General features: G+C 71.8%; 97 protein-coding genes and 1 pseudogene. 40 read left to right on the top strand and 58 right to left on the bottom strand.

The genetic code is table 11. The annotated features are described in order from the left end of the window. Positions 1-153: 153 nt before the first annotated feature. The 9 genes from nusB to ACFFJB_RS05015 form a co-directional block, all read right to left on the bottom strand. The gene (gene nusB, locus ACFFJB_RS05055) at positions 154-621 is read right to left on the bottom strand and encodes a transcription antitermination factor NusB (protein ID WP_376830058.1); all 468 of its coding nucleotides are present in this window, start codon (positions 619-621) and stop codon (positions 154-156) included. Further along, on the bottom strand, positions 608-1111 hold the full coding sequence (gene ribH, locus ACFFJB_RS05050) for a 6,7-dimethyl-8-ribityllumazine synthase (protein WP_376830056.1): 504 nt from the start codon (positions 1109-1111) through the stop codon (positions 608-610). The genes nusB and ribH overlap by 14 nt, the downstream gene beginning before the upstream one ends. Positions 1112-1210: 99 nt before the next feature. Continuing rightward, a complete protein-coding gene (locus ACFFJB_RS05045; protein WP_376830054.1) occupies positions 1211-1864 on the bottom strand; it encodes a riboflavin synthase in 654 nt (217 codons plus the stop codon). 2 nt (positions 1865-1866) lie between these two features. Beyond that, a complete protein-coding gene (gene ribD / locus ACFFJB_RS05040; RefSeq protein ID WP_376830052.1) occupies positions 1867-3036 on the bottom strand; it encodes a bifunctional diaminohydroxyphosphoribosylaminopyrimidine deaminase/5-amino-6-(5-phosphoribosylamino)uracil reductase RibD in 1170 nt (389 codons plus the stop codon). After that, positions 3033-3548, bottom strand: coding sequence for a transcriptional regulator NrdR (nrdR, locus tag ACFFJB_RS05035; protein ID WP_376830050.1), 516 nt, complete (start codon positions 3546-3548; stop codon positions 3033-3035). Before nrdR ends, ribD begins: the two co-directional genes overlap by 4 nt. Before the next feature lie 319 nt (positions 3549-3867). Then, positions 3868-5163 carry a serine hydroxymethyltransferase gene (glyA, locus tag ACFFJB_RS05030; RefSeq protein WP_376830048.1) on the bottom strand — a complete coding sequence of 432 codons (1296 nt, stop codon included), beginning with the start codon at positions 5161-5163 and terminating at the stop codon, positions 3868-3870. A 289-nt stretch (positions 5164-5452) separates the two neighbouring features. Then, on the bottom strand, positions 5453-6712 hold the full coding sequence (locus tag ACFFJB_RS05025) for a L,D-transpeptidase family protein (RefSeq protein ID WP_376830046.1): 1260 nt from the start codon (positions 6710-6712) through the stop codon (positions 5453-5455). Between the two features lie 311 nt (positions 6713-7023). Beyond that, a complete protein-coding gene (locus ACFFJB_RS05020) occupies positions 7024-7464 on the bottom strand; it encodes a DUF6163 family protein (protein ID WP_376830045.1) in 441 nt (146 codons plus the stop codon). Between the two features lie 106 nt (positions 7465-7570). Then, positions 7571-8629 carry an enoyl-CoA hydratase/isomerase family protein gene (locus ACFFJB_RS05015; RefSeq protein WP_376830043.1) on the bottom strand — a complete coding sequence of 353 codons (1059 nt, stop codon included), beginning with the start codon at positions 8627-8629 and terminating at the stop codon, positions 7571-7573. 326 nt (positions 8630-8955) lie between these two features. Here ACFFJB_RS05015 and hemB point away from each other — a divergent pair, with 326 nt between their 5' ends. The 5 genes from hemB to ACFFJB_RS04990 all read left to right on the top strand — a co-directional run bounded on the left by hemB (position 8956) and on the right by ACFFJB_RS04990 (position 13105). Then, positions 8956-9978: a porphobilinogen synthase gene (gene hemB / locus ACFFJB_RS05010; RefSeq protein ID WP_376830041.1), complete on the top strand. Its 1023-nt coding sequence runs from the start codon at positions 8956-8958 to the stop codon at positions 9976-9978. A gap of 27 nt (positions 9979-10005) precedes the next feature. Continuing rightward, positions 10006-10545 carry a hypothetical protein gene (locus ACFFJB_RS05005; RefSeq protein ID WP_376830039.1) on the top strand — a complete coding sequence of 180 codons (540 nt, stop codon included), beginning with the start codon at positions 10006-10008 and terminating at the stop codon, positions 10543-10545. A 241-nt stretch (positions 10546-10786) separates the two neighbouring features. Beyond that, the gene (locus ACFFJB_RS05000; protein WP_376830037.1) at positions 10787-11251 is read left to right on the top strand and encodes an RDD family protein; all 465 of its coding nucleotides are present in this window, start codon (positions 10787-10789) and stop codon (positions 11249-11251) included. 103 nt (positions 11252-11354) lie between these two features. Continuing rightward, positions 11355-12101, top strand: coding sequence for an arginyltransferase (locus ACFFJB_RS04995; protein ID WP_376830035.1), 747 nt, complete (start codon positions 11355-11357; stop codon positions 12099-12101). Next, positions 12098-13105: an acetyltransferase domain-containing protein gene (locus tag ACFFJB_RS04990; protein WP_376830033.1), complete on the top strand. Its 1008-nt coding sequence runs from the start codon at positions 12098-12100 to the stop codon at positions 13103-13105. The genes ACFFJB_RS04995 and ACFFJB_RS04990 overlap by 4 nt, the downstream gene beginning before the upstream one ends. A 442-nt stretch (positions 13106-13547) precedes the next feature. On the opposite strand, the gene ACFFJB_RS04985 is transcribed toward ACFFJB_RS04990, so the two are convergent. From ACFFJB_RS04985 to ACFFJB_RS04930, 12 genes are all read right to left on the bottom strand, one after another. Next, positions 13548-14744, bottom strand: a complete 1197-nt coding sequence (locus ACFFJB_RS04985; RefSeq protein ID WP_376830031.1) for an acyl-CoA dehydrogenase family protein — start codon at positions 14742-14744, stop codon at positions 13548-13550. Between the two features lie 97 nt (positions 14745-14841). Next, positions 14842-15990 carry an acyl-CoA dehydrogenase family protein gene (locus tag ACFFJB_RS04980; RefSeq protein ID WP_376830029.1) on the bottom strand — a complete coding sequence of 383 codons (1149 nt, stop codon included), beginning with the start codon at positions 15988-15990 and terminating at the stop codon, positions 14842-14844. A gap of 2 nt (positions 15991-15992) precedes the next feature. Continuing rightward, on the bottom strand, positions 15993-16841 hold the full coding sequence (locus ACFFJB_RS04975) for an enoyl-CoA hydratase (RefSeq protein ID WP_376830027.1): 849 nt from the start codon (positions 16839-16841) through the stop codon (positions 15993-15995). Positions 16842-17238: 397 nt separating this feature from the next. Beyond that, a complete protein-coding gene (locus ACFFJB_RS04970; protein ID WP_376830025.1) occupies positions 17239-17385 on the bottom strand; it encodes a hypothetical protein in 147 nt (48 codons plus the stop codon). A gap of 498 nt (positions 17386-17883) precedes the next feature. Beyond that, on the bottom strand, positions 17884-20127 hold the full coding sequence (gene parC / locus ACFFJB_RS04965; RefSeq protein ID WP_376830023.1) for a DNA topoisomerase IV subunit A: 2244 nt from the start codon (positions 20125-20127) through the stop codon (positions 17884-17886). 328 nt (positions 20128-20455) lie between these two features. Further along, on the bottom strand, positions 20456-21220 hold the full coding sequence (gene recO, locus ACFFJB_RS04960) for a DNA repair protein RecO (RefSeq protein ID WP_376830021.1): 765 nt from the start codon (positions 21218-21220) through the stop codon (positions 20456-20458). A gap of 29 nt (positions 21221-21249) precedes the next feature. Then, on the bottom strand, positions 21250-22203 hold the full coding sequence (gene era / locus ACFFJB_RS04955) for a GTPase Era (RefSeq protein WP_376830019.1): 954 nt from the start codon (positions 22201-22203) through the stop codon (positions 21250-21252). 142 nt (positions 22204-22345) lie between these two features. Further along, positions 22346-23035, bottom strand: coding sequence for a ribonuclease III (rnc, locus tag ACFFJB_RS04950; RefSeq protein ID WP_376830017.1), 690 nt, complete (start codon positions 23033-23035; stop codon positions 22346-22348). Between the two features lie 2 nt (positions 23036-23037). Further along, complete coding sequence (gene lepB, locus ACFFJB_RS04945; protein ID WP_376830015.1) at positions 23038-23808, bottom strand: signal peptidase I; 771 nt, start codon at positions 23806-23808, stop codon at positions 23038-23040. A 255-nt stretch (positions 23809-24063) separates the two neighbouring features. Further along, a complete protein-coding gene (gene acpS, locus ACFFJB_RS04940) occupies positions 24064-24471 on the bottom strand; it encodes a holo-ACP synthase (protein ID WP_376830013.1) in 408 nt (135 codons plus the stop codon). Between the two features lie 117 nt (positions 24472-24588). Next, on the bottom strand, positions 24589-25296 hold the full coding sequence (locus ACFFJB_RS04935; RefSeq protein ID WP_376830011.1) for an aquaporin: 708 nt from the start codon (positions 25294-25296) through the stop codon (positions 24589-24591). A gap of 406 nt (positions 25297-25702) precedes the next feature. After that, positions 25703-26485 carry a pyridoxine 5'-phosphate synthase gene (locus ACFFJB_RS04930; RefSeq protein WP_376830010.1) on the bottom strand — a complete coding sequence of 261 codons (783 nt, stop codon included), beginning with the start codon at positions 26483-26485 and terminating at the stop codon, positions 25703-25705. Positions 26486-26791: 306 nt separating this feature from the next. Here ACFFJB_RS04930 and ACFFJB_RS04925 point away from each other — a divergent pair, with 306 nt between their 5' ends. After that, a complete protein-coding gene (locus tag ACFFJB_RS04925; protein ID WP_376830008.1) occupies positions 26792-27481 on the top strand; it encodes a dienelactone hydrolase family protein in 690 nt (229 codons plus the stop codon). A 123-nt stretch (positions 27482-27604) separates the two neighbouring features. Here ACFFJB_RS04925 and ACFFJB_RS04920 read toward each other — a convergent pair. Beyond that, a pseudogene (locus ACFFJB_RS04920) lies at positions 27605-27937 on the bottom strand (diguanylate cyclase domain-containing protein); the annotation flags it as partial. A 1309-nt stretch (positions 27938-29246) separates the two neighbouring features. Here ACFFJB_RS04920 and rpsF point away from each other — a divergent pair. From rpsF to ACFFJB_RS04870, 10 genes are all read left to right on the top strand, one after another. Next, positions 29247-29675 (top strand): 30S ribosomal protein S6, encoded by a 429-nt coding sequence (gene rpsF, locus ACFFJB_RS04915; RefSeq protein ID WP_376830006.1) that lies wholly within the window; start codon positions 29247-29249, stop codon positions 29673-29675. A 2-nt stretch (positions 29676-29677) separates the two neighbouring features. Next, entirely contained in the window at positions 29678-29914 is a 237-nt protein-coding gene (gene rpsR / locus ACFFJB_RS04910; RefSeq protein ID WP_376830004.1) for a 30S ribosomal protein S18, read from the top strand. 209 nt (positions 29915-30123) lie between these two features. Continuing rightward, positions 30124-31101: a DUF2232 domain-containing protein gene (locus tag ACFFJB_RS04905; protein ID WP_376830002.1), complete on the top strand. Its 978-nt coding sequence runs from the start codon at positions 30124-30126 to the stop codon at positions 31099-31101. Positions 31102-31140: 39 nt separating this feature from the next. Beyond that, a complete protein-coding gene (rplI, locus tag ACFFJB_RS04900; RefSeq protein WP_376830000.1) occupies positions 31141-31707 on the top strand; it encodes a 50S ribosomal protein L9 in 567 nt (188 codons plus the stop codon). Between the two features lie 213 nt (positions 31708-31920). Further along, the gene (locus ACFFJB_RS04895; protein ID WP_376829998.1) at positions 31921-33411 is read left to right on the top strand and encodes a replicative DNA helicase; all 1491 of its coding nucleotides are present in this window, start codon (positions 31921-31923) and stop codon (positions 33409-33411) included. A 212-nt stretch (positions 33412-33623) separates the two neighbouring features. After that, entirely contained in the window at positions 33624-34778 is a 1155-nt protein-coding gene (alr, locus tag ACFFJB_RS04890) for an alanine racemase (protein WP_376829996.1), read from the top strand. A gap of 33 nt (positions 34779-34811) precedes the next feature. Next, entirely contained in the window at positions 34812-36230 is a 1419-nt protein-coding gene (gene radA, locus ACFFJB_RS04885) for a DNA repair protein RadA (RefSeq protein ID WP_376829994.1), read from the top strand. A gap of 112 nt (positions 36231-36342) precedes the next feature. Continuing rightward, the gene (locus ACFFJB_RS04880) at positions 36343-36942 is read left to right on the top strand and encodes a CvpA family protein (RefSeq protein WP_376829992.1); all 600 of its coding nucleotides are present in this window, start codon (positions 36343-36345) and stop codon (positions 36940-36942) included. Positions 36943-37382: 440 nt separating this feature from the next. Next, positions 37383-38873, top strand: coding sequence for an amidophosphoribosyltransferase (purF, locus tag ACFFJB_RS04875; RefSeq protein ID WP_376832545.1), 1491 nt, complete (start codon positions 37383-37385; stop codon positions 38871-38873). 1 nt (position 38874) lies between these two features. Further along, the gene (locus ACFFJB_RS04870) at positions 38875-39648 is read left to right on the top strand and encodes an SDR family NAD(P)-dependent oxidoreductase (RefSeq protein WP_376829990.1); all 774 of its coding nucleotides are present in this window, start codon (positions 38875-38877) and stop codon (positions 39646-39648) included. A gap of 378 nt (positions 39649-40026) precedes the next feature. On the opposite strand, the gene der is transcribed toward ACFFJB_RS04870, so the two are convergent. The 4 genes from der to ACFFJB_RS04850 form a co-directional block, all read right to left on the bottom strand. Beyond that, positions 40027-41406, bottom strand: coding sequence for a ribosome biogenesis GTPase Der (gene der / locus ACFFJB_RS04865; protein ID WP_376829988.1), 1380 nt, complete (start codon positions 41404-41406; stop codon positions 40027-40029). 10 nt (positions 41407-41416) lie between these two features. Continuing rightward, positions 41417-42184, bottom strand: coding sequence for a tetratricopeptide repeat protein (locus tag ACFFJB_RS04860; protein ID WP_376829986.1), 768 nt, complete (start codon positions 42182-42184; stop codon positions 41417-41419). Between the two features lie 170 nt (positions 42185-42354). Further along, positions 42355-43185, bottom strand: a complete 831-nt coding sequence (gene panB, locus ACFFJB_RS04855; protein ID WP_376829984.1) for a 3-methyl-2-oxobutanoate hydroxymethyltransferase — start codon at positions 43183-43185, stop codon at positions 42355-42357. A 261-nt stretch (positions 43186-43446) separates the two neighbouring features. After that, positions 43447-44016 carry an NnrU family protein gene (locus tag ACFFJB_RS04850; RefSeq protein WP_376829982.1) on the bottom strand — a complete coding sequence of 190 codons (570 nt, stop codon included), beginning with the start codon at positions 44014-44016 and terminating at the stop codon, positions 43447-43449. Positions 44017-44248: 232 nt separating this feature from the next. Between ACFFJB_RS04850 and ACFFJB_RS04845 the strand changes: the two genes are divergently transcribed. Next, positions 44249-44500, top strand: coding sequence for a GlsB/YeaQ/YmgE family stress response membrane protein (locus tag ACFFJB_RS04845; RefSeq protein ID WP_376829981.1), 252 nt, complete (start codon positions 44249-44251; stop codon positions 44498-44500). 125 nt (positions 44501-44625) lie between these two features. Here ACFFJB_RS04845 and alaS read toward each other — a convergent pair whose 3' ends face one another. From alaS to cckA, 3 genes are all read right to left on the bottom strand, one after another. Further along, complete coding sequence (gene alaS / locus ACFFJB_RS04840) at positions 44626-47271, bottom strand: alanine--tRNA ligase (protein WP_376829979.1); 2646 nt, start codon at positions 47269-47271, stop codon at positions 44626-44628. A gap of 296 nt (positions 47272-47567) precedes the next feature. Beyond that, on the bottom strand, positions 47568-48644 hold the full coding sequence (gene recA / locus ACFFJB_RS04835; RefSeq protein WP_376829978.1) for a recombinase RecA: 1077 nt from the start codon (positions 48642-48644) through the stop codon (positions 47568-47570). A gap of 176 nt (positions 48645-48820) precedes the next feature. After that, a complete protein-coding gene (cckA, locus tag ACFFJB_RS04830; protein WP_376829977.1) occupies positions 48821-51376 on the bottom strand; it encodes a cell cycle histidine kinase CckA in 2556 nt (851 codons plus the stop codon). A 289-nt stretch (positions 51377-51665) separates the two neighbouring features. Between cckA and ACFFJB_RS04825 the strand changes: the two genes are divergently transcribed. Continuing rightward, on the top strand, positions 51666-53273 hold the full coding sequence (locus tag ACFFJB_RS04825; protein ID WP_376829975.1) for a hypothetical protein: 1608 nt from the start codon (positions 51666-51668) through the stop codon (positions 53271-53273). A 251-nt stretch (positions 53274-53524) separates the two neighbouring features. On the opposite strand, the gene dksA is transcribed toward ACFFJB_RS04825, so the two are convergent. The 5 genes from dksA to ACFFJB_RS04800 all read right to left on the bottom strand — a co-directional run bounded on the left by dksA (position 53525) and on the right by ACFFJB_RS04800 (position 58713). After that, positions 53525-53944 carry an RNA polymerase-binding protein DksA gene (dksA, locus tag ACFFJB_RS04820; RefSeq protein WP_376829973.1) on the bottom strand — a complete coding sequence of 140 codons (420 nt, stop codon included), beginning with the start codon at positions 53942-53944 and terminating at the stop codon, positions 53525-53527. A gap of 296 nt (positions 53945-54240) precedes the next feature. Next, complete coding sequence (locus ACFFJB_RS04815; RefSeq protein ID WP_376829971.1) at positions 54241-55275, bottom strand: hypothetical protein; 1035 nt, start codon at positions 55273-55275, stop codon at positions 54241-54243. Beyond that, entirely contained in the window at positions 55241-56620 is a 1380-nt protein-coding gene (locus ACFFJB_RS04810; RefSeq protein ID WP_376829969.1) for an MBOAT family O-acyltransferase, read from the bottom strand. Before ACFFJB_RS04810 ends, ACFFJB_RS04815 begins: the two co-directional genes overlap by 35 nt. Before the next feature lie 417 nt (positions 56621-57037). Beyond that, positions 57038-57382, bottom strand: coding sequence for a hypothetical protein (locus tag ACFFJB_RS04805; protein ID WP_376829967.1), 345 nt, complete (start codon positions 57380-57382; stop codon positions 57038-57040). A gap of 284 nt (positions 57383-57666) precedes the next feature. After that, positions 57667-58713, bottom strand: a complete 1047-nt coding sequence (locus tag ACFFJB_RS04800) for an alcohol dehydrogenase (protein WP_376829965.1) — start codon at positions 58711-58713, stop codon at positions 57667-57669. Positions 58714-58866: 153 nt separating this feature from the next. Here ACFFJB_RS04800 and ACFFJB_RS04795 point away from each other — a divergent pair, with 153 nt between their 5' ends. From ACFFJB_RS04795 to ACFFJB_RS04785, 3 genes are all read left to right on the top strand, one after another. After that, positions 58867-59412 carry a SixA phosphatase family protein gene (locus ACFFJB_RS04795; RefSeq protein ID WP_376829963.1) on the top strand — a complete coding sequence of 182 codons (546 nt, stop codon included), beginning with the start codon at positions 58867-58869 and terminating at the stop codon, positions 59410-59412. A gap of 722 nt (positions 59413-60134) precedes the next feature. Continuing rightward, the gene (locus ACFFJB_RS04790) at positions 60135-61565 is read left to right on the top strand and encodes a YcjX family GTP-binding protein (RefSeq protein ID WP_376832543.1); all 1431 of its coding nucleotides are present in this window, start codon (positions 60135-60137) and stop codon (positions 61563-61565) included. A 32-nt stretch (positions 61566-61597) separates the two neighbouring features. After that, positions 61598-62617 carry a YcjF family protein gene (locus ACFFJB_RS04785; protein WP_376829961.1) on the top strand — a complete coding sequence of 340 codons (1020 nt, stop codon included), beginning with the start codon at positions 61598-61600 and terminating at the stop codon, positions 62615-62617. Between the two features lie 78 nt (positions 62618-62695). Here the strand turns inward: ACFFJB_RS04785 and lysM are convergent, their stop codons facing one another. From lysM to ACFFJB_RS04730, 11 genes are all read right to left on the bottom strand, one after another. Continuing rightward, positions 62696-63148: a peptidoglycan-binding protein LysM gene (gene lysM, locus ACFFJB_RS04780; RefSeq protein WP_376829959.1), complete on the bottom strand. Its 453-nt coding sequence runs from the start codon at positions 63146-63148 to the stop codon at positions 62696-62698. A 219-nt stretch (positions 63149-63367) separates the two neighbouring features. Next, positions 63368-65278, bottom strand: coding sequence for a sulfate adenylyltransferase subunit CysN (cysN, locus tag ACFFJB_RS04775; RefSeq protein WP_376829957.1), 1911 nt, complete (start codon positions 65276-65278; stop codon positions 63368-63370). Further along, the gene (gene cysD / locus ACFFJB_RS04770; RefSeq protein WP_376832541.1) at positions 65278-66225 is read right to left on the bottom strand and encodes a sulfate adenylyltransferase subunit CysD; all 948 of its coding nucleotides are present in this window, start codon (positions 66223-66225) and stop codon (positions 65278-65280) included. Before cysD ends, cysN begins: the two co-directional genes overlap by 1 nt. A 144-nt stretch (positions 66226-66369) precedes the next feature. Continuing rightward, on the bottom strand, positions 66370-66927 hold the full coding sequence (locus ACFFJB_RS04765) for a DUF934 domain-containing protein (RefSeq protein WP_376829955.1): 558 nt from the start codon (positions 66925-66927) through the stop codon (positions 66370-66372). Further along, on the bottom strand, positions 66924-67682 hold the full coding sequence (locus ACFFJB_RS04760) for a phosphoadenylyl-sulfate reductase (protein WP_376829954.1): 759 nt from the start codon (positions 67680-67682) through the stop codon (positions 66924-66926). The genes ACFFJB_RS04765 and ACFFJB_RS04760 overlap by 4 nt, the downstream gene beginning before the upstream one ends. Continuing rightward, entirely contained in the window at positions 67666-69327 is a 1662-nt protein-coding gene (locus ACFFJB_RS04755) for a nitrite/sulfite reductase (protein ID WP_376832540.1), read from the bottom strand. The genes ACFFJB_RS04760 and ACFFJB_RS04755 overlap by 17 nt, the downstream gene beginning before the upstream one ends. Before the next feature lie 226 nt (positions 69328-69553). Beyond that, the gene (locus tag ACFFJB_RS04750; RefSeq protein WP_376829952.1) at positions 69554-69877 is read right to left on the bottom strand and encodes a DUF2849 domain-containing protein; all 324 of its coding nucleotides are present in this window, start codon (positions 69875-69877) and stop codon (positions 69554-69556) included. Positions 69878-70024: 147 nt separating this feature from the next. Continuing rightward, the gene (locus tag ACFFJB_RS04745; RefSeq protein ID WP_376829950.1) at positions 70025-71083 is read right to left on the bottom strand and encodes a sulfate/molybdate ABC transporter ATP-binding protein; all 1059 of its coding nucleotides are present in this window, start codon (positions 71081-71083) and stop codon (positions 70025-70027) included. Positions 71084-71108: 25 nt separating this feature from the next. Continuing rightward, positions 71109-72002 (bottom strand): sulfate ABC transporter permease subunit CysW, encoded by an 894-nt coding sequence (gene cysW / locus ACFFJB_RS04740; protein ID WP_376829948.1) that lies wholly within the window; start codon positions 72000-72002, stop codon positions 71109-71111. Continuing rightward, entirely contained in the window at positions 71995-72867 is an 873-nt protein-coding gene (gene cysT, locus ACFFJB_RS04735) for a sulfate ABC transporter permease subunit CysT (protein WP_376829946.1), read from the bottom strand. Before cysT ends, cysW begins: the two co-directional genes overlap by 8 nt. A gap of 176 nt (positions 72868-73043) precedes the next feature. Next, the gene (locus ACFFJB_RS04730; RefSeq protein WP_376832538.1) at positions 73044-74057 is read right to left on the bottom strand and encodes a sulfate ABC transporter substrate-binding protein; all 1014 of its coding nucleotides are present in this window, start codon (positions 74055-74057) and stop codon (positions 73044-73046) included. Between the two features lie 374 nt (positions 74058-74431). On the opposite strand from ACFFJB_RS04730, the gene ACFFJB_RS04725 reads away from it, so the two are divergent. After that, positions 74432-75472 (top strand): cysteine synthase A, encoded by a 1041-nt coding sequence (locus tag ACFFJB_RS04725; RefSeq protein ID WP_376829944.1) that lies wholly within the window; start codon positions 74432-74434, stop codon positions 75470-75472. A gap of 199 nt (positions 75473-75671) precedes the next feature. Then, entirely contained in the window at positions 75672-76046 is a 375-nt protein-coding gene (locus ACFFJB_RS04720) for a glycine zipper domain-containing protein (RefSeq protein WP_376829943.1), read from the top strand. Positions 76047-76255: 209 nt separating this feature from the next. Here the strand turns inward: ACFFJB_RS04720 and ACFFJB_RS04715 are convergent, their stop codons facing one another. Next, positions 76256-77056, bottom strand: coding sequence for a response regulator (locus ACFFJB_RS04715; protein WP_376829941.1), 801 nt, complete (start codon positions 77054-77056; stop codon positions 76256-76258). Positions 77057-77657: 601 nt separating this feature from the next. Here ACFFJB_RS04715 and ACFFJB_RS04710 point away from each other — a divergent pair. Genes ACFFJB_RS04710 through ACFFJB_RS04700 form a run of 3 tightly spaced genes read left to right on the top strand, consistent with a single transcriptional unit; the run spans position 77658 to position 80187 of the window. After that, the gene (locus tag ACFFJB_RS04710) at positions 77658-77933 is read left to right on the top strand and encodes a NepR family anti-sigma factor (protein WP_376829939.1); all 276 of its coding nucleotides are present in this window, start codon (positions 77658-77660) and stop codon (positions 77931-77933) included. Next, complete coding sequence (locus ACFFJB_RS04705; RefSeq protein WP_376829937.1) at positions 77930-78487, top strand: sigma-70 family RNA polymerase sigma factor; 558 nt, start codon at positions 77930-77932, stop codon at positions 78485-78487. The genes ACFFJB_RS04710 and ACFFJB_RS04705 overlap by 4 nt, the downstream gene beginning before the upstream one ends. Positions 78488-78498: 11 nt before the next feature. Next, positions 78499-80187, top strand: a complete 1689-nt coding sequence (locus ACFFJB_RS04700) for a sensor histidine kinase (RefSeq protein WP_376829935.1) — start codon at positions 78499-78501, stop codon at positions 80185-80187. Between the two features lie 150 nt (positions 80188-80337). On the opposite strand, the gene ACFFJB_RS04695 is transcribed toward ACFFJB_RS04700, so the two are convergent. The 3 genes from ACFFJB_RS04695 to ACFFJB_RS04685 form a co-directional block, all read right to left on the bottom strand. Further along, entirely contained in the window at positions 80338-80514 is a 177-nt protein-coding gene (locus ACFFJB_RS04695) for a DUF1328 domain-containing protein (RefSeq protein ID WP_376829933.1), read from the bottom strand. Positions 80515-80880: 366 nt separating this feature from the next. Continuing rightward, complete coding sequence (locus ACFFJB_RS04690; protein WP_376829931.1) at positions 80881-84429, bottom strand: indolepyruvate ferredoxin oxidoreductase family protein; 3549 nt, start codon at positions 84427-84429, stop codon at positions 80881-80883. A 212-nt stretch (positions 84430-84641) separates the two neighbouring features. Next, entirely contained in the window at positions 84642-85703 is a 1062-nt protein-coding gene (locus ACFFJB_RS04685) for an asparaginase domain-containing protein (protein WP_376829929.1), read from the bottom strand. A gap of 280 nt (positions 85704-85983) precedes the next feature. On the opposite strand from ACFFJB_RS04685, the gene ACFFJB_RS04680 reads away from it, so the two are divergent. The 4 genes from ACFFJB_RS04680 (at position 85984) to ACFFJB_RS04665 (ending at position 90208) form a co-directional block, all read left to right on the top strand. Further along, complete coding sequence (locus ACFFJB_RS04680) at positions 85984-87438, top strand: circularly permuted type 2 ATP-grasp protein (protein WP_376829927.1); 1455 nt, start codon at positions 85984-85986, stop codon at positions 87436-87438. Between the two features lie 80 nt (positions 87439-87518). After that, the gene (locus ACFFJB_RS04675; RefSeq protein ID WP_376829925.1) at positions 87519-88460 is read left to right on the top strand and encodes an alpha-E domain-containing protein; all 942 of its coding nucleotides are present in this window, start codon (positions 87519-87521) and stop codon (positions 88458-88460) included. A 73-nt stretch (positions 88461-88533) separates the two neighbouring features. After that, on the top strand, positions 88534-89361 hold the full coding sequence (locus ACFFJB_RS04670) for a transglutaminase family protein (RefSeq protein WP_376829923.1): 828 nt from the start codon (positions 88534-88536) through the stop codon (positions 89359-89361). 31 nt (positions 89362-89392) lie between these two features. Further along, on the top strand, positions 89393-90208 hold the full coding sequence (locus ACFFJB_RS04665; protein WP_376829921.1) for a proteasome-type protease: 816 nt from the start codon (positions 89393-89395) through the stop codon (positions 90206-90208). A 66-nt stretch (positions 90209-90274) separates the two neighbouring features. Here ACFFJB_RS04665 and ACFFJB_RS04660 read toward each other — a convergent pair whose 3' ends face one another. Then, on the bottom strand, positions 90275-91135 hold the full coding sequence (locus tag ACFFJB_RS04660; protein ID WP_376829919.1) for a MaoC/PaaZ C-terminal domain-containing protein: 861 nt from the start codon (positions 91133-91135) through the stop codon (positions 90275-90277). A gap of 215 nt (positions 91136-91350) precedes the next feature. Here ACFFJB_RS04660 and ACFFJB_RS04655 point away from each other — a divergent pair, with 215 nt between their 5' ends. After that, a complete protein-coding gene (locus tag ACFFJB_RS04655) occupies positions 91351-92262 on the top strand; it encodes an IclR family transcriptional regulator (RefSeq protein ID WP_376829917.1) in 912 nt (303 codons plus the stop codon). A gap of 216 nt (positions 92263-92478) precedes the next feature. Here ACFFJB_RS04655 and ACFFJB_RS04650 read toward each other — a convergent pair whose 3' ends face one another. The 3 genes from ACFFJB_RS04650 to ACFFJB_RS04640 form a co-directional block, all read right to left on the bottom strand. Then, on the bottom strand, positions 92479-93684 hold the full coding sequence (locus ACFFJB_RS04650; protein WP_376829915.1) for an acetyl-CoA acetyltransferase: 1206 nt from the start codon (positions 93682-93684) through the stop codon (positions 92479-92481). A gap of 2 nt (positions 93685-93686) precedes the next feature. Then, positions 93687-95147, bottom strand: a complete 1461-nt coding sequence (locus tag ACFFJB_RS04645; protein ID WP_376829913.1) for a hydroxymethylglutaryl-CoA synthase family protein — start codon at positions 95145-95147, stop codon at positions 93687-93689. A 160-nt stretch (positions 95148-95307) separates the two neighbouring features. Further along, the gene (locus ACFFJB_RS04640) at positions 95308-96219 is read right to left on the bottom strand and encodes an SDR family oxidoreductase (RefSeq protein ID WP_376829911.1); all 912 of its coding nucleotides are present in this window, start codon (positions 96217-96219) and stop codon (positions 95308-95310) included. Between ACFFJB_RS04640 and ACFFJB_RS04635 the strand changes: the two genes are divergently transcribed. The 3 genes from ACFFJB_RS04635 (at position 96218) to ACFFJB_RS04625 (ending at position 99164) form a co-directional block, all read left to right on the top strand. After that, complete coding sequence (locus tag ACFFJB_RS04635) at positions 96218-96592, top strand: hypothetical protein (RefSeq protein WP_376829909.1); 375 nt, start codon at positions 96218-96220, stop codon at positions 96590-96592. The two genes, ACFFJB_RS04640 and ACFFJB_RS04635, sit on opposite strands and share 2 nt — an antisense overlap. Continuing rightward, a complete protein-coding gene (locus tag ACFFJB_RS04630) occupies positions 96589-97890 on the top strand; it encodes a BaiN/RdsA family NAD(P)/FAD-dependent oxidoreductase (protein WP_376829907.1) in 1302 nt (433 codons plus the stop codon). Before ACFFJB_RS04635 ends, ACFFJB_RS04630 begins: the two co-directional genes overlap by 4 nt. Positions 97891-97967: 77 nt before the next feature. Next, positions 97968-99164 carry a lytic murein transglycosylase gene (locus ACFFJB_RS04625; protein ID WP_376829905.1) on the top strand — a complete coding sequence of 399 codons (1197 nt, stop codon included), beginning with the start codon at positions 97968-97970 and terminating at the stop codon, positions 99162-99164. A 77-nt stretch (positions 99165-99241) separates the two neighbouring features. Here ACFFJB_RS04625 and ACFFJB_RS04620 read toward each other — a convergent pair whose 3' ends face one another. Next, positions 99242-99607 (bottom strand): DUF4260 family protein, encoded by a 366-nt coding sequence (locus ACFFJB_RS04620; protein ID WP_376829903.1) that lies wholly within the window; start codon positions 99605-99607, stop codon positions 99242-99244. Between the two features lie 143 nt (positions 99608-99750). Next, positions 99751-101289 (bottom strand): acyl-CoA synthetase, encoded by a 1539-nt coding sequence (locus ACFFJB_RS04615; RefSeq protein ID WP_376829901.1) that lies wholly within the window; start codon positions 101287-101289, stop codon positions 99751-99753. Between the two features lie 273 nt (positions 101290-101562). Here ACFFJB_RS04615 and ACFFJB_RS04610 point away from each other — a divergent pair, with 273 nt between their 5' ends. The 6 genes from ACFFJB_RS04610 to ACFFJB_RS04585 all read left to right on the top strand — a co-directional run bounded on the left by ACFFJB_RS04610 (position 101563) and on the right by ACFFJB_RS04585 (position 108126). Further along, positions 101563-102336, top strand: a complete 774-nt coding sequence (locus ACFFJB_RS04610) for an enoyl-CoA hydratase/isomerase family protein (protein ID WP_376829899.1) — start codon at positions 101563-101565, stop codon at positions 102334-102336. Positions 102337-102464: 128 nt separating this feature from the next. After that, complete coding sequence (locus tag ACFFJB_RS04605) at positions 102465-103631, top strand: acyl-CoA dehydrogenase family protein (protein WP_376829897.1); 1167 nt, start codon at positions 102465-102467, stop codon at positions 103629-103631. Positions 103632-103667: 36 nt separating this feature from the next. After that, entirely contained in the window at positions 103668-104297 is a 630-nt protein-coding gene (locus ACFFJB_RS04600) for a glutathione S-transferase family protein (protein ID WP_376829895.1), read from the top strand. Between the two features lie 76 nt (positions 104298-104373). Beyond that, positions 104374-105663 (top strand): acetyl-CoA hydrolase/transferase family protein, encoded by a 1290-nt coding sequence (locus ACFFJB_RS04595; RefSeq protein ID WP_376829893.1) that lies wholly within the window; start codon positions 104374-104376, stop codon positions 105661-105663. Positions 105664-105798: 135 nt separating this feature from the next. Continuing rightward, positions 105799-106950 (top strand): CaiB/BaiF CoA transferase family protein, encoded by a 1152-nt coding sequence (locus tag ACFFJB_RS04590; RefSeq protein ID WP_376829891.1) that lies wholly within the window; start codon positions 105799-105801, stop codon positions 106948-106950. Between the two features lie 189 nt (positions 106951-107139). Continuing rightward, positions 107140-108126 (top strand): glycosyltransferase family 2 protein, encoded by a 987-nt coding sequence (locus ACFFJB_RS04585; RefSeq protein WP_376829889.1) that lies wholly within the window; start codon positions 107140-107142, stop codon positions 108124-108126. A gap of 7 nt (positions 108127-108133) precedes the next feature. Here ACFFJB_RS04585 and ACFFJB_RS04580 read toward each other — a convergent pair whose 3' ends face one another. The 3 genes from ACFFJB_RS04580 to ACFFJB_RS04570 form a co-directional block, all read right to left on the bottom strand. Then, a complete protein-coding gene (locus ACFFJB_RS04580) occupies positions 108134-109072 on the bottom strand; it encodes a glycosyltransferase family protein (RefSeq protein ID WP_376829887.1) in 939 nt (312 codons plus the stop codon). Between the two features lie 114 nt (positions 109073-109186). Then, positions 109187-110986, bottom strand: coding sequence for a DNA helicase RecQ (recQ, locus tag ACFFJB_RS04575; protein WP_376829885.1), 1800 nt, complete (start codon positions 110984-110986; stop codon positions 109187-109189). A 300-nt stretch (positions 110987-111286) separates the two neighbouring features. Next, a protein-coding gene (locus tag ACFFJB_RS04570; RefSeq protein WP_376829884.1) for an IS3 family transposase occupies positions 111287-112476 on the bottom strand; the annotation gives its coding sequence in 2 pieces (ribosomal slippage) (positions 111287-112227 and positions 112227-112476; 1191 coding nt in all). Positions 112477-112548 lie beyond the last annotated feature (72 nt).

Genomic DNA, 112548 nt, shown 5'->3' with positions numbered 1-112548 from the left:
GTTCTCCCCTGGCTCCGGCGGCCGGCGCCGACGCGTCACCGCCGGAGTGAACGCCGGAAGCCGTCGCAAGGCAAGCCGCAGACAGAAACGCCCGCGGCGGACGGCTGCGGGCGCGGACTGCGGGCGCGGCGAAAACGCGGCGGGCGGCGCGGCTCAGCCGCCGCGCGGGCCGAGCTCGTCCGGCCGCTGCCGGCGGGCGATGGCGTCGAGCACGGCGTTGACGAGGCCCGGCTCGTCCTGTTCGTAGAAGGCGCGGGCCACGTCGACATATTCGGAGATGGAGGCTTTGGCCGGCACGTCGCGCCGGTTGAACAGCTCATAGGCGCCGGCGCGCAGGATGGCGCGCAGCACCGGCTCCACCCGGCGCAGCGGCCACCTGTCGGCGAGGGCGGCGTCGACGTTGCGGTCGATGCGGGCCTGGTCGCGCACCACGCCGGCCGTAATGTCGCGGAAGAAGGCGACCTCGGCCGGGCGGAACTCCATGCCCTCGATCTCGCGGCCCATCCAGTGGGACTCGAACTCGGCGATGACGTCGAGCACGCCCTTGCCGGACACGTCCATTTCGTAGAGCGCCTGCACGGCGGCCAGCCGCGCGGCGCTGCGTTTTTCACCCCTTGCCATTCTGGCCTGCCTGTCCGGCGCGTTTGACGCGCAACACGGCGAGCGCCGCCTCGGCCGCGCCGCCGCCCTTGTTCATGTCGCTGACCCGGGCGCGGGCCCAGGCCTGTTCCTCGTTCTCCACCGTCAGGATGCCGTTGCCCAGCGGCAGGCGGCGCTGCACGGAGAGGTCCATCAGCGCCCGCGCGCTTTCGCCGGCGACGATGTCGTAATGGCCGGTCTCGCCGCGGATCACGCAGCCCAGGGCCACGGCGGCGTCCCAGGGGCGGCCGGCGGCCTCGCCCTGGTCGAGCATGATGGCGATGGTCGCAGGAATCTCCAGCGCGCCCGGCACGGTGACCACGGTGGCCTCGGCGCCGGCGGCGGCCAGCGCGCCCAGGGCGCCGGCGAGCAGCTCGTCGGCCAGCTCCTCGTAATAGCGCGCCTCCACCACCAGCACGCGGGCGCCGTCGAGCGGTGTAACGGCAGCGGAAGAACGACGCGGAGCAACCATGTGCGGACCCTTTTCCGGAGAGAACGGCGAACGTTCCGCGGCGCGGCCCCGCGCCGGCCGGCGCGGCCCGCCCCGTGGCGAAACCCTGTGTGGAAGGGGTCAGTACCCCTTCGCCTGCGCCTCCGCAAGCCGGGCGGCGTAGCGGGCCATCATGTCCACCTCGAGATTGATGCGGTCGCCGGGCTGGCGCAGGCCCCAGGTGGTCACCTGCAGGGTGTGGGGAATGAGCAGCACGGAGAACACGTCGCCCTCCACCGTGTTGACGGTGAGCGAGGTTCCGTCGAGGGCGATGGAGCCCTTTTCGGCGATGAAGCGGGCGGTATGGGCCGGGGCGCGCAGGGTGAAGCGCGAGGTTTCGCCCCAGGGGGCGTCGTCGCCGGTGACGGCGTCGCGCGCCAGCAGCTCGGCCACGCCGTCCACATGGCCGGTGACGATGTGCCCGCCCAGCTCGTCGCCGATTTTCAGGGCGCGCTCCAGGTTGAGGCGGTCGCCCACGCGCCATGCGCCGGCGGTGGTGCGGGCCAGGGTCTCGGCGGCGACGTCGACGTCGAACCAGGCCCCGGCCGTTCCGTCCGGCCAGGCGTGCGGGCCCGCCGCCACCACCGTGAGGCAGGGGCCGCCGCAGGCGATGGAGGCGCCGAGCGCGATGGAGGCCGGATCGTAGCGCGAGGCGATGCGCAGGCGCCGCAGCGAGCCCTGGTGATCGTCAGCGGCGAGAATCTCGCCCACGTCGGTGATGATGCCGGTGAACATCGTTACGCCCTTTCGTATCTCTGCAGCCGGTCTGCGCCCAGCGGCTCGTCCGCGAACATGCGCATGCCGGCGAGACAGCCGGCGAGGTCCGGGCCGATGGCGGGAACGCCCGCGCCGGCGGGGCCGTCATAGGGGGCCGGCGCGGTGATCAGGTTCACTTCCTCGATGAGTCCGGCGGCGGCGAGCGCGTTGGCCAGGGTCGGCCCGCCCTCGCAGAAGGCCCGGGTGACGCCGCGGGCGCCGAGCAGATGCAGCGCCGCCGCCAGCTGCGGCCGGCCAAGGGCGTCGCCGGGAACGCGCATCACCTCGACGCCGGCGGCGACCAGCGCCCGTTCCGGCTCCGGCGGCGCGTCCTGCGCGGCGATGATCCAGGTGGGAACGCGGCGCGCGTCAGTGACCACCCGGGCGTCCTGCGGCGTGCGCAGGCGCCCGTCCAGCACCACCCGCACCGGCGACATGTGCGCCATGCCGGGCAGGCGCACGGTGAGATCGGGATCGTCAGCGAGAATGGTGCTGACGCCGACGACGATGACGTCGGCGTGGGCGCGCATCAGGTGGACGCGGGCGCCGGCGGCGGCGCCGGTGATCATGAGTCGCGGCCCGTGGCGGCGGGCGGCGACGCCGTCGGCGGTCCGGGCCAGCTTGAGCAGCACGGCGGGGCGCTTCTCCCGCACCAAGGTGAAGTGGCCGATGTGGTCACGGCGCGCCTCGTCCGCGCCGACGCCGACGGTCACGTCGATTCCGGCCTCGCGCAGCATGGCGTGGCCGCGACCGGCCACCAGCGGGTTGGGATCGCCGATGGCGGAGACCACCCGCGCCACGCCGGCCTCGATGACGGCGCCGGCGCAGGGGCCGGTGCGGCCCACATGGGAGCAGGGCTCAAGGGTGACGTAGAGCCAGGCGCCGCGCGCCGCGTCCCCCGCCGCGGCGAGGGCCATGGCCTCGGCGTGGGGGCGTCCGCCTGGCTGGGTGACGCCGCGGGCCAGCACGAAGGGGCCTTCCGGGCGCACCAGCACGGCGCCCACGGAGGGGTTGGGCGCGGCGCGGCCAAGGTTGCGCCGGCCGTACGCCAGGGCGTCGCGCATGAAACGCGCGTCGAGCGCGGCGACGCGGGCGGGATCCATCGCTCCGGCTCCGGGCTGCGGCCGGACCATGCGCCGTGCCTGGCTCATTCGCCGGACGCGCCGTCCGGCCGGGAGGCGGCTCCTGCGGGGCGCCGCGTCTCGCCGCCGCCCGAGCCGCCGAGCTCGCCGATGATCTCGCCGAACTCCCGCGCCTCGCGGAAATTGCGGTAGACGGAGGCGAAGCGCACATAGGCGACCTCGTCCAGGGCCTTGAGCCCGGCCATCACCAGTTCGCCCACGGTTTCGCTGGGAATTTCGGCCTCGCCCATGCTTTCCAGCTGCCGCACGATGCCGTTGATCATGCGCTCCACCTGCTCGGGCTCCACCGGGCGCTTGCGCAGCGCCACCTGCACTGATCGCTGCAGCTTGTCGCGGTCGAAGGGGGCGCGCTTGCCGGAACGCTTGATCAGCACCAGCTCGCGCAGCTGCACGCGTTCGAAGGTGGTGAAGCGGCCGCCGCAGTCGGGACAGACGCGCCGGCGCCGGATGGCTGCCGAATCGTCGGTCGGCCGGGAATCCTTCACCTGGGTGTCGAGACTGTCGCAGTACGGGCAGCGCATGCGTCTGACCTTCCGGTAAGCCTGCGGCGTCCGGCCGCCCCGCCCTTCCCGGGACGGGAAGGCGCAGCCTGCGGCGAACCGGAACCTGCGGCGCGAACCCCGCGGCCCGGCCCGCCCTTCGCCGGGCGCGGCCTGGACGAAGGTTCATTGTGTCAGGCTATACCGGCAATAAGCCCTCACGGCGACGGCTGGCAAGGCCGCTGCGCCCCTCCGGCCCGGTTTTCGCGCCCCCGGCGGATTTTTCCCCGTCCGCGCGCCGCAAAAAGCCGCCCGCCGCGGCGGGCGGCGGGCGGCCGTGACCGGACGGAATGGCGCCGGATCAGGCGTAGATCGGGAAGCGGCTGGTCAGCGCCTTCACCTCGGCGCGCACCTCGGCCTCAATGGCGGCGTTGCCCTCCTCGCCGTTCTTCGCAAGGCCGTCCAGCACCCGCACGATCAGCTCGCCGATGCGGGTGAATTCGGCCGCGCCGAAGCCGCGCGAGGTGCCGGCCGGCGAGCCCAGACGGATGCCGGAGGTGACGGTGGGCTTCTCCGGATCGAAGGGGATCCCGTTCTTGTTGCAGGTGATGTGGGCGCGCCCGAGCGCCGCCTCGGCGGCCTTGCCGGTGAGGCCCTTTGGCCGCAGGTCCACCAGCATCAGGTGGTTGTCGGTGCCGCCGGAGACGAGGTCGAGCCCGCCGGCCTGGATGGCGGCCGCCAGCGCCTGGGCGTTGTCCACCACCGCCTTCGCATAGGCGCGGAACTCGGGACGCAGCGCCTCGCCGAACGCCACCGCCTTGCCGGCGATGACGTGCATGAGCGGTCCGCCCTGCAGGCCGGGGAAGATGGCGGAGTTGATCTTCCTGGCGATCTCCGGATCGTCGGAGAGGATCATGCCGCCGCGCGGACCGCGCAGGGTCTTGTGGGTGGTGGTGGTGACCACATGGGCGTGCGGGAACGGCGAGGGATGCGCGCCGCCGGCCACCAGACCGGCGAAGTGGGCCATGTCCACCATGAAATACGCGCCGACCGCGTCGGCGATCTCGCGGAAGCGGGCGAAATCCCAGTGGCGGGCGTAGGCGGAGCCGCCGGCGATGATCAGCTTCGGCTTCTCGGCGCGGGCGATGCGGGCCACCTCGTCCATGTCGACGCGGTGGTCGTCCCTGCGCACGGTGTAGTGCACCGGGCGGAACCACTTGCCGGACATGTTGGGGGCGGCGCCGTGGGTCAGGTGGCCGCCGGCGGCGAGGTCAAGGCCCATGAAGGCGTCGCCCGGCTGCAGCAGGGCGAGGAACACCGCCTGGTTGGCCTGGGAGCCGGAGTTGGGCTGCACGTTGGCGAAGCCGCAGCCGAACAGCTTCCTGGCGCGCTCGATGGCGAGCTCCTCGGCGATGTCGACGAACTGGCAGCCGCCGTAATAGCGCCGGCCCGGGTAACCCTCGGCGTACTTGTTGGTGAGCACCGAACCCTGCGCCTCCAGCACGGCGCGCGACACGATGTTCTCCGAAGCGATCAGCTCGATTTCGTCGCGCTGGCGACCGAGCTCCAGCTCGATGGCGCGGGCGATCTCGGGATCGCTCTCGGCCAGCGACGCCCCAAAGAAGCTGTTGGACAGGTGCGGAGTGGTCTCGCTCATGCTGGTTTCGCCCACGGGCGCCTCACCTCTGCCGCAGCCGACGGCGCCACGCGCGCCGGCGTCAGCGGTGCCTGAAAAAATCATGCGGCGCGCCCGCCAGGGCCGCCGCCTGGTTCCTGATGCTGCGGGGACCGGCCCGGGCCGGCGCCGCCCTGCGACGGAAGCCGGCCTGCCGGCGCCAGGCTCTTACCACGTCGGCCTGTTGACGCCAACAAGTCTCCCCGGGGAGACGCGCGCCGCATGCGCCCGCCCTGCTCCGCCGCGCGCCGGCCCGGCCGGCGCCACGCGGTCAGTGTGATTCGCCGGCCTGCTCCTCGGCCGCAGCCGCGGCCATGGAGGCGTTCACGCCGAGGCCGTCGCGGTTGTAGATGTCGTCGCGGAACTGGATGACGCCTTCGGGGGTGCCCCAGGCGGTGATGTAGGTCCAGTAGATCGGCACCGGCTGGGCGAGGTTCACGTCGATGCGCTTGCCGGAATCGATCGCCGCCTGGATGGCGCGGGCGTCCCAGCCCGGCGTCTCCTCGAGCAGGAAGGCGACATAGTCGCGGATGTTCTGCACGCGCACGCAGCCGGAGGAGACGAAGCGGTAGTCGTCGCCGAAAATGCCGCGCGCCGGCGTGTCGTGCATGTAGACGCCGTGCGGATTGGGAATGTTGATGCGCACGAAGCCCATCGAGTTGATGTCCGCGCCCGGATCCTGGCGGAAGGTGTAGCGGGTGGCCTCGTAGGAGTTCCAGTCCACCTGGGAGGGCGGGATCTCCACGCCGTTGTAGTAGATGCGGATCTTCTGGTCCGTGAGGTAGTTCGGATCCTTCCGCATCCTCGGAATCAGGTCCTTGCGGATGATCGACGCCGGCACCGTCCAGAACGGGTTGAAGTTAATCTGGGTGACCCTGGCGTTCATGATCGGCGACTGGCGGTCGATCTTGCCGACGCCGGCGGCGTGGCGGCTCACCACATGGCCGTCGCGCACCGTCTCCACCAGGGCGGCGGGGATGTTCACCACGGCGTAGCGGCGGCCGGGATTGGCCGAGAGCGCCCGCAGCCGCACCAGGTTGGTCTCCAGCTGGCGGATGCGGGTGGAGACCGGCACGTTCATGGCGGCGATGGTCTGGGCGTTGAGCGCGCCGGTGGGGTTGAGACCATGGCGCAGCTGGAAGCGCTTCACGCCGCCCTCGACATAGCTGTCGAAAATGTCCTGGGCGCCGGCGACGCGCGGCAGGTCGCCGGAGGCGGCGAGACGCTGGCGCAGCGCCACCACCGCCGGGCCGCGCGCGCCAAGGCGCAGGCGCTGGCCGGCGGGCGTCGAGCCCCAGCCGCCGCGCGCCTCGATCTCGCGCAGCCGGGCGATGGCCTCCTCCGTGGCGGCGAGCGTCTCCCGGGACAGCAGCGGCGTGGACGAGCGCACGCTGCGCACGCCGACGCCGGCGTCATAGCTCTGGCTCCACTCCGCCTGGTTCTGGAACGCAAACTGCTGCGCGAGGGCGGGTCCAGCCACGAGGCCGGCGACCACGCCGCCCGCGCCGAGCAGGAAGGTACGGCGTTTCATTGAAAAAAACTTGTCGTTCATGGCCCTCGAACCCGTGCTGGAACAGCGCCGGTCCCGAACAGGACCGCCGCCCCGGGTCCCTGACTGTTCCGGATCGCTGCGCGCCGGCCCCGGCGGCGGCCGGGCGGCGCGTCATGCATGGGCCCCGTGTAGCCCGCGCGTCTTACCAAACGATGATCAGCACGGCGTTTTTATGGCGTCGCGCCGCGGCGGGGCGAAAAGGCGCCGACCGCGGCGGCGGCGCCACAACGCGCCGCTCCCCGCGCCGCGGCGGGCGCGCCCGGGGGAGAGCTGCGCGCGCTGGCCCGCCCTCAGGGCTGGTCGTGCGCCGCCAGCCAGGAAAACACCAGATAGAGCGCCGCCAGCAGGGTGAACAGCACCACGGTGAGCGCGCCGCTGGCCACCGCCCCGGGCAGGAAGATGGCCAGAATCAGATGGCTCATCAGCGCCAGCAGCCACATGATTCCGCCCCAGGTGCTGGTGAGCCACAGGCCGACGGCGGCCACCAGATTGAGCACGGCGAAATACGTCGAAGCCGCCTGGGCGCCGAGGCTGCGGTCCTCAAAGGGCACGGGCGAGGGAATGACGCCGAGGATGTCCGCCCAGGCCAGCAGGCCCATCATCATCCACAGCACGGCCATCAGCCGCAGGAACCACGTGAGGATGCGGCCCCAGCGCACGCGCGGCCCCAGCGGCGCCAGGCGGAGCGCCTCGATCATCCAGCCCTGCCTGTCCCCGTCGTCGCCGGTCACCTGCGCGGCTCCCTTTCGCCCTGTTCTGGCCCTGTGCTGCGCGCCGCGCCGGCGCCGTCCCGCGGGCGCGGGGCGGCGGACGTGAGGCGGCCGCCCCGGCGGCGCGTCAGTCGAAGGTCAGCTCGTTCGCGCCGAGCGGCTCGAAATATTTCGCCACCTCCGCCGGCGGCGTCGCGTCGAGCGAGGCCGGACTCCACTTCGGGCTGTGGTCCTTGTCGACGATCACGGCGCGCACGCCCTCGTAGAAATCGTGGCCGAGGGCGATGCGGTTGACGATGCGGTATTCGATGCGCATCGCCTCGCGCATGTCGACGCCGCGGCCGCGCCGGACCTGCTCCAGCGCGATCGCCATGCTGGTGGGCGATTTTGTGCGCATTGTGGCCGCGGTTTTCGCCGCGAAGGCGTCGCCGGCGGCGGCGGCCGCGTCGAGCCGGGCCAGCACGCCGGGCACGTCCGGGGCGCTGAAGGCGTGGTCAACCAGCGCGCGGTGGTCGAGCAGGGTCGAGGCGGTGGGGCGGGCGGCGTAAGGCGCCAGCACGTCGTCCACCGGCTCGCCGGCGACCAGCCGCTCGCGGATGGCGCCGAATTCGGAGGACGGGGCGGCGTGCGTGACAAGGCCGAGCGCATGGGCCTCCGCCTGGCCGATGCGCTCGCCGGTGACGGCGAGGAAGGCGCCGAGTTCGCCCGGCAGCTTCGGCAGGACGTAGGTGGCGCCCACGTCCGGGAAGAAGCCGATGCCCACCTCCGGCATGGCGAAGGTGAACCGGTCGAAGGCGACCATGTGGCTGCCGTGGACCGACACGCCCACGCCGCCGCCCATGACGATGCCCTCGACCAGCGACACGTAGGGCTTGGCGTATTCGCGGATGCGGACGTTGAGCTGGTACTCCTCGCGCCAGAAGGTGAGCGCCTCGTCGAGACGGCCGCCACGGCCCTGCTCGTAGAGCGAGCGGATGTCGCCGCCGGCGCAGAAGGCGCGGTCGCCGGCGCCGGTGACGACGACGCGCGTCACCTGCGGATCCTTCTCCCAGGCGTCCAGCGCCTCGCGCAGGCCGCGCACCATGGTCAGGGTCAGCGCGTTCAGGGCTTTCGGCCTGTTCAGAATGACGACGCCCGCCGACCCCTGGCGTTCGCAGATGATTTCGCGTTCCTGAACGTCCTGCACGACCGATTCCCCTGTCATTCCGGTTGTTGTGTCCGCGCTGTTCCCGGCGGGCGCCGCGCTGGCGGCGGCGGGGCCAGGCGCGCCGCCGGACTTTGGTGGCTTGCGCCGGCCGCGTCAATCGCCCGGGCCGCGGCGGCGGCCGCCCCGGCGCCGGGCGCGCGGCCCGCGAGCGCAGGCGGCTCTCCCAGGGACTCCCATGACGGCTCCCGTGGCGGCTTCCATGCGCGCCCTGCATTTTACTGGGCCGGCGCATGCCCTATAGATGGGGGCGAGACGCAGGGCCGCGCGCAGCGACGCGGCCGCCATGAACCACCGGAACGCCAGCCATGTCCAGCACCAGCAACGGCCCCGAAACCACCGATCTCCGTCTCGTGCGCCGGCCCCGGCGCAACCGCAAGGCGGAATGGGCGCGCCGTCTGGTGCGCGAGAACGCGCTGACGACCAGCGACCTGATCTGGCCGATGTTCGTGATCGACGGCGAGAAGCGGCGCGAGCCGGTGCCGTCCATGCCGGGCGTCGACCGCCAGTCGGTGGACGAGATCGTGCGCTCGGCGGCGGAGGCGGCGGAGCTGGGCATTCCGGCCATCGCCCTGTTCCCCTACACCGACCCGGCGCTGAAGGATCCTGACGGCAGCGAGGCGCTGAACCCGGACAATCTGGTGTGCCGCGCCGCCCGCGCCATCAAGAAGGAAGTCCCGGAGGTCGGCGTCATCATCGACGCCGCGCTCGACCCCTACACCAGCCACGGCCATGACGGCGTGATGGCCGGCGGGCGCATCCTCAACGACGAGACGGTGGCGCGCCTGGTGCGCCAGTCGGTGATCCAGGCCGAGGCCGGCGCCGACGTCATCGCCCCCTCCGACATGATGGACGGGCGCGTGGGCGCCATCCGCGAGGGGCTGGACGCCGCCGGCTTCCAGGACGTGCAGATCATGTCCTACGCGGCGAAATACGCCTCGGCGTTTTACGGCCCGTTCCGCGACGCCGTCGGCTCCGGCGCGCTGCTGGTGGGCGACAAGCGCACCTACCAGATGGACCCCGCCAATTCCGACGAAGCCCTGGTCGAGGCGGGCCTCGACGTTGAGGAAGGCGCGGACATGATCATGGTCAAGCCCGGCCTGCCCTATCTCGACGTGCTCTACCGGGTGAAGACCGGGCTGGGCATGCCCACCTTCGCCTATCAGGTGTCGGGCGAATACGCGATGATCGAGGGCGCGGCGCGCAACGGCTGGCTGGACGGCGAGAAGGCGATGATGGAGAGCCTGCTGGCCTTCAAGCGCGCCGGCGCCGACGGCGTGCTCACCTATTTTGCGCCGCGCGCCGCGCGGCTGCTGCGCGGGCGGGCGTAGTCCGCGACGCGTGACCGCGAAGGAAACATGACCGCGACGGACCATGGCGGCGGAAAAGCGGCGACGCGGCCAGCGACCGCGGCGGCGGACGCGGGCCGGCCGCCGGCTGCGGGCGGCGGGGGGCGCGGTCCCTCGCGGCTGGCCATGCTGTGCGCCGTCGCCGTCGGGGCGGCGCTGGGCGCCGGCTGCCTGGCGCTGTGGAAGCTGTGGCCGGAGCAGCTGGATCCCCGGGCGGTCAGCCTGTGCCGCTCGGTCATTCCGGCGCTCAATCCGGAGGGTACCACCTACAGTTTCGGCCCGGCCCGGCGCGGCCCCGGCGAGGGCGCGCTGCGCGTCGCCTATGTGGCGCATCTGCCGGACGGGCGCACGCGGGCGCGCGTGGTGGGCTGCCGTTTCGCCGCCGGCGACGGCGGACGGCCCCGCATCACCGGCGTCTCCACCGAGCGCGGCCCGCTGGGCGAGGCCAATTTCTATTTTCTGCGCCGGTTTTACCTGGAGGCCGACGACGGCCCGCCGCCGGACCCGGGCGCGGCGCAGGTGAAGGCGCCGGCCGGCGGAAACAACTGACAGGGCGCGGCCGGCGGCGTGCGTCCGGCGCCTTTCCCGCCCCAGCCCGCGGCGCGGGACTGGATTTCCCCGCCGGCGGCCCCATATTGGCTTGCGGCGCCGGCCCGGCGGGTCGCCGCCCGGAGCGGTCACCGCGCGCCGGCGAGGCGCGGCGGCCGCGTCCCTCAACGGCCGCGCGCGCCCACGGGGCGCGTCGCGGCCCCTGTCCGCAACGGCTCCCCCGCCGAGGAGGCGCATCTCCATGGCCCACACTGACTACGCCGCCCCGCCCGCCCCTGAATGGCGCTGGCGCACCAATGGCGTGCTGCCCACCCGCCTGCTGGCGTGGCTGGTCGACCTGGTGATCATCGCCGTGTGGACGATGATGCTGGCCTTCATCGTCTTCGTGCTCGGCTTCATCACCTTCGGGCTGGGCTGGTTCCTGTTCGCGCTGGTGGTTCCGGCCTCGGGCATCATTTACAGCATGATCACCGTCGGCGGGCGGCGGCAGGCCACCATCGGCATGCGGCTGATGGGGCTGAAGGTGGTGCGCAATCTCGGCGGCCCGGTGGACGCGATCACCGCCGGCGCGCACGCGCTGTTCTTCTATGTTGCGGCCAGCACCGGCCTGCTGTGGCTGGCGGACGTGGTCGTCGGCCTCATCGACGGCCGCGGCCGCATGGGCCACGACCTGCTGGCCGGCCTGACGGTGGTGTGGAACGACTGACGCGCGCGGCGGGGCCCCGGCCGGGTGTTTCCCTCCGCCGCGGGCCGGTGCTATCGTCTCCCGACGGGCCGCCGCAGGCGGCGCAGCAGGGAGGGGCCTTGGCGTGACGACATTTTCGCGCGAAACGCCCCGTTTCTTCATCACCGCCCCCTCGCCCTGTCCCTATCTGCCGGGGCGCGAGGAGCGCAAGGTGTTCACCCACCTGATCGGCCGGCGGGCGCGGGAGATCAACGACCTGCTCAGCAACAGCGGCTTCCGCCGTTCGCAGACCATCGCCTACCGTCCGGCGTGCGAGGGCTGCCAGGCCTGCGTCTCGGTGCGCATTCCGGTCGCCGGCTTCCGCCCCGGCCGCGCCTTCCGCCGCGTGCTGGCGGCGAACGGGGACCTGGCCGGCGTCATGGGGCCGGCCGAAGCCACCTCCGAGCAGTACGCCCTGTTCCGCGAATACCTGCTGGCGCGCCACGCCGACGGCGGCATGGCCGACATGACGGTGCAGGACTACGTGATGATGGTGGAGGAGACGCATGTCGACACCCGCCTCGTCACCTACCGGCGGCGCGGGCCGGACACGGCGTTCACCGGCCGCGGCGAGGGACCGCTGGTGGCCGCGGCGCTCACCGACATCCTGCATGACGGGCTGTCGATGGTGTATTCGTTCTATGATCCGGCCCAGCCCGGCCGCAGTCTCGGAACCTTCATGATTCTCGACCACATCCGCCGCGCCCGCGTGATGGGCCTGCCCTATGTGTACCTGGGCTACTGGGTGGAGGGCTCGGCGCGCATGGCCTACAAGGCGCGCTTCCGGCCGCAGGAGCGGCTGACGCCGGCCGGCTGGAGGCGGGCGGAATGACCGTGGAGGCGGCTGGCGGCCCGGCCGCGACGCGGCCGGCGGGCGCCGAGGCGGCGCGGGCGCCGCGTCTGCCGGTGATCGACGCGGCGCGCGGCGTCGCCCTTGTCTGCATGGTGATTTACCACAGCGCGTGGGACATCACCTTTTTCAACCTGGCGCCGGTTGACGCGGTGCATTCGCCGTTCTGGCGCAATTTCGCCCACGCCATCGCCGGCAGCTTCCTGTTTCTGGTGGGCGTCAGCCTGGTCCTCGCCAGCCGCGGCGGCATGGACTGGCGGGCATGGGGCCGGCGGCTCGCCATGATCTGCGCCGGCGCGGCGGCGGTGACGCTCGCCACCTGGATCGGCAATCCGGGCCAGCTGATTTTCTTCGGCATCCTGCACTGCATCGCCCTGTCCAGCGTGCTGGCGCTGCCGTTCCTGCGCCTGCCGCCGCTGGCGACGGCGCTGGCCGGCGCGGCGGTGATCGCGCTGCCGTTTTTCTGGACCTCGCCGGTGTTCGCGTGGGGGCCGCTGGTCGTCACCGGCCTCGCCGACGTCCTGCCCAACACCGCCGACTGGGTTCCGGTGTTTCCCTGGTTCGGGGTGGTGCTGCTGGGGGTGGCGGCGGCCAGGGCGGCCGGCGGCTGGTTTCCGGACACGGCGGCCGGCCGCTGGCGCGGCGCCGGTCGCGTGGGGCGCCTGCTGACCTTCGCCGGCAGGCACAGCCTGTTCGTCTATCTGACGCACCAGCTGGCGCTGATGGCTTTTTTCGGCGCCCTCGCATGGGCGTTCGGTCCCAGCCAGGCGGCGCTGGACATGCGCGTCGGCGGCCAGTGCCGCGACGCCTGCCACGGCCTTGGCGGCGGTGAGGCCTATTGCCGGAGCTATTGCGACTGCATGGTGGATTCGCTGCGCCGCGACGGCCTGTCGGGACCGGCGCTCTCCGGCGCGCTGACGCCGGAAGGCCGCGCCCGTCTCGGCGCAGCCGCCGGCCAGTGCCGCGAGGCGGCGACGGCGCAGTGACGCCGCCGGCGCGCCGTTCCGCGCGCCTGCGGATCGCAGGGGCGGAGCCGCCCGGACCGGCGGGCCGGGCGCCTGGGCCGGCGGACCGCGAACAGGCCGGCGCCGGCCTGCCCGCCCGCGCCAGCGCCGGATGCGGCCGCGCCCCGTTCCCGCCTGGCTCCAGGCCCCCTCCCCTTCGCCGTCATGCGCGGGCGCGCCCGGAGCGCCAGCAGCCGCGCGCCCCGGAACCCGGAGCGGGCGCATGGCCCGGCCGGCGTGACGGATGGCCGGGTCAGGCCCGGCCATGATGGCTGAGGCGACGCGCGGCGCGGGCTCCGCCATGGCGGCGCGCGTCTCTTGCGCCCGGCAAAAAGCCCGCGCGGCGCGCCGCGCGGGCTGAACGCCGGCGGGCGGGCCCCCGGCCGCCGGAAACGCGCGGGGCGGGCGGCCCCGCGCCGCGGAATCAGAGGCCCACCATCAGCTTGGCGATGATGTCGCGCTGCACCTCGGACGAGCCGCCGAAAATGGTGAAGGCGCGGCTGTTGAGATACTCCGGCGTCACCGGCAGCTCGACCTCCGGCAGGGTGGGCTCGCTGTTGAGGCCGTACAGCGGGCGGCGCGGCTCCCACACCAGCGCGTCATAGCCGAGCACGTCCACGGCCAGACGGGTGATCGCCTGCTTGATCTCGCTGTTGCGCAGCTTGAGCAGCGACGACACCGCGCCCGGATTCTGGCCGGTCTGCAGCGCCGACATGATGCGCAGCTCGGTCATCTCCAGCGCGTCGATGTCGATCTCGATCTCGGAGATGCGCGCGGCGATCACCGGATCGTCGATGGGCAGGCCCGGCGCGTGCTCGCTGGCCAGCGCCACCACATGGTTGAGGCCGCGACGCAGGCGGGCCGCGGCGATGCCGCCGCCGCGCTCGAACTCGAGCAGATACTTGCCGTAGGTCCAGCCCTTGCCTTCCTCGCCGATGAGGTTGGCCACCGGCACGCGCACGTCGTCGAAGAAGACCTGGTTCACCTCATGGTCGCCGCCGATGGTGATGATCGGGCGGATGGTGATGCCCGGCGACTTCATGTCGATCAGGATGAAGCTGATGCCCTCCTGCTTGCGACCGGTGTCGTCGGTGCGCACCAGGGCGAACATCATGTTCGCCTCATGGGCGTGGGTGGTCCAGATCTTGGTGCCGTTGATGACGTAGTGGTCGCCGTCGCGCACCGCGCGGGTCTTCAGCGAGGCGAGATCGGAGCCCGAGCCAGGCTCGGAGTAGCCCTGGCACCAGTAGTCCTCGCAGTTGAGGATGCGCGGCAGGTAATAGGCCTTCTGCTCGGGCGTGCCGAACCTGATGATCACCGGGCCGACCATGGAGATGCCCATGGGCGAGGTGCTGGGCGCGCCGGCCCTGGCGCACTCCGTGGCGAAGATCCAGCGCTGGGCCGGGGTCCAGCCGGGGCCGCCGTATTCCTTCGGCCAGAACGGGGCGGCCCAGCCCTTGCGGGCCAGCGCCTTGTGCCACGGGTCGGACTGGGCGCGATCCGAGAACACCGACGGGGTCAGCGCCTCGTTGCGCTTCATCTCGGGCGTGAGGGTTTCGGCGAGGAAGTCGCGCACCTCCTGGCGGAAGGCGAGCTCCTCTTCAGTGAACGAGAAATTCATCGGTCGTTTCTCCCGGAGCCTGCCGCCGGCCTCGCCCGGCCGCGGCGGCTCCCCTAGTTCCTGGTGAGGCGGATCCTGCCGCGCGCCGCCAGCGGGCTCAGGCGGCGCGGCTGGCGGCGCTGAGCGCGGCGTGGCGGCGCAGCTGCACGTCCGGACCGCCGAACATGGCGTCGAAGAACACCACGCGCTTGAGGAACGAGCCGATCTCCAGCTCCTCGGTCACGCCCATGCCCCCGTGCAGCTGCACGGCCTGCTCGGCGACGAAGCGCGCGCCGCGACCGATCTTCGCCTTGGCTCCGGCCACGGCGCGGCCGCGGGCCGCCGGCTCGTCCTCGATGAACAGGGCGGCGCGCAGGGCCAGCGAGCGGGCCTCCTCCAGCGCCACGGCCATGTCGGACATGCGGTGACGCAGCGCCTGGTTGGCGGCGAGCGGACGGCCGAACTGCTCGCGGGTCTTGATGTAGGCGGCGGTGGTCTCCACCAGGGTCTGCATCATGCCCACGGCCTCCGCGCACAGCGCCGCGGCGCCGGCGTCGCACGTCTTTTCGATGGCCGGCAGGGCGTTGTCGGAGCCGCCGAGCAGCGCGCCGGCGCCGACGCGCACGCCGGAGAGGGTGAGCTGCGACACCGAGCCGCCGCCGAGCCGCAGGTCATTGCGCAGCGTCAGGCCGGCGGCGTCGCGCGGCACGAGAAACAGGCCGATGCCGGCGGCGTCCTTCTGGCCGCCGCTGATGCGGGCCGAGACGATGATGATGTCGGCGCCCGCGGCGTCGAGCACGGCGGTCTTGGCGCCGTCGATCACCCAGCCGTCGCCGTCGCGCGCGGCGCGGGTCGCCACGTCCTGCAGGTCGTTGCGCGCCTGGCGCTCGCTGTGGGCGAAGGCGAGGCGCAGCTCGCCGGCGGCGACCTTCGGCAGCAGCTCCGCCTTCTGCTCCTGCGAGCCGGCGGCGAGGACGGCGCCGCCGCCCAGCACGACCGTGGCGAGATAGGGCGAATCGACGAGCCCCTGGCCAAACGCCTCCATCAGGATGCCGGTTTCGACGGCGCCGCCGCCGAGACCGCCGAACTCCTCCGGGAACGGCACGGCGAGCCAGCCGAGGTCGGCGAACTCCTTCCAGGTCGCCGGCGAGAAGCCCTCGCCCGCCTCGGCGCGCTTGCGCCGCGCGTCCGGATTGTACTGGTCGCGGACAAAACGCTCCGCGCTTTCGCGCAACATGCGCATTTCTTCGGTTGGAGTGAGATCCATGGTCAGACTTTCGCCTTGTCCTTGACCGGCGCAGGCACGCCGGCCGGGTCTACGAGTGAACCAAACTGCTGCTGGTTGTGCGCGTGGCACAGCTGGTGCAGGGCGAAGGCCCTGTCGATGGCCGCCTGCTGGCCCATGATGTCGAGGGCGCCGTTGACGGCCTCCTTCGTCAGCTTGAGGGCGAAGGCGGGCTTGGCGGCGATGCGCCGCGCCAGATCAAGGGTGAAGGCGCGCAGCTGCTCACGCGGAACCACATGGTTGACCATGCCGAGCCGGTAGCCCTCGCGGGCGCTCCAGCTGTCGGCGGTGAACAGGAGCTCCTTCGCCTTGCGCGGGCCCAGCTCCCAGGGGTGGACGAACCATTCGACGCCGCACACGCCCATGGTCACCACCGGGTCGCAGAAAGAGGCGTCGTCGCTGGCGACGATGAGGTCGCAGGCCCAGGCCAGCATCAGCCCGCCGGCGACGCAGCGGCCCTGCACTTCGGCGATGGTGGGCCTGGAGACGTTGCGCCAGCGGCGGGTCATCTGCAGGTAGATTTCCTGCTCGCGGCCATAGAGGCCGTGGGCGCCGGGCTCGCTGAAGCCGCCCCAGTTGAACACGGGCGGAAAATCGGCGCCGGCGGCGTTCTTCCCGCCGGCGCGCAGGTCATGGCCGGCGGAGAAATGCGGGTCCGCGCCGGCGAGGATGATCACCTTCACCGCGTCGTCGGCCGCGGCGTCGTCAAAGGCGGCGTTGAGGTCGTAGGTGAGCTGGAGGTTCTGGGCGTTGCGGGCGGCGGGCCTGTTCATGACGATGCGCGCGACGCCATCGGCCGGCCGTTCGACCAGCACGGTCTCATACGCCTTCATGCCCCCTCCTTTCGCCGGCGCGCCGTTCATGCGTTTGTTTTCAACACGTTGGCGCGTTTCGCGGCGCTGCGCCGCCGAACCGATCAAACGTTAGGTCTATAAATCGCGCGCGTCCAGATTTGTCGAGGCCCCGCTGTGGGCGCACGCTGGTTGCGGCTGCGACAAATGGACGGCGCCGGAGCGGCGGCCCCGGAGCGGACGCGGCGGAAACAGGGATGGGGAAACAGGGATTGGGGAAACGGCGCAGGCGGCGCGGGTGGGCTGGCCGCGGCGACGCCCGCTGGCGCGGCGGGCGCGAAAACCGGCGGCCTGGCGCTGCCCTTCGCCGGGGCTCCCGCATCCGGCGCGCAGGCGAGGCGGCAGGGCGCCGGCAGGCCGGGAGCCGCGACCGCCGCTGTCAGAAATCTTCGTCGGCGATGTGGTCTTCGTCAGCGAAGTCGGACGCGTCGACGTCGTTCCACAACCCTTCGTCTTTCCACAGGGCGTGGTCCACGGACGCAGCGACGGCGCCCGTGGCCGCCTGCTGCTCCATTTCGGTCTGCATGTCTGCGTCCGCCGCGGGACTGCCTCCGTTACTGGCCATTCCTTCCCCCCAGAACGAACGCCGTTCGCCCAGTACAAACCAAATCACGCAGCAAAATCAAGCACAGGCGGGGCAGCATAAAATACGCATTGTCCATGTAATTACAATTTCTCCATGAAATATCCGGAAAATCAGCGGCCGCGCTGCGTCAGCCGGACGCCTGACTATCCGCCGCCCGCCCCTTTCCTTCCGCCGTCATGCCCGGGCCTGACCCGGGCGTCCGCAACCGCGCCCACCCCCGCGCCGGGCGCACGGCCCGGCCCTGGCGACGGGCGGCCAGGCCAGCCCGGCCATGACATGGTGGAAGCGAACGCCACGGCGCGGGCCTCCGGCGCGTCGCCCCGCCGGCCTGCCCCGCGCCCTGCGGAGCAACGCCGTGGCGGCGCGCTTCGCCTTTCGGCCATCGCGTCAGTGGGGGCGGCCCGCCCCGGCCGCCGGCGCTGGCGGAACGGAGAGGGTTCAGCCGAAGCGGTTGTTGCGGGGGAAGCCCTTGGGCGGCAGACGGCCGGCCTCGGCGCGGTTGCCGATCCAGTCGCGCAGGTCGTCGGCCGCCACCGTCCAGGTGCGGCCGGAGCTGTCCTTCCACGTCAGGCCGTCGGCGAGGGTGAAGACCTTGGCGTCGGAAACGCCGCCGTCGCGATATTTCTGCAGCCGCACGCCCTTGCCGCGGGTCATCTCCGGCGTCTGCACCAGCGGGAAAACCAGCAGCTTGCGGTTCTGGCCGATGATGGCGACGTGATCCCCCGCCGCCGGCGCGCACAGCGCCAGACGGTGCGGCGCGTCCATCACCATCACCTGCTTGCCCTTGCGGGTGTTGGCGACCATGTCGTCGCTGGAGACGGCGAAACCGCGCCCTTCGGTGGAGACCACCAGCATCTTCTCGCCCGGCCGGTACGGCCAGGCGGCGACGACGCCGGCGTTCTCGTCCATGTCGACGAGGATGCGCAGCGGGTCGCCGACGCCGCGCCCGCCCGGCAGCTTCGCCGCCTCAATGGTGAACACCCGCCCGGTCGTGTCGGCCAGCAGGATGCGCGAGGTGGTCTCGGCGTGGAACGACAGCAGCAGGCCGTCGTCGCCCTTGAACTGCACGCCGGAAACGTCCGCCACGTGCCCCTTGAGCGCCCGGATCCAGCCCTTCTTCGACAGCACCACGGTGACCGGCTCGCGCTCCACCATGGCCTCGGTGAGGTCGATGGAGCCGGCCGCCGGCGCCTCGGCGAAGGTGGTGCGGCGCCGGCCCAGCGGCGTCTCGGGACCGAACTGCCTGCCGATCTGGCGGATTTCGGCGGACACCTTCTTCCACTGCGCCGCCTCGGAGGCGAGCAGCGCCTGCAGGCTGGCCTGCTCCTCCAGCAGCTTTTCCTGCTCGGCGCGCAGCTGCATCTCCTCCAGCCGGCGCAGGGCGCGCAGGCGGGTGTCGAGGATGGCGTCGGCCTGGATCTCCGTGAGGCCGAACCGCTGCATCAGCGCCGGCTTCGGCTCGTCCTCCTCGCGGATGATGCGGATCACCTCGTCGAGATCCAGATAGACGATGAGCAGGCCGCCGAGCACCTCAAGCCGCCGGCCGATGACCTCCAGGCGCCGGCGTGAGCCGCGCTGCAGCACCTCGCGGCGGTGGTCCAGCCACTCGCGCAGCACGGCGGCGAGGCCGAGCACCCGCGGCGCGCGGCCGCCGGAGAGCACGTTCATGTTGAGCGGCACGCGGCTTTCCAGCTCGGTGAGCCGGAACAGCGACTCCATCATCAGCTCCGGATCGACCGTGCGCGCGCGCGGCTCGATGACGATGCGCACGTCCTCGGCCGATTCGTCGCGAATGTCGGCCACCAGCGGCAGCTTCTTTTCCTGCAGCAGGTCGGCGATCTTCTCGATCAGCCGCGCCTTGGGCACGAGATAGGGAATCTCGGTGACCACGGCGACCCAGCCGCCGCGGCCCACGTCCTCCTTCGTCCAGCGGGCGCGCACGCGGAAGCCGCCGCGGCCGGTGGCGTAAGCCTCAAGCATGCTCTCGCGCGGCTCGACGATGACGCCGCCGGTGGGGAAATCCGGCCCCTGGATGAAGTTGAGCAGCTGTCCGGCGGTCGCCTCGGGGTGGGCGATGAGATAGAGCGCGGCGTTGCACAGCTCTGCGACGTTGTGCGGCGGAATCGCGGTCGCCATGCCGACGGCGATGCCCTGGGCGCCGTTGGCCAGCAGGTTCGGGAAGGCGGCCGGCAGCACCATCGGCTCGGTGGTGGAGCCGTCGTAATTGGGGCGGAAGTCGACCGTGTCCTCGTCGATGCCCTGCAGCATCAGCCGGGCCACGTCGGTCATGCGCGCTTCGGTGTAACGGTAGGCGGCGGCGCCGTCGCCGTCGATGTTGCCGAAGTTGCCCTGGCCGTCCACCAGCGGGTAGCGCAGGGCGAAATCCTGGGCGAGGCGCACCATGGCGTCATAGATGGCCTGGTCGCCGTGCGGGTGGAACGAACTGATGACGTCGCCGACCACCTTGGCGGATTTCTTGAAGGGCGCGCCGGGATCGAGCCGCTGCAGGCGCATGCTGTAGAGGATGCGCCGGTGCACCGGCTTCAGGCCGTCGCGGGCGTCCGGCAGGGCGCGGTGCATGATGGTGGAGAGCGCATAGTCCAAGTAGCGCTGCTCCAGCGCCTCGCGCAGCTCGACGTTCTCAATGCCGTCACCGGACGGCGTCCCGACCTCACTGTCCATCAGCTTCCCCGGTTTGCGCCGGCGCGGCGCGAAAAGGCGCGGCGGATGCGGGCGACGGCGCGCCCTCCCGCCGGCGCGTCAGCCCCCTCCGGCGGCGCTCCGGCCGCCGCGGAGGGCGCGTCCCGGCCCCTCCCGCCGGCGCCCAGTATGGCGCGTTTTGCGCCAGAAGGCGCGCGTTGCGGCGCCCGCCGGCGCGGCGCGGCGCGCGCCGCCGCAGACCCGCCGGCCGCGACAGGGCCGCAGACAGTGGAACGGGTAGCGAACGCAGGGCGCAAACGCAAGCGTTCTCCGTGGCTTCCGCCTTGCGCTCCACCGCCATGGCGCCGCATCAGCGCGGCGCGGCGGCCCCCGCCGCCATGCGCTGCAGCAGGCCGATCACCCGCTCGCGCGCTCCCGGAGCCGGCAGGCCGCGCGGACCATAGACATGGCGCTGCAGGAAGAAGCCGGTGAGCCGCAGCGCCTGCAGCGCCTCGGCCACGTGCGGCGGCCTGCCGGTCGGCGCGCGCAGGAAGGCGGGCAGCGGCAGCAGCCGCTCCTTCCATGGCGCCCCGGCGGCGGCGCTGACGGCGCGGCCGGATTTCGGCGAGACATAGGCGAGGTTCTCCGTGACGCCCGTGGCGACGCAGCGCTGCAGGTCGAGGCCGAAGCCCAGCTCCGCCAGCAGCGACAGCTCGAACAGCGCCAGCAGGCCGGGCCCGGGCGCGAGGTCGGCGTCGGCGGGCTCGTGGCAGGCCTGGCCGGCGAGCAGCGCCAGGGCGTCATGCACGTTGCGGTGCGGATCGCGCTCGGGCAGCAGGCGGGCGAGCGCGAGCGCCGCGCCCAGCACGTTGAGCGCCATGGCCGAGCCCATGTAGCGGGCGGCGCGCATTTCCCGCGCCTCCACGGCGTAGACGCCGAGATGCTCCTCCATGCGGGCGCGCCAGACCACCGCCACCGAATTGCCCGGCTGCAGCACCGGCTGCAGGCGCGCCGAACGGCCGCCGCGCACCACGCCGGCGTGGCGGCCGTGGTCGCGGGTCATCAGCTCGACAATGACGCTGGTTTCGCCCAGGCGCCGCACGCCCAGCACGACGCCCTCGTCGGTCCATTCCATCAGCGCTCCAGCCCGGCGCCCCCGCGCGCTCAGTCAGGGAACTCGAGGCCCATTTCGCGGTAGCGCGCCGGGTCGTCGCCCCAGTTTTCCCGCACCTTGACGAACAGGAACAGGTGCACCTTCGCATCGGCCGCCTCGGCGATGTCGCGGCGGGCGGCGACGCCGATGGCCTTGATGGTCTGTCCGCCCTGCCCCAGCACGATGCTGCGCTGGCTCTCGCGCTCCACATAGATGGTCTGCTCGATGCGGATGGAGCCGTCCTTCTGCTGCTTCCAGCTGTCGGTCTCCACGGTGGAGGCGTAGGGCAGCTCGTCGTGCAGGCGGTTGAACAGCTTCTCGCGGGTGATCTCGGCCGCGAGCTGGCGCAGCGGCGCGTCGGCGATCTGGTCTTCCGGATAGTGCCAGTGATCGAAGGGCAGGCGCGCGGCCAGCCACGCCTTCAGGTCCGCCACGCCGTCGCCGCGCATGGCGGAGACCATGAAGGTGCGCTCGAAGTCACCCTTCTCATTGATGGCGGCGGCCAGCGCCAGCAGCTTCCCGCGCGGGATCAGGTCGATCTTGTTGAGCACGAGCACCTTCGGCCTGCGGATCTCCGCCAGGCGTCCGGACAGCTCCTCCACCTGTTCGTCCACGCCCTTGCGGGCGTCCACCAGCAGGCAGACGATGTCGGCGTCGCCGGCGCCGCCCCAGGCGGCGTTGACCATGGCGCGGTCGAGGCGGCGTCTGGGGCGGAAGATGCCGGGGGTGTCGACGAACACCAGCTGGCTGTCTCCATGGATGGCGATGCCGCGCACGAGGGTGCGCGTGGTCTGCACCTTGCGCGAGATGATGGAGACTTTCGCCCCCACCAGGGCGTTGAGCAGCGTTGACTTGCCGGCGTTGGGCGCGCCGACCAGCGCGATGAAGCCGCAACGGGTCTGCGGCGCGTCGCCGGCCTGCGGCGCGCGGCCGGCCGCGGACGGCGGCGTGGTGTCGTCGGTCATGTCGTCTCCTGCGCGAAGCCGGTCCTTGCCCCCGTCGCGGGGTCCGGCGTGCGCCAGCTGCCTGCCGGCGGGGCTGGTCCCCCCGACGGTTTCAGGATGTTTCAGAATATCACGGAGGAACCGCGCCCTGCGCAACCATGCTTCAGGCGGTCACGCCCTCGCGCGCCAGAAACTGGCTGGCGGCGTCCTGCTCGGCGGCGCGTTTGGACGGCCCCTTGCCGAGGCACGGCGGATAGCCCTGAACCAGGGTGGAGATGGTGAACACCGGGGCGTGATCGGGGCCGGTGGTCTCCACCAGCTCGTAGCCGGGGTTGGGCAGGCCGCGGGCGTGGGCCCATTCCTGGAGGGTGGTCTTGGCGTCGCGCAGGGAGCGGCGCGGCGCGTGCATCAGCGGCCCGAAGGCGGCGCGCACCACGGCGGCGGCGGCGTCATGGCCGCCGTCGAGATAGACGGCGCCGACGATGGCCTCGCACACGTCGGCCAGAACGGAGACGTTCTGGCGCGCGCGCGGGAAGGCGCCGCCGGCGGCGAGGCGCAGGTGGGGCGCCACGTCCCAGGCCTTCGCCACCTCGGCGCATGTTTCGCGCCGCACCAGCTCGGCGAGCCGGCGCGAGAGCTCCCCCTCCTCGGCGCCCGGAAAGGTCTCGAACAGCATGCCGGCGACGATGAGGCCGAGCACGCGGTCGCCGAGAAACTCAAGACGCTGGTAGGAGCCGATGCGGTCGTCGGCGCCGCTCACATGGGTGAGCGCCTGCTCCAGCAGCCTGCGGTTGGCGAAACGGTGGCCGACGGCCGCTTCCAGCCGGTCAAGGGGCGGTCTGCGGGAGGCCATGCCTATCTGACCCTCGTGAACAGGCGGTCCCAGCGCACGCTCCACGGCCATTTCCAGAACTGCCATGCGGCGGCGGCGTCCTTCACCGAGAAGAAGATCACCTCCGCGCGGCCGACCAGGTTCTCGAACGGCACGTAACCGACATTGGCCTCGTCGCGGCTGTCGGTGGAGTTGTCGCGGTTGTCGCCCATCATGAAATAGTGGCCCGGGGGCACGGTGTAGACATAGGTGTTGTCCCAGTAGCCCCGGTCGCCGTCACGTTCGATGATGCGGTGGGAGACGCCGCCGGGCAACGTCTCGATGTACTGCGGCACCGGCACCTGGCGCCCCCAGGAATCGGTGGTGACATAGTCCTCGATGCGTTTGCGCTCCACCAGCTGGTCGTTGATGTAGAGGCGCCCGTCGCGCATCTGGATGCGGTCGCCGGGCAGGCCGATGACGCGCTTGATATAGTCGGTGGAGTTGTCCTTCGGCAGCTTGAACACCGCCACATCGCCGCGCTTCGGCTCCGAGGCGAAGATGCGGCCACGGAACAGCGGCGGGCTGAAGGGAATGGAATATTTCGAATAGCCGTACGAATATTTGGAGACGAACAGGTAGTCGCCGACCAGCAGCGTCGGGATCAGCGAGCCGGACGGGATGTTGAACGGCTGGAACAGCAGCGTGCGCACCACCACCGCGATCAGCAGCGCCTGGACGATCACCTTGACGGTTTCGTACAGGCCCGTTTCGTTGCCCTGCCTGTCCTTCCTGTCGATTTCGGAGCGCGCCATGCAGCGGCCTTCCCTCACCGGCCGCGGAACGGGCCCGGCGGAACGTGTTTTAACGGAACGGGCGGACGGCCGTGGTCCGGCCCGCCCTGACGTCCGGGCATGGATAAACCATGGCCGGTTCCGGCTCAATCACCACGGCAAGATGGCGAAGCCGTGATGCGCCGCCGCCGGCGCCCCCTCCCCGCCCCGCGGACGGCGGCGGCCCCGGGAGGCGCGCCGGACGGCGCTCCTGGAGCGGGCGAAGCCGGGGCGCGCTCAGGGCTGGCGGGCCGGCGCCGCCTCGATGACCACGAAGGCCATGGCCATCGGCGGATCGTCGGTGAGCGACACGTGAATCACCGCCTCCATGCCCGGCGGGGTGATGGCCTGCAGCCGCGCTAGGGCGCCGCCGCTGAGGCGCATGACGGGGCGGCCGCCCGGCAGGTTCACCACCTCCATGTCGCGCCAGAACACGCCAAGTCGCAGGCCGGTGCCGAGCGCCTTGGCGCAGGCCTCCTTGGCGGCGAAACGGCGGGCGTAGGAGGCGGCGCGGGCGGCGCGGCGGTCGGAGCGCGTCCGTTCGGTTTCGGTGAAGATGCGGTGGGTGAAGCGGTCGCCGAACCGGTCCAGCGAGCGCTGGATGCGGTTGATGTCGCACAGGTCTGAACCAAGGCCGATGATCATGCGCGGCTCCGGCGGCTGGAGATGTCGCAGAGCCTATAGCGATCCCCGGCCCCGGACGCAAAAGCGCCCGGGCCTGGACCCGGGCGCGGGTGGCGAGGGCGCGCGCCCGCGGCCGGCTCAGGCGGCCGGCTCCGGCGTGCAGCGCGAAACGACGCCGGCGATCACCCCGCCGATGACCGGCGCGACGATGAACAGCCACAGCTGCGCCAGCGCCTTGCCGCCGACGAACACCGCCGGGGCGATGCTGCGCGCCGGGTTCACCGAAACGCCGGTGACGTTGATGAACACCACATGGATGACGAACAGGGCGAGGCCGATGACCAGGCCGGCGATGGCGGCGTTGGCGGCGCCCTTCGTCACCTGCAGCACCACATAGACGAAGATGAAGCTGATGAGGAGCTCCACGAGGAAGGCGGCGACCACGCCGTAACCGGCGCCATACCCCTCCCCCCAGCCGTTCTGGCCGAGCCCGGCGGCGCCGATGTCATGGCCGCCGAGCTTGCCCTGCAGGATCAGCGCCAGCAGGCCGGCGCCGATGACGCCGCCGATGACCTGGGCGATGATGTAGCCGGCGGCCTCCGCCGCGCCCATGCGGCCGGCGGTGACGAAGCCGAGGGTGACCGCGGGATTGATGTGGCAGCCGGAAATGGCGCCGATGCTGTAGGCGGCGACGATGAGGCCGACGCCAAAGCCGAAGGCGATGCCCAGCAGGTCCATCGCCGTTCCGGCGCCCGCGCCCGTGGAGAGGACAGCCGCGCCGCAGCCGAAGAACACCAGAAGCGCCGTGCCGTACGCCTCGGCGAGATATTTGCATGCGCCACCCATGCGCATCCTCCGTGTCGGTGAGTTTCCCCTGCGATATCTGGCGCCGCCGCCGGTTCGCGGCGCCGTCCCCGCGCGTGTCCCGCGAACGCCCGCGCGCTGTCCCGCGTCCCGCCGCATTGCCTGCGAACGGGCGTCCCGCGGGCCGGACGCGGAGCAGGGCGACCGCTCCCGGCGGCCCATCGCGCAAACGTCATGCTTGATAACATATGACGGAATGAACAGCCAAAGCTGTTATGGCTTCACTTTTTCGGGAAACGAAGGTCAGACGCCTGCGCGGCGCGGCGGACGCAGGCACGGCGCCGCGTGACGCTCCGCAACGGCGTGGACTGGCGCGGGGCGGCGAAACAAAACGGCCCGCGCTCCGGAAAAGAACGCGGGCCGCGACAGCAAAACGCCAGTAACGACGCTACGGAACGTCGCGCGCTTCCCGCGCCTCCAGAATCAGGCGGCGCATGGTCGCCACCGCCGCGGCGAGGCCGGTGAAAATCGCCTCGCCGATGAGGAAATGGCCGATGTTGAACTCGGCGATCTGCGGTATGCGCGCCACCGGCCGCACCGTGTCGAAACTGAGCCCGTGGCCGGCGTGAATCTCCAGCCCGAGCCGGTCGCCCGCCGCGGCGGCGGCGCGGATGCGCTCCAGCTCGCGGGCGGCGCCGGCGTGGTCGCCGGCGTCGTGGCGCAGGCAGAAGGCGCCGGTGTGCAGCTCCACCACCGGCGCGCCCAGCTCCGCCGCCGCCTCCAGCACGGCCGGCTCCGGCTCGACGAACAGCGACACGCGAACGCCGGCTGCCGAGAGGTCGGCGATCATCGGCTTCAGCTCGCGCCTGAGGCCGATGACGTCGAGACCGCCTTCGGTGGTGCGCTCCTCGCGCCGCTCGGGCACAAGGCAGACGGCGTGCGGCAGGATTTCGAGGGCGATGGCGACCATCTCCGCCGTGGCCCCGGCCTCGAAATTGAGCGGAACCGCCAGCTCCTGCTTCAGGCGGCGCATGTCGTCGTCGCGGATGTGGCGACGGTCCTCGCGCAAATGGGCGGTGACGCCGTCGGCGCCGCCCTGCACGGCCAGATGCGCGGCGCGCACCGGATCGGGCGTCGCCCCGCCTCGGGCGTTGCGCACCGTGGCCACGTGATCGATGTTGACGCCAAGACGCGGCCGCCGCGCCGCGCCGCTGCCGTCCGGTTCCGCCATTGTTCCGCCTTCCGTTTCTGTCCCGCCCCCGCGCCGCGGCCGGAAACGGGGCCAATCACCCGCAACTGGCAGACACCTTTCGCCGCAAAAACGCAAGCCGGACGTTACCCGCCGCCGCCCCCTTTCCATGCGCCGGGGGGACGTGCTCTGCTGGCGTCAAAAGCCCGGATTCGGCCGCCCGCCGGCCGCAGCCGGCTCCGGAGCGGGGCGGCGGCGACGGAGCGCCCCGCCTGACGCCCGTCCGGGAGCCGCGCCGGCGCCTCCCGGAGCCGGCCGCGGCGGACGCGCCGGAAGGAGGAAACGTCAATGACGCGCGTCACAACGGGAATGATGGTCACGCTGGAGGCCAGCGACGGCTTCGTGCTGCCGGCCTATCGCGTGGAGCCGCGGGGCGAGCCGCGCGGCGGCGTGGTGATCCTGCAGGAGATTTTCGGCCTAAACCCGCACATCCGGTCCGTGGCGGACACCTACGCCCGCGCCGGCTATCTGGCCGTGGCGCCGGCGCTGTACGAGCGCGTGGCCCCGGGCGCGGAGCTGGGTTACGCGCCGGCGGAGATCGCCCGCGGGCTGGAGCTGCGGGCGCAGTGCGACGTCGCCGACGTGCTGAAGGACATTGAGGCCGCTGTCGCCGACGCCGCCCTAGCCGGCCGCACGGCGGCGATCGGCTACTGCTGGGGCGGCCAGCTGGCGTGGCGGGCGGCCGCGGCCCTGCCGGAGCTGTCAGCGGCGGTCGTCTATTACGGCGGCGGGATCGACGCCCTCGGCCACCTGACGCCGCTGTGCCCGGTGCTCGGCCATTTCGCCCGGCGCGACGCCCATATTCCGGTGGACGGCGTCCTGGCCGTCCAGGCGCGTCACCCCGGCCTGTTCGAGGTCCATCTTTACGACGCCGGCCACGGGTTCAACTGCGACGCCCGGGAAAGCCACGACCCCGCCGCCGCCGCCCTGGCCCTGAGCCGCACGCTCCGCTTCCTCGACCAGCGCGTCGCCGCCTGAACCGTCCGCGTCCATGCCGCCGCCCGGCCACATGCCCGCGGCGCGCCGCACCGTGCGCCGCGCGCCGGAGTAGATCGCCAGCCGGTCGGCGAAGGCGTCGTCGGGCCCGTCCTGCTCTCCGGCGTCGTCGCTGGCCGCTTCGGCGGCCTGCATCAGCGCCCGCAGGTCGTGACCGACGTCGGCCGAGCTGGCGAGGCCCACCCGGGCGCGCACGCGCACGCGCCGCCCGCCCTCGCCCCACGCCCGCGGGCACGAATCGAGCACGCGCCGCAGCAGGACCCCGGCCGCCTCCGGCGACACGTCCGGCATCACCACGGCGATCACCCCCGGCCCGAAACGCGCGGAAATGTCGGCGGCGCGCGCCCGCGCCATCAGCCGCTCATGCACCTGGCGCAGCCGCCCCTCCACGGCGGTCTGGTCCTCGCCGTCGAACGCGACGCGCGCGAAGGTCACCATCCCGCCCTGGCGGTGCTGCGCCGCCACCAGCCGCGAGGCCGGGCCGAGAAAGGCGCCGGTGCGCAGCGCGCCGGTGTCCGGATCAATTCCCGCCATCACGTCCAGCGACTGCTCGCGCCGCTCGCGCGACATCCCGAAAGCCATGGCCGCGGCGGTGGAGATGGAGATGCCGGCGGCCAGCGCCAGCCACACGCCCCAGGAGCCGGCCGGGTCGCCGGCCAGATGGTTCACGGCGATCCAGTCGGCGCGCAGGGAGATGACCAGCTGGACGAGCAGGCAGAAGATCGCGACGGCGAGCGACGCCGCCAGCAGCGGCCGCGAAGGCAGCGCCTCGCGCCGGGCGCGCAGGGTCTCGTAGAGGGCGAGCCCCAGCAGCACGGCGAGCATGAAGCCGGCGGTGTTGGCGGCCTTCTGCGGGTCCAGCTGGTCCGCAACCAGCGTCACGCCGGCCATCCACGCCAGCGGCGCGCCGGCCAGCGCCGGCCATACCGCCGGGCGGCCTTCAAAGAACCGCAGCGCCTGCCAGATCAGCCCTGCGGAGAACAGGAGGAGGCCGCCGGCGAGCACGCCCACCGCAAAGGGCGCCCCGGCGGCTCGCCACACCGCGAGACCGCAGCCGGCGGCGAGCGCGCACAGCGCCGCCGACCACCAGCCGGACAGGCCGGAGCGCCGGTCCGTCAGCCACAGAAAGGCGAGCAGCGCCCCCTGGGCGCCGGCGATGACGGCGACCACGCTCAGTATCGTCGCGAACTGAAGTCCCACCTGATCCTCCTGGCCCCCCGCCGCCCGGATCGCCTGTCCGCCAGAGCCCCCCGCGCCGCTGACGCAGCTGACGGCGCCCCCGCCGGCCATTCCCCCGGGAATCTCCGGCCGCCTCCGGCGAACATGACTTTCAATCTGGGACGAACGCCGAAGAATATCCGCTTCGCGCCCTGATTCAACGTGCGTCGTGAGCGCGCGACGCCATGGCCGCCCGGCCCGTGCGCAACGGAAACCGCGCGGCCGGCGCCCCAGGGACGCGGCCTGCGCCGCGGGGACGCGGCGGCGGGAAAAGGCGCGGGAGCGCGGGAAAACGGCGGCGGCGGCGGCGTTTCGCGCGCCGCGGCCTTGCCATCGGCGGCGGGTTGGTATAGGGGAGCGGCTCCATGCCGGCTCTGGCCGGAAGCTGAACGGACAGCCGCGCCATGCGGCGGACATGAGGTCCACGTCCGGTGTTTCCGCCTTCGAACCCGCGCTCGGGCCTTGCAATGGCGAGGCTCGGAGGGCTCTGCGCCGGAGCGGCGTGACAGCAGAGAAAGAGGCCCGCTTTATGGCGCTTTACGAACACGTTTTCCTGGCCCGCCAGGACATCAGCGCAGCGCAGGTTGAGACGCTGATCGAGCAATTCAAGGGCGTTATCGAGGCCCACGGCGGCGCTGTCCGCAAGGTGGAGACCTGGGGCGTCAAGTCGCTCGCCTACCGCATCAAGAAGAACCGCAAGGCGCACTTCGCGCTCATGAACATCGACGCCCCGCACGCCGCGGTGGCCGAGATGGAGCGCCAGATGCGCATCAGCGAGGACGTTCTGCGCTTCATGACCATCCGCGTGGAGGCGCATGAGGAAGGTCCGTCCGCCATGCTGCAGAAGCGTGACCGTGACGACCGTCGCGACCGCGACGGCGAGCGCGGCCAGCGCCGCGGCGGCCGCGACCGCAACCGTGAGGCCGAGCAGGCCGCTGCTTCCAGCGAGGAGAACTGATCATGGCCACTGCTCCGCGTCGCCCCTTCTTCCGCCGTCGCAAGACCTGCCCGTTCTCGGGCCCGAACGCGCCGAAGATCGACTACAAGGACACGCGCCTGCTGTCGCGCTACATCTCCGAGCGCGGCAAGATCGTGCCCTCGCGCATCACCGCGGTTTCGGCCAAGAAGCAGCGTGAGCTGGCGCAGGCCATCAAGCGCGCCCGCTTCCTCGGCCTGCTGCCGTTCGTGATCCGCTGATCGCGACTTGCGGGCGCCCCGCGGCGCCCGCCTTCGCCAGGTCTCCCCGGCGTCCGCGCCGGGGCCGCGCCTTCCGCCGGCGCCATGCGGCCGGCGGCGCCTGACGGCGCCACGCACAGAGATGGAAGCCGCCGGTCCTGCGGGACCGGTATGTTGGGGCGGCCGCGCGCCTCCCCTAACCCTGCGGAACGCAGCGGGACAGCAGGACCATGCCGACACAGATCCTGACAGGCGTCGGGGCGGGGCTCGCCTCAGCCCTCCTGTTCACGGTGGTGATCTCCGGATCGCCGGCCGCGCTGCTGCTGTCCTATCTCGCTCCCCTTCCCGTTTTTCTCGTCACCCTTGGCTGGCGGCATGTCACCGGCCTGATCGCGGCCGCCACCGGCATGGCGACGTGCGCCGTCGCCTTCCGCGCCTCGGGCGGCGCGCTCACCGGCCTCACCTATGGGGTCGGCGTGGCGCTGCCGGCGTGGTGGCTGGGCTATCTTGCGCTGCTCGGCCGCCCCGGCGCCCACGGGAGCACGGAGTGGTATCCGTCAGGCCGGCTGCTGTTCTGGCTGGCGGGCGTGGCCGCTTTCGTCACGCTGCTGGGGGTGTTTTCCATCGGCGGCTCGCTCGCCGCCTATGAGCGCACCATGAGCGAGGCGCTGTCGGCCATGCTGCGCGCCGGCTCCGGAAACGGCGCGCCGGCGCTGCCGGAGGGCATGGACGAGGCCGCGTTCGTCGCCACGGTGGTGAAGGCGGCGCCGCTGCTGGTGGCGGCCTCCTTCGTGCCGATGCAGGCGCTCAACCTGTGGCTGGCGGCGCGCATCGTCGCCGCCTCCGGCCGTCTTGCGCGGCCGTGGCCGGAGCTGGCGGCGGCGCGCATGCCGTTTGCGGCGCTCGGCGTCTTCGCCGTCGCCTTCGCCCTGGCCACGCTGGCGGGCGGGGTGGCGGGGGTGGCCGGCGCGGCGCTCACCGGCAGTTTCGGCGCGGCCTACGCGCTGCAGTGCCTTGGCGCGCTGCATGCGGCCCTGCGCGGCAAGACGGCGCGCCCCTTCGTGCTCGCGACCCTCTACGCGCTGATGATTCCGTTTTTCGTCTGGATCGTCCCGGCGCTGGCCGTCGGCGGCGTTCTTGAAACCATTACGCGGGCGTTCCGTCGCAACGGCGCCGGCGCCCCCCCGCCGCCGGCCAACGACGCCTGATGGCGGCGGCGCAACCGGTTACCTGACAGGAGCAACACAATGCAGGTCATTCTTCTCGAGCGCATCGCCAAGCTGGGCCAGATGGGCGACACCGTCCGCGTCAAGGACGGCTTCGCCCGCAACTACCTGCTGCCGCAGGGCAAGGCGCTGCGCGCCACCAAGGCCAATCTCGCCCGCTTCGAGGAGCAGCGCGCCCAGCTCGAGGCCCGCAACCTGGAGCGTCGCGCCGAGGCCGAGAAGGTCGCCGAGTCGCTCAACGGCCAGACCTTCGTCATCATCCGCCAGGCCGGCGAGACCGGCGTGCTGTATGGTTCGGTCTCCACCCGCGACATCGCCGAGACGGTCACCGCCGGCGGCTTCTCGGTGGCGCGCCAGCAGGTCGCCCTCAACGCCCCGCTCAAGACCCTGGGCCTGCATGAGGTCACCATCCGCCTGCACCCCGAGGTTGAGGTCACCGTCACCATCAACGTCGCCCGCTCCGCCGAGGAGGCCGAGCGCCAGGCCCGCGGCGAGGAAGCCATCGTGCGCGAGGAGACCAGCCTCGATGACCTCGGCCTTGAGGTCGGCGCCGCGCTCGCCGACGCCGGCGACGGCGTCGAGCTCTGATCCCGTCATCCGCGCTGCGGAAACGGTCGGGGGGCTCTGCGGAGCCCCCCTTTTTTTGCGCCGCGCCCCCGGCGGCCCGCGGCTGTGAATCGCTGTTAACAACGTGGCCCCGGCCGCGCCGGCGGGGTCGGCTCGCGCCGAATGTTCCCCGGCCGGGCGCGGCGCGTGGTACAAATCGCCTTCGCCCCGTCGTGGTCAGTGGTCTGGTGAAACATGTCTGCAAACGCGCTCGTCACGCATCTGGAAGCAGCTGCGGAACCGGCTCACCGCGTCCCGCCCCATAACCTTGAGGCCGAGATGGCGCTGCTGGGCGCCATCATGATCAACAACGACGCCTATTACCGGGTGTCGGACTTCCTCAGTCCGGAGCACTTCTACATCGGGGCGCACCGGCGGATATACGAGGTGGCCGCGCAGCTGATCCGCGCCGGCAAGATCGCCACCCCCATCACCATGAAGACCTTCCTCCAGGACCTGGACCTGGGGGGCGGCGTCACCAGCGCCCAGTACATGGCGCGCCTCGCCGCCGAAGCCACGACCATCATCAACGCCGAGCATTACGGGCGGGCGATCTATGACCTCGCCATCCGGCGCGAGCTGATCAACCTCGGCAGCGACATGGTCAACCTCGCCTATGACGCGCCGGTGGAGTCCTCGCCGCGCGACCAGATCGAGGAGGCCGAGCGCAAGCTCTACGCCCTGGCCGAAACCGGCCGCTACGACGGCGGCTTCATGTCGTTCGGCGCGGCCCTCGCCGAGGCCATCGACATGGCGGCGGCCGCCTACCGGCGCGAGGGCAAGCTCTCCGGCATCGCCACCGGCCTCACCGATCTCGACCAGAAAATGGGCGGCCTGCAGCGCTCGGACCTGATCATCCTCGCCGGCCGCCCGGCCATGGGCAAAACCTCGCTGGCCACCAACATCGCCTTCAACGTCGCAAGGGCCTGGCGGGCGGAGAAGCGCCCGGACGGCGCGCTGGAGACGGTGAGCGGCGGCATCGTCGGCTTCTTCTCGCTGGAAATGTCGGCCGAGCAGCTGGCCAACCGCATCATCGCCGAGCAGTCCGGCGTGCCCTCCTACAAGATCCGCCGCGGCGACCTGCAGGAGGAGGAGTTCATCCGCATCGCCGACGCGGCGCGCGAGATGCAGTCGCTGCCGCTGTACATCGACCAGACCGGCGGCATCTCCATCGCCCAGCTCACGGCGCGCGCCCGCCGGCTGAAGCGCCAGCGCGGCCTGGACCTGCTGGTGGTGGACTATCTGCAGCTGCTTTCCGGCTCCTCGAAGCGCTCGGACAACCGCGTGCAGGAGATGACCGAGATCACCACCGGCATGAAGGCGCTGGCCAAGGAGCTGAACATCCCCATCATCGCCCTTTCGCAGCTCTCGCGTCAGGTGGAGGCGCGCGACGACAAGCGTCCGCAGCTCTCGGACCTGCGTGAATCGGGCTCGATCGAGCAGGACGCCGACGTGGTGCTGTTCGTCTACCGCGACGAATACTACCTGAAGATGAAAGAGCCGCGCCCGGGCACGGAGGAGCACTTCAAGTGGCAGGCGGAGATGGACCAGGCCCACGGCAAGGCCGAGGTCATCATCGGCAAGCAGCGTCACGGCCCCACCGGCACGGTGCAGCTGGCCTTCGAGGCCGAGATCACCCGCTTCTCCAACCTCGCCCAGAGCGACCGCCTGCCCGATCATTACTGATCCCCGCGGCGCGCCGCCGGCCCCGCGTCCCTGGGCAGGGCTTGCCGCAGGCAGGCGGCGCGTGCACTATCAGCCCCCCGGCGGCCGCGGCCCGCGCCCGGCCCGGCGGGACGGAACGGACAGGAAGGGCGACGCGACGCGCGCGGCCGCAGGGCCGCGGGCGCGTTTTCTTTTTCCGGGCCAGCCGCTCCGGGCCCTAGCGCAGGTACGCGATGCACGACATGTTTTCCGGCGACGTCCCTCCCGGTCTGGCCGGGAGCCGTCTCACCATTGACCTCGGCGCGCTGGCCGACAACTGGCGCTTCATGCGCGCGGCGTCAGGAACGGCGGAATGCGCCGCGGTGGTGAAGGCGGACGCCTATGGCGTCGGCCAGGGGCCGGCGACGCGCGCGCTCGCCGCCGCCGGCTGCCGCACCTTCTTCGTCGCCCACGCCAGCGAGGCGCTGCGGCTGCGGGCGGACGTTCCCGGCGCCTGCGTCTGGCTGCTCAACGGCCTGCCCCCGGGAGCGGCGCGCCGGCTGGCGGCCGCCGGGGTGCGGCCGGTCCTGGCCTCGCCGGCGCAGCTGGAGGAGTGGCGGCGGGAGGCCGGCGGCGCGCCGGCCGGCGTGCAGGTGGACACCGGCATGAACCGCCTTGGCCTCACCGCCGGGGAGGCGGCGGCGCTCGCCGCCAGCCCGCCGGAGTGGCTGGAGCTGGTGATGAGCCACTTCATCGCCTCCGAGGAGCCGGCCAATCCGCGCAACGCCGTCCAGATCGCCCGTTTCACCGAGATCGTCCGGCCGTTTCCGCCGCGGGTGCGCCGGTCGCTGGCCAATTCCTCCGGCGTGATGCTGCCCCAGGCGCCGCATTTCGACCTCACCCGTCCCGGCTATGCGCTTTACGGCGGCAACCCCACGCCGGAGCGGCCCAATCCCATGCGGCCGGTGGTGCGGCTGGAGGCGCGGATCATCCAGGTGCGCGAGGTCGCCGCCGGCGACACGGTGGGCTACAACGCCCGCTGGCGCGCCCCCGGGCCGGCGCGGGTCGCCATCCTCTCGCTTGGCTATGCGGACGGCTTTCCGCGCGCCGGCAGCGTGCGCAATGACGGCGCGGCCCAGCCCCTGCCCGGCGGCGCGGCGCTGGTCTCCGGCAGGCTGTGTCCCTTCGCCGGCGCCGTCTCCATGGATCTTGCGGCTGCGGACGTCTCCGCCCTGCCCGCCGGCGCGGTGCGCGCCGGGGACTGGGCCACGGTGATCGGCGACGCGCTGGACGTGGACACGGTGGCCGCCCGGCTGGGCACCATCGGCTACGAGATCCTCACCAGCCTTGGCCGGCGGCACGCGCGCATTTACGCTGGCGCGCCGGCGGCGGCTCCCGCCGCGCCCTGACGCCCCCCTCCCCGTCACACGAGGACAGCCCCCTTGGCCCGCGCCGTACGACAGTTCGTCTGCCAGGCCTGCGGCGCGACCCATCCGCGCTGGCAGGGCAAATGCGACTCCTGCAACAGCTGGAACACCCTGGTCGAGGAGACGCCGGCGGCGCCGGTGGCCGGGGCCTCGCCGGCGGCGGCCGCGCGCGCGCGCGGCCGCGCCTTCCGCCTTGAGGGGCTGCGCGGCGACACCGCCGAGCCGCCGCGGCTGGTCACCGGCATGGCCGAGCTGGACCGGGTGACCGGCGGCGGCTTCGTGCGCGGCTCGGTGGTGCTGATCGGCGGCGATCCGGGCATCGGCAAGTCGACGCTGCTGATCCAGGCCTGCGCCAGCCTGGCCCGCGCCGGCCACCGGGTGGCCTATATCTCGGGCGAGGAGGCGGTGGCCCAGGTGCGGCTGCGCGCCGAGCGGCTGCAGCTGGCCGACGCGCCGGTGGAGCTGGCCTCCGAAACCAATGTGGAGGACATCATCGTCACCCTGGGCCAGGGAAAGCCGCCGCGCCTGGTGGTGATCGACTCCATCCAGACCATGTGGACCGGCGCGGTGGATTCCGCCCCCGGCACCGTCACCCAGGTGCGGGCCAGCGCCCAGAACCTGATCCGTTTCGCCAAGACCACCGGCGCGGCGCTGATCCTGGTGGGCCACGTCACCAAGGACGGCCAGATCGCCGGCCCGCGGGTGGTGGAGCACATGGTGGACGCGGTCGCCTCCTTCGAGGGCGAGGCCGGCCACCATTTCCGCATCCTGCGGGCGGTGAAGAACCGCTTCGGCCCCACCGACGAGATCGGCGTTTTCGAGATGACCGGCCAGGGGCTGAGCGAGGTCTCCAACCCCTCGGCGCTGTTTCTCGCCGGGCGCGATCTCAACGCTCCGGGCACGGCGGTGCTGGCGGCCATGGAGGGCACGCGGCCGCTGCTGGTGGAGGTGCAGGCGCTGGTGGCGCCCAGCGCCCTCGGCACGCCGCGGCGCGCGGTGGTGGGCTTCGATTCCAGCCGCCTCGCCATGATCATCGCCGTGCTGGAGGCGCACGGCGGCGTGCGCCTCGCCCAGCACGACGTCTATCTCAACATCGCCGGAGGCATGCGCATCGGCGAGCCGGCGGCGGACCTCGCCGCGGCGGCGGCGCTGGTGTCGTCGCTGTCCGGGCGGCCGCTGCCGCCGGACACGGCGTTTTTCGGCGAGATCGGCCTCTCGGGCTCGGTGCGTCCGGTGGTGCAGGCCCAGGCGCGGGTGCGGGAGGCAGCGAAGCTGGGTTTCCGTCAGGTGGTATCGCCGCCGCCGCCGCCGGACCAGGGTGGCGACGCCGGCGCCCGGGTGACGCCGGTGGCCGCCATCGCCGATCTCGTGGCCCTCGTCGCCGCCGGCGGCGCGCGCACGCCCGCCGCGCCGGACGCCGGCGAAGGCTGGTGACGGTGGCCGGCTTATAAATTATACCAGCCTGGGCGCGTCTGACGCTCCGGCGCCGCCGGAGAAGCCGCGAACGGCTCCATGCCCTTTCCCGTCAACGGATGCGGTGTCGCTAATGCCAGTATCGATTCTTGATCTTGTCGTGCTTGGGGTCGTCCTGCTCTCGGCGCTGCTCGCGGCGGTGCGCGGGGCGACACGGGAGATTCTCGCCATCGCGTCCTGGGCGATCGCGGCCGCGGCGGCGCTGATGCTGCACCAGCCGCTGCTGCCCGTCGTGTCGCAGCACATCGCCAATCCGACGGTGGCGCTGGTGGTGACCATCGCGGCGATCTTCCTCGTCACGCTGGTGATCGTGTCGTTCATCACGCTGCGGATCTCGGACCTGGTGCTCGATTCGCGCATCGGCTCCATTGACCGCACGCTGGGCTTCGTGTTCGGCGTGGCGCGCGGCCTGCTGATCTGCGTCATCGCCTACATCTTCTTCAGCTGGCTGGTGCCGGAGAAAATGCAGCCCGACTGGGCGCGCGACGCGCGGCTGAAGCCGTTCCTGGAGCGCAGCGGCCAGCAGCTGCAGGCGCTGCTGCCCGATGATCCGGAAGCCATCATCGCCAGGTACCGCGACCGGGCGAAAACCGCGGCGGGCGGCGCCGACACGCCCCCGGCCGAAAGCGACTCGCCGCGGCCGCAGGCGCCGGCGGACGCCGCGCGCGACTGATCGCCTCCCCCAGGACAGTTGACCCCACGGGAGATCGGGAGCAAAAGCACCTTCATCTGGATCACGGTCCGGAACAGGGAGACGACGCGGCGCGACCGGCCTTCCGGCCGGCGTCGCGGCTTCGCTTCAGGGCAGGCCGGCGGACCGGCGACGGCGCTGGCGCGGCAAGGGCAGACGTTGAGGCAAGGGCGCAGCTTCTGGCCGCGCTCCGCGCAAACGTCCCTGCTGGGGTGAAAACCGGACAGAGAGTGTCCATATTTATTTGTTCCTGTATCGCCAGCCATGCCAGCGAGCGGCGCGCCGTCTCGCTGGCGCGCGCATTGGCGGCGTAGCGCAACTGCTGCGCGAGCAGCGACCCGGGACAGGAAGCCGGGTTCGGGAGTGGCCTGAAGATGAGTAACGCCGACACCGACGCAAACTGGCCCGCCCATGGCGGCGCCATGCTGTCCCGGCCGCCTGCGGCGCCGGACCATCCGGCCAGGGGCGACACTGACCTTGACGGCGACACGCTGCGCGAAGAGTGCGGCGTGTTCGGCATTTTCGGCCACCCGGAAGCGGCGGCGCTGACGGCGCTGGGCCTGCACGCGCTGCAGCACCGCGGCCAGGAGGCGGCGGGCATCGTCACCTATGACGGCGAGCGCTTCCATTCCGAGCGCCGCATCGGCCTCGTCGGCGACAATTTCTCCTCGCGCAGGACCATCGAGCGCCTGCAGGGGCAGGCGGCCATCGGCCACGTGCGCTATTCCACCACCGGCGAGACCGTCCTGCGCAACGTGCAGCCGCTGTTCGCCGAGCTGGAGGGGGGCGGCTTCGCCATCGCCCACAACGGCAACCTCACCAACGGCCTCACCCTGCGCCGCCAGCTGGTGCGCATCGGCGCGCTGTGCCAGTCCACCACGGACACGGAGGTGTTCCTGCATCTGGTGGCGCACAGCCGGCGGCTGCGGTTCATGGACCGCTTCATCGACGCCCTGCGCCAGGTGGAGGGCGCCTATTCGCTGGTGGCGCTCACCAACAAGAAGCTGATCGGCGCGCGCGATCCGCTCGGCATCCGCCCGCTGGTGCTGGGCGAGCTGGACGGCCGTTACATCCTCGCCTCCGAGACCTGCGCCCTGGACATCATCGGCGCCAACTTCATCCGCGACGTCGAGAACGGCGAGATCGTGGTCATTTCCGAGAGCGGCGTCGAGTCGATCCGGCCGTTCCCGGCGCAGCCGGCGCGTCCGTGCGTGTTTGAGTACATCTATTTCGCCCGTCCGGATTCGGTGGTGCACGGGCGCAGCGTCTATGAAGTGCGCAAGCGCTTCGGCGAGGAGCTGGCGCGCGAGGCGCCGGCGGAGGCGGACGTGGTGGTGCCTGTGCCGGATTCGGGCGTTCCGGCGGCCATCGGCTACGCCCGCGCCTCGGGCATTCCCTATGAGCTGGGCATCATCCGCAACCACTATGTGGGCCGCACCTTCATCCAGCCCACCCAGACCGGGCGCGAGACCGGCGTGCGCATGAAGCACTCGGCCAACCGCGGCGTGGTGGCGGGCAAGCGCATCGTGCTGATCGACGATTCGATCGTGCGCGGCACCACCTCGGTGAAGATCGTGAAGATGATGCGCGACGCCGGCGCGAAAGAGGTGCATTTCCGCATCGCCTGCCCGCCGATCCGCTATCCGGACTATTATGGCATCGACACGCCCGAGCGGGAGAAGCTGCTGGCGGCGACCCATTCGCTTGAGGAGATGCGCCGCTACATCGGCGCCGACAGCCTCGGCTTCCTCAGCGTGGACGGCGTCTACCGCGCCGCGGGCTATCCGGAGGGACGCAATCCGGACGCGCCGCAGTTCACCGACCACTGCTTCACCGGCGACTATCCGACGCCGCTGGCCGACATCACCGGCGAGGCGCCGCGTCAGCTCTCGCTGCTGGCGGAGGCCGGCTGACATGACGGCGACGACGGAAAAGCCCCTCGCCGGCCGTATTGCCGTGATCACCGGCGCCTCGCGCGGCATTGGCCGCGCCCTGGCGCTGGAGACGGCCCGCCAGGGCGCGCATGTGATCGCGCTGGCGCGCACCCAGGGCGCGCTGGAGGAGCTGGACGACGAGATCCGCGCCCTTGGCGGCTCGGCGACCCTGGTTCCGGTGGACGTGACCGACTATGACGCGCTGGACCGGCTGGGACTGGCCATTCACGAACGCTGGGGCCGGCTGGACATCATGGTGGCCAACGCCGGCTCGCTGAACCCGCTGGCGCCGCTGGGGCACACCACGCCTAGGGAGTTCGACACGGTGATGGCGGTGAACGTCACCTCCGTGTGGCGTCTGGTCCGTTCGCTCGATCCGCTGCTGCAGAAATCGGACGCCGGCCGGGCGATCTTCATGTCGTCCGGAGCGGCGCACAAGTGCCTGGCGTACTGGGGCCCCTACTCCGCCTCCAAGGCGGCGCTGGAGGCGCTGGCCCGCACCATGGCGGCGGAGAACGCCAACACCAGGGTGCGGGTGTCCATCGTCAATCCCGGCCCGCTGCGCACGCGCATGCGGGCGGCGGCGATGCCGGGCGAGGATCCGATGACGCTGCGCACGCCGGAGGATCTGGCGCCGCATGTGGTGCGGCTGATGCGGCCTGACTTCCAGGAAAACGGCCTGATCTACGACTTCCCGCAGAACGCCTTCCTCAGGCCGCAGATGCCGGCGAAGGTCGCGGTTTCCGGCTTCTGATCCCGCCGCCGCGGGCGGCGGGCCGTTGCGGGCCGCGTGTTTCCGGTTTGCCGTTGCGCGCCCGGGCGCTGCTGCGCCCGGGTTTCCTTTTGCCGGGACGTCGCCGGAGCGGACCGGGGCGTCGCGTCCGGCGCCATGGCGCCAGGCCGTCTCCCGGAATCGGCAGGCGCGACCACGGGCGGCGGCGGAGACGGCCGGCGACGCCCGGAGATGACGGCGGAGCTGCGGAGGCGAAGCGGCGGCGGCCGGCCTCAGGCCCCCGCCTCCGCGCCCGACGCTCCGGCGGCGGACCTGGAAACGCGGAGCTGGTCCGGGGGCTGCGCCATGCCGGCCGGAGGCGGATGGCGGAAGTCCCGCTGCGGGAGCCCCGGCCGCGCCTCAGCGCTTTTTCTTGCGCCCCTCGAACGGATTGGAGCCGGTGCGCAGCGACAGGCGTATGGGCGTGCCGGGCAGGTTGAAGTGCTCGCGCAGGCCGTTCACCAGATAGCGGGTGTAGGAGCCCGGCAGCTCGCCGAGCTGGTTGCCGAACAGCGCGAAATGCGGCGGCCGCGCCTTCACCTGGGTGATGTAGCGGATCTTGATGCGCCGGCCGGAAACCGCCGGCGGCGCGTGCGCCTCCAGCATCTCGCCGAGCCAGGCGTTGAGCCGCGCGGTGGAGATGCGCGTGTCCCACACCTGGCGGGCCTTCATCACCTCCTGCATCAGCCGGTCGACGCCCTCGCCCGACAGGCCGGACAGCGGCGCCACCGCCACGCCGCGCACCTGCGGCAGCAGCCGCGCCGCCGTCTCCCGCAGCTCGCCCAGCAGCCCCGGCTGGTCTGAAACCAGGTCCCACTTGTTGAGGCCGATGACCAGGGCCCGCCCCTCGCGCTCCACCAGGTCGACGATGGTGAGGTCCTGCTTCTCAAAGGGAATGGTGGCGTCCAGCAGCACCACCACCACGTCGGCGAAGCGCACGGCGCGCAGGCCGTCCGCCACCGAAAGTTTTTCCAGCTTGTCGTCGATGCGGGCGCGCTTGCGCATGCCGGCGGTGTCGTAGAGCTTCACCTTGTGGCCGCGCCACTCCCACGGGATGGAGATGGAATCGCGGGTGATGCCCGCTTCCGGCCCGGTGAGCAGCCGGTCCTCCCCGAGCATGCGGTTGATCAGCGTGGACTTGCCGGCGTTGGGCCGCCCGACGATGGCCACGCGCACCGGGCGGGTGGCGAAGTCGCCGTCGTCGTCCGCGTCGAAATCCGGATCGGCCTGGGCGGCGGCGGCCTCCGGCAGCGCGGCGAGCAGCGCCTCCAGCAGGCCGGAGATGTTCTCGCCATGCTCGGCCGAAACCGGCACCGGATCGCCAAGGCCGAGGCCGAAAGCCTCATACGCGCCATCAAGCCCCTGCGCCCCTTCCGCCTTGTTGGCGACGAGGATCACCGGCTTGCCGGCGCGGCGGGCGAGATCGGCGAAGCCGCGGTCGGCGCCGGTGAGGCCGACGCGCGCGTCCACCACGAACATCACCGCGTCGGCTTCGGCGACGGCGGCTTCGGTCTGGGCGCGCATGCGGCCGGTGAGGCTGCCGGCGTCCGCCTCCTCGAGGCCGGCGGTGTCCATGACGCGGAAGCGGAAGTGGCCGATGCGCGCCTCGCCCTCGCGCCGGTCGCGCGTGACGCCGGGCCGGTCGTCGACCAGCGCCAGCTTCTTGCCGACCAGGCGGTTGAACAGCGTCGACTTGCCGACGTTCGGACGCCCGATGATGGCGACCAGGGGCAGATTCATGATTGCGGGTTCAGTTCTGTGTGGCGGGCGCGCCGGCGCCAGCGGCGCCGGACGCGCCGGATGACGTGGAATCCGCCGGCGTGGCGGCGGAGGCGGCGGGTGCCGGCGCCGCGGCCGGGATGACGGCGACCGGGCCGGCGGCGGCCAGCTCAAGGAACAGCTGCGCCCGGCGGCGCAGCGCCTGGGGCGCCTCGGCGTCCACGGCCACCTGCAGGAACTGCTGCTCGGCTTCCGCGAGCTTGCCGGCCTTCAGCCAGGCGAGGCCGATGAGCTCGCGCGCCTGGTTGCGCCAGGGGTTGCCCGGCTGGGCGAGCCCCTGCACGCGGCTGGCGATCTCGTCCGGCGTGGCCACGTCCACGGCGAGCAGCGCCGCGCGCATGCGGGCGAAGTCGCGCAGGCCAGGCTCGAGACCCGTGTCGCCGGCGAGGGCGTCGAAGGCGGCGATGCCGGCGGCGCGGTCCTTCTGCGCCGTGGCGCTGGCGAGGCGGAAGCGCGCCAGGGCGGCGTAACCGCCCGGCCCGTTCTGCGCCAGCGCCTCCAGCGCGCGCAGCCCTTCGGCGCCGGAGCCGCTTTCGCCCAGCTGCTTCAGCGCCGTGGCGAAGCGCGCGCCGGCCTCGTCAGCCTGTTGCGCGGCGCGGTATTCCATGTAGCGCCAGCCGCCGACGCCGATGACGGCCGCCAGGACGACGCCGGCGACGAGACCGCCATAACGGCGCGCGAAGGCGGCGATCCGGTCACGCCGGAGGTCTTCGTCGATTTCGCGGAAAATGTCGGACATGCTGGCTCGCGTTCCCGTGTCGGATTGGGCCGGCGGACGGCTGGCATGGCCTTAGCACAAGCGGCGGCGCGAAGCGACCCCGGCGGCGCGGCCGCCGCCGGGCGCAAGGCGGCGCCGCGGCGGAGGCCGGACGCGCCGTCGCGGCGCGGGACGCCCCCGCGCCGGGGCGCTCACCCCTTTTTCGGCGCGCGCTTCGGGTAGATGTGCTCTTTCGCCGGGAAGACGCGGGCGCGCACTTCCTTCGCATAGGTCTCGACGGCCGCGGCGATGGCCGGGCCAAGGTCGGCGTAGCGCTTGACGAATTTCGGCGTCCACGGGCTCAGGCCGAGCATGTCCTCAAGCACCAGCACCTGGCCGTCGCAGGCGGCGGAGGCGCCGATGCCGATGGTGGGCACGTCGATCTGGCTGGTGATTCGGGCGGCGAGCGGCTCGGCCACCGCCTCGATGACGATGGCGCTGGCGCCGGCTTCGGCCACGGCGCGGGCGTCGGCCTCGATCTCCGGCCAGTCCTCCTCGTCGCGGCCGCGGGCGCGGAACGAGCCGAAGGTGTTGATGGACTGGGGCGTCATGCCGATGTGGCCAATCACCGGAACGCCGCGGCGGGTGAGGAAGCGGATGGTCTCGGCCATCAGCTGGCCGCCCTCCAGCTTCACGGCGCCGCAGCCGGTCTCCTTCATGATGCGGGCGGCGGAGCGGAAGGCCTGCTGCGGGCTCTCCTCATAGGAGCCGAACGGCATGTCCACCACCACGAGCGCGCGCGAGGAGCCGCGCATCACGGCGCGGCCCTGCAGGATCATCATGTCCAGCGTCACCGGCACGGTGGAAGGCAGGCCGTGCATCACCATGCCGAGGGAGTCGCCCACCAGAATCATGTCGCAGAAACGGTCCAGCAGGCTGGCCGTGTGCGCGTGATAGGAGGTGAGCGCCACGATCGGCTCGCCCCCCTTGCGCGCCCGCAGGTCCGGGGCCGTGATGCGCTTGATCTCTGACTGAAGGGACATGAAAGCAGCCTCGCACCAGTAACGGAACATGTCAGGACGCCTGCAGAGGCGGAACATGCCCGGTCTTCCAATTCGCCGCCGCGGCCCCGCCCCCGCGGGCGGCGGCGCCCGCGCAGCGGCCGGCCGTGGCGCGCCGGCCCCAGACGGACAGGACGCGCCGCGCGCAAACTATCCTCAACACATGACGCGCGCCATGTCCAACGCGCATGCCGGAGCGGAAAGCCGCCCGGCGCGCGCAGACATTGCGCCGGCGCGGCCGCCTCAGCCGACCAGCGGAACGCCGGTCAGCCAGGCATGCAGCCAGGTCAGCGTCAGCCACCAGGCCACGGCGCCGGCGATCACGGCGATGGCGTCAGCGCGCCATGACGGCGCAGGCACGACGGCGCGCTCGCCGCGGCGCCTTGCGGCGACGCGCGCCGCCACGCCCCAGGCCAGGAAAGAGCCGAACAGGATGATGGAGCCGAGGTCGCCATTGGCCAGCAGATGCGCCAGCGCCCAGGTTTTCACCGCGGCGAGCATGGGATGGCCGAGCCGCGCCTTGATGTGGCCCGGGGCGAAGGCGGCGGCGAGCATGATGAACGCCGGCAGCATCAGCAGGAAGGCGAGATGCCGGGCCCAGACGGGCGGATCCCAAAGCTGGACGTAGCCGCCGGCGCGATAGTCGGCGAAGCCCCAGACGATGAGCGCGACTCCAGCCAGCGCCAGCAGGCTGACCAGACCGCGGCGGAGCCCGTCCCCGAGACGCGGGCGCAGCCGCTCGCGCTGCGCCCGCGCGAACACCGAGGCGTGGGACAGATAGAACAGAACCAGTCCTGCAATGAGTTTCAGCATGTCTCGCGACGCTCCCGCCCTGTCGCGCGCATTTCTCCGGCCCGGCCCGCGGGCCGTCCATGCGCCTGGCGCCATCCTGCCCGCCCTGCGCCGGCGTCTCAAGCGGGCGTCTCGCCGGAATTTGCGTGGACGGCGGCCACGGAACGGGCGAAGCTGGCCGCAGCCGGAACAGCGCGCAACCAATTCCGGGCCAGACGCGTTGACATGGCTGTAACGGAAGGAGCGCCCACATATGGAAGAAGCACAGATTGGCTGGATCGCCGCCATCATCATCGGCGGCCTCGCCGGCTGGTTCGCCTCGATGTTCATGAAGAGCGACACCGGCGTATTGCTCAACATCGTGCTCGGCGTCGTCGGCGCGGCGGTGGCGAACCTGCTGCTCGGGCTGGTGGGCGTCGCGCTTGGCGGCTGGCTGGGTTACCTCATCGCCGGCTTCATCGGCGCCTGCATCCTGATCGCCCTCGCCCGGGCGGTGAGACGCTAGCGGCGCCCGTGCCTGCGCCTCCGGCGAGGTCCGCCCGCCAGGCCGGCCCCGGACGACAGCGGCGTCAGGCCCACGGGGCCTGACGCCGCAAATTCCCTGCGCGGGAGAGCCGGTCAGAAGGCGGCTCAGGCGGCCAGCAGGGCCTCCACCGCCTTCAGCGCCGCCTCGGCGGCGGAGCCGTCCGGGCCGCCGGCCTGGGCGAGATCCGGCCGGCCGCCGCCGCCCTTGCCGCCCAGGGCCGCCGAACCGGCGCGCACCAGGGTGACGGCGTCGAAGCGCCCGACCAGATCCCTGGTCACGCCCACGACCATGGCCGCCTTGCCGTCGTCGGAGACGCTGACGATGGCCACCACGCCGGAACCGACCTTCGCCTTGGCCTCGTCGGCGAGCCCCTTGAGATCCTTCATCTCCACGCCGCTGACCGCGCGGGCGAAGAACTTCACGCCATTGACCTCGCGCACCGGATCGGCGCCGCCGGCGCCGCCCATGGCCAGCTTCCTGCGCGCCTCGGCAAGATCGCGCTCCAGCTTGCGGCGCTCCTCGAGCAGGCTCTCCAGACGGCCGCGGGCCTCCTCCACCGGAACCTTGAGCAGCGCCGCCAGCTCGCGCAGGCGGGCGCTCTCCTCCGCCAGATGGCGGCGCGCTGCGGCGCCGGTGAGCGCCTCGATGCGACGCACACCCGCGGCCACGCCGCTCTCGGAGACGATGGTCAGCAGGCCGATGTCGCCGGTGCGCTCCACATGGGTGCCGCCGCACAGCTCCACGGAGAAATCGCGCGAACCGTCGGCGGCGCGGCCCATGGAGACCACGCGCACCTCGTCGCCGTACTTCTCGCCGAACAGGGCGCGGGCGCCGGAGGCGATGGCGTCGTCCACCGCCATGAGGCGGGTGACCACCGGCGTGTTCTGCACGATGACGTCATTGGCGATGTCGGAGACGCGCGCCAGCTCCTCCGGCGTGACCGGCTTGGGATGGCTGATGTCGAAGCGCAGGCGGTCGGGCGCGACCAGCGAGCCCTTCTGCGCGACGTGATCGCCCAGAACCAGGCGCAGCGCCTCATGCAGCAGGTGCGTGGCCGAGTGGTTGGCGCGGATGGCCTGCCGGCGCCCGTGATCGACGCGCAGCTCCACCGCCTGGCCGACGCGCAGCTCGCCCTCCTCCACGACGACGTCATGGACGAAAAGATCGCCAGGCTTCCTGGTGGTTCCGGTGACGCGGGCGCGCAGGCCCTGAGCGACGATGACGCCGGTGTCGCCCACCTGGCCGCCGGATTCGCCATAGAACGGCGTCTGGTTGACGATGACCTGGGCGGTCTCGCCGGCCGCGGCCCTTTCGATCTCCGCCCCGTCGCGCACCAGGGCGACGACGCTGCCCTCGGCCTGCTCGGTCTCATAGCCGAGGAACTCGGTGGCGCCGACCCGCTCGCGCAGCCCGAACCAGATGCGGTCCGTGGCGGCCTCGCCGGAGCCCGCCCAGTTGGCGCGGGCCTGCTCGCGCTGGCGCTGCATGGCGCGCTCGAAGGCCTCGGTGTCGACGCCGACGCCGCGGGCGCGCAGGGCGTCCTGGGTCAGGTCGAGCGGGAATCCGTAAGTGTCATAGAGCGTGAAGGCGGTTTCGCCGCTGAGGCGGTCGCCCGGCTTCAGGTCGCGGGACTCCTCCTCAAGGATGGCGAGGCCGCGCTCCAGGGTGCGGCGGAAGCGCACCTCCTCCAGCCGCAGCGTCTCGGTGATCAGCGCCTCGGCCCGGCCCAGCTCGGGGAAGGCCTCGCCCATCTCGCGCTTCAGCGCGGGGAACAGCCGCCACATCAGCGGCTCACGCGCGCCCAGCAGCTGGGCGTGGCGCATGGCGCGGCGCATGATGCGGCGCAGCACGTAGCCGCGGCCCTCATTGGAAGGCAGCACGCCGTCGGCGATGAGGAAGCAGCTGGCGCGCAGGTGGTCGGCGATGACGCGGTGGCTGACCGACTGCGGCCCGTCCGGATCCACGCCGGTGAGGTTGGCCACCGCCATGATCAGCGCCCGCATGGTGTCGATGGCGTAGTTGTCGTGCGTGCCCTGCAGCACGGCGGCGATGCGCTCCAGCCCCATGCCGGTGTCGATGGAGGGACGCGGCAGGTTCACCCGTTCGCCAGGACCGATCTGGTCGAACTGCATGAACACCAGGTTCCAGATCTCGATGAAACGGTCGCCGTCGGCGTCCGGACTGCCGGGCGGGCCGCCCGGAATGTGCTCGCCGTGATCGTAGAAAATCTCCGAGCACGGACCGCAGGGGCCGGTGTCGCCCATCATCCAGAAATTGTCGGAGGTGGCGATGCGGATGATGCGGCTGTCCGGCAGGCCGGCGATTTTCCGCCACAGGCTGTGGGCCTCGTCGTCCTCGGCGAAGACGGTGACCAGCAGCTTCTCCTGCGGCAGGCCGAACTCCCTGGTGACGAGATTCCAGGCCAGCTCGATGGCGCGCTCCTTGAAGTAGTCGCCGAACGAGAAATTGCCGAGCATCTCGAAGAAGGTATGGTGCCGGGCGGTGTAGCCGACGTTGTCGAGGTCGTTGTGCTTGCCGCCTGCGCGCACGCACTTCTGCGACGACGCCGCCCTCACGTACGGGCGCTTCTCGGCGCCGGTGAAGACGTTCTTGAACGGGACCATGCCGGCGTTCGTGAACATCAGGGTCGGGTCGTTCCGTGGAACGAGCGGAGCCGACGGAACGATTTCGTGGCCGTTCCTGGCAAAGTAATCGAGGAAGGTCGATCGGATTTCGTTGACGCCGCTCATTGCTACACGCACTCGGGGACAGGGTACGGAGAGGCCGGTCGCCGCTCCTTCGCTCCCGTCTTCTAGTGAGACGCGCCGGCATTGTCGAGATTGCCGGCGCGGCGGCGATGCGGGCGCCCGCCCTTTCGCCGGCGAAGCGGCGGCGGACCGCGGCGCGGCGGCCGGCCAGGAGGTCTTTCCGGGGAGGATCCGGGGCCGGAGGGCGGCCCGCAAGGCGCTCTCCGCGCCTTCATGTCAGTGGAAACGCCGCCGTCCGGCCCCGGAGCAGCCGCCCGGAGCCGCCGGACGGGCGCCGCTCAGGCGTCGACGTCCTCGGCGCCTGGATCGATGTTGTCGAGGATGCGGTCGGCGAGCAGGCCGGCGTTCTGGCGGATGGCCGCCTCGATGCGGTCGGCGATCTCCGGGTTCTGGCGCAGGAACGCCTTGGCGTTCTCGCGGCCCTGGCCGAGGCGCTGGCTGTCATGGGAGAACCAGGCGCCGGACTTCTCGACGATGCCCGCCTTGACGCCGAGGTCGATGAGCTCGCCCAGCTTGGAGATGCCCTCACCGTACATGATGTCGAACTCGACCTGCTTGAACGGCGGCGCCACCTTGTTCTTCACCACCTTGACGCGGGTCGAGTTGCCGATGACCTCGTCGCGGTCCTTGATGGCGCCGGTGCGGCGGATGTCGAGACGCACCGAGGCGTAGAACTTGAGGGCGTTGCCGCCGGTGGTCGTCTCGGGCGAGCCGTACATCACGCCGATCTTCATGCGAATCTGGTTGATGAAGATCACCATGGTGTTGGAGCGCGAGATCGACGCGGTGAGCTTGCGCAGCGCCTGGCTCATCAGGCGCGCCTGCAGGCCCGGCTGCACGTCGCCCATTTCGCCCTCGATCTCGGCGCGCGGCGTCAGCGCCGCCACCGAGTCCACCACCAGCACGTCGATGGCGCCGGAGCGCACCAGCGTGTCGGCGATCTCCAGCGCCTGTTCGCCGGTGTCCGGCTGCGAGATCAGCAGGTCGTCAAGCTTCACGCCCAGCTTGCGGGCGTAAACGGGATCGAGCGCGTGCTCGGCGTCCACAAAGGCGCAGACGCCGCCTTTCTTCTGCGCTTCCGCAATGGTGTGCAGCGCCAGCGTCGTCTTTCCCGACGATTCCGGACCGTACACCTCGATGATGCGCCCGCGCGGCAGGCCGCCCACGCCCAGCGCGATGTCGAGACCGATCGAGCCCGTGGAGATGGTCTCGATCTCGACCGGACGGTCGTTCTTGCCAAGGCGCATGATCGAGCCCTTGCCAAACGTCCGTTCGATCTGGGAAAGCGCAGCGTCGAGCGCCTTTGTCTTGTCCATGGAGGAACCTTCAACGAGCCTGAGCGCGGGATGCGACATTGTTCCGTCCCTTATGGCATGAGGCGTCCAGCCGCTTCAATGCGTTGTTTGTACCCTATTTGTTCTTTTTTGCAAGTTCTGTTTCCGTTCGCGCCGCGCACGTTTTTCAGGCGCCCGGTCCCGGCCCGCGCCCGGGCGGAACCGCCCGGCGCGCGCCCGCGGACCAGGCGGCCTTGTTAGCCCGTCTGCGCCTTCACCGCCTCGATCAGCTGCTTGAGCGTGAACGGCTTGGGCAGGAAGACGAAGGTCTCGCCCTCGGGCAGGTTCCTGCGGAAGGCGTCCTCGGCGTAGCCGGAGACGAAGACGATGCGCGCGCCGATATTGCGGGCGCGCAGCTCGCGCAGCAGCGTCGGGCCGTCCATCTCCGGCATCACCACGTCGGAGACGACAAGGTCGACCGGATCGTCGCGTTCCTCGAGCAGCTGGATGGCCTCGGCGCCGGAGGCGGCCTCGAGCACCGTGTAGCCGCGGGCGGCGAGCGCGCGGGAGGCGAAGGCGCGCACCGCCTCCTCGTCCTCCACCAGCAGGATGACGCCGCGACCGGTGAGGTCGGCGGCGGGCTTGCGGGCGGGCGCGCCGGCGGCGGCGCCTGCGGCGGCCGCCGTCTCCTCCTGGCTCTCCACGTAGCGCGGCAGGAAGATGCGGAAGGTGGTGCCCTTGCCCACCTCGCTCTCGCACAGGATGTAGCCGTCGGTCTGCTTGACGATGCCGTAAACGGTGGAGAGGCCGAGCCCGGTGCCCTTGCCCACCTCCTTGGTGGTGAAGAACGGCTCGAAGATCTGCGACAGCACCTCGGGCGGCATGCCGACGCCGGTGTCGGCCACCTCGATCATCACATAGTCGGCGGCGGGCATGCTCTCGTCATAGCGGCGCGATTCCGCGGCGCTGACGTTGGAGGTGCGGATGGAGAGCCGGCCGCCGTCCGGCATGGCGTCGCGCGCGTTCACCGCCAGGTTCATGATGACCTGCTCGAACTGGTTGATGTCCGCCTTGACCGGCCAGATGTCGCGGCCGTGGTGAACGTCGAGATCGACGCGTTCGCCCAGCAGGCGCTTGAGCAGCAGCGAGACGTCGGCCAGCACGTCGCCCACGCGCATCACCTGCGGGCGCAGGGTCTGCCGGCGCGAGAAGGCCAGCAGGTGGCGCACCAGGGCGGCGGCGCGGTTGGCGTTGGTCTTGATCTGCATGATGTCCTGGAAGGACGGGTCGGTTGGCCGGTGGCGCCCCAGCAGCAGCTCGCAGAAACCGATGATGGCCTGCAGCACGTTGTTGAAATCGTGGGCCACGCCGCCGGCCAGCTGGCCAACGGCGTTCATTTTCTGCGCCTGGGCGAACTGCGCCTCCAGGGCGCGCTGCTCGGTGATGTCGAGGGCGTAGATGACGGCGCTCTCGCCCTCGCCCTCCATCTCCGAGACGCTGCTGACGTAGACGCGCACGCAGCGGCCGCCGTCGCCGGCCACCTGTGCGTCGAAGGGGGCCACCTCCTGCTGGCTGGCGGCGGCGCGCAGGGCGGCCTCGAGGCGTTCGCCGTCCTTGTCCGTCACCAGGGCGCGGGCGCCGGCCTCGATCAGCTCCGGGCCGAACAGGCGCTGGAACGAGGCGTTGCAGCTGAGGATGCGCCCGTCCGGCGCCACGGTGGCGATGGCCACCGGCGTGTTGTTGAAGAAACGGGCGAAGCGCGCCTCCGCATGGCGCGAGCCGGCGGCTGTTCCCGGCACGGACATGCGGCTGAGCACCACGGTGCGCGACGGCGGCCGCGCGCCCGCCTCCGCGGCCGGAACCCGGTGCAGCGCGCGCACCGGCAGGATGTGGCCGTCGCGGCGGCGCAGGTCGAGATCGAGGATTTCGTGGTCTTTCCCTGCCGGCGGGGCGGCGAGCAGCCGCCCGGCGGCGGCGTGGGGGGCGATGTCCTCAATGCGCACGCCGCCGGCGCCGGCGCTGGCGAGGTCGAGCCCGAGCCAGCCGGCCAGGGTGGCGTTCATGTAGCTGATCTCGCCGTCGGCCTCGATGGACATGAAGCCGGCCGGCGCCTCGTCGAGGAAGGAAATGACGTGCTGCAGCTCCTGGAACACCCGCTCCTGGCGCTCCCGGTCGGCGGTGACGTCGGTGACGGTCCACAGCAGCGGGGCGCGGCGGCCCTCGCCCAGCAGCCGCGCCTCCACCCGCCGCCAGCAGGGCGCGCCGTCCGGCGTGGCGCCTGCGGGGAAGCGCAGCTCGTCATGGGCGGGAACGCCGGCGCGGGCGGAGCGGGCCAGCCGGTAGAGCGCCTCGCTCACCTCCGGCGCGTGGCGCGCCGCGCGCTCCAGGGCGGCGGGGCCGGCGCCGTCGCGCCCCACGGCCCGCAGCCACGCCCCGTTGCACCAGATGATCTCGCCGCGCGCGTCCACCGCGGCCATGCCGGCCAGCGCGCCGTCGACGATGGCGCGCGACAGGCGCGTGGGCCGCGACACCCCGGGCGTGAGCTGGAACAGGCCGACGGAAAAGCCGGAGAGCGCGAACACGCCCACCGCCGCCAGAACAGCCAGCAGCCACCACACCGCCGCGCCGGCCTGGTCCGGCGCCGCCAGCGCCAGCCACAGCGCCACGGCGACGAACAGCAGCGCGAACAGCAGCGACAGCGCCGCCGGCGCCAGCGCGCTGCGGCGACGGGGCGGCGGCGCGGCCGCGGCGGCCTCCGCCGCTCCCGCGAGGGAGGGCGCGCTGGCGATATCGTCTGGCGATGACCTGTTCATGGACGTCCTGACACCGGTTCCTGTGGCCGGCCCGCCGCCGGAGCCGCCCCGCCCCGCGCGCGGCGCGCCGGGCGGCGTCTTCCGCGCAGAAGCGGTCTTCCCGGCACACTATCCGGAATGAAGGCTGCTGAAAGGTTCACGATTCGGCACCGGAGAGGGCAAATCGCGGTTGCCGCCCTGTCAACCGTCGATTAACCCTGATGGTGAAAAATCGGCGACATGTCTGTTGTCGCATCTGCCTACCGGGATTGCGTCAGCACAAGCCGATCAACCGATGTCCGGACAAGAAATGAGCAGCGCCGCGCAATTCCTGATTGCCTTCATCGTCATCCTCGTCGTGGTGATGATCCTTGCTTTCGTCCTGCGGCGCATCACGTCCGGCAGGAAGCGGGCCGCCGCGACAGGGCCGCGCTCGCGCCAGCCGCGGCTTGGAGTCGTGGACGTCTATGACCTCGACGACCAGCGCCAGCTTGTGCTGGTGCGGCGCGACCATGTGGAGCACCTGATCATGATCGGCGGCGCGTCCGACGTGGTCATCGAGCCTGGCATCATCCGCGGCCATGGCCTGCGCGCCCCCGAGCCCGACGTGGCCGAACCCGCCCGCTCCGAGGCGCGTTCCGACGAGAACCGGCCGCAGCCGCCAAGGGCGCCCGACCCGCGCGGCGAGCCGCGCCTGCCGAGCGTCGACAGCCTGGTGCGCTCCGGCCCGCGCCCGGCGCCCGCTCCGGGGCCGCAGCAGCCCGTCGCGCCGCAGCCCGCGCCTCGGCAGCCGGCGCCCCAGCAGCCGCTCCCGCAGCAGGCCGCTCCGCAGCAGCCGGGCCCGCAGGCCGCCATCCAGGGCCTGGTCACTGGCCACGGTCCTGCGCCCCGGCAGCAGGCCGCGCCGCAGCCGGCCCCGCAGCGCCCGCTGCCGCAGCAGCCTGCGCCCCAGCACGTTCCGCAGCAGCCGGCCGCCGCCCAGCCGAAACCGGCGCCGGCGCCGCAGCCGCCCCGTCCGCAGCCGGCCCCGCAGCCGGCGGGGGTGCGTCCGCCGGCCAGCGGTCCGGCCGCCGGCCTGAACCTGCGCCTGCAGAATCCGGCCGCGGGCGCGCGTCCAGCCGGCGAGACGCCGGCGCCGCAGCGCTCGCTGGCCACGCCCACCCTCGCGCAGCCGAAGACGGCCGCGCCGCAGCCGGCCCAGCCCGGCCCCGCCCAGCCGTCCCGGCCCCAGCCTGGCCCGGCCCAGCAGCCGGCGGCGCAGCAGCCTGCGCCCGCCGCCCGCCCGGCGGGGCCCGCTCCGGCGTCCGCCGCCACGCAGGCGCTGGACCCCAACGTGCTGAGCGACATGGAGCGCCAGCTGCAGGAGGCGCTGCGCGACGCCGCCCGCCCGGCTGCGCCCGCCGCCGACAGCGCCGGGCAGCCGAAGGAGCAGCCGAAAGGGTCCGCCGCCCCGGCGCAGCCCGTGCCGACCGCCGCGCCTTCGCAGCCGTCGCAGGAGCCGTCCCAGACGCGCAGCCCGCTGTCGTCGCTGGCCTCGCTGGGGCTTGATCTCGCCGGCCTGCGCACGGTGACGCGCCACGCGCCGGAGAACGGCGCCGCGCCGCAGGACGCCCGGCCTGAGCCGGCGTCGCAGCCGGCCGCGGCACCCGCGCCGAAGCCCGAGGCCGCTCCGGAGAAGCCGGCTGAGGCGCCCGCGCCGGCCGCCGCGCCCAAACCTGCCGCCGAACCGGCGGCGCAACCGGCGCGGGCCGCCGCGGCCGGCGCGCCGCAGCCCCCCGCCCGGCCGGTGCCCGCCGACAGGGCGGAGGAGCAGCCGGCCGCCGGCGATGCGCCGGACAGGCCGATGGATCCGCTGTCGCCGGAAGCCATCGAGGCCGAGTTCGCCCGCCTGCTCGGCCGCACGCCGCCGCGGACGTAAGCCCGCCGGCGCCCTGGCGCCCCTGAGCCGCAACGCCCTGCGCCCCCTGACGGACGCCCCGCCCGGGGGCGCGGCGTTTCCGGCCGCTGCGGGCCGCCACGCGCGCGGCGCGGCGAGGCGCGCCGCCGGACGGACTTGAGGCCCACGGACGAAAGCCGCGCGGACAAAGAAAAAGGCCGGGCGAACCCGGCCTTTTTCCAGCAGCCGCCGTACCCGCCGGCGGCCTGCGCCGCCTGCAGGCATGCGGCGCGTCAGTCGTCGCGATGCACGCGCTCGTTGCGCTCGTGGCGTTCTTGGGCTTCCAGCGACAGGGTCGCGATCGGGCGCGCCTCCAGCCGCTTGAGCGAGATCGGCTCGCCCGTCTCCTCGCAGTAGCCGTAGGTGCCGTCCTCGATGCGCTGCAGCGCGGCGTCGATCTTGGCGATCAGCTTGCGCTGGCGGTCCCTGGCGCGCAGCACGATGGCACGGTCGGTTTCAGATGAAGCGCGGTCGGCGATGTCCGGATGGTGCTCGTTCTCCCGCTGGAGGGCGGCGAGCGTTTCACGGCTCTCCCTCAGGATTTCTTCCTTCCATGCGTGCAGCTTCCTGCGGAAATACTCACGCTGACGCTCTCCCATGAAGGGTTCGTCCTCGGATGGCCGGTACTCTGCAGAAATCGTTGCATTCGCCATAGCCGATACTCTCTTCTGGGCCCGTGTCCTGCACGCGGACGGGGCGCGGCCCGTCCTCACGGGTTTGCGCCAGCTGTATAAACTCTGGGGGGCGGCGGGACAACGCATCCCGAAGCACAACCGTCATAACAAATGACAGGTGTTGACAGGATCACAGGGCGCACTCCCGGTCCCGGCCTTGCGGGCGGAGGCGCCGCAGCCACGGAAAACGCCTGTGAACAACGTCCCCTGGCGCGCAGGCGACGAATCACGGCGGCGCGGCGCGGCCCGCCCAGGCGCCTAAAATTCGGGCGCCGTCAGCTGCCTTCCGCGTCCTGCGCGAGGCGCGCCAGCGCCTCGCCGACGGCGGCGCTCAGCCGTTCGGCGACGGCGCGGACATAGTGGGTCTCGTCGTGGAAGTTGCGTGAGTCGCGGTTGACGGGCAGGTCCCCGCCCCAGTCGACGAAGACCACGCGCCCGCGCCGCTCCGCCGCCTCCGCCAGCGCCTTGCGGCACAGGGCGGCGGTGGTCGCGGCGGGCGAGCCCGGCTGCGGCAGGCGCGAGACATGGGTGGGCGGCCACACCAGCGCCACCGGCGCGCCGGCGGGCGCGGCGGCGAGAATGTCGGCCAGCACCGCCACGGCGGGGAAGCGGGCGCCGGGATTGTCGCTGTCCCACGGGCCGGAGCCGTCCTGCATGCGCCGCTGCGCCCGCTCCGCGCCGGTCAGGCGGGCGTAATGGACGGTGTAGTCCTCATAGCCGTCCGGGCGCGCCGCCGGGCTGCGGCCGAGCAGGCGGGCGAGACGGCGCGGAATCATCTCCAGGCTCTGCCAGCGCAGCAGGCCGGTGAAATAGGCGACGGGATCGTCGCTGTAGAGCCAGGCCGGGAACTTCTCGCGCGAGCGCAGCTGCGGCTCGCACCACCATTCGTCCACGCCCATCACCAGGGCGCCGGTCTGCGGATGGTTGCGCAGGAAGGCCAGGGCCACCAGCCGCATCTCCTCCGGGGCCGAGCCAGGCACCGCCAGGTTGACGAAGCGCAGGCCGGTGAGCGCGTCGAGGGTCCACGGCTGCAGCATCTGCATGCGCGAATTGCCGATGACGGCGGCGTTGAAGGCAGGGTCGGCCGCGCGGCTGGCGTTGACGCGCCAGGCGCCGCCCGAGTGCGGCCCCACGCGGCCGAACAGGCCGTGCCGGCCGGTGTCATACGGGTCCAGCGCCAGCAGCGCCGCGACCGCCAGCGCGAACGCGCCCGCCGCCACGCCCGCGAACGTCCAGGCGAAGGCGCGCCAGCGGCGCGCCTCCTCCCCGCCCCTGTCAGAACTGGAAGTAGATGAACTCGTAGTTCGCATCGTCGCCAATCTTGAACAGGATCAGGGTGAAGACGATCGCGGCCACCGCCGCCAGCAGGCGCGAGGGCGGCGCGCGGTGCGCCGCTTCCCAGGCCGTGGGGCCGATCATCGCCACCGCGGCGGCGATGGCGATGGCGCGCCACTTCATGCCGGCGCCGGCGCCGTTCAGGCCGAGCATGCCCTCATAGACGTTGACGGCGGCGTGGAAGCCCTCGGCGCGGAACAGCACCCAGGCGAAGACCACGAACAGGAAGGTGAGCGCCCAGCCCAGCGGCGCCGGCATGGGCAGGCCGGCCTTGCGCCACAGCACGCCCACGCCCAGCGCCACGCCATGGGCGGCGCCCCAGGCCACGAAGGTCATGCCGGCGCCGTGCCACAGGCCGCCCAGCGCCATGGTGACGAACAGCGCCATGAGCTGCACGGCCAGGCCGTGGCGGTTGCCGCCCAGCGGAATGTAGAGATAGTCGCGCAGGAAGCGCGACAGCGTCATGTGCCAGCGCCGCCAGAAGTCCTGCAGCGACAGCGCGCGGTACGGCGTCTCGAAGTTCTGCGGCAGCACGACGCCGAACAGCAGGGCGATGCCCAGCGCCATGTCGGTGTAGCCGGAGAAGTCGAAATAGATCTGGAAGGTGAAGCCGAGCACCCCCTGCCAGGCCTGGGCCATGGTCAGGGCCTCGCCCTTCGCCGCCATTTCGAACACCGGATTGACGTAGGCGGCGAGCGGATCGCCGACCAGCACCTTCTTGGCGAGGCCGATGCACAGCAGCAGCAGGCCGCGGGCGAAGCGCTCGGCGGCGTCCGGACGGGCGTAGGCCGGCTGGTCGAACTGGTGCAGGATCTCGCTCCAGCGCACCAGCGGGCCGGCCAGAACCTGCGGGAAGAAGGCGATGTACAGGCCGTAGCGCACCAGCCCCACCTCAGGCGCGCGGCCGGCGCGCAGGTCCACCAGATACATCACGTGGTGGAACGTGAAGAAGGAAATGCCCAGCGGAAGCGCCGCGCCGGAGCCGAACACGTCCACGCCCTGCAGGTTCAGGCCCGGAATGAACTCCGAGAAAAAGCCGGCGTATTTGAACACGCCCAGCACCAGCAGGTTGACGCAGATGGCGAGGGTGATGAGCGCCCCCAGCCGCGCCTTGCAGAAAATGCGCGCCAGCGCCCAGTTGAACAGGATGGAGGCGGCCAGCAGCGGCGCGAAACGCCAGTCCCAGTAGCTGTAGAAGGCGAAGGAGAGCAGCAGCAGCAGCGGCAGGCGCCACTCCGGCCGGTAGCGCGCGGCGAGCCAGTGCGTCGCCAGCGAGAAGGGCAGGAACAGCAGCAGGAATACGAACGAATTGAAAAGCATGCCGGAACAGTCTCACACCGCGGCGGCCGTTCGCCGCGCCTTGTCACAATCGCCTGGAGCGCGCGAACCCGCCGCGGCGGATCCGGCGCGCCGGGTCCGGTCGCATCCTGCCCGCGCCATACGTCAGGGAGACGCGCATTCCGGAAGGAAATCGGGACGCAAGCGCATGTAACGCGGCGAATCGTTCCCGCGCAACCGGCCCGCGCCGCCGCAGACCCCGCCGCCAGCCGGAAGCGGCGGAAAACGGCACCGTTCCGCGTCGCGCCGCCATGCGCAGGCTGGCCGCCGCGGCCCGTCCGCCAGCGCCTCGCGCGAAGACGGCGGGCCGCGCCGGCGCGACGGCCCGGGATGGAAAACGCGGCGTGGAGGTGAAGGGCGCGTCACCGCGGGCGGGCGGCGCCGGCGACGGACGCGGGCTCAGCGCCAGCCGGCGTCCGGCGGCGGCGTGTGCGCTCCCTGGCGCAGGGCGCGCCCGTGCAGGCGCCGCGCCCTGGCCTCGATGCCGTCGACGCGGGAGAGAATGCCGGTGAGCCGCTCGCTGTCCATGCCAAGGCTGTCAGCGGCGCTGATGGCGGATGTGGCGGCGGCGCGGGTGGCGCGGATCAGCTCCTGCACCTCGGCGTCGGGGCTGGCGGGGCCCTGCTGCGGCCGCGACCTGCCCGCCGCCCCGTCGCCAGCCCGCGATCCGGCGGCCGCGGCGGTCGCGACGAGCGACAGCACGGCGCAGGCGACCAGCAGAAAGCGGCGGCGTTTGCCCGGCATGTGTCCGTGATCCTGTCCCGGAGTCGCGTCGCGCGACATGCATCCAGCAGACGCGCCCGCGAAAACGGTGGGTCGCGAGCGAATCACATAATACAGCCAGACATGTGTCATTTGTACCCGTTTACGCACGCGCCCCGGCGGGCGGGCGTCCTGGCGCGGCGCCTGCGCCATGGGGCGGCGCGGCGTCAGCGCGGGAGCGGCGGCGGCATGAAAACGGGGCGCGGACAGCCTGCCCGCGCCCCGGCGCGCCGCCGGAGCGGCGCGACCTCCGTTTACTCCGCGGCTCAGGGCGTGAGCACGGCGCGGCCGACGATGCGGCCGGCGCGCAGGTCCTCGAGCGTGGCCGCCACCTCCGACAGCGGACGGTGGATCAGCGGCACGCCCGGCACCTTGCCGGCCTTCACCAGGTCGACCAGCTCGTGCAGCTCCTTCAGGCTGCCCACGAAGGAGCCCTGCACGGTGGCCGCCTTGATCGGGAACATGGGCAGCGCCCAGGTGGCCTGGCCGCCGAACAGGCCGACGATGACCAGCTTGCCGCCCTTGCCGAGCGCGTCGAAACCGAGCGCCGAGGTGGCCGCGTTGCCGACGAGGTCAAGGGCGCCGCGCAGCGGACCGCCGGCGGCGGAGATCACCTGCTTCACGGCGTCCGGCGCGGCGGGGTCGACGGCGGCGATGGCGCCGGCGGCGAGCGCGGCCTCGCGCTTGGCCCGGTCGATGTCCACGACCACCGCGCCTTTCGCGTTCATGGCCTTGAGCAGGGTGAGCGCCATCAGGCCGAGGCCGCCGGCACCAAGGATCAGGACCGGATCGGTGGCGAGGAAGTCGCGGAACTTCTGCAGGGCGCTGTAGGTGGTGAGGCCGGAGCAGGCGTAGGGCGCGGCGACGTCAGGAGCGATGCCCGTGATGTCGACGAGATATTTGGCGTCCGGCACGAGAATGTGGTCGGCGTAGCCGCCGTCGCAGGTCACGCCGAGCTGGCGCGGACGGTTGCACAGGTGCTCGTCGCCGGCGGCGCAGATGGCGCACTTGCCGCAGCCGATCCACGGGAAGACGAGGCGGGTCTCGCCGATGCTGACGCCCTCCGCCTCGGGGCCGACGGCCACCACTTCGCCGACGGTTTCGTGGCCCATGGTGAGCGGCAGGGGAATGCCCTTCATCGGCATCTTGCGGCCGCCGCCGAGATCGTAACAGCCCTCCCAGATGTGAATGTCGCTGTGGCAGACGCCGGACGCCTTCACCTTGAGCAGGACCTGGCGGCCCTCCGGCGCCGGATTCGGCATATCCACGACCTCAAGCGGGGCGCCGAACTCGGCCAGACGGTAACTTCTCATTGGAAATCTCCTCCCAGGGCATCGACTGACGCCATTCATGCGATTGAACGGCCGTTTGGGCAAGTGAGCCCCGGTCCTTTAAACTAACGCCAGCGTAACCGGAGCGTCGCCAGGACAAACTGGCCCGGCGCGTAGACACAGGGGAGACAGGCAGTGCTGCGCCTGATGTTGTTGCGACACGCGCGGGCGGCCACGCCGGCCATGACGGCGGACATCGACAGGCCGCTGGCGGCGCAGGGCCGCCAGGCGGCGGCGGCGCTGGGCGCCTATCTGGCGCGGGAGAACCTGCTGCCGGACCTGACCCTGTGCTCGCCGGCGACGCGCGCCCGCCAGACCTGGGAGCTGGCGCGGGCGGAGCTGGCGCGGGCCCATCCCGGCGAGGCGTTTCCGGCGGCGCTGGCGCCGCAGATCTATGAGGGCGGCCGGGACGGGCTGCTGCACGCGCTGCAGGACGACCACCCGGCGCGCACATTGCTGGCGGTGGGGCACAATCGTGGCATCGCGGCGCTGGCCCGGGCGCTGGTGAGCCACGGCGACCGCTACGCCTTCGCGCGCCTGTCGCAGAAATTCCCGCCCGGGGCGCTGGCGGTGATCGACCTTGACGTGTCGCACTGGGCGGAGATCGCCGGGCGCTCCGGCCGCCTCGACCGGTTCGTCACGCCGCACGCGCTGGACCCGGAGCTGGAGGACGTGGACTGACGGCCGCCGTCACCCCGTCCATGGACGCTGTCCGGCCATGTCGCCCTCCTCGCCTGCGCCACGCCCGGGCCTGCCCCTTGCGGCCATGCCGGCGGCGCGACCGCCCGGAACCGGCGCAGCGAAGGGCTCACCGCAATGCCCCGGAACGTCCCGGACAGCGCGCCCCCCGCCTCCCTCCAGCCGCCGCCGCCGGCGGCGCCGGACCGGCGGCCCGGCCGGACGCGCCGCGTCAGGCGCCCATGCGGGCGACCACGACCAGCGCCACGGCGATCGCCGCCCAGCCGAAGGGCGTGGCGAGAACAATCGAACCAAGCGATTTCACGACGGTCATCGTACGGCTCCCGCGGAGCGACGACCTTGCCCCGCGGGAATGACGATGGATCCTGGCGTCTCTGGCCGCCGTGCGCGCCGGCACGCCGGCGCGGGCCGCCCGACCTGCTAAAGAAATAAAAAGGCGCAGCCGTGCGTTTCCCCGCCCGCTGCTGACGCCGCTGCAGGCTGGAGCGCCGCAACGGCCCCGGGTCAGGCCCGGCCCTGGCGGCGCGGGAGCCGGAGCGGCCGCGCGCACGCGGCGCGGGCGTCCCGCCCGGACGGCCGCCAGAGTCCACAGCGCGGGCGCCGGGCGCGGCTCTCGCAAAGCCGGCCGCGCCGCCTATATTACCTCCCGGAGCATCAGGACGGCCGCGGCGCGCCGTCCGGGAGACGGCGCCTTGAGCGGATCAGTGTTCACACAGGCGTGGGACGTCCTGCGCAATACGGCCGATTTCGCCCTCAACGCGGTGCAGCCGGGCGTGCGCCTCGGCGTCACCGGCCTGTCGCGCTCCGGCAAGACGGTGTTCACCACCGCCATGGTGCGCCATCTGCTGCAGGTGACGCCCATGCCGGTGTTCCGCGCCGCCGCCGAGGGACGCATCCGCCGGGCCCGGCTGGCGCACCAGCCGGACGACGACGTGCCGCGCTTTCCCTATGAAGCCTATCTGGAGGCCCTCACCGGCCCCGAGCGGCGCTGGCCGCAGTCCACCAGCCGCATCGCCGAGCTGCGCGTCGCAATCGAATACGAACGCGCCGGCGGCTGGCGCAGGGGCCCGGCCACGCTCAACCTCGACGTGGTGGACTATCCCGGCGAGTGGCTGACCGATCTCGCCCTGCTGGACGAGACCTACGCCGGCTGGGCGCGCGAGACCATCGCCGCCGCCCGCCGGCCGGACCGCGCCGCCATCGCCGGCCCGTGGCTGGAGGCCCTCGCCGCCGCCGACCCTTCCGGCCCCGCCGACGAGGCGCTGGCCGGGCGCGTCTCCGACGCCTTCAAGACCTATCTGGCCGCCCTGCGCGCCGGGCCAGAGGCGGTGGCGACCACGCCGCCGGGCCGCTTCCTGATGCCGGGAGACCTCGCCGGCTCGCCCGCCCTCACCTTCGCCCCGCTGGACCTGAAGGGCGCGCCGGCGAAGCCCGGCACGCTCGGCGCGCTGATGGAGCGCCGGTTCGAGGCCTACAAGTCGCGGGTGGTGACGCCGTTCTTCCGCGAGCACTTCGCCCGGCTCGACCGCCAGCTGGTGCTGGTGGACGTGCTCTCGGCGCTGGACCGCGGCCCGGCCGCCCTCGCCGAGCTGGAGGCGGCGCTGGACCGGGTGCTGCTGGCGTTCCGCGCCGGGCGCAACACCCTGGCCTCGCGCATTTTCATGCCGCGCATCGACCGGGTGCTGTTCGCCGCCACCAAGGCGGACCACCTGCACCAGTCCGGCCACGCGCGGCTGGAGGCGATCCTGCGGCTGCTGGTGGACCGGGCCATTCGCCGCAGCGAAGGCGCCGGCGCGGTGGTGGGCACGGTGGCGCTGGCCTCGGTGCGCGCCACCCGCGAGGTGCTGGTGCGCGAGAACGGCGTCAAGCTGCCCGCCATCGCCGGCACGCCGGAGGCTGGCGAGACCATCGACGGCCAGACCTTCGACGGCCGCGCCGAGGCGGCGATTTTTCCGGGCGAGCTGCCCGAACGGCCGGAAGCGGTGTTCGAGGGCGCGGTGGCGCCGGGTTCGCTGCGTTTTCCGCGCTTCCGCCCGCCGGCGCCCGGCTTCGACGCGGGCGGACGGCTGTCCGCCCTGCCTCACATTCGCCTTGACCGGGCGCTGGAGTTCCTGCTGGGCGACCGTCTCGCCTGACGCCCGCCCGCCTGACCGGAGCGAACCGCCGCATGAGCAGCAAGCCCCGCGCCTTCCGCCTGGACAGCGCCGACGTGGCCACCGTGCCCGCGGACGCCGATCCGCCGCCGCACGCCCGGGTGGTGGTGGCGCGGCAGCCCGACGACATCATCGACGACCCGCAGCCTCCCGCCGGCGAAACCCCGCCGAAGCGCCGCGCCCCCTGGGCGGCCATGCTGCTCTCCGCGCTCGGCGGCCTCGCCGTGTTCGGCGTCGGCCTGTGGATCGACTCGCTGGCGCGGCGGCTGTTCGAGATTAACCCGGGACTGGGCTGGGCGGCGCTGGCGCTGGCGGCGCTGGCCGGCGCCGGCCTCGCCGGCCTGCTGGCGCGCGAGGCGCTGGGCGTGATGCGCGAGCGGCGCATCGAGCGCCTGCGCAAACAGGCGGAGACCGCCTGGCGCGACGACAGCGACCGCGACGCCCGCGCCATCCTGCGCGAGCTGGACGCGCTTTACGCCAGGCGCCCCGACACCGCCCGCGCCCGCGCCGCCCTCGCCGCCATCGGCAGCGAGATCATCGACGCCCGCGACCGCCTCGCCATCGCCGAGCGCGAGCTGATGGCGCCGCTGGACCGGCGCGCCCGCCAGGCGGTGGCGCGGGCGGCCAGGCAGGTGTCGCTGGTCACCGCCATCAGCCCGCGGGCGCTGGTGGACGTCGCCTTCGTGCTCTACGCCTCCTTCGCCCTGGTGCGCCGCATCGCCAGCGTCTATGGCGGGCGCCCCGGCGTGTTCGGCTTCCTGCGGCTGGCGCGCAACGTGGCGGCGCATCTGGCGGTGACCGGCGGCGTCGCCGCCGGCGACGGGCTGGTGCAGCAGGCCATGGGCCTTGGCCTCGCCGCCCGGGTGTCGGCGCGGCTGGGCGAAGGCGTGGTCAACGGCATGCTGACGGCGCGGGTGGGCCTGGCCGCCATCGACGTGTGCCGGCCCATGCCGTTTCACGCCCTGCCGGCGCCCTCCTTCACCGAAGTGGCCGGCCACCTGTTCGAGCGCGCCGCGACGAAGGACGGCGCGTGAGCGCAGCCCGGAAAGGGCGATGGCCGCTGCGGCCGCCGCGCCCGCGGCGTCAGCGTCGCGCGGGGCCTGCGGGCGCCGTCACAGCGGCGGAATGCGCAGCACCCAGCCGGGCTGGATGAGGTCCGGGTTCTTCACCGGCGGCGAGTTGGCCCTGACGATCTCGGTGTATTTGGCCCCGTTGCCCTTGCCGTAGAACTGCTCGGCGATCTTCCACAGCGTGTCGCCCTTCTGCACGGTATAGGTCTGCGACTCCGCCGAGGGCGCGGCGACGGCAAGCTGGTTGTCGACCGCGGCGACGCCGACGGTGTTGCCCACGGTGAGAATGAGCTTTTCGGCGATCTCGGTGGTGGGAACCTCGCCGGAGACGGTGACGTGATCGCCGTTGACGGCGAATGTGACGCCATCAACATTGAGGCCGGCGTCCGCGACGTGTTTTTTCACGGCCTCGGGCGTGAGGGCTTCGGCCGCCTGGGCCTCGCCGGTGCCGAAGAGCTTCGCTCCGGCGTCCCTGATAAAGCTGAACAAACCCATCTGGCGCTCCTTCTTTCAGGCCACGGCCGCCGGCCGGAAAGGCTCGGGCGGCCGTCGCGTCAGTTGCGGCCAGACAAGAGTGTCGCGGAACGCGGCGTACGTCCAGTAGCGGCGCGCATTTCCGGCGCGCCCGCGCCGGAAATATTTTTGTGAGCGCCGCAGACCGCCAGAAAAAACGGCGCGACGCGCCCGCCCGTCCCGTCTCAACCTTGCGGCGCCTCACAGCGCCGCCGAATCCTCCGCCGTGCGCCCGGCGCCGGCGATGCGCGGCCCGATCGCCTCCAGCACCAGCTCCGCCAGCCGCTCCGGTCCGCCGTCCTGCGGGCGCAGCACGATCTCCGGGTTGAGCGGCGGCTCATAGTCCTGGCCCACGCCGGTGAAGTCGGCGATGCCGCCGGCCCTCGCCCGGGCGTAGAGCCCCTTGGGATCGCGCTCGGCGCAGATCTCCACCGGCGTGTCGACGAACACCTCGACGAAGGCGTCGCCCACCAGCTCGCGCAGCCGGTCGCGATCGGCGCGGAACGGCGAGACGAAGGCGCACAGCACAACCAGGCCCGCCTCCATCATCAGCCGCGCCACCTCGCCGGCGCGGCGGATGTTCTCGGCGCGGCTGGCGGCGTCGAAGCCAAGATCGGCGTTGAGGCCAAGGCGCAGGCTGTCGCCGTCCAGCAGCATGGTGTGGCGGCCCTCGGCCACCAGGCGCCGCTCCACCAGATTGGCGATGGTGGACTTGCCGGAGCCCGGCAGGCCGGTGAACCACACCAGCAGCGGATGCTGGTTCTTCTGGGCGGCGCGCACGGCGCGGTCCACGTCGAAGCCGTGCAGGTGGACGTTGGGTCCGCCCTGGACCTCGGTGACCATGCCGGCGGCGGCGGTGCCGTTGGTGAACCGGTCGATGAGAATGAAGGCGCCGGTGACGCGGTTTTCCGCATAGGGGTCTATCGCCACCTGGGCGGAGGTCTGCGCCTCGACGAGGCCGATGCCGTTGAGCGGCAGCTCCTCCGCCGCGCGCGTGACGAAGGCGTCGACGTCGAGGGCGTGAACGATGCGGGTGACCGTGGCCGGCACGGTGCGCGTCCCGGTTTTCAGCAGGAAGCTGCGGCCGGGCTTCAGCGGCGCCTCCGACATCCACACCAGATTGGCGAGGAAGCGCGTGGCCAGGGCCGGGCGCGCCTTAGGCGCCGCCAGCATTTCGCCGCGCGGGGCGTCGATCTCGTCGGCCAGCACGATGGTGACGGCGTCGCCGGCCGCCGCCTCAGGCAGGTCGCCGTCGAAGGTGACGATGCGCGCCACCCGGCTGCCATGGCCGGAGGAGGCGACCACCACCGGGTCGCCCACCCGGATGCGGCCGCTGGCGATGGTGCCCGACAGGCCGCGGAAATCGAGGTTGGGCCGGTTGACCCACTGCACCGGCATGCGGAACGGCGCGCCGGTGCGGTCGGCGTCCACCTCCACCGTCTCCAGGTGCTCCAGCAGCGTCGGCCCCTCATACCAGGGCATGGCGTCGCTGCGGACGGCGACATTGTCGCCGAAGCGGGCCGACACCGGCACGGCGGTGACGTCGGCGAAGCCGAGCGGCTCCGCAAAGGCGCGGAAGGCGGCGACAATCCCGTCGAACACCCCCTGGTCGAAACCGACCAGGTCGATCTTGTTCACCGCCAGCGCCACGTGGCGGATGCCGAGCAGCGAGGCGATCACCGCATGGCGGCGGGTCTGGGTGAGCAGGCCCTTGCGCGCGTCCACCAGCAGGACGGCGAGATCCGAGCTGGAGGCGCCGGTGGCCATGTTGCGGGTGTACTGCTCGTGGCCGGGCGTGTCGGCGACGATGAAGGAGCGGCGCGGCGTGGCGAAAAAGCGGTAGGCCACGTCGATGGTGATGCCCTGCTCGCGCTCCGCCTCAAGACCGTCCACCAGCAGGGCGAGGTCGAGGTCGTCGCCGGTCGTGCCGTGGCGGCGCGAATCCTTCTCCAGCGCCGAGAGCTGGTCCTCCATGACCGACTTCGTCTCATGGAGCAGCCGGCCGATCAGCGTGGACTTGCCGTCGTCCACCGAGCCGCAGGTGAGGAACCGCAGCAGCCCCTGCCCGCCGCCGGCGGCCGGCGGCTTCAGTCTGGTCACCGTCGCGCCCATCAGAAATAGCCCTCCCGCTTCTTGCGCTCCATGGAGGCCTGGTCGTCATGGTCAATGACGCGCCCCTGGCGCTCGGAGGAGCGGGAGCCGGCGATCTCGGCGATGATGTCCTCGACGGTGGCGGCGGCGGATTCGACCGCGCCGGTGAGCGGATAGCAGCCGAGGGTGCGGAAACGCACCAGCCTGTGCTGCGGCTCCTCGCCGGGATGGAGCCGCATGCGCCCGTCGTCCACCATGATCAGCGCCCCGTCGCGCTCCACCACCGGACGCACCTTCGCGAAATAGAGCGACGGCACCGGAATGTTTTCGGCGTGGATGTAGCGCCACACGTCGAGTTCGGTCCAGTTGGAGAGCGGGAACACGCGCATCGACTCACCTTTGGCGATGCGCGTGTTGTAGAGATTCCAGAGCTCCGGCCGCTGGTTGCGCGGCTCCCAGGCGTGGGCGGCGGTGCGGTGGGAGAAGATGCGCTCCTTGGCGCGGCTTTTCTCCTCGTCGCGGCGGGCGCCGCCGAAGGCGGCGTCGAACTTCCACCGGTCCAGCGCCTGCTTCAGCGCCTCGGTCTTCATCACCTGGGTGTGCAGGGCCGAGCCGGAGTCGAACGGGTTGACGCCGCGCTCAAGGCCCTCCGGATTGATCCAGGTGAGCAGGCGGAAACCGTAGCGACGGGCCATCTCGTCGCGGAAGGCGATCATCTCGCGGAACTTCCAGCCGGTGTCCACGTGCAGCAGCGGAAACGGCAGCGGCGAGGGATGGAACGCCTTGCGCGCAAGGTGCAGCATCACCGCCGAATCCTTGCCGATGGAGTAGAGCATCACCGGATTGGCGAACTCCGCCGCGACCTCGCGGATGATGTGGATCGATTCCGCCTCAAGTCGCGCCAGATGCGGCGTCAGCTTGTGGCGCGACGCGGATTCCGTGGGCGCCTCAAGGGCGCCCGCCTGCATGGGCACTGACATGTCCGCTTACCTGCAACGCCTTTGTCCTGTGTCGGGCGTCGCCCTTTCCATCTGGGTTCACGCCGGGTCCCCTTCCCGGCGCCGCCGCGGCGCGGCGTCGTCATCGCCTGCGCGTCCCCGGGAAGGACGCCCTCAGCCGTCCAGCCGCAGCCACGGGCGCGCGCCCGGCGGCTGCAGCTCCACGTCGTCGCGGGCGGCCGGCTGGTAATGCACCGGCACGTCCCGGATGCGCCCCTCGACGAGGGCGCGCGCCACCCGCGGGTCACGGATGAGAAACTCGTCGAAGCCGCACCGCTTCATCAGCGGAATCTGGTCCCACAGCACGTCGCCCTCGGCGCGCAGGGCGCCGCGGTAGCCGTTCCGCTCGCGCAGCAGGCGCGCCTGGGAATAGGCGCGGCCGTCGGCGAAGGCCGGAAACTCCAGCACGATCAGGGCGAAGCGGTTGAGGTCGCCCTCAAGGCCGTCCAGCGATTCCGTGTTGCGCAGGACAAGGCCGACCGGCGCGTTGCGGCCGCGAAGCTCCGCCGCCTCGGCGAGGAAGCGCGCCTTGCCCACCAGCACGGGGGCGTCCGTCGGCAGCGGCGCGTCGTCCGCCGCGCGGACCCACGCGTCGGCGATCACGGCGCCGTCTTTCACCAGCGCCGCCGCGGGCTGCGCGCCGGCTCCGGCGCCGGCGTCCTGGCTGCTCATGCCCTGATGCTCCCTGATAGCTTGCTGCTCTTGCTGACGTGAATGCCGCACTCGGTCTTGCCCGTGCCGCGCCAGCGGCCGGCGCGCGGGTCCTCCCCTTCCGCCACGGGCGTGGTGCAGGGCGCGCAGCCAATGGAAGGATAGCCTTTCGCCACCAGCGGATGCGCCGGCAGGCCGTGCTCGCGCATCCAGGCGGCGACGTCGGCCATGGACCAGGAGGCCAGCGGATTGACCTTGATGTGGGTTTCGGTGGCCTCAAACAGCGGAATGTCGTGGCGGCTGGCCGCCTGGTAGCGCTTGCGGCCGCTGATCCACGCCCGGTAGGGCCGCAGCGCCGCCTCCAGCGGCTCCACCTTGCGGAAGGCGCAGCAGGCGTCGGGATCGCGGGCGAACATGGCGCCGATGGGGTCCAGCCGCTGCTCCGTCCCGGCGTCGGGACCGATGGTGATGACGTTGGTGAGCCCGAGCAGCTCCACCAGCCGGTCGCGATAGGCCAGCGTCTCCGGAAACAGGCGGCGGGTGTCCACGAACAGCACCGGCGCGTCCCGCCGCACCCCGGCGGCCAGATGCAGCAGCGCCGCCGACTCCGCGCCGAAGCTGGAGACCAGCGCGACCTCGCCGGCCACGCCGTCCAGCAGCACGGCACGCAGCACATCCCTGGCGGACGCGCCGGCGAAGCGCGCGTCCAGCTCCGCCGCCGCGCGGGCCAGCGCCGCGGGGTCGCAGGTCACGGACGGATCATGCTGCCTCAGCATAGAGCGCCTCACGGAACGGAGCCTCGCCCAGTCGGCGGAAAGCCTCGATGAAGCTTTCCTCCGGGCCGAGACGCAGCGCCAGGTAGGTGTCGACGATCTTCTCGACGGCGTCGACGATGTCGTCCGAGGAGAAGCCCCGGCCGACGATGGAGCCGATGGCGGCGTTCTCGTCGCCGGAGCCGCCGAGGGTGATCTGGTAGAATTCCTCGCCCTTGCGGTCGACGCCGAGGATGCCGATGTGGCCGACGTGGTGGTGGCCGCAGGCGTTGATGCAGCCGGAGATCTTCAGCTTCAGCTCGCCGATGTCGCGCTGGCGCCGCAGGTCGGCGAAGCGCTCCTGGATGCGCTGCGCCACCGGGATGGAGCGGGCGTTGGCCAGCGAGCAGTAGTCGAGACCCGGGCAGGCGATGATGTCGGTGATCAGCCCGGCGTGCGGCGAGGCGAGGCCCGCCTGCTGCAGCATGGCGAACACCTGGGGCAGGTCGTCCTTGCGCAGGTGCGGCAGCACCAGGTTCTGCTCGTGGCTCACGCGCACGTCGTCATGGCCGTAGCGTTCGGCGATGTCGGCCACCACGCGCATCTGCTCCGCCGTGATGTCGCCAGGCACGTGGCCCACCGCCTTCAGCGTGATGGTGGCGATGGCGTGTCCGGGCCTGCGGTGCGGAAAGACGTTGCGCTCCACCCAGGCGCGGTAGGCCGGATCGGCGGCGAGCGCCTGCTCGTGCGCCTGCGAACGCTCCGGCAGGTCGGCGAGGTCCGGAGCGGCGAAATAGGCGGCGATGCGCTCCAGCTCCGCCTTCGGCAGCGTCAGGCGCCCGCCGCGAATCTGCGCGTACTCCTCCTCCACCAGGCGGCGGATTTCGTCCACGCCCGCCTCATGGATGAGGATCTTGATGCGCGCCTTGTACTTGTTATCCCGGCGGCCGAACATGTTGTAGACGCGCAGGATCGCCTCGCAGTAGCCGAGCAGCTCGGCCTCGGGCAGGAAATCGCGCACCTTCCGGCCGATGAACGGCGTGCGCCCCAGGCCGCCGCCGACATAGACGGTGAAACCCAGCCCGCCCGCGCCGTCGCGCACGATCTGCAGGCCGATGTCGTGCACCTGGATGGCGGCGCGGTCATGGGCGGAGCCGGACACCGCGATCTTGAACTTGCGCGGCAGGTAGGTGAACTCCGGATGCAGCGACGACCACTGGCGCAGGATTTCGGCGTAGGGCCGCGGGTCGGCGATCTCGTCCACGGCGGCGCCGGCGAAATGGTCGGCGGAGACGTTGCGGATGCAGTTGCCGGAGGTCTGGATGGCGTGCATCTCCACCTCGGCCAGCTCTGAGAGGATGTCCGGCACGTCCTTGAGCTGCACCCAGTGGAACTGCAGGTTCTGCCGCGTGGTGAAGTGACCGAAGCCGCGGTCATACTTCATGGCGATGTCGGCCAGCTTGCGCAGGCGCGCGGCGTTGAGCCCGCCATAGGGAATGGCGATGCGCAGCATGTAGGAGTGCAGCTGCAGGTAAACGCCGTTCATCAGCCGCAGCGGCCGGAACTGCTCCTCGGTGAGCTCGCCGGAGAGGCGGCGCGCCACCTGGTCGCGAAACTGCTCGACGCGGCCGGTCACGAAGCGGCGGTCGAATTCGTCATAACGGTACATGGCTTCGTCCTGGACGTCGTCCTGATCTGGCACCCCGCGTCCTTCGCGCCGGGACCTGCCCCGGCGCCGTCACGTGGCGCGGCGCCTGCGCCGCCCCTGCGGCGTCATCCTCACCGGCGCCGCTGCGGCGGCGCCTGCTCCTGCGGCCGGGCCGGCGGGCCCCGCGCCGCTCACGCGGCTGGCGGGCGCCGGCGTCGCCCGCGCCATCCGGCCTGGCCAGCGCGGTTCATGCGGCGATCTCCGGCAGGGTGCGGTTTTCGGTGATGGTGGGGCCGCGCTGCGCCCGGATGCGCTCGCGCAGCAGCAGCGGCCGCGGCGCGCCGTCCGCCAGCTCCACGTCGATCAGGTACGGCTCCACCACAATGTCGGCGGCCACATCGCGCGCGGAGGCCTCCAGCAGCGCCGCCGCCGCCTCCGGCGTGTCGGCCGTCGCCGCGTCGGCGATGTCCGTGGACCAGCCGCCCGCCGCCGTGCGGAACACCACGAGACCGCTGGTTAGGGCGTTGGCGGTCACAACCTGGAGCGCGTGCCCCTTGGCGGCCCTTTTCATCGTCGTACCGTCCCTCGCGCCGTAACGGGCGCTCACAGTCTGAACCTGCTCCAATCTGGACCCGCCAATTCCCGTTGGCAAGGCCCGGCGGCGCATATTTTACGATACGCGACGTATCAACGCAATATTTCACGCGAATTATATGTGTTATTCATCATCCCCGGCGAACACCCGCCCGCCGAGTATCTCCAGCGCCACGCGTTCGCCCACGTCCCAGTCGCGGCCGGCGGCGGCGTCCACCTCCACCACGGCGTCGCAGGCGTCAAGCCGCACCTCGGCGCGCCGGCCGTTGGCGGTGCGCCGCAGGGCGCGAATCACGCCGGCGACATGGTCCTGCCGCTGCGCAGCGGCGGCCTCGGCGAGACGCAGGTCATATGGCCGCAGCCACAGCCAGCCCTCGCCGCTCGCCACTGAGGACTTCGGCGCCTGCAGCGCCCGCCCCGCCAGCACCGCCCGCCCGTCGCGCACCTGCACCGGCACACGGGCGGCGTCGCCGACGAAGGCGGCGATGAAGGCCGAGGCCGGATGGTCGTGGATCTCGTCGGGCGTGCCGACCTGTTCAAGGCGGCCGCGGTTGAGGATGGCGACGCGGTCGGCCAGCTCCAGCGCCTCGTCCTGGTCATGGGTGACGAAGATGGTGGTGTGGCCGGTGCGCTCGTGGATCTGGCGCAGCCAGGAGCGCAGGTCCTTGCGCACCTTGGCGTCAAGGGCGCCGAAGGGCTCGTCCAGCAGCAGCACGCGCGGATTGACGGCCAGCGCCCGGGCCAGGGCGACGCGCTGCTTCTGCCCGCCGGAGAGCTGGGCCGGATAGCGCCCGCCGAGGCCTTCAAGCTGCATCAGCGCCAGCAGCTCCTCGACGCGGGCGCTGATCTGGGCGCGCGTCGGGCGCTCGCGGCGCGGGCGCACGCGCAGGCCGTAGGCGATGTTGTCGGCCACGCTCATGTGGCGGAACAGGGCGTAGTGCTGGAACACGAAGCCGACGTTGCGCTCCTGCACCGACAGGCGCGTGGCGTCGATGTCGCCGAAATGCACGGTTCCGCGCTCGGCCTGTTCGAGGCCGGCGATGATGCGCAGCAGCGTGGTCTTGCCGGAGCCGGAGGGGCCGAGCAGCGCCATCAGCTCGCCGGAGCGGATGTGCAGGGTGACGCCGCGCAGGGCGCGGGCGCCGCCGAACTCCTTGGCGACGTCGGTTACGCGGATATCCACTGGCCTGCTCCGTTCGTTCCCGCCCTCAGCCGCGTCCGTGGCCGGCGATGGCGTCGCCATAGCGCCACTCGAGGACGGTTTTGCCCAGAAGCGTGATGAGGGCGAGGATCGCAAGAAGCGAGGCGACAGCGAAGGCTGCGACGAAATTGTACTCATTGTAAAGGATCTCGACATGCAGGGGCATGGTGTTGGTCAGCCCCCGGATGTGGCCCGACACCACCGACACCGCCCCGAACTCGCCCATGGCGCGGGCGTTGCACAGCAGCACGCCGTACAGGAGGGCCCAGCGGATGTTGGGCAGCGTGACGGTGAAGAAGGCGCGCAGGCCCGACGCCCCCAGGGTGAGCGCCGCCTCCTCGTCCTGGGTCCCCTGCTCCTGCATCAGCGGGATCAGCTCGCGCGCCACGAAGGGAAAGGTGACGAACACCGTCGCCAGCACGATGCCCGGCAGGGCGAAGATGATCTGGATGTCATGGGCCTGCAGCCACGGTCCCAGCAGCCCCTGGGCGCCGAACAGCAGCACGTAGACCAGGCCCGCCACCACCGGCGACACCGAAAACGGCAGGTCCACCAGGGTGACCAGCAGGCTCTTGCCCGGAAACGTGAACTTGGCGATGGCCCAGGAGGCGGCCACGCCGAACACGAGGTTCAGCGGCACGGAAATGGCCGCCACCAGCAGGGTGAGGCGGATGGCCGCCAGCGCGTCCGGATCGGAGAGCGCGGCGAGATAGCCCTCGACGCCCCTGGCGAACGCCTGGCGGAAGATCAGCGTCAGCGGCAGCAGCAGGAACATCGCCAGGAAGGCCACGGCGAAGGCAATGACCGCGTAGCGGGCCCAGCGCGGCTCGGTGATCACCGACGGCGGCGGGTAAAGCCGCTCGCGCTGCGGCAGGTCGGGTCCCGGCGTCACGTCACGCATGGCCCATCCTCCTGCGGCTCCACGCCTGGATGAGATTGATGGCCAGCAGCATCAGGAAGGCCATGGCCAGCATGATGACGGCGATCACCGTGGCGCCGGTGTAGTCGAACTCGCTGAGCTTGATGACGATGAGCAGCGGCGCGATCTCCGACACCCCCGGCAGGTTGCCGGCGATGAAGATCACCGAGCCGTACTCGCCCAGCGCGCGGGCGTAGGCGAGCGCAAGGCCGGTGAGCGCCGCCGGAACCAGCGGCGGGGCGATGACCTGGAACACGGTCTGCCAGCGCGAGGCCCCGAGTGTGGCGGCCGCCTCCTCCAGCTCGCGGTCCAGCTCCGCGATCAGCGGCTGCACGGTGCGCACGGCGTAAGGCAGGCCGATGAACACCAGGGCGATGAAAATGCCGACGGGGTTGTAGACCACCTGCCAGCCCAGCCGGGCCAGCGGCGCGCCAAGCCAGCCGTCCGGCGCGTAGAGCGCCGCCAGGGCGATGCCGGCCACCGCCGTGGGCAGGGCGAAGGGCAGGTCGACCATGGCGTCCACCGCCCGCCGGCCGGGAAAGCTGTAGCGGGTCAGCGCCCACGCGATGACCACGCCGGCAAGCGTGGCCGTGACCGCGGCGATGGCGGAGACGCCGAAGCTCAGCCACAGGGCGTGGCGCACGCGCCCGTCCGCCAGGGTCTCCGTGAAACCGGCGACGCCCGCCTCCGACGCCCGCAGGAACAGCGCCGCCAGCGGCAGAAGCACGACCAGCCCCAGCCAGGTGAGCGCATAGCCCAGCGCAAGACCAAAGCCGGGCAGCGCGCCCGATTTGCCGAAGCGCCGTCTTCTCCCCCCGGAAGCCGGCGCGGCCGCCGCAACAGTCATGAAACCCCACTCCCGCTCACATCGCCGCCGCCCGGCGGCGGACCGCCCGCGCCGGAACGCAGGGCCGCGGCGGCGCGCCGCGGCCCGGGCGTCGCCCGGCCGGGGGCGACGCGCCCCCGCGGCCCGGCCGGCGCCCCCTGCCCGGCCCGCCGCCGCGCCGCCCCCGCCGGACGCCCCTACTTGCGGGCCGTCAGCTGGTCGAAGACGCCGCCGTTGTCGAAATACGTCTTCTGGATAACGTCCCAGTTCCCGAGCAGATCCTCAATGCGGAACATCTTCACATCGACGGGACGGTCCTGCGGATCGAGCGCCGAGAGGTCCGAGGGCCGGTAGTGGTGCCTGGCGATGATGCGCTGCGCCTCCGGCGAATAGAGGAACTTCAGATAGGCCTCGGCGACCTTGCGCGTGCCGCGGCGGTCGACGTTGCCCTCCACCAGCGCCACCGGCGGCTCGGCGAGGATGGACGTCGGCGGCGCGACGATGTCGAACTGGTCCTTGCCGAACTCGTTGATGATCAGGTGCGCCTCGTTCTCCCAGGCCGGCATCACGTCGCCGAACTTGCGCTGGGCGAAGGTGATGGTGGAGCCGCGGGCGCCGGTGTCGAGCGACTTCACGTTACGGTAGAGCGCGCCGACGAAGTCACGGATCTTCGCCTCGTCGCCGCCGAACTTCTGCGCCGCATAACCCCAGGCGCCGAGGAAGTTCCAGCGACCGCCGGCCGAGGTCTTCGGGTTCGGGGTGATGACGCCCACGTCCTCGCGCACCAGGTCGTCCCAGTCGCGGATGTTTTTCGGGTTGCCCTTGCGCACCACGAACACCACCGTGGAGGTGTAGGGCAGGCTGTTGTTGGGCAGCCTGGCGCGCCAGTCGGCCGGAATCTTGCCGGTGAGCCTGGCGATGGCGTCGATGTCCGAGGGAATGCCCAGGGTGACCACGTCGGCGGGGGCGCCGTCGATGACGGTGCGCGCCTGCGAGCCGGAGCCGCCGTGCGAGGTGCGCACCTGCACCTTCTCGCCGGTCTCCTTTTCATAAGCGGCGGCGAAGGCGGCGTTGAGGTCGCGGTAGAGCTCCCGGGTGGGATCGTAGGAGACGTTGAGCAGCGTCTCGGCGGCGAGCGCCTCGCGCGGCATGCCGGTCACCAGCGAGGCCGCCCCGGCGAGACCGGCGGCGGCGACGCCGGCCAGCGCCATCAGCCGCAGCGCGCCGCGCCGGCTGGCCGGCGCCCCATGCAGGCGGGCGTCACCGCGCTCCGCCTCCGCCCCCGCCCGCGGCGTGAGCGCCCTGTGCAGCAGTCCGATAACCTGACGATTCCGAGTGGCCATGGCAGCCTCCTGTGCTTTCCACCCATAATCGCGATGCTTTGCCGGATTGCAACAACAAAAATGTGAATTGTACGTATTTACACCATTGATAAGTGAATTCTGTGATAACCCGTCCCGGGCTGCGGGCGCCCGTTGCAACCGGCGCCGACGGCGTTAATGTCGTCCTCCGGTTTCGCCGCCTGGCCCGGCGCGGCGCCGGCGTTCGCCGCGCCGCCGGGCGGACCGTTCTCAGGGATATGCGAATGAAGCGCTATGACAGCGTCCTGGACGCCATCGGCAACACCCCGCTGATCCGGCTGCGCCGCGCCTCCGAGCTTACCGGATGCGAGATTTACGGGAAGGCGGAGTTTCTGAACCCGGGACAGTCGGTGAAGGACCGGGCGGCGCTGTACATCATCCGCGACGCCGAGAAGCGCGGCCTGCTGCGGCCGGGCGGCGTGGTGGTGGAGGGCACCGCCGGCAACACCGGCATCGGCCTCGCCATGGTGGGCAACGCGCTCGGCTACCGCAGCGTGATCGTGATTCCCGAAACCCAGGCGCAGGAGAAAAAGGACGCCCTGAGGCTGCTGGGCGCCGAGCTGGTGGAAGTGCCGGCCGTGCCCTACGCCAACCCTGACAATTACGTGAAGCTCTCCGGCCGCCTCGCCGAACGGCTCGCCGCCTCCGAACCGGACGGCGCGGTGTGGGCCAACCAGTTCGACAACGTCGCCAACCGGCAGGCCCATATCGAGACCACCGGTCCGGAGATCTGGGAGCAGACCGGCGGCCGCGTGGACGGCTTCATCTGCGCCGTGGGCAGCGGCGGCACCCTCGCCGGCATCGCCATCGCCCTGAAGGAGCGCAACCCCGCCATCCGCATCGGCCTCGCCGATCCCATGGGCGCGGCGCTGTACCATTATTACGCCCATGGCGAGCTGAAGGCGGAGGGCTCGTCGATCACCGAGGGCATCGGCCAGGGCCGCATCACCGCCAATCTGGAGGGCGCGCCCGTCGACGTCGCCTACCAGATCCCCGATGAGGAGGCGCTGCCGGTGATCTTCGACCTGCTGGAGCATGAAGGGCTGTGCCTTGGCGGCTCCTCCGGCGTCAACGTGGCCGGCGCCATCCGCCTGGCGAAGGAGATGGGACCGGGCCACACCATCGTGACCATCCTCGCCGACTACGGCAACCGCTACCAGTCCAAGCTGTTCAATCCGGCCTTCCTGCGGGAGAAGGGACTGCCCGTTCCGGCGTGGCTGGAGCGGCCTTCGACCATCCGTCCGCCCTTCGCCGGCGGCGCCTGAGGCCCTCCGGCGCGGGCGAACCGCCCCGCGGCGCCCCGTCGCAAGCCCCCTTTTCCCGGCCCCGGCCCCGCGCGGATTGCGGAACAATCGCGCGCAGGAGGCCGTTTGTCCTGCGCCCGGCAAGGGCTATCGTAGGGCGACGCGGGGCGTCCCGCCGTCGTGGCGGGGCCGCCGCCGCGCGGATGCGCAGGAGAGCGTCATGAGTTCGTGGCTGGGAAGCAGCAGGCCGAAGAAGGTTTCCGACGAGCTGGAGGCCATCCGGTCGGAGATCGCGTCAATTTCCGCGCGGGTGTCGCAGCTCGCCGGCTCCGCCGGAGACAGCCTGCGCGACAACGTCGCCCAGCTGCGCGCCGCGTTGCCGGACGCGGGCCAGCTGTCGGGCCAGGCCTCGAAAGCCGTGGCCGGCGCCCTGGACGAGGGCCGGCGGTATCTTGACCAGGCGGGGGCGGAGGTGCGCGGCGGCGTGCGCCAGGCGCGCGCCGCCGTCAGCGACAACCCCCTCGCCGCCATGGCCGTGGCTGCGGGCGTCGGCTTCCTTGTCGGCCTGATGTGCGGACGCCGTCACGACGCGTGACCGGCGCGGGGCGCGCCGCGCCCCCCTCCGCCCGGCGGGCCGGGGACGCCGGAGAGAAGGCGGACGCCGGAGCGGGCGGCCCCCGCGAGAACCGGACAAAACGGGCCGGAACACAAGAAGGGCCGGAACGGGAAAGGCCAGACGCCGCGGCGTCTGGCCCATGTTTTTTGTCGCTGTTTTCTGGCGTTTTTCCTGAGCGCCGCGCCCGCTCAGGCGGCCGGGCGCTGGCCGCCGGCGCGCTGGTCAAAGAACAGCGCCTGGGAGACGGCGGCGCGCACCGTGTCGGTGTGGAACGGCTTGGTGATGAGGAAGGCCGGCTCCGGCCGCTCGCCGGTGAGCAGCCGCTCCGGATAGGCGGTGATGAACACCACCGGGGCGGAAATGCCGGCGATGATCTCGTTGACGGCGTCGAGGCCGGAGCTGCCGTCGGCCAGCTGGATGTCGGCGAGCACCAGCCCGGGCCGGCGCTGGCGGGCCTTCTCCACCGCCTCGCGGTGCGTGCGGGCCACGCCGATGACGCGGTGGCCCATGTCCTCCACCAGCTCCTCGAGGTCCATGGCGATGATCGGCTCGTCCTCGATGATGAGCACGTCGGCGGCCACCTGCGCGGCGATCTCCCGCCCCGCCTCGTTCACCAGGGTCGCGGCGTCGGCGGCGGAGACGCCGAGAATGGCGCCCGTCTCCTCATGGGAGAAACCCTCGATGGCGGTGAGCAGAAAGGCCTGTCGCGGCAGGGGCGTGAGCGCGGCGATGCGCTGCTCGGCCACGGCGCCGGGCGCGTCGCTCTCCGGCGTTTCGAGTCCGGGGCCGACCGAGGACCAGATGCGCAGGAAGATCCGGTACAGCGACAGCCGCAGCCGCGGCCCTGGCGTGACCATCGACGGATCGGCGACGATCGCCTCCAGGGCGGCCACGACATAGGCGTCGCCCACTTTCTGGCTGCCCGTGAGGGCGCGGGCGAACCGTCGCAGGTACGGCAGATGGGGCGCAATCTCTTGCGACAGCGACATTGAGGGCTCCAGACGGCTGGCGGAAAGGACAGGGGGTGACGGCGGCGCGGCCAGGCGCGTCGCGGCGACTTTCCGGGTAACGCCGGCCTCGCGCGATGGTTCCATATTTTTTCCGGAACCAGAAGCGGCTCCGCGCGTTCTTACAGCGGATCGCGACGCAGGAGCCGCCGTGAGCCCCCCTCCGGGGGCCGCGCAGCGGCGCCACGGTCGCGCCGCGTCATGCGCCGCCGGCCTTCGCCGGGGCCGAGTCCGGGAGTCTGGATCACTTGCTCCGCAATCTGGCCGTTTACGAGCTGGCCCCTCCTCACGCTCCCGCCGTTGCGGCCGCGCCCGCCGGGCCGGGGCCTTTCCCCATGTCCCGCCGCTCAATGCCCTTCTGGTCCATGTCCCGGCGCGTAATGTCCCGGCGCCTCCTGTCCTGGCGAACGGCTTGCCGGCGAGCGGCCGGCGGACGATGCTCATGCGTCTGGCGGAGGCGGGCCGGAGACAGGACGCGCCTCCGCGCGCATCCGTTCCTGTCAGACAGTTTCAACCAGGCGTGCGCAGCGCCCGCCGGCTGCGGCCGCGGCGGGACGCGGCCGGCTCCAGGAAAGCAGTCACGATGAACCAGTTCAAGTTTTCCGACTCTCATGACGCGCGGGAAGGACGTGACGGCGGCGCCGACGGAGCCGGGCGCGAGGACGTCCGCGTGAGCGCGGACGCCCGCGGGACCGGACAGGAGGATCCGGTGGAGCGCGCCATCGCGGCCAGGCTGCGGGCGGTTTACGACGAGGTCGTCAGCCTTCCCGTTCCCGACCGCTTCCTTGACCTGCTTTCCAGCCTCGACGGGAAAACGGCCTGCGCCGGCGGCGGGGCGGATGGAGAAGACGACACGTGACGGATCCAGACCGGTTCAAGACAGCGCTGCTCGCCGAACTGCAAAGCCTGCGCGCCTTCGCCATCTCCATCACCGGCAATGTGGAGCGCGCCGACGACCTGGTGCAGGACACGCTGGTGAAGGCGTGGAGCAACATGCACGGCTACACCGAGGGCACCAACATCCGTGCGTGGCTGTTCACCATCCTGCGCAACACCTTCTATTCCGACTTCCGCAAGCGCTCGCGGGAGGTGGAGGACGACGGCGCCTACGCCGCCCGCCTCTCCGTGCACGCGCCGCAGCACGGCCACATGGACCTCGCCGACTTCCGCAAGGCGCTGGCGACGCTGCCGGACGACCAGCGCGAGGCGCTGATCCTGGTGGGCGCCTCCGGCTTCTCCTATGAGGAGGCGGCGGAGATCTGCGGCTGCGCGCTCGGCACCATCAAGAGCCGCATCAACCGCGCCCGGGCCCGGCTCGCAGACATGCTGGCGGTGTCCTCCGGGGCGGATTTCGGCCCGGACGCGGATTCGTGCGCCGCCATGCCGGACGTCGCGGGCGGCCGGCGCGACTGAACGGAGGCGACATGTTGCGGGCCGCCAGCGTGCGCTCCCGGTTGCTGGCCCTGTTTGGACTTGCAGTCCTGCCTGCGGTGGCGCTTTCGGCCGCCTTCACCTGGCAGGGCTACCGCACCATCAAGCTCACCACCGCGAAGTTCCAGCGGCTGGCCGTGGCCAGCCTCGCCGCCCAGGTGGGCGGCGACCTCACCGGGCTCAACGTGCTGGGCCGGGCGCTCCTGGCCACCATGGACGGCGACGACGCCCGTGACTGCGCCGACCTGCGCCGCCAGACCGAGCCGGGGCGCGACGGCCGCGTCGCCGCCTACGCCTATTTCCGCGACGGCGCGCTGGTTTGCGCCGCCGGCGACGCCGGCGCCCTCGCCGGCTTTCCCGCTCCGCCCGTCCGCCCGGCCGGCGAGGAGCCGGCCGGCCCCACCGCCCTGACAAGCGACGGCGACGCCCCGCTCCTCGGGCTGTTCTCCTGGGGCCCGCACGGTCGCGCCCTGCTCACGGTGGTCGCGCCGTCGCATCTGGAGAACAAGGTGCTGCGCGCGTGGACGCGCGGCGGCCATTTCATCGTCACCGACGCGCGCAACCGGCCGCTGGCGGGCATGGCGTCGCTGGCCGGCGACCCGCCGGCCGACTGGCTGCCGCGCGACCCGGCGACGTTCGCCGCCGCCCATGAGGATCTGGTCGACGCGCCCTCGCGCGACGGCCACGCCCTCACCTACGCCGCCGCCACGGTGACGCCGGGGGTGGCGAGCGTGTTCTCCGGCCTGCGCGCGGTGCGCTTCGGCGCCGCCGAGCAGCAGCTGGCGCTGGGGCTCGCCGCGCCGCTGCTGGTGTTCGCCATCGTCATGGCGGTGACCTGGCTGGCCATTGACCGGCTGTTCCTGCAGTGGGTGCGGCGGCTGTCGAAAACCGCCATCCGCCTGTCCTACGGCGACTTCAACGTACGGGCGGCGCTGCCGCCCGCCGCCCCGCGCGAGCTGCGCCAGTTCGCCGACGCCTTCGACCAGATGACCGAGGTGCTGGCGGCGCGCACCCGCGAGCTGGCCACCGTGGCCAACCAGCGCCAGGCGCTGCTCAAGGAGCTGCATCACCGGGTGAAGAACAATTTCCAGGTGATCGTCAGCTTCATCAGCCTCAGCCGCCGCCAGAGCAGCGGCGAGGCGCAGGAGGCGCTCGGCCTCTCCGAGTGCCGCGTGCAGGCCATGGCCGCCGCCTACAAGCAGGCCCTGGCCGAGGGCGACATCACCAGCGCGGCGCTGGGGCCGCTGGCGGCCGAGGTGCCGGCCCATGTGGAGCAGTGCAGCGGCGCGCCGCCGCAGACGCTGTCACGCCGCGTCGACCCGGCCGTGGAGGCGGAGTGTTATCTGGAGCTTGACCGGGCCATTCCGCTGGCGCTGCTGCTGGTGGAGACGCTGTGGCCGGTGCTGGCGCGGCCGGGCGCCGCGCGCCCGGCGGCCCATCTGGAGCTGGCGCGCGAGGGCGGGGGCGTGCGGGTGCGGCTGTGGGACCTGCGCGACGGGGCGGCCGCGCCGGAAACGCCGGAGGAGACGCTGGCGCGCCGGCTCAGCGGCCGCATGCGCCAGGCGTTCATAACCCAGCTCGACGCGCAGCAGGCGCCGCCCCCGGCCCATGCCGGCCCCGCCGGCGCGACCTGCGTGCTGTCAGTGGTGATCCCGACCGCGCGCGAGCCGCACGCCGGATGACGCGCGCGGCGCGCCCCCGCATGACGCCCTCCCCGCATGCGCGCCAACGACCGCGCCAACGACCGCGCCAACGACGAAACGCCCGGCGGACGGCCGGGCGTTGGCGACGTGCGGTGGCCTGCGACCGCGGCGCGCGGATCGCGCTCCGGGTCAGATCCCCGGCCTGCGCCCGCGCATCACGCCGGCGACGGCGGAGATCACGAACAGCACCAGCGCCACGATGAAAATCAGCTTGGCGATGCCGACGGCGGCGCCGGCGATGCCGCCGAAACCAAGAACAGCCGCGACAAGCGCGACGACAAGAAAGGTGATGGCCCAGCCTAACATGAGCATTTCCTCACAATCTGACGCCGCGCAGGGCCGCGCGACTGGCGATTTGCTTCTGGACAACGCTCACGGCGCCGGCTGGTTCCGGCGAAATTCATGAAGGCCGCCCTGACGGCCGCCGCGCGGCCGCCGCCGGAACTGCCAGGACGCGGCGCCCGGCCAGCGGCGCCGGCGCCGGCCGGCGAACCCGCCGCCCCGCCCGCGCCCCAAAAGCCGGCCCGGAACGCCGCCGCTTCCGGCGGCCGCTCCGGACGGCGACGGCCGGGGCACAGACGCGCAGCGGCCGGACCCTCGCCGGGGAAGGGGGCCGCCCCGCTTTCCCTGGAGCCAGCCGCTCCCCCGCCTCCCGCCGCCGGATGGCGGCGCTCACTCGGCCGCGCGGGCCAGCTGCGGCGGGTTGTCGAAGGCGGCGCGCAGCATCGCCTCTTTCGTCTTCGCCGCCTTCACGTTGCGCTCCTTCACATGGCCGAAGCCGCGGATCATCTCCGGAACCGACAGCAGGTCCACGGCGATGGCGTGACTGGCCGGAGTGAGCCCGGCGATGACATGGCGCACGAGCGCCTCATAGTCGGCGATGAGCTGGCGCTCCATGCGCCGCTCCCGGGTGTAGCCAAAAATGTCGAACGGGCCGCCGCGCAGCTTCTTCAGCCGCGCCAGCACGCGGAACACCGGCATCATCCACGCGCCGAACTCCCGCTTCTGCAGCTCGCCGGTCTCCGGGTCGCGCCGGGCGACCAGCGGCGGCGCCAGATGGAAGCGCAGACGGTAGTCGCCCTCAAACTGCCGCTCCAGTCTGGCGCGGAAGGCGGGGTCGACGTAGAGGCGCGCAACCTCATACTCGTCCTTGTAGGACATGAGGCGGAACAGATTGTGGGCCACCGCCTCCGCCAGGCCGGAGCGCCCGGGCGTCTTCGCCTGTTCGGCGGCGCGGACCTCCTCCACCAGCCGGCGGTAACGCTCCGCCCACGCGGCGTCCTGATAGCCGGTGAGGAACGCCACGCGGCGCGCGACGACCTGGTCGAGGTCCGGCGCCTCGGGCGGCGGCGGGGCCAGCAGCGGCCGGGCGATGCGCTGCACCTTCTCCGGATCATGGGCGGCGAGCCGCCCCCATGCGAAGGCGCGCAGGTTCATCTCCACCGCGGCGCCGTTGAGCTCCACCGCCTTTTCGATGGCGCCCAGGGACAGCGGCAGCAGCCCGCGCTGCCAGGCGTAGCCCAGCATGAACAGGTTGGTGGCGATGGCGTCGCCCGTCAGGGCCGTAGCCAGTTCGCTGGCCTTGACGAAATCCACCTGGCTTTCGCCCAGCGCCTGGCGCATGGCCTTCTTCATGCGGGCGTATTCGAAATCAAGGTCCGGATTGATGACGAAGCTGGCGGTGGGCTGCAGGTAGTCGTTCACGACGGCGCGGGTGACGCCGTGCTCCACCCGCGTCAGCGCCGGGGCGCTGGCCGCCACCACCATGTCGCAGCCGAGCAGCAGGTCGGCGCCGCCGGGGGCGATGCGCACTGCGGCGAGGTCCTCCGGCCTGGGCGCAAGGCGCACGTGGCTCATCACCGCGCCGTTTTTCTGCGACAGGCCGGTGAAGTCGAGCACGGTGCAGCCCTTGCCCTCAATGTGCGCCGCCATGCCGAGCAGCGCGCCGACGGTGATGACGCCGGTGCCGCCGATGCCGGTGATGAGGACGCCGTAAGGCTCGGCCAGCTCCTTCACCTGCGGCTGCGGCAGGCCGGCGAAGGGGTCGTCGTCCGCAGGCGCGGCCGCGACGGACTTCTTCACCTTCCGCAGCGCGCCGCCGTGCACGGTGACGAAGCTGGGACAGAAGCCGTTGAGGCAGGAAAAGTCCTTGTTGCAGTTGGACTGGTCGATCTGGCGCTTGCGTCCGAACTCGGTCTCCAGCGGCTTCACCGAGACGCAGTTGGACTTCACCTGGCAGTCGCCGCAGCCCTCGCACACCAGGTCGTTGATGAACACGCGCCTTGGCGGGTCGGGATAGAGGCCGCGCTTGCGGCGCCGGCGCTTCTCGGCGGCGCAGGTCTGGTCATAGATGAGCACCGTCACGCCTTCGGTCTCGCGCAGCTCGCGCTGCGCCTGGTCGAGGCGGTCGCGGTGGAAGACGCTGGTTCCGGGCGGAAAATAGCCGTTGGGCGGATATTTGTCCGGATCGTCGGAGACGACGACGAGGCGGCTGATGCGCTCGGCCGCCACCTGGGCGGCGATCTCGCCCACCGAATAGCCGCCCTCGGCGTGCTGGCCGCCGGTCATGGCGACGGCGTCGTTGTAGAGGATCTTGTAGGTGATGTTGACGCCCGCGGCCACGGCGGCGCGGATGGCGAGGATGCCGGAGTGGGTGTAGGTGCCGTCGCCGAGGTTCTGGAAGACGTGCGGCTCCTCGGTGAACGGCGCCTGGCCGATCCAGTTGGCGCCCTCGCCGCCCATGTGGGTGATGGTGGCGGTGCGGCGGGCCGGGATGTAGCTGGCCATGCCGTGGCAGCCGATGCCGGCCATGGCGCGCGAGCCCTCCGGCACGTTGGTGGAGGTGTTGTGCGGGCAGCCGGAGCAGAAGAAGGGCGTGCGCGCCAGCGAGGTGACCGGAAGGGCGCCCGCCTGCTCGAACGACTCCAGCCGCGCCAGCCGCTGCTCCAGCGCCGGGTCCGCCTGGCCGCGCCGGCGCAGCCGCGAAACGATGACCCGGGCCACCATGGTGGGGTTGAACTCGCCCTCGCTGGGCAGCAGCGGCGCGCCGTTCTCGTCGCGCTTGCCCACCACCATGGGGCGGCGGTCCGCCGGCATGTTGTAGAGGTAGCGCATCAGCTGGTCTTCGATGAAGCCGCGCTTTTCCTCCAGCACCAGGATCTCTTCCAGCCCCTCGGCGAAGCGCAGCGCCCCCTCGCGCTCCAGCGGCCAGGTGAGGCCCACCTTGTAGATGCGCAGGCCCAGCGCCCGCGCCTGGTCGTCGGAGACGCCGAGATCGGCGAGCGCCTGGCGGGCGTCGAGATGCGCCTTGCCGGTGGTCATCAGGCCGATGCGGCCGGGCACGCCGGCGTCGCGGCTGTCGAGCACGATCTCGTCGAAGGGATTGGCGCGGGCGAAGGCGGCCACCGCCTCCATGCGCGGGCCGTGCAGGCGCGCCTCCGCCTCCAGCGGCGGATCCGGCCAGCGGATGTTGAGTCCGCCCGGCGGCATTTCGAAATCCGTGGGGATGTTGATGCGGATGCGGTCGGGGTCGACATGGACCGAGGCGGAGCTCTCCACCGCCTCCGATATCGCCTTGAAGCCCACCCAGCAGCCGCTGTAGCGCGACAGGGCGAAGCCGCGAACGCCGAAGTCCAGATACTCCTGCACGTTGGCCGGGTTCAGGACCGGCATCATCGCCGCCATGTAGACCTGCTCGCTCTGGTGGGCGAGCGTGGACGACTGGCAGCCGTGGTCGTCGCCGGCGATGGCCAGCACGCCGCCGTATTTCGACGTGCCGGCGGAATTGGCGTGCTTGAGCGCGTCCATGGAGCGGTCGACGCCCGGCCCCTTGCCGTACCAGATGCCGAACACGCCGTCGTATTTCGCGCCCGGGAACAGCCCCACCTGCTGGCTGCCCCACACGGCGGTGGCGGCGAGATCCTCGTTGAGGCCGGGCTGGAAGACGACGTGCTCCTGCTCCAGCAGCCTGCGCGCCTGCCACAGGGCGTTGTCGTACACGCCGAGCGGCGAGCCTCGGTAGCCGGAGATGAAGCCGGCGGTGTTGAGGCCGGCCGCGAGGTCGCGCTGGCGCTGCATCATCGGCAGGCGCACCAGCGCCTGGATGCCGGAAATGTAAACGCGCCCGGACCGCAGCAGGTATTTGTCGTCCAGCGAGACGTCGCGCCGGACGCCGTCGCGGCCTGGGGCGGTCGCCAGGGAGGCGGAAACGTCGGTGGTCATGTTCGGCACCCCGCGCAAGGGGCGTCCAGGCTCCGCTTCCTCCCTGACATGGCCCGGTTGTGCCGTGGGCCAGTCCCGGAAACGCCCGCCGTGGCCGCCAGTCGTATATTTTATAAAAACTTAGAACCCTGACGGATGCTGTCAATGCCGCAGGCGCCGCGCGCGTCCGCCTAGCATGCGCGGGGCGCAGGGCGCGGGGAGCCGCCGGCCGCTCAGGCGCCGGGAGCCGCTCCCGGGCGGGCGAAGGCGGCGAAGGCGGCGCGCACCGCCTCCGGCCCGGCGCCGAGGCGCAGCAGCAGCTGCAGCAGCAGGCGCGCCTTCAGCCCGTCGAGCATGCCGGCTCCAATGGCGCCGCGGCCAAGCAGGTCGATTTCCGATCCCGGATAGCCGTAGGTGCGCGAGAACACCGGGCCGGCCCCGGCGCGCGAGGCGAGAATCACCGGCATGACCGCGGCCACCGCGCCGACGGTCCCGGCCATGGCGGCGGGCACATGGCCGGCGCCCGCTCCCTCCAGCACCACGCCGGCGAAGCCCAGCGACGGCGCCGCAGCCAGCAGGCGCCCGTCGTCGCCAAGGCCCACGCGCAGCAGCGCCACCGCCGGCCAGTCGCCGCCCGCCGCCAGGCGGTCAAGCGCCGTTCCCTCCGGCAGGCCCAGCAGCCGGTCCAGCGTCGGCGGCGCCGCCGCCGGGCGCAGGGCGAACCACGCCTCCCCCTCGGCCACCACGCCGAGCGGACCGGCGCCCGGCGACGCGAAGGCCGAGGGCAGCGTGGTGCTGGCCTTGCGCGCCAGCGCCGCGGCGTGAATCTGGTCGTTGAGCACCACCAGCGGCCCCAGGCCGGCGGCTTCCGGCGCCAGCGCCGCCGCGGCGGCGGCCAGCAGGTTGGCCGGCCCGTCCGCGCCGGGCGCTTCGGGCGGACGCATGGCCCCGGTGACCGCCACCCGCAGCTGCGGCGCCAGCAGCAGCGCCAGCACGAAGGCGGTCTCCTCGATGGTGTCGGTGCCCTGCACGACCACGGCGGCGTCGGCCTCCCCCGCCGTGAGGCGCGCCCGGACCAGCGCGGCGACGGCGACGACGTCCTCCGGCGTCAGCGAGGACGAGGCCTTGCGGGCGAAGGCCACGGGAATGATCCCGGCCCGGGCGGCGAGCCCCGGCGCCGCGGCGGCGAGCGCGCCGGCGTCGAGGGTGGGCGCGACGCCGGCGCCCTCCGTCCGGGCCGTCATGGCGATGGTGCCGCCAGTGGAGATGAGCAGGATGGCTGGCCGCCTGGTCAAGGTGATGTCTCCGCGCTGTCAGGGCGCCGCCGGCCTGGGCTGCGGCGGCGCCCGCCCCCTGTTTCTGATGCAAATATCATCAGCCGGGCCTGGCGACTGGCCCGGAAAACAGACACATGGCCCAGTCAACAGGCAGTATGAGTCTTCTCAGGGGCGCCGGCCGGACGTCATGATGACATCGTCACTTGTCCCGCGGCGCGCCAGCGGACCCGGCGACAGGGCGGCCTGACCGTCCGCGCCGCCCAGGTCTGGCATGCTGCCCGAGCCATGGGAGAACGCCATGTCCGATGTCCTGGAAGCGTCGGCCGTCTTTGACGAGATGTACGGCTTCACGCGCGGCGGCGAGACCCCGGAAACCGTGCGCCAGGCCTATGTCGCCATTGACGCCTGGCTGCGCTCGGCCCCGCCCGGCCTGCTGGAGACGCGCCGCAGCCAGGCCGAGCTGTTCTTCCGCCGTCTGGGCATCACATTCGCCGTTTATGGCGACGAGCAGGCCAGCGAGCGGCTGATCCCCTTCGACATCATCCCGCGCGTGCTGCTGAAGTCGGAGTGGGCGCTGCTGGAGCGCGGCCTGCGCCAGCGGGTGCGGGCCATCAACGCCTTCCTCTCGGACATTTACGGCAGGCGCGAGTGCCTGCGCGCCGGCATCGTGCCGGAGGACCTGATCTGGCGCAATCCGGCCTACTGCCCGGAGATGGCCGGCCGCCCCGCCCCGCACGACCTGCGGGTGATGATCGCCGGCATCGACGTGGTGCGGGTCGATCCGGACAGTTTCTACGTGCTTGAGGACAACGTGCGCACGCCGTCGGGCGTCTCCTACATGCTGGAGAACCGTGAGGCGATGATGCGCCTGTTCCCGGACCTGTTCGCGCGCATGCCGGTGGCGCCGGTGGAGACCTATCCGGGGCTGCTGCTGGAGACGCTGCGTTCGGTGGCCCCGCCCGGCGCCCGCCACGACCCCACGGTGGCGCTGCTCACCCCCGGCCAGCACAATTCGGCCTTCTACGAGCACTCTTTCCTCGCCGACAAGCTCGGCATCGAGCTGGTGGAAGGTTCGGACCTGTTCGTGCGCGACGCCACGCTCTACATGCGCACCACCGAGGGGCCGCGGCGCGTGGACGTGCTGTACCGGCGCGTGGACGACGACTTCCTCGATCCGCTGGCGTTCCGCCCGGACTCGCTGCTGGGCGTGCCGGGGCTGATGGAGGCGTATCTCGCCGGCAACCTCACACTCGCCAATGCGGTGGGCGCCGGCATCGCCGACGACAAGGCGATCTACAGCTACATGCCGGAGATCATCCGCTTCTACACCGGCGAGGAGCCCATCCTGAAGAACGTGCCCACCTGGCGCTGCCGCGAGCCGGAGGCGCTCGCCCATGTGCTCGGCCATCTCGACGAGCTGGTGGTGAAGGAGGTGAACGGCTCGGGCGGCTACGGCATGCTGGTGGGGCCGCGCGCCACGCGCGCGCAGATCGAGGAGTTCCGCCAGCGGCTGCGCCACGCGCCGGCCGGCTTCATCGCCCAGCCCACCCTGGCGCTCTCCACCTGCCCCACCTGCGTGGAGAACGGCGTGGCGCCGCGCCACGTGGACCTGCGCCCCTTCGTGCTGTGCGGCGCGGACGGCATCCGCGTGACGCCGGGCGGCCTCACCCGCGTGGCGCTGAAAGAGGGCTCGCTCGTGGTCAACTCCAGCCAGGGCGGCGGCACCAAGGACACATGGGTGCTCGAGGCCTGATCCGCGCGCCCGCGGCCCGGGCCGCCCCGCCCTTCCCGCCGCCGCTCCGCCGCCGCCGGCCCCAATGACGGAGGACGCCAATGCTGTCCCGCACAGCCGACAGTCTTTTCTGGTTCGCCCGCTATCTGGAGCGCGCCGACTTCCAGGCGCGCCTCCTGGAGACCGGGATGCGCCTCTCCAGCCTGCCCTCCACCAGCGGCCCGGGCAATGAGTGGGAGAGCGCGATCACCGCCTCCGGCGGCATGGCGCTGTTCTCGCAGCTCCATGACGCGGCGGACGAGGACTCCGCCCGCCATTTCATCATTTTCAGCAAGGACAATCCGTCCTCGATCCGCAACTGCATCGCCGTGGCGCGCGCCAACGCCCGCTCGGTGCGCGCCGCCCTCACCAGCGAGGTGTGGGAGGCGATCAACGAGGCCTGGCTCGAGCTCCGGGCCATGGGCGAAGGCGACATGAACCGCGAGGAGACGCTGCGCTTCCTGGACTGGGTGAAGCGGGTGCCGCGCGCGGTGGAGGGCGCGGCCCACCACACCATGCTGCGCAACGACGCCTACTGGTTCATGCAGCTCGGCGAGGCCATCGAACGCGCCGACAACACCGCCCGCATCCTCGACGTGAAATATCACCTGCTGCTGCCCTCCACCGAGCGGGTGGGCGGCAGCCTCGACTACTTCCAGTGGGCGGCGATCCTGCGCCAGGTCTCGGCGCTCACCGCCTATCACTGGGTGTACCGGGAGAGCGTGCGGCCGTGGCTGGTGGCGGACCTGCTGATCCTCAACCGGCAGATGCCGCGGTCGCTGGCCTCCTGTTACGGCCGCATCGTCCACACGCTGGACGACATCGCCGAAGCCTACGGCCAGCACGGGCCGGGCCAGGACCAGGCGGCGGCGATCCTCGCCCGGCTGGAGGGCCTGCGCATCGCCGACATCTTCCAGCTCGGCCTGCACGAATTCATCACCGGCTTCATCCAGGACAACAACCGGCTCGGGGCGACCCTGTCGCAACAGTATCTGCTGTCCTGAGGCCACGTCGGCATTTTCCGGGCGCGCGGCGGCCGCATGCGGGCCGCCGCCGCCCCACGCACCGGGGGACGCCATGCGCATCCGCATCGCCCACACCACCACCTACCGCTACGACCAGCCGGCGCGACGCCTGCAGCAGATCCTGCGCCTGACGCCGCGCTCCAGCGACAGCCAGCACGTGCGCTCCTGGCGGGTGATCGTGCGGCCGGAAGTGCGGCTGCGCCACGACGAGGACATGCTCGGCAACCACCTGCTGCGCCTGTGCCTGGAAGGCCCGACGCAGGAGATCAGCATCAGCGTCAGCGGCGAGGTGCAGACCAGCGACACCCACGGCATCCTGCGCGGCGTGACGGAGCGCTTCCCCCCGGCGCTGTTCCTGCGCGAGACGGCGCTGGCGCGGGCGGACGCCAGCCTGCGCGACTTCGCCCGCGAGGCCGCCGGCGCGCCCGGCCGCAACCGGCTGGACGTTCTGCACGACCTGATGCGCGCCATCCACCAGCGCATGATTTTTGATCCGCGCCACACCCACGCCGCCACCACCGCGGCGGAGGCCTTCGCCCTCGGCCGGGGCGTGTGCCAGGACCTGACCCACGTGTTCATCGCCGCCTGCCGGACGCTGGACATTCCCGCGCGTTACGTCTCCGGCTATTTCGTGCGCAATGACGGCGTCACCGAGCAGGAGGCCGCCCACGCCTGGGCGGAGGCGCATGACCCCCTCCTCGGCTGGGTGGGGTTTGACCCCGCCAACTGCATCTGCCCCACGGACGCGCACGTGCGCGTGGCGGTGGGACTGGACTACAATGGCGCGGCCCCGGTGCGCGGCAGCCGCTCCGGCGGCGGCGCCGAGACGCTTGACGTGGCCCTCACCGTGGCCCAGGCCAGCAGGCAGGGCCAGGCATGACCGCGCCGGACCGTTCCAGCAGGATCCCGAGATGACCTATTGCGTTGGCATTCTTGTCCAGAGCGGCGTGGTGCTGCTCGCCGATACGCGCACCAACGCGGGCATCGACAACATATCCACCTTCCGCAAGCTGCACGTGTACGAGAAACCGGGCGAGCGGGCGATCGCCCTGGCCTGCGCCGGCAATCTCTCCATTTCGCAGTCGGTGCTGTCGCTGGTCAGCGAGGGCGTGACCAGTCCGGACACCGGCGAGACCGAGCGCATCACCGACACGCCCAGCATGTTCCGCACGGCGCAGCTGGTGGGCGCGGCGGTGCGGCAGATGCGCCGGCAGTATGGCGAGGCGCTGGAGCAGGCGGGGCTGGCCTTCGACGTGACCTTCCTGCTGGCCGGGCAGATCCGCGGCGGCCAGCTGCGGCTGTACATGATCTACGCCGCAGGCAATTTCATCGAGTGCTCGCGCGACACGCCCTTCCTGCAGATCGGCGAGCACAAGTACGGCAAGCCGATCCTCGACCGCTCTGTCCGCTGGAGCACCTCGCTGGACGACGCCATCAAGCTCGGCCTGCTGTCGATGGACTCGACGCTGCGGTCCAATCTCAGCGTCGGCCTGCCGCTGGACATCGCCGTGATCGGCCGCGACGCGCTGAAGATCGCCGTGACCCACCGCATCGAGAGCGGCGACCCGTATTTCCATGACCTGAGCGAGCGCTGGTCGTCGGCGCTGCGGGCGGCGCACATGAACATTCCGCCGCCGCCATGGGGCGTGGGCGACGCCGGCAAGGCCCCGGCCGCGGCGCCGCCGGACGCGGCCCTTGGCCAGGGGCGTACGGCCCGCGGCCGCTGAGGCGGCGGCGGACCGGGCCTTTTCCGGCCGCTTTCCGGGCGGCGGCGGCCGCCGCCCCGGCGCGGCTTACACGAACTCGGCGTAGCCGTTGTTGATGACCACCACGTCGCGCTCGCGCACGCGGGCGCGGAACGACACTCCCCCGCCCTCGCCGCGCCAGATCTCCGTCACCACCGTCTCGCCCGGATACACCGGCGAGGTGAAGCGCACGTCCATGCGGCGCATGCTGTCCGGATCGCCGTCGCCGATGGCGTCGACCAGCGCCCGGCCCACCACGCCATAGGTGCACAGGCCGTGCAGGATCGGCGCGCGGAAGCCGGCGCTGGCCGCCACCTCCGGGTCGGCGTGCAGCGGATTGTAGTCGCCGGACAGGCGGTAGATCAGCGCCGCCTGCGGCAGGGTGGGCAGCGCGACGGTGAGGTCCGGCGCGCGCTCCGGCACGGGATGCGGCTTCGGCGTCGGGCCGGACTTGCCGCCAAAACCGCCGTCGCCGCGCAGGAAGCTGGAGCCCGTGACCTTGCACAGCAGCTCGCCGGTCGCCTTGTCGATGATGTCGCGCTCGATGTAGAGGATCGCGCCCTTGCCGGCGCCCTTGTCGATGAGGTCGGTGACGCGCGAGCGGCCGATCACCGTGCCGGCGGCCGGCAGCGGCCGGAACACCTGCAGCCCCTGCTCGCCGTGCAGCACCTTCGTCCAGTCCACGCCGGTCTCCGGATTCTTCAGCCAGAAGCCGGGATAGCCCAGCACCACCGCCATGGTGGGCAGCGCCCGCAGGTTCTCCTCATAGACGAAACGCAGCTGCTTCCCGTCCAGCGGATCGGAGCCCGCCCCGACGCCCAGCGCGTACAGGATGGTGTCCTTCTCGGTATAGGTGTGCTCGAGGTCCTCGAACGGCCAGTTGAGCAGGCGTTCCGGATCGATGGCCATCTGCGTTTCCCCTGACGTTTCCCGGATTGCGTTACCGCCAGGAACTTGTCATAGGCGTCGGCGGCAGGCAATCTGCGAAAATGGTTTTTGCAGATCGGCGCCCGGACGCGGCGCCCCGGCGCGGCCCCATGCGCCGCCGGGACGGTCGCGGCGCGTAACGCCGGGGCGAGAGGCCCCGCGACGCCCTTGCGGCGTCGCCTTCAGCGGAGACGGTCTTGCCAGACACCCCCGTGACCACCTCCCCCCCTCCCGGAGCGGAGGACGCCGGCGACGTCAGGGCCGGCCGCCGCAAGGGGGCGTCCAGAACCTCCCGCGCCAGCCGGCGCCCGCGCGAGACGGAGGGCGCGGACAGCGGCCGCCAGTTCGTCGCCGCGCTCGCCCGCGGGCTGGACGTGCTGTCGGCCTTCCGCGTTTCCGACGGGCCGCTGGGCAACCAGGAGCTGGCCGAGCGCACCGGCCTGCCCAAGCCCACGGTGTCGCGCATCACCCACACGCTGATGGAGCTGGGCTATCTCAGCTACAATCCGCGGCTGGCCAATTACGAACTGGGCGGGCGCACGCTGAAGCTGGCGTTCACGGCGCTGGAGCGGCTTGACATCCGCCGCGTGGCCCGGCCGCTGATGCAGGAGCTGGCCAACGCCGGCGACATGAACATCTCGCTCACGGTGCGCGAGCGCCAGTCGGTGATCTGCATCGAAACCTGCGAGGGGTCGGCGCTGATCGGCCTGCGCCTGCCGGTGGGGGCGCGCATGCCCATCGCCACCACCTCGGCCGGCAAGGCCTGGCTCGCCGGCGCCACGCCGGAGGAGCGCGCCGCCGTGCTGGAGGAGCTGCGCCGGCAGAAGCCGGAGGACTTCCCGAAGCTGAAGGCCGCCGTGGACGCGGCCGTGGCCGAGATCCGCGAGAAGGGCTACTGCACCTCCATCGGCGAGTGGCAGCGCGACATCAACGGCGCCGGCGCGCCGATCATCCTGCCGGACGGGCGCGGCGTCTACGCCCTCGGCCTCGGCGGCCCGGCCTATCTGCTCGGCGAAAAGGAGATACACGAGCGCTTCGGCCCGATGCTGGCGCGCACGGCGCGGGCCATCGCCGACCAGCTCGGCGGCGTCACCCGCCCGCCGGCCTGAGGGCGGCCGCGCGGGCCATACGGGGCCGCAGGCCGCCGTCCCGGACGGCGCCGCCCTGCGCCGGACGTCAGGCCTGGCTGGCGGCCCGGAACGGGCGGGCGGGCGCAACGCGGCCGCGGCGACCAGGCGGTCCGGGGCCCCGGCCCCGCCGGCGCCGGCGGCGCACGAAAAAAGGCGGCACGCAGGCCGCCTTCATCCCTGGCGAAGGGCGCGCCCTCAGCCGTCGTAACGGCCGACGATCGACACCGAACACACGTTCTGGTGCGGGAAGCCGCCGAGGTTGTGGGTCATGCCGATGCGCGGCGGCTCCTTGCGCTGGCGCTCGCCCGCCCGGCCCAGCATCTGCAGATACATCTCGTAGATCATCCGCAGGCCGGAGGCGCCGATCGGGTGGCCGAAGCACTTCAGGCCGCCGTCGATCTGGCACGGAATCTTGCCGTCGGCGTCAAAGAAACCGTCGAGCACGTCCCGGATCGCCCCGCCCTCGGGCGAGAGGAACAGGTCCTCCATGGTCACCAGCTCGGTGATCGAGAAGCAGTCGTGCACCTCGACCAGGCTCACCTCCTCGCGCGGGTTCTCGATGCCCGCCTCGGCGTAGGCGCGCCGGGCGGCGATGCGCGTGGTGGCGAAGTAGCTGCCGTCCCACGAGTTGTGCTGCGCCTCGGAGCCGTTGGACACCGCCAGCTGCAGCGCCTTCACCGTGATCAGGTCCCGCTTGCCGAGGCTGCGGGCGATCTCCGGCGTGGTGACGATGGCGCAGGCGGCGCCGTCCGACACGCCGCAGCAGTCATAAAGCCCCAGCGGCTCGGCGATCATCGGCGCGTTCAGCACCGTGTCGATGTCAATGCGGTTGCGCAGGTGCGCCTTCGGGTTCTTCGAGCCGTTCTCGTGGCTCTTCACCGAAATGTGCGCCATGGCGCGCTTCAGGTCCTGCGGATTGCAGCCGTGCTTGGCGCGGTAGGCCGCCGCCAGCTGGGCGAAGGCGCCCGGCGCCGAGAGGTTCGGCCAGGTCATGTTGTTGACCGTGCCGCGGCCGCGCTGCGGCAGGCCGCCGTAGCCGGTGTCCTTCAGCTTCTCCACGCCCAGCGCCAGGGCGATGTCCGCCGCGCCGGAGGCCACGGCGTAGACCGCGCCGCGGAACGCCTCGGTGCCGGAGGCGCAGAAGTTCTCCACCCGCGTCACCGGAATGAAGGGCAGGCGCAGCGCCACCGCCAGCGGCACCGCCGACTTGCCCACGTGCTGCTCTTCAATGCCGGTGCCCAGCCAGGCGGCGTCGATCTGTTTCGTCTCGACGCCCGCGTCGTCCAGCGCCTCGACAAAGGCCTCGACCATCAGGTCTTCGGCGTTCATGTCCCAGCGTTCGCCAAACTTCGAGCAGCCCATGCCCAGAATGGCGACCTTGTCGCGAATGCCCTTGGCCATGTTCAGGTCCTCCCTGCGGCGACGGGGGCCGCTTTCCAGAAGTATCGGCGGAAGCCGCGCTGGTTATCAATGTCCTTGATGCGGAACATCATCCGCATCGGCCGGCCGACCTCAAGGTCCTGCTCGTCGACGTCGGTGAAGTCCATCATCCAGCGGCCGCCCTCGTCGAACTGGATCATGCCGTAGCAGGCCGGCGGATCCGGCGAATAGGTCAGACGGTCGGCGGTGTAGGAGTTGATGCGGCCGGTCTTCTCGGCGAAGGGCTCCGGAACCTGCGTGTCGATGGCCCCGCAGTTCGGGTTCACGCAGATGCGGCTCAGCGGATACTGCAGCGTGCCGCACTTTTCGCACTTGCCGCCGGTGAAGCTGGTGACGGCGCCGCGGTTGCGCCACATGGCCGAGAGGGCGGTGAGCTTGTCGGCCTCGGCGCGCATGCCGCGCTCGATCGCCACCACGTCGTTGAACGCGAGGAAGCGGTTGTAGTTCGTCTCCTCGCGGCGGCGGGCCAGATAGCCGCTGACGCCGAGGCGGCCGGTTTTCTTCCCGTTGGCCGGCGTCACCTCGAAGACCAGCACGTCCACGCCCTGGCCGAAGCCCACCACCATGATGCGCTCGCCGGGCTTCGCCTGCTCCAGCGCATGGGCCAGCATCACCAGCGCATGGGCGGCGCCGGTGTCGCCGCACACGGCGGAGAGGTTGTCGCGCACGGCGGCGTCGGCCACGCCCACCTTCTTCGCCACGGCGTTGGCCAGCTTTGGCAGCAGCGCCGGCAGGATGAAGTGGTTGATGTCGCCGGGCGCGAGGCCGGCGCGGTCAAGGGCGGCGCGCACCGCCGGCGGCACGATCTCCATGTAGCCGGCGTCGCGGATCCAGCGCTCCTCCCAGCCGTAGTCCGTGCCGGACTGGATGGTGCGGAAGTGGTCGACGAAATCGGCCGAGCGGGTGGCGGAGCCCAGCAGCACGGCCACCGGCTCGCCCTCGCCCACCAGCATGGCGGCGGCGCCGTCGCCGGACTGCATCTCCAGCGGGCTGGCGGCGTTGGCGCCGCGCTTCTCGGCGGCCGCGACGAGGGTCTGGCCGCGGCGCTCCAGCGCCTGCAGCAGGGCGGTGACGCCGGCGCGCTGCGTGCCGGCCACGTCGGCGGAGGCGGTGCTCTCGTCGAGGTTGAGCGCCGCGGTCACCACGCCGGCGTTGAGGCGGTCAAGGAAGGGAAAGGTGGTGGAGGCCAGGGTGACGGCCGTCACCTGGCTGCGGTCATGGCCGGCGAGGGCGTCGCGGGCGGCCTCAACGGCCATGGTCACCGGATCCTCGTCCCAGTTGGCCATGGCGCGCTCGCCCTTGCCGAGGCCCTTCAGGGCGGAGTTGAACCAGGAATTGGCCTCCGCAATGACCTTCCGCTGCAGGCGGAGGCGCGGAATATATGCCCCGTAAGACAGAATTCCGAAGCGTGTCTGCGATGTCATGGCGTCTCCTGTCCGCGTCACGGGCGCCGCCGGGCGGCGTACATGACCCTGCTGTGGCGTTGGCGCGCCGGCCCGGTGGGGGCCGCCCCGCAGGTTTTTCTTGCCTCATTGCGCGACGCCCGCCCGCAGGACCTGCGGGCGGGCGTCCGTTGCGCCGAAATCAGACCGGATCCCAGCCGAAGATGTCGGCCGAGCGGTCGAGCGGGTAGAACGACGGCTTCATGGCCGGCATGGCGTGCTCGGCGATGGTCTGGGGCGTCCAGCCGTCCGAGCGCTGCATGCCGCGCAGCGGGCGCGGCTGGCTCATCAGGAAGATCTCGTTCATGCGCACGGCGAAGATCTGGCCGGTGACCTCGCTGGCGAGGTCAGACAGCAGGTAAACGGCGAGCGGCGCGATTTTCTCCGGCCCCATCTGCTTCATGCGCTCGACGCGCTGGCGCTCGGCCTCGGTCTCCGCCGGGATGGTGCCGATCATGCGGCTCCAGGCGAAGGGCGAGATGCAGTTGGAGCGCACGTTGTAGCGGGCCATGTCGAGGGCGATCGACTTGGACAGGCCGACGATTCCCAGCTTGGCGGCGGCGTAGTTGGCCTGGCCGAAGTTGCCGATGAGGCCCGAGGTCGAGGTGAAGTGCACGAAGGCGCCCGCGTTCTGCTGGCGGAAGTACTGGGCGGCGGCGTGCGAGGTGTAGAACGAGCCCATCAGGTGCACCTGGATCACCGCCTCGAAGTCCACGGCGCTCATCTTGTGGAAGATGCGGTCGCGCAGGATGCCGGCGTTGTTCACCACGCCGTCGATGCGGCCCCACTTGTCGACGGCGTCCTGCACCATCTTCTGGGCGTCGGCGGCGCTGGCGACCGAACCGCCGTTGACGATGGCCTCGCCGCCGCTGGAGCGGATGATGTCCACCACCTCCTGGGCCGGCGTCAGGTCGGCGCCGACGCCTTCCGTGTCGCCGCCGAGGTCGTTGACCACGACCTTCGCGCCCTCTTTCGCGGCCAGAATGGCGATCTCCCGGCCGATGCCGCGGCCGGCGCCGGTGACCAGCACGACCTTACCCTCAAGACAACCCATGAGCGTTACTCCTCTTGAAAACCAAACCGCGCAGGCGCCGCGCGGGCGATGCCCCCAGCCGGCGCCGGAACGCCCTCCGGCGCGGACCGCTTCCCGCCGCAAGGGCGCGCCGCCGCGGCGCGACGAAGGCGGACGGCGGGAATTCGCCCATTCATTGGCATGGGCGAAAATCCAGGTCAACGCGTGCGAAATCGAGTTTCGCAGCGCCGGAGGGGCCGCCATGCCAGGCGCGGACGCCCGCGCCGCCGCGGCGGCGGCGCCGGGCGCGCGCGGCGGGTTTGCGCGCCGGCGCGCATGGTTTATTCGCTGGCGCGGCGACTGCGGCGCGCTCCGGCGCCGCGCCCCGGACGGAAGAAAGGAATCACCGACGTGACGGCGCCGGCCCAGGTCTGTTGCGATCTCCGGCGCGCGCCGGAAAAGGTGGACGTGCTGGTGGTGGGCGCCGGCGCCGCCGGCATGATGTGCGCCATCGAAACGGCGAAGCGCGGCCGCGTCACCCTGGTGGCGGACCACGCGGCCCGGCCGGGCGAGAAGATCCGCATCTCCGGCGGCGGGCGCTGCAACTTCACCAACACGAACGTCGCGCCGGACCGCTACCTGTCGCGCAACCCGGCGTTCTGCACGTCGGCGCTGCGGCGCTTCGGCTGGCGCAGCTTCGTCGCCATGGTCGACGCCGCCAGCGTCGCCTGGCATGAGAAAACCCTCGGCCAGCTGTTCTGCGACGGGCCGGCGAGCCAGATCGTGGACATGCTGCTCGGCCACATGGCGCGCCACGGCGCGCGGCTGGTCACCGGCGCCGCCGTGACCGACATTGAAAAAACCGCCGACGGCTTTCTGGTGCGGCTGGCCCCCGCCCGCGCCGGCAAGGGCGCCAGGCGCGGCGCCGCGCCGCCGGCCGGCGAAACGCGGACGGTGCGCTGCGCCTCGCTGGTGCTGGCCACCGGCGGCAAGTCGATTCCCGCGATGGGGGCCACGGGCTTCGCGCTGGAGACGGCGGCGCGCTTTGGCCTTGCGGTGGTGGAGCCGCGCCCGGGCCTCGTGCCCTTCACCCTGGCGCCGGAGCAGCTGGCGCTGCTGGCGCCGCTGGCCGGGGTTTCCGTGGATTCAGAAACCGGCCTCGTTGCGGCGGCGCCGCGCCCGGGCGCGCGGGCGCCGCGCTTTCGCGAGGCGCTGCTGTTCACCCACAGGGGGCTGAGCGGTCCGGCGATCCTGCAGATTTCCTCATACTGGCGCGAGGGCGACGCCGTTCGCCTGTCGCTGGCGCCGGACGCGGACGTGTTCGCGGCGCTGAAGGCGGCGCGGGCCGCCAACGGCCGCCAGGCGCCGCAGACCGCCCTCGCCGGCCTGCTGCCGAAGCGCCTCGCCCAGGCGATCGTGGACATGCATCCGGGACCGGAGCGCCTCGCCGACTGCAGCGACCGCCATCTGCGCGCGCTGGAGGCCGCGGTGAAGGCGTGGACGCTGCGCCCCAACGGCACGGAAGGCTACCGCACCGCGGAGGTGATGCTGGGCGGCGTGGACACGGCCGAGCTGGACCAGAAGACGATGGCGGCGAAGCGGGTTCCGGGCCTTTACGTGATCGGCGAGGCGGTGGACGTGACCGGCTGGCTGGGCGGCTACAACTTCCAGTGGGCGTGGGCCTCGGGCTGGTGCGCCGGCCAGGCGGCGTGAGGCCGTCAACATTCCGGAAACCTCGCGCGGGCCAGACTCAGGCTTTGGGACTGATTCGAGAAACGGGTACGGAGACCATGATGAAACGCGCCGCCGCCCTGCTGGCCACGACTTTCGCCGTGACGACCCTCGCAGGCGCCGGAGCCGCCTTCGCCGACTACGGCTCATGCGTCGCCGGCCTCAGGAGCCAGCTCGTCGCCTCGGGCATTGATCCGGCGCTGGTCAACGCCGCCCTCAACCAGAGCGGACCGGACGAAAAGGTGTTGCGCCTTTCAAAGGTGCAGCCGGAGTTCAGGACGCTGATCTGGGACTACCTCGGCTTCCTGGTGGACGACCAGCGCGTCGAGGAAGGCCGGCAGATGATGCGCAGACACGCCGCCGCCCTCGCCGCCGCCGAAAAGCGTTTCGGAGTCGACAGGTATTACATCGCCGGCGTGTGGGGCGTGGAGACAGACTTCGGCCGCGAAACCGGCTCCAGCTACCTGCCCCACGCCCTGGCCACGCTGGTGTGCGAGGGCGGAAAGCGCAAGGATTTCTGGCGCGCCGAGCTCACCGCGGCGCTGCGCCTGGTGCAGCGCGGCGACCTGCAGCTCAACGAGCTCTACGGCTCCTGGGCCGGCGCCTTCGGCCAGACCCAGTTCATCCCCTCCACCTACCAGCGCCTCGCCGTGGACATGGACGGCGACGGCCGCCGCGACCTGGTGAAATCCGTCGCCGACGCGCTGGGCTCCACCGCCAATTACCTGCGCGCCTCGGGCTGGCGCACCGGAGAGCCGGTGATGCACGAGGTGATCCTGCCGCCCGGCTATTCCGGCCCGGTGGGCCGCACCAGGCGCGTTCCCGCCTCTCGCTACGCCGCCCTGGGGGTGAAGCGCGCGGACGGCCGGCCGCTGCCGGGCGACCTGCCCGCCGGCCTGCTGCTGCCGGCCGGGCGCGAGGGGCCGGCCTTCCTCGTCTACAAAAACTTCGACGCCATCTACGCCTACAACCGGGCGGAGTCCTACGCCCTCGCCATTTCCTATCTGGCGCAGCGCCTGGCGGGCGGCCCGCGCATCGCCGGAACCTGGCCCACCGACGACCCCGGCCTCTCCCGCGCCCAGCGCCGGCGCCTGCAGGAGCTGCTGGTCGCGCGCGGCTTTGACATCGGCGGCGCGCCGGACGGCAAGATCGGCCCCGCCACCCGCGCCGCCATCGCCCGGGTGGAGCGCCAGCTCGGCATGCCGGAGACCGGCCGCGCAGGCATGAAGGTGTACCGGGCGCTCGGCGGCCAGTGACGCCACGCCCGCCGCGCAAAAGCCCGCCACCCGGCGGGCTTTTTCATGCGCGGCGGCTGCGGGCGACGCGGGACCGCTTACCGGCCGATGCGCCCCAGATGGGTGAACCTGAACCCGGCGTGGGTCTTCAGCCCGTAGCCCAGCATGCGGTCAAAGCCGCTGTGGCCGAGCAGCAGCGCGCCCACGGCGGCCGTCTCGGGCGAGGCCAGCGCCGCGCCGGCGGCGTAGACGACGCCGCCCAGGGCATAGACGTGGACGAGATTGTAGGCGAAGGCGCCGGCCCGCGCCCCGGCCAGATAGGCGGCGAAGCTCAGGTCCGGCGCGAAAAACGCGGCCAGCGCCGCCCACCAGGGAATGGCCGGGCCGGTGAGCCAGAACAGCGCCAGCGCCGCGGCGAACAGCAGCGCGCCTTCCGCCCGCTGCCACAGGATGGTTTCTCTCACGCGCCCTCTCCTTGCGGATCATGACCGCCGCCACGCGGCCAGCGATTCAGGGAAGGCCGGTCGCCGCGCCCTGATAGCATGAAGCCCGCCCGGCGGAAGCATCGCCGCCGGACTGGCCCGCAAAAAAAGGGACGGGCGCGCGGTCACACGGCGCGGCCGGCGCCCTGCCAGTAGGGCTCGCGCAGCTTGCGCTTGAAGATCTTGCCGCTGTCCTCGCGCGGCAGGTCCTCGCGGATCTCGATCACCTTCGGCACCTTGTAGTCGGCGATGCGCCGCCGCAGCTCCGCCCGCAGCGCCTCGGGATCGAGCTGGCGCCCCTCCAGCGGCTGCACCAGCGCCAGCAGCGCCTCGCCCATCTCCGGGTCCGGCACGCCGAACACCACGCAGTCGCGCACCCCAGGCAGCGCCGCCAGCGCCGACTCGATTTCCGCCGGATAGATGTTGACGCCGCCGGAGATCACCATGTCGCGCACGCGGTCGCAGATGTAGAGGTAACCGTCCTCGTCGAAATACCCCACGTCGCCGCAGGTGATCAGGCCGTTGCGGTCGATCTCGGCGCGCTTCTCCGGCAGGTTGTGATAGGTGAAGTCCGGATAGAAGCTGATGCGCATGAAGATTTCGCCGCGCTCGTAGGGCGGCAGCGGCTTGCCGTTCTCATCCTGCACCTGGACGACGGCCCCCTCGATTGGCTTGCCCACCGTGCCCTTGTGGGCCAGCCACTCGTGGCTGTCGCAGAACACCACCGGGCCGGATTCGGTGCCGCCGTAATATTCGTGGACGATCGGGCCGAACCAGCCGATCACCGCCTCCTTCACGTCAGGCGGGCACGGGGCGCCGGCATGGATGATGAACTTCAGCGACGACACGTCGTATTTCGCCCGCACCTCCTCCGGCAGCTTGAGCATGCGCACGAACATGGTGGGCACCAGCCACAGGTGGGTGAGCTTTTCGCGGTCGATCAGCGCCAGCAGGCCTTCCGGATCGAACTTCGGCAGGCACACGAACAGTTCGGCCAGGCGCACGGCGCGCAGCGAGAAGGCGTTGGGCGCGCTGTGATACATGGGCGCGGCGATGGCGGTGCGCATGCCCGGCTGCAGGCCATAGACCATGTCGCGCATCTTCTCCACCTTCGCCCGGTCCTCGTCGGAGGCCGGGCGGCGGCGCACGCCCTTGGGATTTCCGGTGGTGCCGGAGGTGTAGATCATGCTGTCGGCGGGCGGGGCGGGCGGGCCCTCCTGCGGCGCGTGGCGCGCCAGCAGGTCATCCCACAGCAGCGCCCCTTCCGGCGGCGGCAGCAGCTCCGCCGGCACGCGGCAGGCGGCGGCGATCTCCTGCGAGGTGGGAACCACGATCACGGTCACGCCCGCCGGCACGGCGCCGGCGACGCCGCGCAGCAGGTCGGAGTGGATCACCAGGACTTTCGCGCCGCAGTCATTGAGGATGTAGCTCACCTCCTCGCCCTTGAAGTGCCAGTTCACCGGCACGGCGTAGGCGCCGAGGCGCTGCGCGCCGAGGCTCGCCTCCAGAAAGGGCGTGTCGTTGCGCATCATCACCGCCACGCAGTCGTCGCGTCCGACTCCAAGGGCGGCGAAGGCGCTGGCGGCGCGCCGCAGACGTCCGTCAAACGTCGCGGCGTCGATCACCTTTGCGCCGCTTGCAATGCCAGTAGTCAGCCCGGTCATCGTCCCTGCACGCTCCCCTGTTCAGGATGGCTTTCGCCGGCGGGCGGCTCCGTGCGGCCGCGCCGCGCTTGCTTGCGCTTTGCATGGCGATGCGAAATAAGGTTTCGCAAAGCCGGCCGCGCACTTTAGCCAAACCGCTCCGGATGTGGAGGGGCGATTTCTGGCGCCGCCAATGCCCTCACGGCATGGCCGCCGCGCCGCGAGCCCCTCTCGCAGGGCCGGCAGGAGCAATCGGCAAGGGAGCGCCGGCGCGCGCCGGCGGTGGAGGACGCCATGGATGATGCGGTTCTGCTGGAGCGTAAGGGACATGTCGCCATCGTGCGGCTCAATCGCGAGGAAAGCCGCAACGCGCTTCAGCCGGCGGTCAAGGCCGGCCTGCAGACGCACATTCCGGCGGTGATGGCCGATCCGGCCGTGCGCGCGGTGGTGATCACCGGCACGGGCAAGGCCTTCTGCGCCGGCGGCGACATCCGCGACATGCAGGAGCGCGGCGGCCCGGCCATCCGCGCCCGCCTGCAGCGCTCCCATTCGTGGACGCAGAAGCTCCTCGCCGGCGAGAAGCCGGTGATCGCCGCCGTCAACGGCGCCGCCGCCGGCGCCGGCCTGTCGCTGGCGATGATGTGCGACATCATCATCGCCTCGGACAAGGCGTTCTTCCGCGCCGGCTTCCCTGGCATCGGCGCCGTGCCGGATCTCGGCCTCGCCCTCACCCTGCCGCGCGCCATCGGCCAGGCGCGCGCCCGCGACCTGCTGCTCACCAACCGCCGCGTCGAGCCGCAGGAGGCGCTGTCCATGGGCCTCATCTCCCGCATCGCGCCCGATGGCGCGGTGCTGGACGAGGCTGTGAAGCTGGCCGAGGAGCTGGCGGAAGGCCCGGCGGTGTCGCTCGGCCTCACCAAGACCATGCTCAACATGGCCTACCAGCAGATCGACGACTTCCTCGCCTTCGAGGCCATGGCCCAGGCCATCGCCTTTGACAGCAAGGAGTTCGCCGAGGGCGTCGCCGCCTTCCTGGAGAAGCGCAAGCCACGCTTCCCGGAGGTCTGACCGCGCCGGCCGGCCCTTCCCGGTCCGGCCGGCCCCCTCGCCCCACGCCAGCGGCGCGCGAGCAAAGACGCGCCGGCGCGACAGGCGGGCGGCGCGCCGGCAACAGGCGACGCACTGGAGGACACGCCATGGATTTCGCGCTGACGCCGGAACAGGAAGCCATCCGCGAGACGGTGAGCGCCATCGCCGCGCGCTTCGACGACGCTTACTGGCTGGAGAAAGACCGGGCCGGCGGCTTTCCCCACGAGCTGCACCGGGCGCTGGCCGACGAGGGCTTTCTCGGCATCTGCATTCCGGAGGCGTACGGCGGCTCGGGCCTGGGGATCGCCGAGGCGGCCGTGATGATGCAGGCCATCAGCCAGTCAGGCGCGGGCATGTCCGGCGCCTCGGCGGTGCACATGAACATTTTCGGGCTCAATCCCGTGGTGGTGTTCGGCACGGAGGAACAGAAGCGCCGCATGCTGCCGCCGCTGGTCCGCGGCGAGGAGAAGGCCTGCTTCATGGTGACCGAGCCGGACGCCGGCCTCAACACCACCCATCTGCGCACCCGCGCCGAGAAGCGCGGCGACCATTACGTCCTCACCGGCCGGAAAATCTGGATCTCCACCGCCCAGGTGGCGGAAAAGGCGCTGATCCTCGCCCGCACCACGCCGCTGGAGGAGGTCCGCCGCCCCACCGAGGGGCTCAGCCTGTTCTATACGGATCTCAACCGCGATTACGTTGAGGTGCGGGAGATCGACAAGATGGGCCGCAAGGCCGTCGACTCCAACCAGGTGTTCCTCGACGGCCTGCCCGTGCCGGCCGGCGACCTGATCGGCGCGGAAGGCCGCGGCTTCGAGTACATCCTGCACGGGCTCAATCCGGAGCGCATCCTCATCGCCGCCGAGGCGGTCGGACTGGGCTTCGCGGCGCTGGAGCGCGCCGTCGCCTACGCGAAGGAACGCGTGGTGTTCGACCGGCCCATCGGCCAGAACCAGGGCGTCCAGCACCCCCTGGCCGAATGCTGGATGCAGCTGGAGGCGGCGCGGCTGATGACCATGAACGCCGCCTGGCGTTACGATAGCGGCCTGTCCTGCGGGGCCGAGGCCAACAGCGCCAAGTATCTGGCCGCCGAGGCCGGCTTCCGGGCCTGCCAGACGGCGGTGATGACCCACGGCGGCTTCGGCTACGCCCGCGACTTCCACGTGGAGCGCTACCTGCGCGAGATCATGATCCCGCGCATCGCCCCGGTCAGCCCGCAGCTGATCCTGTGCTTCATCGCCGAGAAGGTGCTGGGGCTGCCGAAATCCTACTGAACCCGGTCGCCCGGAGGGCGCAGACAGGAGGAAGCCATGTCCGGCAATCGCGAGGTGACGCTGTATTACTGGCCGCAGTCGCGCGCCGCGGCGACGCTGGAGCTGCTGGAGGAGCTGGGCGCCCCCTACCGGCTTGAGGTGATCGACATCACCCGGGGCGAGCAGAACGCGCCCGCCTTTCTCGCCGTCAATCCCATGGGCAAGGTGCCGGCGGCGGTGATGGACGGCGTCGTCGTCACCGAGCAGATCGCCATTTTCACCTGGCTGTCCGACCTGTTTCCGGAGGCCGGCCTGACCCCGGCCGCCGCCGATCCGCTGCGCGGACCGTGGCTGCGCTGGCTGGCCTTCTACGCCGGCTGTTTCGAGCCGGCGATGATGGACCGGGCGCTGAAGCATCCGCCCCCGCCCCGGGTGATGTCGCCCTATGGCGGGTACGACCTGGTTGTGGAGACGCTGCGCGGCCAGCTGGCGAAGGGCCCCTTCATCCTCGGCGCGCGCTTCACCACGGCGGACGTGCTGTGGTCAACGGCGCTGACCTTCATGACCGCCTTCGGCCTGCTGGAGAAGACCGGCGACATCGCCGCCTATCTGGCGCGCACGGACGACCGCCCGGCGCGCCAGCGGGCCAGCGCCATCAACGCCCGCATCATGGCGGAGCGCGCCTGAGCCGCCCCGCCCCCGTCCCGCCCGCCGCCGGCCCCGCCGGCGCCGGCTCCCGTCAACCGGAAGAAACGCCTGTTCCATGTCGCAGTCCCCGCATCCGCTGCCCACGCCCATTTCCGCCGCCCGGCTTGACCTGAAAGGCCTGATCCGGCCGGGAGACGTCGTCGTCGTCGGTCAGGGCACCGGCGAGCCCACGGCGCTCACCGAGGCGCTGGTGGCGCAGTCCGGCGACATCGGCCCGGTGACGGTGTTTCTGGGGACGCTGTTCTCGCGCACCTTTGCGCCGGACGCCGCGCCGAACCTGCGTTTCACCGGCTATGGGGCCATCCAGCAGGCGGGCGCGCTGGCCAGGGCCGGCCGGCTCGACCCGGTGACCACCCATTACAGCCAGCTGCCGGAGCTGTTCGCCAGCGGCCGCCAGCGCGCCGACGTGGTGATGCTGCAGCTCTCGCCGGGGCCGGAAGGCCGCCGGCCGTCGCTGGGCATGATCACGGACTATCTGGTCGCCGCCTGCCGCAGGGCGCGGGTGGTGATCGCGCAGATGAACGCCCGCGCGCCCTGGACCCATGGCGGCGAGCTGCCCGGCGACGTGCGCGTCGACGTGCTGGTGGCGGACGACCGTGAGCCGGTGATCCTGCCGGGTGCGAAGGTGGGGCCGGCGGAGGAGGCCATCGCCCGCCATGTGGCGGGGCTCATTCCGGACGGGGCGGTGATCGAGATCGGCATCGGCGCCATGCCGGACGCCATCCTGTCGGCGCTGCGCGGCCACCGCGACCTCGGCTTCCACTCTGGCATGATCAGCGACCGCACGGTGGACCTGATCGAGGCCGGCGTCATCACCAACGCGCTGAAGCCTTGTGACACGGGCGTCTCCATCGCCGGCTGCCTGTTCGGCGGGCGGCGGCTGTTCGACTTCGCCCATGACAACCCGCTGCTGCAGATGCGCCCGCCGGAATACACCCACGGCTTCGCCGTCCTCGCCCGCCTGCCGAAATTCACGGCGCTGAACTCGGCGGTGGAGGTGGATCTCACCGGCCAGGTCAACGCCGAGGTGGCGGGCGGCGTCTATGTGGGGGCCATCGGCGGCCAGGTTGATTTCGTGCGCGGGGCCATGGCGTCTGACGGCGGGCGCTCCATCATCGCCCTGCCGTCCACGGCCAGGGGCGGCGCGGTGAGCCGCATCGTGCCGCAGCTTTCCGGACCGGTGACCACGGCGCGCGGCGACGCCGACACCTTCGTCACCGAATTCGGCGTGGCGGAGCTGCGCGGCCAGTCGCTGGCGGAGCGGGCGCGGCGGATGATCGCCATCGCCCATCCGGACATGCGCGAGCAGCTGATGGAGGCGGCCCGGCCGCTGCTGCGGGACTGACCCCGCCCGCCGGGCGGGGCGCGCGTCATTCAATCGCATGATTTTTGCGGACGGGGGGCGCCCATCCGTCCGCGAGATGCTCTAGACAGGCGACGCCTGACAGTTGCAACCGTACCGAACCAACAGGAAGAGACCATGAGCGGACCCCTCGCCGGCCTGCGCGTCGTTGAAATGGCGGGCATTGGCCCGGCCCCGATGGCGGCCATGCTGCTCGCCGACCTCGGCGCCACCGTCATCCGCATCGAGCGGCAGGCGCCCTCCGGCCTCGGCGTGCCGCGCCCGCCGAAGTACAACCTGCTGAACCGCAACCGTCACTCCGCCTCTTTCGACCTGAAGAGCAGGGAAGGCATCGAGGCGACGCTGGAGCTGGTCGAAAAGGCCGACGCGCTGATCGAGGGCTTCCGCCCCGGCACGATGGAGCGCCTCGGCCTTGGCCCGGACGTCTGCCTGGCCCGCAATCCGAAGCTGGTTTACGGCCGCATGACCGGCTGGGGCCAGGAGGGCCCGCTGGCGAAGGTGGCCGGCCATGACATGAACTATCTCGGCCTCACCGGCGCGCTGGCCCACATCGGCCGCCGCGACCAGCTGCCGACGCCGCCGCTCAACCTGGTGGCGGACTATGGCGGCGGCGCGCTTTATCTGGCCTTCGGCATCGTTTCGGCGGTGCTGCACGCGCACAAGACCGGCGAGGGCCAGGTGATCGACGCCGCCATGGTGGACGGCGCCGCCTCGCTGATGCTCTCGGCCTATGGCCTGCACGAGGCCGGGCTCTATTCCGACAGGCGCGGCGACAACATCCTCGACTCCGGCGCGCCCTGGTATGACGTCTATGAGTGCGCCGACGGCGGCCTGATCGCCGTGGCGCCGATCGAGCAGAAGTTCCGCGACGAGTTCTACCGCATTCTTGGCGTCGACCGCGCCAGCCTTGGCGACGACGACGACAAGGCCAACTGGCCGAAGGTGCGCGAGGTGATCGCGACCCGGATCAGGGAGAAGACCCGGGCGGAATGGGAGAAGGCCTTTGAGGGCTCCGACGCCTGCGTGTCTCCGGTGCTGACCATGGCGGAGGCGCCGAACCATCCGCACATGGTGGCGCGCGGCACTTTCATCGAGATCGACGGCGTGCGCCAGCCTGGCCCGGCGCCGCGCTTCAGCAGGACGGTTCCGGACAAGCCGAAGGGGCCGGAGCTGCCTGGCGAGGGCACCGAGGCGGCGCTGGCCGAGTGGGGCTTCCCGCCGGAGCGCATCGCCGACCTGAAGGCCCGGGGAATCGTGGGCAACAGGTAAGGGGGCGTTACGCCGCCCCGCGCATGGATGGCCGGGCCCTGCGCCCGGCCGTCCTGCTTTCCGGCGCCGCGTTTCCCCGCCGTCCGCCCCGGCCCCGCCCCAGGACAACGGCGCCCCTGCCGCGTCCCCCGTGCCCCGCATGGCCGGATCTGCTATCAGCGACGCACCGCCCACGCACACAGGCCGCCCATGTCCAGCCCAGCCGCCAGCCCCACGCAGCTCGACGTGGTGATCGTCAACTGGAACGCCGGCGCGCTGCTGGGCGAATGCCTCGACGCCCTCGCCGCAAGCACCATCGCCGCCGCGCTGCACGTCATCGTGGTGGACAACGCCTCCCGTGACGGCTCCTGGGCGGCGTGCGTGGCCAGGCGCGACCTGCGCGTCAGCCTGATCCGCAATCCGGACAACCGCGGCTTCGGCGCCGCCTGCAACCAGGGCGCGGCGGCGGGCGACGCCCCTTACCTGCTGTTTCTCAACCCCGACACCCGCGTGTTTCCCGATACGCTGGAGGCGGCCCTCGCCTTCGCCCGGCGGCCGTTCGGCGGCGCGCCGCCCGGGGCGGTCGGCGTCATCCATGTGGACGACAGGGGCGAGGCGCAGCGCACCTGCGCCAGCCAGCCCACGGCCGGGCGGCTGCTCGGCCGGGCGCTGGCGCTGGACAGGATCGCCCCGCGTCTTGCGCCGCCGCTGTTCATGACCGGATGGGACCACCTGGACACCCGCGCCGTCGCCCAGGTGATGGGGGCGTTCCTGCTGATGGAGCGCGCGCTGTTCGAACGGCTGGGCGGCTTCGACGCGCGCTATTTCGTCTATTACGAGGACATGGACCTGTGCCTGCGCGTGGCGGCGGCGGGGCGGCCCGTGGTGCATTTCGCCGGGGCCCGCACCTGGCACAAGACCCAGGGCACCACCGCCCAGGTCCGGGACCGGCGGCTGTTCTATTTCTGGCGCAGCGAAATGACCTTCGCCGCCCGCCATTTCGGCGCCGCCACGGCGTGGCTGCTGCTGCCCGCCTACATGTTCGTGCAGACGCCGCTGCGCGTGCTGCAGGCGGCGCTGCGCGGCCAGCCCGGCGAATGGCGCCAGCCGCTGCGGGCGCTCGGCCTGCTGCTGCAGGCGCTGCCGGACCTGCGCCGGCGCATCCGCGCGGCCGGCGCGGCGCGGCGCGGCGGCTGAGCCTCCCTCACCGCTCCGGCGCGCCGGGGGGCGGGCCCAGGCGGCCCCGACAGCCGTCCGCCGCCGCCTGAAGCAGCGCGCGCGCCGCGGCGCCGCCATAGCCCTGGTCGCGCCAGTAAAGCAGGCACTGCGCCGGCAGATACAGCGCCTGGCGCAGGCGGAATCCGCGCGGCAGATGGCCCAGCCTGAAGCCATAGACGGTGTTGCGCACATAGGCCCCCATGCGGAACGGCTTCTGCCGCGGCGTGCTCACCGGCCCGAAACGGAGTTCCCCCTCGCCGACGGTGTGAGGCATGGTCCAGGCCGGATCAAGCCAGACGGAGCGGCCCCGCGCCCAGGCGCGGAAACACCACTCCACGTCCACCGCGTCGATGAAATAGTCGTCGCGAAACTTGCCGACGGCGCGGAACGCCGCCAGATCCAGCAGCGAACCGGAGGTGGCGAGAAAATCCACCGGCGTCGCCCCGGCGAGCGGCGCCGCGCCACGGCGGGCGAACACCCGCGGGGCCTTGTAGCTTTCCCCTGCCGGCGCGACCATTCTGGGCCCCACGACGGCGGGGCGCGCGCCCGCCTGCGCCAGCCGCCGGCGCGTCGCCGCCAGCCCCTGCACCATGCCAGGCGGCGGGCGCGAATCCTGGTCGAACAGGCAGATGGCCTCATGGCCGTCGAGCGCCGCGGCCAGCGCCAGAAGGTTGAGCGCGGTGGCGACGCCGAAATTGACCGGCGCGTCGATCAGCGCCACATGGTCGCCGAGGGCGGCGAGGTCGCGGCGCAGGTCCGCGTCCAGCCGGCCGTTGACGAACAGCCACACCCGCGCCACGTCGGGCGCGACGGCGTCAATCAGGGGCAGCAGCCGCTCGCGCTGCGGGCCGAACAGCACGACTCCCGCCGCCAGCCGCGCCCGGCCGCCAGCGCCGCCCGCCTCCGTGTCGTCCGCCCTGTCCATGGCTTCGCACTGCTCCCGCCGTCACCGCCTTCCGCCCACCGTTCGCGCGGCGGCGGCGCGAGGTCAAGGCCGCCGCTCCTTGCGGGACGGACGCGCCGTCGGCGCGCCGGCCCGTCACGCATAGGCGGCGATCACCTCCAGAAAGGCGTCGGCGTAACGCGCCAGCTTGGCCTCGCCCACCCCGGGAACCGCCGCCATCTCCGCGTGGCAGGCCGGGCGCGACGACGCCAGCTCCGCCAGGGTGCGGTCGTGGAAAATGACGTAGGGCGGCACGTTCTGCTCGCGCGCCAGCTCGGCGCGCCTGCGGCGCAGCGCCTGGAACAGCTCCGCGTCCTGCTCCGCCACGGCGGCCGGGGCGCGCGCGGCGCCCGCCTTCATGCGCCCCGCCCGCGGCGGCCGCGGCGCCCGCAGCATCAGCGGCGGCTTCTGCCGCAGGAACGCCCGCCCGGCGGCGGAGATCGACAGGCCGCCATGGCCGGCCAGATCCACGTCCACCAGCCGCAGGGCGACCAGCTGGCGCAGGATCGCCCGCCAGGTGCGGGCGTCGTGCTCCCTGCCGATGCCGAAGGTGGAGATGCGGTCGTGACCGGACCGCCGGATGCGGTCGCTGTCGACGCCCAGCAGCACGTCGACGATATAGGCCTGGCCGAAGCGCTCGCCGGTCCGGTAGATGCAGGAAAGCGCTTTCTGCGCCGCGATCGCGCCGTCAAACAGCACCGGCGGCTCCAGGCAGGAGTCGCAGTTGCCGCACGGCGCGCAATGGTCGCCGAAATAGGACAGCAGGACCTGGCGGCGGCAGCCGGGGGCCTCGCACAGGCCGAGCAGCGCGTCCAGCTTGCGCCGCTCCATGCGCTTGCGCGCCTCGGGCGCGTCGGATTCCTCGATGAAACGGGCGCGCAGGGCGATGTCCTCATGGCCGTAGAGCATCAGCGCCTCGGAGGGCAGGCCGTCGCGGCCGGCGCGGCCGGTCTCCTGGTAATAGGCCTCGATGGAGCCCGGCAGGTCGAGATGGACGACGAAGCGCACGTCCGGCTTGTCGATGCCCATGCCGAAGGCCACGGTGGCCACCATGATGACCGCCTCGCCGCGCTGGAAGCGGGCCTGGCTGGCCTCGCGCGCCGCCTTGTCCATGCCGGCGTGATAGGCCAGGGCGTCGTAGCCGAGGCCGCGCAGCCATTCCGCGGTTTCCTCCGTCCGGCGCTTGGACAGGCAATAGATGATGCCGCTCTCGCCCTCGTGGCGGCGCAGAAAGGCCCGCAGCCGGGCGCGTGGATTGTCCTTCTCCTCAATGGCGTAGCGGATATTGGGCCGGTCGAAGCCGCTGATGAAGGCGTCGGCCGGATCGATGGCCAGATGGGAGAGGATTTCGGCGCGGGTGGGCGCGTCGGCGGTGGCGGTCAGCGCCATGCGCGGGGTGTCGGGAAAACGCGCGACGACAGCGTCGAGCTGGCGGTAGGAGGGGCGGAAATCGTGCCCCCACTGCGACAGGCAGTGCGCCTCGTCGATGGCGATCACGGAAAGTCTGACGCTGGCCAGCAGGTCGAGCACCTCCGGCTTGAGCAGCGTTTCCGGGGCGACGTACAGCAGGTCGACGGCGCCGGCGCGGATGTCGCGCCACAGCGCCCGGCGGCCGTCCGGCTCAAGGTCAGAGTTGAGCGCCGCCGCCCGCACGCCCGCCTGGCGCAGGGCCGTCACCTGGTCGGCCATCAGCGCCAGCAGGGGCGAGACCACCACGCCCATGCCGGGGCGCGCCAGCGCCGGGATCTGGTAGCACAGCGACTTGCCGCCGCCGGTGGGCATCAGGACGAAAGCGTTGTTGCCGGCGATGACGTGCGTGATGATCCGCTCCTGCGGGCCGCGGAACGCGTCATAGCCATAGATGGTCCTGAGAATGTCGAGGGCGGTCGCGTTCATCACCAGCTGCACGGGAATCGCGGGGCCATTCCCTCATAGCAGGTTCGCCGGCGCGGGTCAGAAAACGCGGCTGCGCCATGGCGGCGCAAGCCCTCCCGCAACGCCAGCTCCACCGTCTCGCACGCGAAAACGCGACGCCCACGCGCACAGGCCGCCGGAGATGGGAGCGCCCGCGCGTTATGCCCCTCATTCCGGCCCCGGCGACGCCGCGCCCGCCAGGCGTCCACATCGCGGCGAATGTCGCTCGTCAGGGCGCTTGAAGCCACGGACGTCGAGGTCCCCTGACGTTGCCCCCAAGTTCTATCCAGCCCTGAGTTCGACCTGACGGTTTTGGGTTGCCTTGGAACAGGTGGTTGAAGCGGGATCTGTCGTGGAGCCCGCGACCTGGCGCAACGGCAGATCCCGCCGCTGCGCAAACGTTGCCGAAAAGGCGGCTGGCGTCTGCCACGCCAGTGCAGAATGTGGGCGAGAGCCGTTATAATCGGCTCGCCATCTGGCCAGTTGGGAGCGCGTCTGGGTCAGCGTGGAGAAGAGCGTCTCATTCAGGAACTCGTCTCTCAGACGTCCATTGAAGCTCTCGATGAACGCATTCTGCATGGGCTTGCCAGGCGCGATATAGTGCCAGCGCACCCTGGACCTGTCTGCCCACGTCAAAATGGCGTTCGACGTGAATTCGCTGCCATTGTCGCTGACAATCATGGCTGGCTTGCCCCGGGCGACAATCAGGGCATCCAGTTCACGCGCGACCCTCGCCCCCGAGAGGGACGTATCCGCTACAAGCGCGAGGCACTCGCGGGTACAGTCGTCCACGACTGTCAGCACGCGGAACCGCCTGCCATCCGTCAGTTGGTCGGACACGAAGTCCAGCGACCACCGTTCGTTTGGCGACAGCGGCGGCTCAATTGGCGCCCGTGTTCCGATGGCCCGCTTGCGACCGCCCCGACGGCGCACCCCGAGCCGCTCTTCCCTGTATATCCGGAAGAGCCGCTTGTGGTTGACCTCAAAGCCTTCACGACGCAGCAGCACATGCAAACGCCGGTAGCCAAAGCGCCGGCGTTCATGGGCCAGTTCCTTCATCCGTGTGCGCAGGACGCCATCGTCCCGGCGCTGCGCCTGGTAACGCATGCTCATGCGGCTGAAGCCGGTGGCTTTACACGCCCGACGTTCGCTCATCCCGTGCTGCTGCATGAGATGGCGAACGGCCTGTCGCCTCGTGGCGGGCGTCACCACTTCTTTCCCAAAAGATCCTTCAGCGCCGCATTGTCGAGCATTGCGTCGGCCAGCATGCGCTTCAGGCGACTGTTCTCGTCCTCAAGGGCCCGCAGCCGTTTGGCCTCGGACACTTCCATGCCGCCAAACCGCGCCTTCCACTTGTAGATGCTGGCGTCACTGACGCCGTGCTTCCGGCAGAGCTCCGCCACCGGAATGCCCGCCTCGTGTTCCTTCAGGATGGCGATGATCTGTTCTTCTGAAAACCGCGTGCGCTTCATGTCTGGTCCTCTCAGCGGGGCCAGATCAAACTTCAAACCGGAATAGGCGCAGGGGGCAACGTCACCCCGTCG

It is taken from the genome of Camelimonas abortus, assembly GCF_042432745.1.
Taxonomy (GTDB): Bacteria; Pseudomonadota; Alphaproteobacteria; order Rhizobiales; family Beijerinckiaceae; genus Camelimonas; species Camelimonas abortus.
Note: the sequence above shows the minus strand (reverse complement) of the source record. Positions and strands in the feature narration are given on the sequence as shown.

Excerpts from the sequence above, each read along its gene's own strand:
- ACFFJB_RS04690 (WP_376829931.1), bottom strand. The coding sequence starts at position 84,429 with ATGACCACCGACGTTTCCGCCTCCCTGGCGACCGCCCCAGGCCGCGAC.
- ACFFJB_RS04675 (WP_376829925.1), top strand. The coding sequence starts at position 87,519 with ATGCTGTCCCGCACAGCCGACAGTCTTTTCTGGTTCGCCCGCTATCTG.
- ACFFJB_RS04975 (WP_376830027.1), bottom strand. The coding sequence starts at position 16,841 with ATGAAGGCGTATGAGACCGTGCTGGTCGAACGGCCGGCCGATGGCGTC.
- ACFFJB_RS04765 (WP_376829955.1), bottom strand. The coding sequence starts at position 66,927 with ATGAGCAGCCAGGACGCCGGCGCCGGAGCCGGCGCGCAGCCCGCGGCG.
- ACFFJB_RS04580 (WP_376829887.1), bottom strand. The coding sequence starts at position 109,072 with ATGGACAGGGCGGACGACACGGAGGCGGGCGGCGCTGGCGGCCGGGCG.
- ACFFJB_RS04590 (WP_376829891.1), top strand. The coding sequence starts at position 105,799 with ATGAGCGGACCCCTCGCCGGCCTGCGCGTCGTTGAAATGGCGGGCATT.
- ACFFJB_RS04660 (WP_376829919.1), bottom strand. The coding sequence starts at position 91,135 with ATGGCCATCGATCCGGAACGCCTGCTCAACTGGCCGTTCGAGGACCTC.
- cckA (WP_376829977.1), bottom strand. The coding sequence starts at position 51,376 with ATGAACAGGTCATCGCCAGACGATATCGCCAGCGCGCCCTCCCTCGCG.
- ACFFJB_RS04860 (WP_376829986.1), bottom strand. The coding sequence starts at position 42,184 with ATGTCCGACATTTTCCGCGAAATCGACGAAGACCTCCGGCGTGACCGG.
- ACFFJB_RS04625 (WP_376829905.1), top strand. The coding sequence starts at position 97,968 with ATGATGAAACGCGCCGCCGCCCTGCTGGCCACGACTTTCGCCGTGACG.
- alr (WP_376829996.1), top strand. The coding sequence starts at position 33,624 with ATGCACGACATGTTTTCCGGCGACGTCCCTCCCGGTCTGGCCGGGAGC.
- parC (WP_376830023.1), bottom strand. The coding sequence starts at position 20,127 with ATGGACAGTGAGGTCGGGACGCCGTCCGGTGACGGCATTGAGAACGTC.
- ACFFJB_RS04615 (WP_376829901.1), bottom strand. The coding sequence starts at position 101,289 with ATGACCGGGCTGACTACTGGCATTGCAAGCGGCGCAAAGGTGATCGAC.
- panB (WP_376829984.1), bottom strand. The coding sequence starts at position 43,185 with ATGTCCCTTCAGTCAGAGATCAAGCGCATCACGGCCCCGGACCTGCGG.
- ACFFJB_RS04605 (WP_376829897.1), top strand. The coding sequence starts at position 102,465 with ATGGATTTCGCGCTGACGCCGGAACAGGAAGCCATCCGCGAGACGGTG.
- rpsF (WP_376830006.1), top strand. The coding sequence starts at position 29,247 with ATGGCGCTTTACGAACACGTTTTCCTGGCCCGCCAGGACATCAGCGCA.
- ACFFJB_RS04650 (WP_376829915.1), bottom strand. The coding sequence starts at position 93,684 with ATGGCCAAGGGCATTCGCGACAAGGTCGCCATTCTGGGCATGGGCTGC.
- rnc (WP_376830017.1), bottom strand. The coding sequence starts at position 23,035 with ATGGCCTCCCGCAGACCGCCCCTTGACCGGCTGGAAGCGGCCGTCGGC.
- ACFFJB_RS04825 (WP_376829975.1), top strand. The coding sequence starts at position 51,666 with ATGAGCAGCGCCGCGCAATTCCTGATTGCCTTCATCGTCATCCTCGTC.
- ACFFJB_RS04985 (WP_376830031.1), bottom strand. The coding sequence starts at position 14,744 with ATGAATTTCTCGTTCACTGAAGAGGAGCTCGCCTTCCGCCAGGAGGTG.
- ACFFJB_RS04880 (WP_376829992.1), top strand. The coding sequence starts at position 36,343 with ATGCCAGTATCGATTCTTGATCTTGTCGTGCTTGGGGTCGTCCTGCTC.
- ACFFJB_RS04815 (WP_376829971.1), bottom strand. The coding sequence starts at position 55,275 with ATGCGAACTACGAGTTCATCTACTTCCAGTTCTGACAGGGGCGGGGAG.
- ACFFJB_RS04610 (WP_376829899.1), top strand. The coding sequence starts at position 101,563 with ATGGATGATGCGGTTCTGCTGGAGCGTAAGGGACATGTCGCCATCGTG.
- dksA (WP_376829973.1), bottom strand. The coding sequence starts at position 53,944 with ATGGCGAATGCAACGATTTCTGCAGAGTACCGGCCATCCGAGGACGAA.
- ACFFJB_RS04805 (WP_376829967.1), bottom strand. The coding sequence starts at position 57,382 with ATGCCGGGCAAACGCCGCCGCTTTCTGCTGGTCGCCTGCGCCGTGCTG.
- ACFFJB_RS04715 (WP_376829941.1), bottom strand. The coding sequence starts at position 77,056 with ATGTCGCTGTCGCAAGAGATTGCGCCCCATCTGCCGTACCTGCGACGG.
- acpS (WP_376830013.1), bottom strand. The coding sequence starts at position 24,471 with ATGATCATCGGCCTTGGTTCAGACCTGTGCGACATCAACCGCATCCAG.
- ACFFJB_RS04870 (WP_376829990.1), top strand. The coding sequence starts at position 38,875 with ATGACGGCGACGACGGAAAAGCCCCTCGCCGGCCGTATTGCCGTGATC.
- purF (WP_376832545.1), top strand. The coding sequence starts at position 37,383 with ATGCTGTCCCGGCCGCCTGCGGCGCCGGACCATCCGGCCAGGGGCGAC.
- recO (WP_376830021.1), bottom strand. The coding sequence starts at position 21,220 with ATGGAATGGACCGACGAGGGCGTCGTGCTGGGCGTGCGGCGCCTGGGC.
- rplI (WP_376830000.1), top strand. The coding sequence starts at position 31,141 with ATGCAGGTCATTCTTCTCGAGCGCATCGCCAAGCTGGGCCAGATGGGC.
- lysM (WP_376829959.1), bottom strand. The coding sequence starts at position 63,148 with ATGGGTTTGTTCAGCTTTATCAGGGACGCCGGAGCGAAGCTCTTCGGC.
- ACFFJB_RS04810 (WP_376829969.1), bottom strand. The coding sequence starts at position 56,620 with ATGCTTTTCAATTCGTTCGTATTCCTGCTGCTGTTCCTGCCCTTCTCG.
- ACFFJB_RS04710 (WP_376829939.1), top strand. The coding sequence starts at position 77,658 with ATGAACCAGTTCAAGTTTTCCGACTCTCATGACGCGCGGGAAGGACGT.
- cysT (WP_376829946.1), bottom strand. The coding sequence starts at position 72,867 with ATGACTGTTGCGGCGGCCGCGCCGGCTTCCGGGGGGAGAAGACGGCGC.
- hemB (WP_376830041.1), top strand. The coding sequence starts at position 8,956 with ATGTCCAGCACCAGCAACGGCCCCGAAACCACCGATCTCCGTCTCGTG.
- glyA (WP_376830048.1), bottom strand. The coding sequence starts at position 5,163 with ATGAGCGAGACCACTCCGCACCTGTCCAACAGCTTCTTTGGGGCGTCG.
- ACFFJB_RS04755 (WP_376832540.1), bottom strand. The coding sequence starts at position 69,327 with ATGTACCGTTATGACGAATTCGACCGCCGCTTCGTGACCGGCCGCGTC.
- ACFFJB_RS04800 (WP_376829965.1), bottom strand. The coding sequence starts at position 58,713 with ATGAGAAGTTACCGTCTGGCCGAGTTCGGCGCCCCGCTTGAGGTCGTG.
- ribD (WP_376830052.1), bottom strand. The coding sequence starts at position 3,036 with ATGAGCCAGGCACGGCGCATGGTCCGGCCGCAGCCCGGAGCCGGAGCG.
- lepB (WP_376830015.1), bottom strand. The coding sequence starts at position 23,808 with ATGGCGCGCTCCGAAATCGACAGGAAGGACAGGCAGGGCAACGAAACG.
- ACFFJB_RS04640 (WP_376829911.1), bottom strand. The coding sequence starts at position 96,219 with ATGGGTTGTCTTGAGGGTAAGGTCGTGCTGGTCACCGGCGCCGGCCGC.
- ACFFJB_RS04990 (WP_376830033.1), top strand. The coding sequence starts at position 12,098 with ATGACCGTGGAGGCGGCTGGCGGCCCGGCCGCGACGCGGCCGGCGGGC.
- nusB (WP_376830058.1), bottom strand. The coding sequence starts at position 621 with ATGGCAAGGGGTGAAAAACGCAGCGCCGCGCGGCTGGCCGCCGTGCAG.
- ACFFJB_RS04980 (WP_376830029.1), bottom strand. The coding sequence starts at position 15,990 with ATGGATCTCACTCCAACCGAAGAAATGCGCATGTTGCGCGAAAGCGCG.
- ACFFJB_RS04970 (WP_376830025.1), bottom strand. The coding sequence starts at position 17,385 with ATGCAGACCGAAATGGAGCAGCAGGCGGCCACGGGCGCCGTCGCTGCG.
- ACFFJB_RS05005 (WP_376830039.1), top strand. The coding sequence starts at position 10,006 with ATGACCGCGACGGACCATGGCGGCGGAAAAGCGGCGACGCGGCCAGCG.
- ACFFJB_RS04585 (WP_376829889.1), top strand. The coding sequence starts at position 107,140 with ATGTCCAGCCCAGCCGCCAGCCCCACGCAGCTCGACGTGGTGATCGTC.
- ACFFJB_RS04680 (WP_376829927.1), top strand. The coding sequence starts at position 85,984 with ATGTCCGATGTCCTGGAAGCGTCGGCCGTCTTTGACGAGATGTACGGC.
- ACFFJB_RS04925 (WP_376830008.1), top strand. The coding sequence starts at position 26,792 with ATGACGCGCGTCACAACGGGAATGATGGTCACGCTGGAGGCCAGCGAC.
- ACFFJB_RS04720 (WP_376829943.1), top strand. The coding sequence starts at position 75,672 with ATGAGTTCGTGGCTGGGAAGCAGCAGGCCGAAGAAGGTTTCCGACGAG.
- cysN (WP_376829957.1), bottom strand. The coding sequence starts at position 65,278 with ATGGGCGCGACGGTGACCAGACTGAAGCCGCCGGCCGCCGGCGGCGGG.
- ACFFJB_RS04645 (WP_376829913.1), bottom strand. The coding sequence starts at position 95,147 with ATGACATCGCAGACACGCTTCGGAATTCTGTCTTACGGGGCATATATT.
- rpsR (WP_376830004.1), top strand. The coding sequence starts at position 29,678 with ATGGCCACTGCTCCGCGTCGCCCCTTCTTCCGCCGTCGCAAGACCTGC.
- ACFFJB_RS04895 (WP_376829998.1), top strand. The coding sequence starts at position 31,921 with ATGTCTGCAAACGCGCTCGTCACGCATCTGGAAGCAGCTGCGGAACCG.
- ACFFJB_RS04935 (WP_376830011.1), bottom strand. The coding sequence starts at position 25,296 with ATGGGTGGCGCATGCAAATATCTCGCCGAGGCGTACGGCACGGCGCTT.
- ribH (WP_376830056.1), bottom strand. The coding sequence starts at position 1,111 with ATGGTTGCTCCGCGTCGTTCTTCCGCTGCCGTTACACCGCTCGACGGC.
- recA (WP_376829978.1), bottom strand. The coding sequence starts at position 48,644 with ATGTCGCATCCCGCGCTCAGGCTCGTTGAAGGTTCCTCCATGGACAAG.
- nrdR (WP_376830050.1), bottom strand. The coding sequence starts at position 3,548 with ATGCGCTGCCCGTACTGCGACAGTCTCGACACCCAGGTGAAGGATTCC.
- cysW (WP_376829948.1), bottom strand. The coding sequence starts at position 72,002 with ATGCGTGACGTGACGCCGGGACCCGACCTGCCGCAGCGCGAGCGGCTT.
- ACFFJB_RS04930 (WP_376830010.1), bottom strand. The coding sequence starts at position 26,485 with ATGGCGGAACCGGACGGCAGCGGCGCGGCGCGGCGGCCGCGTCTTGGC.
- ACFFJB_RS04665 (WP_376829921.1), top strand. The coding sequence starts at position 89,393 with ATGACCTATTGCGTTGGCATTCTTGTCCAGAGCGGCGTGGTGCTGCTC.
- cysD (WP_376832541.1), bottom strand. The coding sequence starts at position 66,225 with ATGCAGGCGGGCGCCCTTGAGGCGCCCACGGAATCCGCGTCGCGCCAC.
- der (WP_376829988.1), bottom strand. The coding sequence starts at position 41,406 with ATGAATCTGCCCCTGGTCGCCATCATCGGGCGTCCGAACGTCGGCAAG.
- ACFFJB_RS05025 (WP_376830046.1), bottom strand. The coding sequence starts at position 6,712 with ATGAAACGCCGTACCTTCCTGCTCGGCGCGGGCGGCGTGGTCGCCGGC.
- ACFFJB_RS04905 (WP_376830002.1), top strand. The coding sequence starts at position 30,124 with ATGCCGACACAGATCCTGACAGGCGTCGGGGCGGGGCTCGCCTCAGCC.
- ACFFJB_RS04725 (WP_376829944.1), top strand. The coding sequence starts at position 74,432 with ATGAAGCGCTATGACAGCGTCCTGGACGCCATCGGCAACACCCCGCTG.
- recQ (WP_376829885.1), bottom strand. The coding sequence starts at position 110,986 with ATGAACGCGACCGCCCTCGACATTCTCAGGACCATCTATGGCTATGAC.
- ACFFJB_RS04730 (WP_376832538.1), bottom strand. The coding sequence starts at position 74,057 with ATGGCGCTGGCCGGCGTCGCCGCCGCCGGTCTCGCCGGGGCGGCCTCG.
- ACFFJB_RS04595 (WP_376829893.1), top strand. The coding sequence starts at position 104,374 with ATGTCGCAGTCCCCGCATCCGCTGCCCACGCCCATTTCCGCCGCCCGG.
- ACFFJB_RS04785 (WP_376829961.1), top strand. The coding sequence starts at position 61,598 with ATGAGCAGCAAGCCCCGCGCCTTCCGCCTGGACAGCGCCGACGTGGCC.
- ACFFJB_RS05000 (WP_376830037.1), top strand. The coding sequence starts at position 10,787 with ATGGCCCACACTGACTACGCCGCCCCGCCCGCCCCTGAATGGCGCTGG.
- ACFFJB_RS04750 (WP_376829952.1), bottom strand. The coding sequence starts at position 69,877 with ATGAAAAGGGCCGCCAAGGGGCACGCGCTCCAGGTTGTGACCGCCAAC.
- ACFFJB_RS04760 (WP_376829954.1), bottom strand. The coding sequence starts at position 67,682 with ATGCTGAGGCAGCATGATCCGTCCGTGACCTGCGACCCCGCGGCGCTG.
- ACFFJB_RS04695 (WP_376829933.1), bottom strand. The coding sequence starts at position 80,514 with ATGTTAGGCTGGGCCATCACCTTTCTTGTCGTCGCGCTTGTCGCGGCT.
- ACFFJB_RS04600 (WP_376829895.1), top strand. The coding sequence starts at position 103,668 with ATGTCCGGCAATCGCGAGGTGACGCTGTATTACTGGCCGCAGTCGCGC.
- ACFFJB_RS05045 (WP_376830054.1), bottom strand. The coding sequence starts at position 1,864 with ATGTTCACCGGCATCATCACCGACGTGGGCGAGATTCTCGCCGCTGAC.
- ACFFJB_RS04850 (WP_376829982.1), bottom strand. The coding sequence starts at position 44,016 with ATGCTGAAACTCATTGCAGGACTGGTTCTGTTCTATCTGTCCCACGCC.
- ACFFJB_RS04635 (WP_376829909.1), top strand. The coding sequence starts at position 96,218 with ATGAGCGTTACTCCTCTTGAAAACCAAACCGCGCAGGCGCCGCGCGGG.
- ACFFJB_RS04845 (WP_376829981.1), top strand. The coding sequence starts at position 44,249 with ATGGAAGAAGCACAGATTGGCTGGATCGCCGCCATCATCATCGGCGGC.
- ACFFJB_RS04670 (WP_376829923.1), top strand. The coding sequence starts at position 88,534 with ATGCGCATCCGCATCGCCCACACCACCACCTACCGCTACGACCAGCCG.
- ACFFJB_RS04700 (WP_376829935.1), top strand. The coding sequence starts at position 78,499 with ATGTTGCGGGCCGCCAGCGTGCGCTCCCGGTTGCTGGCCCTGTTTGGA.
- era (WP_376830019.1), bottom strand. The coding sequence starts at position 22,203 with ATGACCGACGACACCACGCCGCCGTCCGCGGCCGGCCGCGCGCCGCAG.
- alaS (WP_376829979.1), bottom strand. The coding sequence starts at position 47,271 with ATGAGCGGCGTCAACGAAATCCGATCGACCTTCCTCGATTACTTTGCC.